The sequence below is a fragment of the Streptomyces odontomachicola genome, from assembly GCF_039605595.1.
Classification (GTDB): Bacteria; Actinomycetota; Actinomycetes; order Streptomycetales; family Streptomycetaceae; genus Streptomyces.
On record NZ_JBCFOK010000002.1, the window covers coordinates 335406 to 448266 of the forward strand.

Genomic DNA, 112861 nt, shown 5'->3' on the forward strand with positions numbered 1-112861 from the left:
CCACCGCCTCGTCGGCGCGGGCCCGCTCGGCGGCCAGTCCGGCGAAGGTGGAGCGCGGGAAGGAGCGCGGCTCCTCGCCCTCGCGGATCCAGGCGTCCGGGCCGCCGCTGGCGGCGGCCGCGGGGCGGTCGATGCCGACGCGGACGAGTTCGCGCTGGGCGGCGGCGATCGCCTCGGGGGTCTCCGCGAGCAGGGTCACGGGCTTGCCCCAGGGGATGAGCCAGGCCAGGTAGGTGGCGAGCTTGCCCTCGCCCTCGAAGTTGAAGGAACCGGCGACGTGGCCCTCGGCGAAGGCGACGCGATTGCGCAGGTCGACGACCCACTCACCGGCGGCAAGCCGCTTGGCGATCTCCTCGGCGTCCGCGGTGCGCGGCGGGGTGAGGTCCACCGGCGCGGGTCCCGAGGCGTTGGCCGGGGCCATGTGCGTGTAGTACGCGGGCACGTCCTCCAGCCCGGCGAGCACCTCGGCCACGAAGGTGTCCACGTCCTTGGTCAGCGCGTCGTTGTTCTTGCGCTCAGCGCCGATCGTGGTGGTGTCGCCCTCCGCCTGGGCCGAGGAGCAGAAGCTGCCGAAGCCGTGGGTGGGGAGCACCGGTACGTCATCGTCCAGTTCCTCGGTGAGGCGGTGCGCCGAGTCGTACTGCGCCCTGGCCAGCTGCTCGGTCAGCCGCGGTTCCACCAGGTCGGGCCGCCCGACCGTGCCGATCAGCAGGGAGCCGCCGGTGAAGGCCGCGGCGCCCCGGCCGTTCTCCTCCAGCACGTAGGAGGTGTGGTGCGGGGTGTGCCCGGGGGTGGCGATCGCGCGCAGCGCCAGGCCCTCGTCCACGGCGAAGGTGTCGCCGTCCTCGACCGGGGTGTGCGGGAAGGAGACCGAGGCGCCGGCCGGTACGAGGTAGCGGGCGCCGCTGACGCGCGCGAGCTCCAGGCCGCCGCTCACGTAGTCGTTGTGCACATGCGTCTCCACCACGAGGGCGATCCGCACTCCGCGCCTCGTGGCGGCGGCGATGACCTGGTCGATGTCGCGCGGCGGGTCCACGACGACGGCGGCCTCGGAGCCGCCGGCCAGGTAGCTGCGGTTGCCCAGCCCTTCGAATTCCAGAGTTTCGGTGAAGAACACGGATATGACTCCTTCCGCGAGGTGGTACCCAGGGGGGTATTCGATGGTCACCCTAACAGGTATACCCAGGGGGGTATTCCATAAGCGGAACCGCCCCCGGCCCGGTGCGGTCTCGGCCACGGAGGGAGCGGGCTCTGCTCCGTCGGCCCGGCTCCGTTCGGATGCCCGCGGGGGAGGGAGGGAATCGGGGCTTTCGCGCCAGTCGGGGGCTTTGCCGCCGCGTGACGGCAAAGCCCGTACCGGCGTCTGTGCCGGTCGCCGTACCGGTGTCCACGCCGGGCCGCTGTCGGGGCGGTACGCCGGGCCGGGACGGGGAGCCGGTTTGCGCGTTTACGCGCCGGTGAGGAGTACGAGCCGTCCGGTCGCCCGCGTCATGGCCACATAGCGGTCGACGGCGCCTTGGATGTCGGTGCCGAAGCCGGTGTCGCCGCCGGTCCCGGCGCCGCTTGCCGCGCCGGTGCCGAATTCCTCGGGGCCGACCAGGACGACGAGGTCGAATTCGAGTCCCTTCGACAGCTCGGGCGGCAGGGACCGCACGCGCGGCCTCGCCCGGAACACGGCGTCCCCGATCACGCACGCCGTACCCTCCGCGTGCTCGGCGAGCCAGGAGTCGAGCACCGCTTCCAGGTCACGCGCGGAACCCCGTACGACGGGAACGCCGGTGCTGCGGATGGAGACCGGCACGTTGGCGTCCGGGAGCGCGGCCCGGATGACGGGCTCGGCCTCCGCCATGACCTCTTGCGGAGTGCGGTAGTTGATGCCCAGCGAGGTCAGGGTGATGCGGTCGAAGCCGACCCGCTCCAGGCGCTCGCGCCACGACTCGGTGAAGCCGTGCCGTGCCTGCGCACGGTCCCCGACGATGGTGAAGCTGCGCGAGGGGCAGCGCGCGAGCAGCATCCGCCATTCCGCGTCGGTGAGTTCCTGCGCCTCGTCCACCACGATGTGCGCGAAGGGGCCGGCCAGCCGGTCCGGGTCGGCCGACGGCAGGGCCGCCTCGTCGACCAGGGTGTCCTGGAGGTCCCGGCCCCTGAGCATGGTCACCGCGCCCTCGCCGTCGTCGTCGGCCTGGAGGATGTCCTCGATGACGTCGGCCATGCGCGCGCGTTCGGCCGCGGCGGCCGCCTCCTGCCGCCGTCGGCGCCGCTCGGTCCGCGCGTCGCCGAGCCGCCGCCGCGCCGCGTCCAGCAGCGGCAGGTCGGAGACCGTCCAGGCATGGACGTCCCCGCGCTGGAGCGCGCGCACCTCCCCGGCGTCGAGCCACGGCACGCACAGCCGCAGATACGCGGGCACCGACCACAGGTCGCCGACCAGGTCCTCCGCCTCCAGCAGGGGCCAGGCGCGGTGCAGGGCGCGGAGCAGTTCCCGGTCGTCGCGGAGTGCTCGGCGCAGTGCCTCGGGCGGAGCGTCGCTGTCTCCGGTTCCCCCGTCCTCGTACCGGTCCAGTACGAGGTCGAGCAGTTCCTCGCGGATCTGCTCGTGTGCCTCGTTGTGCGGGGTGCCGGGCTCGACCGCGTCGAACGCCTGCGCCCAGTCCTCGGCGCTCAGCCGGATGTCGGCCCACTCGGTGGAGATCACCGTGCCCTTGTCCGGCGGCTCCTCATAGACCCGCACCGCGCGCTCGATCGCGTCGGTCCAGCGCGCCGAGGACTTGAGCCGCGCCACCTCGGGGTCGGATTCGGGCCCTGCTGCCGCGCCCTCGTCCACCAGGTCGCGCAGGGTGCATGTCCGCACGCCCTCCTCGCCGAGGCTGGGCAGCACGTCGGCGACGTACGCGAGGTACGGCCGGTGCGGGCCGACGAACAGGACGCCGCCGCGGCGGTGGCCCAACCGCGGGTCGGAGTACAGGAGATGCGCGGAACGGTGCAGCGCCACGACCGTCTTGCCGGTGCCCGGCCCGCCGTCGACCACCAGCGCCCCGCTCGAACCGGCGCGGATGATGGCGTCCTGGTCGGCCTGGAGTGTGCCGAGCACATCGCGCATCCGCGCCGAACGGCTGCCGCCCAGGCTCGCGATGAACGCCGACTGGTCGTCGAGCGCGGCGTGTCCCTCCAGCCCCTCGGCGCTGAACACCTCGTCCCAGCAATCGCCGATCCGGCCATCCGACCAGCGGTAACGGCGGCGGCTCGCGAGGCCCATCGGGTGCGCGTGCGTGGCCGCGAAGAAGGGTTCGGCCGCGGGGGAGCGCCAGTCGACCAGCAGCCGCCGCCCGGCGCCGTCGGTGAGGCCGAGCCGTCCGACGTACACGGGCTCCGCCCGCCCCTCGTGGACGATGCGTCCCAGGCAGAGGTCGAGGCCGAAGCGGCGCAGGGTGCGCAGGCGCGCGGTCAGCCGGTGGATCTCGGCGTCCCGCTCCATCGCCTGCCGGCCGATCCCGCCGGGGGATTTCCGCAATTCCGCGAGCTGTTCGGTGAGTTCGTCCTTCGAGTGCTCCAGGCATTCCGCGAGTGCGGCGAAATGCTTTTCGTCGGCGGCGATGAGTTCCGGATCGTCCTTGGCCGCGAGGCGCTCGGGGAGATCGAAGACACCAGTGGTCACAGGGGTGTCGGGGCCCGGATGCATGACATCAACTCCGGTGGGGTGAGTAGCGCATTCTGAGCAGCGCATTCTGAACGGCGCCTTTTGCGCGCGACGTGTACGCGGCTTTGCGTGGGCCGTTGATTGTGCGGCATTGAGGGGGCCTTGCGGCAAGGCCCCCCGTGCGCTATATGTTGAGAGTGGCAAGGAGAGCAGCACTCCTTGCCTTTTCTCTTTCTCGCCCTCGCCGCGTACGTATCGCGCAGGCATCGCGCAGGCACGGGAACCCCGCGGCTCACTGCTCCAACAGGCGCTCCTGGCCCAGCGGAACCTCGTGCAGCATGAGGCGGCTGCGGAGTTCGCGTACCGCGAGGTGCTGCTTGAGGTGGTCGATGACCGTCTCGAATTCGCGCGCGTCGGCGCACACGATGCGGAGCTGGTAGTCGTACTCGCCGGTGAGCCGCATCCCGCCGATCACCTGTGGGACGGTCGCGAGCCGGCTCTCGAACGCGGCCCTGTCGGTGCCCTCGCGCAGCCGGATGTCGCTGAGCATCTCCATGCCGTGGCCCAGCACGGCCAGGTCGAGGTCGGCGTGGTAGCCGCGGATGATGCCGTCCTTCTGGAGCCGGCGCACGCGGTCGGCCACGGTGTTGGCGGAGAGCCGCACCTCGCGGCCCAGCTCTTGGTAGGTGGCGCGGCCGTTGGCCAGCAGGAGGGTCACGAGTTCCCGGTCGATGCGGTCCATGGAGGCCATCGTAGAGAATCTCGGTCGACCACGGCATCGGCCGAGAAAAGCGTGGCGTACGGGTGGGTAGCCGCGATATTTCCGAGCCACCTTCGGCGGCTTTCCTGGCAGTGTCCCGGGCATGGAGATCTTGCTGTTCCGGGCGGCCCTCGCGCCGTCGATGGTGCTGCTCGCCTCGGTCGTGGCCCGGAGGCTGGGGCCACGCCGGGGCGGCCGGCTTCTGGGCGCCCCCACCACGACGGGGCCCTTTCTGGCGCTGGTCTGCTGGGACGCCGGGCGGTCGGCCGGGGCGGAGGCGGCGCAGGGCAGCGTGGCCGGACAACTGGTGGTGGCCTGCTTCTGCCTGGCCTACGGGCGGCTCGCGCCGCGACTGCTCCCCTGGCGGACCCTGGCCCGCGCGCTGCTCGCCGCCGCTGCGGCGGGCGCGGTCGGCGTGGCTCTTGGCGACGTGTGGCTGACCGCCGCCGTCACGGTCGCCGTCGTCCTCGCGGGGCTGTGGACATGGCGGGTGACCAGCGATTCGGTCCCCGTACGGCAGGCGGCGCGCGCCTGGGAGACGCCGCTGCGGATGGCGCTGGCGACCGGCACGGTGCTGGCGGCGATGGCGGGCGCGCGGCTGCTCGGCTCGTACGTGGGAGGGGTGCTGTCCACGCTGCCCGTGCTGCTGGCCGTGATGGCGCCCACGGTGCACCGCTCCGGCGGAGCGCGGGCCGCGGCCGAGCTGACCCGCGGCGCGCTGCTCTCCGCCGCGGCCACCTGCTGCTTCCTGCTGACCCTGGCCACGGCGCTCCCGGCGCACGGGCCCCTGCTCGCGTTCCCGCTCGCGCTCGTCGCGCTGGTGGCGAGCGGGTGGGTGCTGAACGTGGTGGTGGCGCGGCGTACGCGGGGGAGTTCGCTCGTGGTGCGGCGCGGTGGCGTGATGGGTGCGGCGCGGGGGAGCGGGGGTGTGCCGAGCGCGCGGTGAGGGGCCACAGTCGGATGATCACGAGGAGAGGGAGAACGGGATGACGGGCGGGGAGAAGAGCGCGAGCGGTACGGCGTACGCGGAGGAACTCGTCGGGCTGAGCGAGGAGTTCCGGCGCTGGCGCACCGCCAGCCAAGCCGATTCGCACGACGACGTCCCGCGTGTCGCGCGGCCCGAGGGATGGGTCGCCGACTGGTCGGCCGAGGCCGTGGAGGAGCGGCGCCGCCGCCTGGCGGAGTTCGCCGCGCGCCACCGGGCCCTCGAACTGGGCGGGGAACCGGTCGCCGTCCAGGTCGACGGGCGGCTCCTGGGCGCCGCGCTGGACAAGGTCCACTGGGAGCTGGACATGGTGCGCGGCTGGCAGCGCAACCCCTGCTTCTACCTCGACCAGGCCCTGGTGGCGGTGTACGAACTGCTGCTGGAGCCCCCGCCGTTCGGGCCCGAGCGCGCCGCGGCCGTGCTGCGGCACCTGCGGCAGGTCCCCGAGGTCCTGCGCCAGGCGCGCGCCAACCTCGCAGAGCACGCGGCCGCGCCCTTCGCGGCGTACGCGCGGCGCCTGCTGGACCGGGGGCCCGAGGACGTACGGCGTGCCATGGCCGCGCTCGCTCCGCTGCTGCCTGCGCCGTACGCGGCGGAGTTGCCGGCGCTCGCCGAGGAGACCGCGGGACATCTCGCCGCGTTCCGTGCATGGCTGGAGGGCCGCGAATTCGGCGGCACGACGGCGATCGGGACCGAGGCGCTGGCCTTCTATCTGCACCGGGTCGCGCTGCTGCCGTACGGGCCCGAGCAGTTGCGCGCGCACGCCAGGGGCGAATACGCGCGGGCCGTGGCGTTGGAGGAGTCCTGGCGCAGCCGCGCGCCGGGTCGGGAGAGCGCCGGTGCCGGGACCCTCGTCGAGCGGCAGGCGGTGCAGGAGGCCGAGGTGCGCGGCTTCTGCGCTGAGCGCGGGCTGCTGCGGCTGCCCGCGGATCTGCGGCGTTACCGCTTCGCGCCGATGCCGCCCTATCTCGCGCCGCTGACCTGGCTCGGGGTGCCGCACTACCTGGCCTCGCCGGAGCACGCACGGGAGGACGCGGTGCGGTATGTGCCGGAACCGGGGCCCGGGCTTTCCTATTTCGAGCAGGCGAAGGTGCTGGACCCGCGCACCGGAATTGTCCACGAGGGCGTGCACGCGCACCAATTGGCACTCTCGTGGCAGCATTCCGACCCGGTGCGGCGGCATTTCCACGATTCCGTGCCCAACGAGGGTCTCGCCTTTCACCACGAGGAACTGACGCTCACCGCCGGGCTCTTCGACGATGCTCCGGCCAGCGGGGCCTTTCTGGCCAATTCCATGCGGCTGCGCGCGCTGCGGGTGGACGTGGACCTCGGATTGGCGCTCGGCGACCTCGCATTGGAGGAAGCCGCCGCGCAGTTGGCCGAGCGGGTGCCGGTCGATCACGCCACGGCCTGGCAGGAGGCGGTGCTCTTCTCCGCAGCGCCGGGCCAGGGGCTCAGCTACCAGGCCGGCAAGACGCAGATCCTCGACCTCCTGGCGGCGGCGCGTGAGGAGCAGGGCGACGCCTTCGACCTCGCCGGCTTCCACGACCGCCTGTGGCGCGAGGGCAATGTCCCGCTGGCCCTCCAACGGTGGGAACTCCTGGGGCGGAGCGACCACGTGGAGGAGGCGGGCCGGCTCGCGGGACGGGCGGCCGTCTGACCGCCTGGGGGCGGGCGGCTGACTGATCGCCGCGCGGGGCGGGTTGCTGGCTGAGGGTGCGCGGCGCTTCCGTGTGGTGGGAGCGCGCTACGCCACCGCGCCCCTCGGCGACTACGCAGATGCGGTGGACCCTCTTCGCGCCGCGCGGTACGCCGTACTCCGCCGGGCACGATGCCGGTGAGGAGGCCGAGCCCGGCGAGGAAGCCGGGGAAGCCCGCATCCGCCCACGGAGCCCCCACCGAGGAGCGCACATGACCGAAGCCGCGCCGCACGCCCCGGACCCCGACCCCGGTGCGGAACCCGACAGCGCCCCTGCCCCTGACCCCGCCGCCGTCGAACGGGCCTCCGCCCTCGGCGCCGAGCTGGCCGAACGCGGCGTGCACGGCGTCGTGCTCGCGTACGTCGACACCGCGGGCATCACGCGCGTGAAGACCGTTCCCGTGGCGCGGCTCGGGGCGGCCGTGGCGCGCGGCGTGGGCATGTCGCCGGTGTTCGACACGTTCCTGGCCGACGACTCCTTCGTGCAGACCGACGTCCTCGGCTCGCCGGACGGCGACCTGCGGCTGTACCCGGACCTCGACCGGCTCGTCGTGCTCGCGGCGCAGCCGGGCTGGGCCTGGGCCCCGGTCGAGCGGCGCACCCAGGACGGCGCGCCGCACCCGGCGTGCACCCGCACCCTGCTGCGCCGCCTCACCGCCGGGGCGGGGGAGCGGCACGGCCTGAGCTTCAGCGCCGCTATCGAGATCGAGTGGGCGACCGGCAGGGGAGACGCCCCGGACGGGGAGTTCGTACCGGCCTGCACGGGGCCCGCCTACGGCGCGGCGCGGCAGGCCGAGTTGAGCGACTTCGCCGCTGAGGTGCTGGTCGCGCTGGCGGCGCAGGGCGTGGAGGTCGAGCAGCTCCATCCCGAGTACGCACCGGGGCAGTTCGAGATCTCCGCCGCCGCGCTCGACCCGGTGGCAGCGGCCGACCAGAGCGTGCTCATGCGGCACACCCTCCGCGCGGTGGCGCTGCGGCACGGCCTGAAGGTGTCCTTCTCCCCGTCCGTCTTCGCCCAAGGGGTGGGCAACGGCGGCCACATCCACCTCTCGGCCTGGCGCGACGGGGTCAACCTGCACTCCGGCGGCGCGCTCCGGCACGGCATGACCCCGGAGGCCGAATCCTTCCTCGGGGGCCTGCTCGCCCACCTCCCCGCGCTGCTCGCGGTGACCGCGCCGAGCCCGGCCAGCTATCTGCGCCTCAGGCCCTCGCAGTGGGCGGGGGCCTTCGCCGCGTGGGGGCACGAGACGCGCGAGGCGGCGCTGCGGGTGATCACCGGGACCCGGGGGCACCGCGACCGGGCGGCGAACGTGGAGTTCAAGCCCGCCGACCTCGCGGCGAACCCGTACCTCGCGCTCGCCGCCCTGCTCGCCGCCGGCCTGGACGGGCTGGAGAACTCCGCCCGGCTGCCCGAGGAGATCACCGGCGACCCGGCCAGGTTGACGCCCTCCGAGGCGTCGGCCCGCGGCGTGGCCCGTCTCCCGGAAACGCTCCACAAGGCGGCGGCCGCCTTCCGCGACGACGCGCCGCTGCGCGCCGCCCTGGGCCCGGTCCTCGCCGACGCCGTCCTCGCGGTACGCCGCGGCGAGGCCGAGGCCATGGCCGGCCACGACGCCGAGTTGGTGGCGGCCGCGTACCGCTGGAGGTACTGAGCCCTCGTACGGGAGCAGCGCGCAGCCCCCGTGTACGGAGCCGCGCGGGCGACGTCACAGCGTGGACAGCCCCTTCGCCGCGCCCACCAGCGCGTCCAGCACCGGATGGATCAGCGGATGCGCCTCCGCGCCCTTGCGTACGGCGGCGAAGACGCGGCGGGTCGCGGCGGGCCCGGTCACCGGGAGGGCGACGGCGTTGCGCGGCTCGACCCCGCGCAGCGCGGAGCGCGGCACCAGCGCCACCCCCGCTCCTGCGCCGACCAGCGCGACCACCGCGCGGAAGTCGTCGGATGAGTGCGCCAAAGCGGGCTCGAAACCGGCGAGTTCGCAGGCCAGCAGCATCACGTCGTGGCAAGGGTTGCCCGGGTAGGGGCCGACCCACTCGTCGCAGGACAGCGAGGCGAGCTCCACGTGCGGTTCCCCGGCGAGCGGGTGCGCCGCGGGGAGCACGGCGTCGAAGGGCTCGGCGTAGAGCCCGACGCGGGCCAGGCGCTGGTCGTCCTCGCGGGGCGCGCCGCGGTACTCGACCGCGAGCGCGAGATCCGCCTCGCCGTCCAGCAGCATCGGCAGCGCCTCGTCGCCCTCGGCGTCCCGCACCCGCAGCCGGATGCCGGGGCGCTCGGCGCGCAGATGGGCGAGCGCCGGGGCCAGCACCTCTGCGATGCCGGTCGCGAAGGCGGCGACCGTGACCTCGCCCGCGCTGCCGTCCGCGTACGCGGCCAGGTCCGCCTCGGCGCGCTCCAGTTGGGCGAGCACCGCGTTGGTGTGGATCAGCAGCAGCTCGCCGGCCGCCGTGAGCTGCACGCCCCGTCCGCTGCGGGTGAGCAGGACGTGGCCCGTCTCCTGCTCCAGGGCCGCCAGTTGCTGGGAGACGGCGGAGGGGGTCAGATGCAGGGCCGCGGCCGCGGCGGTCACCGTACGGTGGTCCGCCGCGGCACGCAGGATCCTCAGTCGGCGCGGGTCGATCACGACGTCATTGTCGCCCTGGCGTCGGAGAACGCCGCGACCGCCTGCTCGACGTTGGCCGTGGAGTGCGCGGCGGAGAGCTGTACGCGGATGCGCGCCTGGTCCATCGGCACCACGGGGTAGGAGAAGCCGATCACGTACACGCCGCGCTCCAGCAGGAGTTCGGCCATGCGCGCCGCCTCCGCCGCGTCGCCGATCATGACGGGCGCGATGGGGTGGTCGCCGGGCAGGATCTCGAAGCCCGCCTCGGTCATCCTGCCGCGGAAAAGGCGGGTGTTCGCGTCCAGTTTCTCGCGCAGGTCGCCGGCCGACTCCAGCAGGTCGAGGACCTTCAGGGAAGCCGCGGCGATCACGGGGGCGAGCGCATTGGAGAACAGGTACGGGCGCGAGCGCTGGCGCAGCAGCTCCACGATCTCGGCCCGCGCCGCGACGTAGCCGCCCGAGGCGCCGCCTAGCGCCTTGCCCAATGTGCCGGTGATCACGTCCACGCGGTCCATCACGCCGTGCAGTTCGGGGGTGCCGCGGCCGCCGGGGCCCACGAAGCCCACGGCGTGCGAGTCGTCGACCATGACCATCGCGTCGTAGCGGTCGGCGAGGTCGCAGATCTCCGCGAGCGGGGCCACGTACCCGTCCATGGAGAACACGCCGTCGGTGACGATCAGGCGGCGGCGCGCGTCCTGGGTCTCCTTCAGCCGCTGCTCCAGCTCGGCCAGGTCGCGGTTCGCGTAGCGGTGGCGCTGGGCCTTGGAGAGCCGGATGCCGTCGATGATCGAGGCGTGGTTGAGCGCGTCGGAGATCACCGCGTCCTCGGGGCCGAGCAGCGTCTCGAACACGCCGCCGTTGGCGTCGAAGCAGGAGGAGTACAGGATCGTGTCCTCCTGCCCCAGGAACGCCGAGAGCCGCCGCTCCAGCTCCTTGTGTATCTCCTGGGTGCCGCAGATGAAGCGGACCGAGGCCATGCCGTAGCCCCACCGGTCCAGCGCCTCCTGCGCGGCGGCCACCACCTCGGGGTGATCGGCGAGCCCGAGGTAGTTGTTGGCGCAGAAGTTGAGCACCTCGCCGGGCGCGCCGCCCGAGGTGACGCCGACGGCGGCGCTCTGCGGGGTGCCGAGGACGCGCTCGGGCTTGTGCAGCCCTGCGGTGCGGATCTCCTGGAGGGTGGCGCGGAGGTCGTCGCGGACGGACGCGTACATCTGGGATCTCCTAAGGGCGGAGGCGGTACGGGGACGGAGTACGAGGTACGGGACGGAGCACGGGGCGCGGAGGCCGGGGCGGCTTCCGGCTTGGGCGGATCAGACGGCTTGGGCGGCTCGGGTGGCTCAGTCGGCTCGGGTGACCCGCCCGGCTAGGCGGTCCAGTCGAGGATGATCTTTCCGCTGCGCGCGGTGGCGGCCTCGTCGAAGGCGGCGTCGAAGTCCCGGTAGCCGTAGCTGCCGGTGATCACGGGGGTCAGGTCGAGCCCGCCCTCCAGCAGCACGGTCATCGCGTACCAGGTCTCGAACATCTCCCGGCCGTAGATGCCCTTCACCGTGATCATCGAGGTGACGATCCGCGCCCAGTCGACGGGGAACTGCTCGGCCGGCAGCCCGAGCATGGCGATGCGGCCGCCGTGCGTCATGTTGTCGACCATGTCGCGCATGGCCTCGGGGCGCCCGGACATCTCCAGGCCGATGTCGAAGCCCTCCTTGAGCCCCAACCGGCGCTGTGCCGCGGCGATATCGCTGTGCGCGACGTTCACCGTGTGAGTCGCGCCGACCTTGTGCGCGAGCTCCAGCCGCGCGTCGCTCACGTCGGTGATCACGACGTTGCGGGCTCCCGCGTGCCGGGCCACCGCGGCGGCCATGATGCCGATCGGCCCCGCGCCGGTGATCAGCACGTCCTCGCCGACCAGCGGGAAGGACAGCGCGGTGTGCACGGCGTTGCCGAAGGGGTCGAATATCGCGGCGACATCGAGGTCCAGCTTGGTGCGGTGGACCCACACATTGGACTCCGGCAGCGCCACGTACTCGGCGAACGCGCCGTCGCGGCCCACCCCGAGGCCGATCGTGGAGCGGCACAGATGGCGGCGGCCCGCGCGGCAGTTGCGGCAGCTTCCGCAGACCAGATGGCCTTCGCCGCTGACCAGATCGCCGACCGCGACGTCGGACACATCGGCGCCGACCGCGGCCACTTCGCCGACGAATTCGTGGCCGAGCACCAGCGGCGCCGCGACGGCCTGCCGGGCCCAGCCGTCCCAGGATCTGATGTGCAGGTCGGTTCCGCATATACCGGTGCGCAGGACCTTGATCAGTACGTCGCCGGGGCCGGCCTCGGGCTCGGGCACGTCGGTCAGCCACAGACCGGGTTCGGCACGCTGTTTCACCAGTGCCTTCATGGCACGACTCCCTGCGGAGAGAACGGACGGGAAAGCGGACACGCGGCCGGCCGGCGGCGGCAACCAATGTGCCGCGAGGGGCGCCGGGAGTCCATCGAGGATTTCTGAACCCGGCCGACAGAAACCCTTCAAGCGCGCGCCGAGCGGGGGCGATTGCGGCCCGCTGAGCAGGGGCGATGCGGGAATGAGCGGCACGCACGCCGCTGCCCCGGGTTAGGCTCGTGGCCGACCGGAAGATCGAAGAGGGGGATTCCGCAGCATGAGCGCACGCGTGAGAGCGGTCAGCAGCAACGGGGAGTATGCGTTCACCAAGCCCAACAGGGAGAGCATCACGCTTCTCGCCGGTCTGGGCGTGGAGGGCGACGTGCACGCGGGCGAGACGGTCAAGCACCGGTCGCGCGTCGCGCAGGACCCCACCCAGCCGAATCTGCGCCAGGTGCACCTCATCCACGAGGAGCTCTTCGCCGAGGTGGGCGAGGAGGGATTCGCGGTGGCGCCCGGCGAATTGGGCGAGAACATCACCACCACCGGCATCGACCTGCTCGGCCTCCCGGCAGGCACCCTCCTGCGCATCGGAGATTCCGCGGTGCTGGAGGTCACGGGGCTCCGCAATCCCTGCCTGCAGATCGACATGTTCCAGGAGGGCCTGCTCAAGCAGGTCGTCGGCCGCGACGAGGCGGGCAACGTCGTGCGCAAGACCGGTGTGATGAGCGTGGTGCGCGAGGGCGGCGTGGTACGCCCCGGCGACGCGATCGGCGCCGAACTCCCCAGCGGCCCGCACCGCGCACTGGAACGCGTCTGAGCAACCGGAACGCGTCTGAGCAACCGGAACGCGCCGGAACGATGCGCCGGTACGGGGCGGGCGCGAAACAGCAACGCCCGCCCCGTACTCGACGGTGAATCAGCGGCTGGTCAACGCTTCACGCTCACGCGCCCGCGTGCTGCCGCTCGAAGGACGCGAAGGCCGCCTCCTGGCGCCACTGCACGGCCGCCTTCGGGCTGGCCGACAGCAGCGAGCGGCACGAGGAGCCGGGGGACGAGCTTCCCGGACGCTCGTTCGCGCAGGCCGACACAGGACGGTAGCCGTCCCGCGTGGGCTTGCCCCGCCACAGGCTCTTGCCCGGCAGGAACGCGTACTCCAGCGAGGCGCGCGCCATCTGCTTGATCTCGGGGTAGCGCAGCCGGTAGGTGCTCGCCGCGTACTGGTACTCGTGGCTGATGTCGATGCGCGAGATCCCCGGGTCGTCGGTCGACAGCACCACCGGCACCCCGAAGGCGCGGTAGGTGTTGAAGGGGTGCTCGTCGCCCTTCACGCCGAGGATCTGCGCGTTGCTGGTCAGCGGCGCCTCCAGGGCGACCTCCTTGCGCGCCATGCGGCGCGCCAGCGACGGCCAGTTGTCCTCGTGTACGAGGTCGACTCCGTGCCCGATGCGCTCGGCCTGCCCGGTCCGCACCGCATCGTCGATGTGGAACTTCAGGTCCTCGGGCTTGACCAGACCCGGCGTCAACTCGCCCGCGTGCAGCGTGATGTGGGCCTTCGGGTACTTGCGGTGCAGCATCTCCAGCATGCGCATCTGGAGCCGGTAGTTGCGCAGCGCCGGCTCGCCGTCCTCGGGCTGTACGAGGTTGACCGCGACGAATCTGTTGTCGCGCTCGGCCAGCCGCATGCCGAGCGCCATCTGCGTGAAGACACGTTCCGGCTTGCTGTTGCGGGAGACCTGCGAGATCCAGCGCATGGGCAGCTTGCAGGCGCGGGTGGCCTTGTCGGTGCCGCAGTGCGCCGCCGCCCGGAAGTCCGCGTTGGCGGAGTCCGCCTCCGACTTCGCCTTCTTCACCAGCGCGTCCAGGCGGCCGCCGGCGAGCAGCTTGTCGTGCAGCGACTCCAGGTCGGGGTCCCAGCCCACTTCCTCGGACAGCTTCTTGCCGTCCTCGGATGCGGGAGTGGACATGGTCTCCAGGTACTGCTGGTTCTGCGCGGCGGCCGAGTTGGCCACGTGCGCGAGGATCTTCCCGGTGTTGAACCAGGTGACCCTGCCGAACTTCCCGAACGTGTCGAAGAAGTGGTCGTGCCCCGACTCGCCCTTGGGGAAGTCCTCCATCGACCAGGCCCGCAGCAGCGCCTTGCGGAAGTCCTGATCCGTACGGGCGTCGGCGGCCGGACGCTTGCCGGGGCCGCACGGACCGTCCACGGCCGTCATGGTCTTCTCCTCGATGCACAGCCCGTCTTCGCCGGCGAGCTGGATGAGGTACTCGGTCGAGACGGCTCCCGAGAGGTGATTGTGCAGGTCACCGCCCTTGGGCAGGCTCTTGAAGAACTCCTTCAGACGGCCGGGGTCCTGGCGCGCTGACTCGAGGTACGAGGACGTGCGGGCCTCGGCCGCGTTGGTGGGCCAGGGCCCGGACGAGGGCCGCTCGGCGGCGTTGGCCGCGGCGGGCTGCCCGGCGGAGGGCTGGGCTGCGGCGGGCAGCGCGGACAGGAGGGAGAGCATGCTGAGCGTGCCGGCCGCTGCGGGCAGCAGGGCCCGGCGGCGCACGCGACGACTGAATGGATTGATCACGCTCAGCATGATCGTTAAGAGAGCGCGGGGGAGGGGGCGAAACCGGCCGTCGCGCGATCAAGGCCACTCCAAAGAGTCACGCTTCCGGCCAGAATCAGCCGGACAGCGCGGAAGTTCGGCCATCGCCGCCTCCCCCAGGGGGTCCTCAGGGCCGTCCCCAGGGCGGCCGCTACCCGAGGTCGGTGCCATGCAGCAGGGTGCCGAAGCACCAGAACCCGTTCTCCGGGTCCCGTACCCCGTACTCCCGCTGCCCGTACGGCATGTCCTGCGGCGGGTACCAGATCGTCGCGCCCGCCGACTCCGCGTGCGCGAAGTGGGTGTCCACGTCCTCGACGTACACCATCACGCCCGCGTGCAGTGCGGGCAGGCCTCCGGGCGGCGCCATTCCGAAGGAGGGCTGGGCGGTGCTGAGCATCACGTATTTGTCCGCCATGCGGAGCGCGATATTGCCGACCCTTCCGTCCGGGCCCTTGTGGGTGGCCACTTCGGTGAATCCGAGCGCGTCGACCAGGAAGTCGCGGATGCGCTCGGGGTCTTCGTAGAGGAGGTACGGGATGACGCTGGGGGTGGGAATTCCCTCGGGCATGGAAGGCTCCTTGTGCGGGGCGGATGAATTCCGGTACCCACAACCGTAGGAAGACGGCGGCCCCGCGTATTGAATGTTTGTCCGGTGCGGGGATGTGTTGCGCGGCGCGGGGGCTGCGCGTTTCGGCGGATTCGTGAGTCAGCCCGCGGTGACCGCGTCCGCCGTCGGCTCCGTACGCCGCAGCCGCAGATGCTCGCGGGGCGAGCTGCCCGCGAAGCGGCGGAACTCCCGTGTGAAGTGCGCCTGGTCGCTGTAGCCGGTGCGCGCGGCCACCTCCGCCAGCGGCAGCGCGCCCTCCTCGACCAGCCGTGCCGCGAGCTCGAAGCGCCGCAGCCGCGCGAGCGCCTTCGGGGGTACGCCGAAGGTGTGCCGGAAACGGGTGGTCAGATGCTGGCGGCCGCAGTCCAGATCGTCGGCGAGCGTGCCGATGTCGAGCGCGCCGCCGGTCTCGTGGATGCGCCGCCAGGCCCAGGTCAGCGCGGGTCCCGGGGAGCGGGCCTCGGCGAGCCGCGCGAGCAGGAGGTCGTCGAGCAGCGCGAACCTCGCCGACCAGCCCGGCAGCTCGTACAGCCGCTCGGCCAGCCGTTCCGCGAGCGGTCCGAACACGTCCTCCAGCGCGACGAGCCGCCCGGTCAGCTCGGAGAGCGGCACGCCGAGCAGCACTCCGGCGCCGAGCACCGACAGGTCGATCTGCACGCCCTGCACCCGTGCCGGCCAGCCCGTGAGCACGCTGGTCTCCTGGAGCCCGCCGGTGAAGGAGCGCATGGGCGCGCCGTCCAACGTGAACCCCTCGCCGAAGGCGATCACCAGGGGCAGCGTGGTACCGGGCAGTTCCCGCCGCTCCGTGGGCCGCGCGGAGGAGAGCGCGTACCCCTCGTACCGCAGCACGAGCCCGGCGAGCCGCGCGTCGGGCGGGCGCTCAGCGAATTCCCAGCCGGCGGCATCCATGACGGCAGCGTAACCGCGCGGCGCTGCCGGCACCCGGCGGGCGGCGAGCGGCGGGTGTCCGGTGGGTCAACTCCCGCTGTGCGTACGGGTGCGGGCGTCCCCGGCTCTGTCCCGCCCCCGCCCGCCGCGCTGTTCGCCCACCGTGTGGGCCTCGGTCGGCGCCGTCCTCATGGTCGCCGGTACGTACTGGGGCCAGGCCGTCGAACGCACCCACCGCACCACCACTATGGAGGAGGACGGAAGCTGTCGTTCCCGAAAGCGGCTGTCGGCTCGCGGGACGTGGCGGAGGTCGTCACGGACGCGGTGTCCCCGCTCTCTTCACCGTCCGGGTCACCGGTGCGCTCTCCACCTGGTTCAGGCCGGGGAGGTCGGTCAGGGGGCCCGTCAGGTAGGCGTGGAGGGCCCGGGCGTGGGGGCAGGTGATGACCGCGTAGAGGTTGGTGGGGCCCGTGGTGGCCGTCGCGAAGGAGACCTCCTTGTGTGCGGCCAGCGCGCGGCCCGCCCGCTCCAGGGACGCGGGCGTCACCGACAGCCAGAGCATCGTGGCCTTCCGGCGGTCCACCAGGCCCGGGTCGTAGTCCAGGTCGAAGTAGAGGACACCCTGGCGGCGCAGTTCGCTCACGCGGCGGTGCGCCGTGGAGGGCGAGCAGCCCGCGGCGCGGGCGAGCTCCTGGTTCTCGGCGCGGCCGTCCTCGTGCAGGACCTTGAGCAGGGCGCGGTCCGTACGGGTCAGCCGCGTGGGCTCGGGCGGGACGGGCGCGGCGGGAAAGGCGAGCCGCGCTGTCTGGTCGGCGGTCAGGGGGCTGGTCTTGTCGACCATCGGGTTCTGCGGGCCGCCGTAGTAGATGTGCAGGAGGCGCTGCGCGCCGAGCGAGGTGACGCGCGGCGTGCGCGGGAGGTTGCGCAGCAGCGCGGGCTCGGCATCCTCCGAATTGCGGGTCGTGCAGACGAGTTCGGTGCCGCCGGAGGTGAGGTGCACCCAGTCCGTCTCCTCGTGCCGGGCCACGGCGGAGATCACCGCGTCGGTCGACCCCGGCGCGCACTTCAGGCGCAGGAACCACAGCTCGTCCCCCACCGCCTCCGGATACGTACGGCCCAGCACCCGCAGGGCCGAACCGCTCCGCAGCTGCGCGTAGCGGCGCTGCACGGTCTGCGGTGACACGCCCAGGACCCCGGCCAGAGAACGGAACGAGGCCCTGCCGTCGAGCGACAGCGCGTTGATTATCTTGAGGTCGAGGGCGTCGTTCATCACTCGTTCTCCCAGAGAAGTCCGCAGGAGCGCTCATTTTTTCATGAGAATGCTTTTCGCTGGGTCGCCGTGTCCTCGTGCCCGAAGGTGGTGGCGGGCCGGAGGGACCGGCCACCCGGAGACACGGGGTACGGGGAAACGGGGAGACCGTTATGCGTAAGTGGTGGCCGTTGGTGGCCATCTGCCTGGGCACGTTCATGCTGCTCGTCGATGTGACGATCGTGAACGTGGCGCTGCCGGAGATCTCCCGCGCACTGCGCCCCTCGATGGCCGCGCTGCAGTGGGTCGTCGACGCCTATGCGCTGGCGCTGGCCGCGCTGCTGCTCACCGCCGGCGCCTGTGCGGACTTCTTCGGCCGCCGCAGGATGTACCTGGTGGGGCTGGCCGTCTTCGCGGGGGCCTCGCTGCTGTGCGGGCTCGCGCCCGGTCCGGCCGTGCTGATCGCGGGGCGCGCGGTGCAGGGCGTGGGCGGTGCGGTCATGTTCGCCACCACCACCGCGCTGCTGGCCTCGGTGTACGCCGGGCGTGACCGCGCGGTGGCGTTCAGCGTGTGGGGAGCGGTCAGCGGTTCCGCCACCGCCGCCGGGCCCGTACTGGGCGGGCTGCTCTCCCAGCACTGGGGCTGGCCCGCGGTCTTCCTGGTCAACCTGCCGGTCGCGGCGGCCACCGTCCTCCTCGTACGGAAGGTGCTGCCGGAGCACGACGGCGGACAGGGGCCGGAGCGGCGGAGGTTCGACGTAGCCGGGGCCGTGACCTTCACCGTGGCCGCCGGGGCGGTCGTGGCCGGGCTCATCGCCGGCTCCGCCGCCCTCATCGGCACCGGTCTCCTCGCGCTGGCCGCGTTCGTCGGCGTGGAGGTGCGCAGCCCTCAACCGATGCTGAACCTGCGGCTGTTCCGGCGCCCGGCCTTCACCGGGCTGATGCTGGCGGCGCTGGTGCTGCAGGGCGCGGCCTTCGCGCATCTCGGCTACACGTCCCTGTGGCTGCAGACCGTGCTGGGCCTGCCGCCGCTCGCGGCGGGCCTGGTGCTCACGCCGCTGAGCCTGGCGGGGCTGCTGACATCCAGCCTCGCGGGGCGCCGCCTCCAGGGCGTACCGGCGCGCTTCCCGGTCAGCGCCGGGCTGCTGCTGATCGGCACCGGGGTCCTCAGCCAGGCGCTCATCCGCCCGGATTCGGGCTGGACGGTGCTGCTCGGCGGGCTGATCGTCACCGGGCTCGGCGCCGGGGCCATGACGCCGCCGCTGACCTCGGCTGCGCTCGCCTCGGTTCCCGCGGCGGAGGCGGGGACCGCGAGCGGGGCGGTCAACACGTTCCGGCAACTGGGGCAGGCCATCGGCGTGGCCGTCCTGGGAACGGCCTTCGTGCGGGCCGCGACGACACATCTGCACGGGGCCGCCGCCCAACCGCACGGCGTCGCGGAGAAGTTGGGAGGCGGGCAGGGCGACCGCGTACTCGCCGAAGCCGCTCCGCACGACCGCCCGGCGCTCGCCGACGCCGTCCACGCCGCCTTCGCGCACGGCCTGCAGGCCGTCTTCCTGGCCGCCGGGCTCTCGGCCCTCGTGGCGGGCGTCGCGACGTGGTTCCTGCTCAAGCCCCGGGAGCCCCGGGAGGGGGTACGGGGTGTCGCGGCCGGAGCAGCCCGTACCGAGCCGTCGGCAGCCGACCATGTCCCGGCCTGAACACACCACACCACACTGCACTGCACCACTAGGAGGACCAGAACCATGCCCGTCCGCCTCTTCCGCAACGCCCGCCTGCTCACCATGGATCCGACCCTCGGCGACTTCGCGCGCGGCGACCTGCTCGTGGAGGGCGAGCGCATCACCGCCGTGGGCGAGCGGCTCGACGTGCCGCGGGACGCGGAGGTCGTGGACGCCGAGGGCCGCATCATCGTGCCCGGCTTCGTCGACACCCACCGCCACCTGTGGCAGGGGCTGCTCCGCGGGATCGGTCCCGCGCACACGCTGCAGGACTACTTCGACGTCGTGTGCCGTACGTACGGCCCCGCGCTGACCCCCGAGGAGCTGTACACCGGCCAACTGCTCAGCGCACGCGCCGCGTTGGGATCCGGCGTCACCACCGTGCAGGACATCTCCAACATCCAGGACACCCCCGAACGCAGTGACGCCCTGGTCGCGGCCCTGCGGGACGCGGGTCTGCGCGCGGTCTTCGCGTACGGCAACAGCTTCCCGTACGGCATGGCGCACGGGAACGCGCTGCCGGACGACGTGCGCCGCGTACGCTCCGGACTCCTCGGTGACGACCGTGCGCTGGTCACCATGGCGCTGATCACCGAGGGCGGGAGCGACGACGGAGAGCTGGCCAACGCGGCGCTCGCGAAGGAGCTGGACCTGCGGGCGGCGCGGCACTTCTTCGGCTCGTTCTCCGCCGCGCGCCTGCGGGACATCGGCGCGCTCGTGCCCGGTACCACCTTCATCCACGGCAACGGGATGAGCGCGGAGGAACTGGCGCTCGTCGCGGACACCGGCGGCAACGTGTCCGTCTCGGCGCCGATCGAGATGATCATGGGGCACGGCTACCCGATGACCGGCCCCGCCAGGGCGGTCGAGGGCCTCACCGTCACGCTGAGCGCCGACGTGGAGACGACGGTCTCGGGCGACATGTTCACGCAGATGCGGGCCGCGTACCAGGCCGCCCGCAGCGCCGAACACGGGCAGGTGTCCCAGCAGTCCCAGCAGGGCCGGCGGGCCGGACAGGGCGCCTCCGACGCGGGACCTGTCGGCGTCCGCGACATCCTGCGGATGGCCACCATCGAGGGGGCGCGCGGCCTCGGGCTGGACGACCGCACCGGTTCGCTCACCCCCGGAAAGGACGCCGACCTGCTCGTCCTGCGCGCCGACCGTCCCGATGTGGCGCCGGTGCACGATGCGTACAGCACCGTCGTGCTCCAGATGGACCGCTCGCACGTGGACACCGTGCTCGTCGCGGGGTGGGCCCATGTGCGCGACGGCCGTTCCACGGCGGACGACGGCGCGCTGCTGCGCGACGCGGACGCGGCCGTGCGCCGACTGGGGCAGCGGGGATGAACGCGCCGCCAGACCCGTGGCGGGAATTGTCACGGGCGGAGGACGGTGCCCCTGCGTCTTCGTGGCGCAGGGGCGTTCATCCCGTCTCACCTCTCGTAGTCACCCAGGGCGAGCAGCACTGTGCGCAGGTCGTCGTTGAGCCGGCGCTGGTCCTCCTCGGACAGCGGGGCGAGCAGGTGGAGCTCGGTCTCCGTCTTGGTGGCGAAGACTTCCAGGGCGCGGGCGGCTCCCTCCTCGGTCAGGGTGACCGTGACGGAGCGCCGGTCGTGCGGGGCGAAGTCGCGTACGACCCAGCCCTTGGCCTCCAGCTTCGTCACCCGGTTGGTGACGGCTCCCGAGGTCAGCTGCATCGCTGTGGCCAACTCGCTCGCCGTCAGCCGGTGTTCGGGCTCCCGGAGCAGGCAGGCCAGCAGTTCCAGTGTCCACAACTCGATGCCGTGCGGGGCGAGTTCACGTTTGAGGTCGGTCTCCAGACGGTGGGTGATGCGGCGCAGGCGATAGGTGAGCGCCTTGGCCTCCACCGCCTCTGGGGAGTGGTCCTGCGCGAGGACGTCAACCATGCCGTCCACGTAGTCGGTTGAGGGCTTCTCGGGCACTGGCGGCCTTCCGTAGGTCGTTCGGAGGAGATAGCTTAGCGTTCGTTATATTAACGTTCGCCTAATTGGAGGGGTCATGAGAACAGCGCGTGAGAATATCGGCGCCCTGGTCACAGCAGCAGGGATAGCCGCCTCCGCTCCGTCCGTCTGGCAGACCGTCACACACATCACGGACGAGACCTACCGCGCTCCCGAGGCGCGCCACGGAGAGGGGCACGTCCAGTACCACATGGCGCGGGAAGCGCTGATCACCGCAGGTGCCGTCGGCGCCGTCGCGGTCGGCGTGCTGGCCGGGCCGCGGCGCGGGCGTGCGATGTGGCGGGGGATGGCCGCGGCGGCGGCCGGGTTCACCGCCGCCATGTGGTCCGGCGGGCCGACCACCGGTGTGTGGGCACCGAACCGCAAGGCGTTCGCCGTCCACGTCGCCTCCACCGCCGGACTGACCGCCGGAGTACTGCTGTTGCGTCCGGCGGGAGCAGGGGACGGGGGAGAAGGTCCGAAGGGAGAGGCTCAGTGAGCACCGACGTCATCGTCGCCGGGGGCGGCCCCGTCGGGCTGCTGACGGCCGCGCTGCTGGACGAGGCGGGGGTGGGTGTACGGGTCTTCGAGCGCGAGGCCGGGCCCAGCGAGCACCCGAAGGCCGTCGCGATGCACCCGCGCACGCTGGAGGTGCTCACCGCCCTGGAGACCGGCGGGCGGCGGCTGTCCGACCTGCTCGTCGAACGGGGGCGGCCGGCTCCCCGTGCGCACTTCGCCGCGCTGCCCGAGATGCTGGACTACACGGGGCTGGAGACGCCCTACCCGTTCCTGCTGATGGTCCCGCAGACGCGCACCGAGCGGATGCTCGCCGGCCACCTCCGCGAACGCGGCGTCCCCGTGCACTACGGCCACCCCGTCACCGGAGCCGAGCAGGACGAGACGGCGGTGCGGGTGCGCGCAGGGGACGGAACGTACGAGGCCCGTTATCTGGTCGGCGCCGACGGTGCGCACAGCGTGGTCCGGCGCCTCGCGGGCATCGGATTCCCCGGTACGTCCCCCTCGCTGACCGGTTTCGTCGCCGATGTGGAGCTGGACGGCCCCGTCGACGAGCCCGCGCACAACTGGCACCGGGATACCGGCAGCCTGAGCATCCTGCCGTTGCCGGACGGTCAGCACCGCCTCTTCGGGACGCTGCCTCCCGACACCGGCTTGACGCCCCATCAAGTGCAGGCGCGCCGCGAGGAGTTGGGGTCGCTGTCGGTCGAGGGACTGCGTGCCATGCTGCGGGGGATCATCGGTACCGACCTGGGAGTGCGCCGCACGTCCTGGCTCTCGAACGCGACGGACAGCACCCGCAACGCCGAACGCTACCGGGCCGGACGGATACTGATCGCCGGTGACGCCGCGCACATCCACCTCCCGGCGGGCGGCCAGGGTCTCAACGTCGGCCTCCAGGACGCCGCCAACCTGGCCTGGAAGCTGGCGGCCGAACACCAGGGCTGGGCGCCGTCATGGCTGGTCGAAGGACCCTACGACTACGACAGTGAACGCCGCCCGGTCTCGGCACGTCTCACCGCCAACACCCTCGCCCAGGGCGTCCTGATGCACACCTTCACCCCCGGGGGCGAGGCCCTGAGAGGGCTCTTCAGCGACTTGATCGGGCGGGACGGCGATACGGCACAGGAGCTGAAGGGCTGGCTGTCCGGACTCGACCTCGCCTACCCGGCGCCGGACGGGGCCCACCCCCTGACCGGCACGAGGGCGCCCGACCTCGTGCTGACGGGGGCGCCGTCGGCCGGGGCCTCGGTTGCCGGGGCGCCCGTTTCCGGCCCCTCGGGCTCGTCGCTGATGCGGGCCTTGCGCCAGGACGCGTTCGTGCTGGCCGACTTCACGTCAGAGGGGCGTTACGCGCATCTCGCTGGACGCCGTGTGGGGGTGCGATCCGCGGTCCGGCCGGGCGTCGGTGCGTGGGCTTCGCCGGATGCGGTGCTGATACGGCCGGACGGCTATGTCGCGGCTGCGGCGGAGCCGTCCGTCGCCCCTGACGCGTTCGCTGACGAGGTCGCCCACTGGACGACCCCGACCACGGTGACTCCTCCGACCTCTCCGGCCACGCAGGCCTCCCCGACCTCTCCGGAGCCCGTACCGGAACCGGAACGCGGGTAGGGGTGTTGCGAGTACCAAGTGACCGCTGAGGCAGCGGGAGTTCAGCCGGCCGTCCCCGGGGACCGGCGCGTGGACCTGGGTGCCGTGCGCCGTCCGTTCCACGCGCGCTACGCGGGCTTCAGCGACGCGGCGACCGCCCGGCCCGCGCCGTACGGGTGCTTCCGCGCGCAGCGAGTGCGCGACGCACCCGGGCCTATCGCGGGCCGCCGGTCACCCGTGCCGTCTTGCCGGACTGTTCGGGGCGCGGTTGCGGCGGGCGGGAGGTGAGCCTCGGCCGGGCCAGCATGGTCGCTGCCATGGCCGCCGACGCCCCCGCCATCGCGAGCCACAGCGTGGCCACGCCCGCGCGCTCCAGGAGTTGGGTGCCCAGCAGGGGTGCGGCGACGGTCGCGATGCCCCAGCTGATGCCGTACGCCGCGAGGTAGCGGCCCGTCGAGCCGGCGGGGGCGAGGTCGGCGACCATGGCGAACGCCCGGCCCATGATCAGTACGTCGCCGAGCCCGCACACCACCGTCGCGGCCACGTACCCCGGCAGTCCCGTGGCCGCCGCATAGCCGCTCAGGCCCACCGCCAGCAGCGCGCAGCCCGCGCCCAGCGAGGCGGGAGCGGGCAGCGCGGCCACCCGGGGCACCCGGAGCAGCGGCTGCGCGCCGACGGTGGTGAGGGCCAGGGCGGTGAACAGCAGCCCCGCATCGGATGCCTGGAGCCCGCGCCGTTCCATCGAGAGGGGCAGCGACATGGTGATCTGCATGTGCACCACGGCGTACGCGGTGCCGAAGGCGAGCATCGCCAGCAGCGCGCGGTCCCGCCAGGGGCTCGCGCCGGGCGCGGTGTCCTGGGCCGCACGCGCCGGGTGGTCGGCCGGCAGGGCCGCGAGCACCATCGCCGCGCACACCGCGCAGGTCACCGCGTCCGCGACGAACAGCCACCGCAGACCCCACCGCCCCAGCACCGCGGCCAGCAGCCCCGCGCCCATTCCGCCCAGCGCGAGCGCGGCGTTGAGCAGGCTGTACGCGCGCACCCGCAGCTCCGAGGTGACCGAGTCCGCGATGAGGGCCTGGCTCGGCGGCTCGTACAGTTCGAAGGCGAGGCCCAGCAGGACCGCGCACACGGCCACCACCGCGAGGCTCCCCGCCGCGGCGATCCCCGCCTGCGACAGCGCGCAGCCGGTCAGCCCGAGCACCATGGTGCGCCGCCGCCCGACGCGGTCGGCGAGCCGTCCGCCGATGAGCCGCGAGGGGATCGTGGCCAGTCCGAACGCGGCCGAGACCAGCCCCGCCGCGCCCGCGCCCGTGCCGAACTCGTCGCTGGTCAGCACCGTGAGGAACGGCAGCGAGAAGGCCCCGAGCCGGTTGAACGCGCGCGCCGTGACCAGCACCCAGACGGCACGGGGCAGGCGTTGAACGGACCTGTGCATGGACTCCCCCTCCACTGTGTCACTGGCGTCATGGATAATGACAGTGACATCGAGGTCGTACGCTAGGCGCGGAGGGGTAACCGGTCAAGTGCCATTCGACAGTTACGTGATGGAGCGGCTGGATCAGGCCGTCTCCCTGGTGAACGCGCTCACCGGCAGCGCGGCCCGCGGCAGGGTCCATGTGCCGCCCGCCGCGGAGGAGTTGCCCGAGGCGATCCCGGCGGCGATGTCCGTGGTGCCGGCGGGGGGCCTCGACGCCGAGCAGGCCGCGTACCTTCTGCGCACGGCCGAGCAACTGCGCCTCGCCTTCGAGGAGTTGTCGGCCGGCCGCCCTGACGAAGCGGCCGAGGTGGTCAACGCGCTGCTCCACACCACCGGCGCCCGCCCCCACCTGCACCGGCGCCGGGACGGCCCGCTGCGGCTGCACTTCCACGCCGCGGACGACTCCCCGGCCGTGAGCACGAGCGCGAGCTGCGCGACCGGTGTGGCCCTGGCGCTGGGCGGCGACATGGCCGACCGGCTCGGCGTGTGCCAGGCGGCACGCTGCGACCGGGTCTACGTGGACACGTCCCGCAACGCGGCCCGCCAGTTCTGCTCGACGACCTGTCAGAACCGGATGAAGACAGCGGCCTTTCGCGCGCGACAGCAGGGGAACTAGCGCGGCCCGTGCGACTCGCGGCGGCGCGCCTCAGGCGAGGTTGCTGAGCCGCAGCACCGCGTCCAGCCCACGGCGCGCACCGGGCGCTGGCTGCGGTCCGCTTGGGTGCTCCCTCCCCTCCCCACGAGGTTGTGGGCAGTCGTTCCGCTGGGGCGAGGGGGGTACCTCCCTGCTCGGAGCGGAGCCGGAGAGCTTGGGGGAGGGTGGGCACAACCGGACCGCAGCCCTCGCGCCCTCGCAACCTCGTTGCCAACAGGGGTCCGGGGCGCAGCCCCGTGGGCGCCCGCGGCGAGCGCGGGACGTGGGTGCGGGGGTGGGAGTCGGCCGCGCGGCTGGCGGTTCCGGTCAGGCCATGTCGGCGAGCCGCAGCACCGCGTCCAGCCCGCGGTGCGCGCCGGGTCCCGCGCCCGCCGGGAGCACGTACGCGCGCAGCCCGGCGCCGGCCGCACCGCCGTCCTTCGCCGGGTGGTCACCGACCATCAGCGTCTCGTGCGGTTCGACGCCCAGCTTGAGGCAGGCGTGCCGGAAGAGCGCCGGATCGGGCTTCTCGGTGCCGTGCTCGTACGAGTGCACCCAGGCGGAGAAGAAGTGGTCGAGGCGGTGGTGCGCGAAGGTGTCCCGCAGGTCCCAGCCCACATCGCTGACCACTCCCAGCGGGATCCCGCGGTCCCGGAGTGCGGACAGCACGGCGTCGGCGTCGGCGTACGGCAACCAGTGCTCCGGAGCGCGCAGTTGGGCATACAGCGCCTCGGCCACCGACGCCAGCTCGGGGACGGAGGCGTACCAGGTGGTGAACGCCCGGCGGTGCGCCGCCGCCGAGACGTCCCGCCCCCGCTGCGCCTCCACCACCTCGGGCAGTGACAGCCCGACGGTCAGCCCGTCCAGCAGCGCGTCCATGGCCGTTTCGCTCACGGGCCTGCCCAATGCCGCCCGTATCCGGTCCGCGTACGACCGGATCTGGAAGAGCGTGCCGGAGAAGTCGAAGAGCACGGCGCGCACGGGTACGGGACCGCGCGCGGCGGGCACGGCGCGGAGCGGGCCCTCGGGGCCGCAGAGGGGGAGATCGGTCACCGGCCCTTCCTATACCGGCGTTTGCCGGAAGACCAGTGGCCCCGGGAGGGGTCAGCGCGCGCAGTGCTTCTTGACCAGCTCGTACGAGCGGAGGCGGGCGGTGAGGTCGAAGACGGGGGTGGTCAGCATGAGTTCGTCGGCGCGGGTCTGGTCGGCCAGCGCGTCGAGCCGGTCGGCGACGGCCTGCGGCGTACCGCACGCCTGCTGCGCGCGGAACGCGGCGAGCGCCTTCCGCTCCTCCGCGGTGAAGGAGTGCGCCGCAGCCTCCTCCGGGGTGGGGAAGGGGATCTCGCTGGACGACTTGAGGAGCCCGGCCTTGACCACGTTCATCGGCCCGGCCAGCCAGTCGGCCTCCTCCTCGGTCTCGGCGCACACGGTCTCCACGCACACCAGCACCCGCGGTTGTGCGCACCAGCGCGAGGGGGTGAAGTGCGCGCGGTAGGTGTCCAGCGCGGCCGAGGTGTTCTGCGGGCGGATGTGGTGGGCGAGGGCGACGGGGAGGCCGAGCGCGGCGGCCAGTTCGGCGCCGGCGGTGCTGGAGGCGAGCAGCCAGGGCTCGGGCAGTGGGCCCTCGGGGATCTCGTGCACGAGGAAGTGGAGCACGGCTTCGATGTCGGCGCGGTACTCCGCGTCGGTGACCGGCCCGGCGCCGCGGCGCAGCGCACGCGCGGTGGCCTCGTCGAAGGTGCCGGGGCCGCGGCCGATGCCGAGGTCGACGCGTTCGGGATGCAGCGCGGCCAGCGTGCCGAACTGTTCCGCCAGCATCACCGGCGCGTGGTTGGGCGCCAGCACGCCGCCCGAGCCCAGGCGGAGCGTCGAGGTCGTGGCGGCGGCGTGGGCGATCAGCACGACGGGAGGGAAGGCGCCGATGGCGGGGGAGTGATGGTGCTCGGCATACCACAGCCGCCGATACCCCAATGCCTCCAACTCCCGCGCGACGGCCCCGGTGTCCCGCACGACCTCGACAGCCCGAGCACCACTCTGCAACGTCGCGAGCTCCAGCACGGAGAGGGGGATTTCGACCATGGGGTCAGGATAAGGAGCGTTCGCGCCGCGTGGGGTGCGGAGGTGACGGAACGGGTGGGGGATCGGGCCGTGCCCAGGTCGTGCCGGTACGCGACCGGCGGGCCTCTGGCCCGAGCCCCTGTCGGCCTGCCACCGTCGCGTACAGGCACACCCCCATATCCACGATCCTGCGAGGCGCCCCATGAGCACTGCCCCAGCCCCCACCACCGCCGACTACCTCCACTGCCATGTCGAGGCGTCGATCGCGCAGCTCACGCTCGACCGGCCCGGGGAACGGAACGCGCTCTCCCGCGAGATGATGCTCGCCGTCACGGCGGAGCTGGAGCGGCTCGGGGAGCGTGAGGACGTTCGCGTCGTCGTTCTGCGCGGCGAGGGGAGCGTGTTCTCCGCCGGGCATCATCTGCGGCAGCTCGTGGACATCCCGCTGGACGAGCAGCGGGAGATCTTCGACGTGTGCACGCGGATGATGGACACCGTCCAGCGCATCCCGCAGCCCGTCATCGCCGCCGTACACGGCCCGGCCCTCGCCGCCGGATGCCAGCTCGTGGCCACCTGCGACCTGGCGGTCGCCGCCGAGCGCGCCGTCTTCGGCACGCCGGGCGTGAAGATCGGCCTGTTCTGCTCGACCCCCATGGTCGCCCTCAGCCGCAATATCGGCCGCAAGCGCGCGATGCAGATGCTGCTCACCGGCGAGACCATCGACGCCGCGACGGCCGCCGACTGGGGCCTGGCCAACTCCGCCGTACCGGACGCCGAGTTGGACGACCACGTGCAGGCGCTCGCCGAGAAGGTGGCAGGGGCCAGCCCGCTCACCGTACGCACCGGCAAGCAGGCCTTCTACCGGCAGATCGACCTGCCCCAGGACGCCGCGTACGAAGAGATGGGCGAGACCATGGCGCGGAACGCGGTCACCCACGACGCGCAGGAGGGGATGACCGCGTTCCTCGACAAGCGGGCCCCGGTGTGGCGCGGCGAGTAGACCGCCACCGCCACCCGGGGCCCGAAGCGGACCGGCGCCTCAACCCCGCGCAGCAAGCACCGACTTCAGCGAGGTCTCCAGCAGGTCCACGCCCGCGTGCAGCTCCTCCTCCGTGGCGGTGAGCGGCGGCGCGATGCGGAAGATCCCGCCCATCCCGGGGAGCTGCACGATGTTGAGGTGCAGGCCCCGCTCCAGGCAGGCGGCCGTGACCTGCTGCCCGAGCGCGTCGGCGGGGGCCTTGGACTTCTTGTCCTCCACCAGTTCCAGACCCTGCAGGAGGCCGCGCCCCCGTACGTCCCCGACCACCTCGTACGCCTCGCGCAGCCCCAGCAGCCGCTCGGTGAGCTGCTCGCCCAGCTTGGCGGCGCGGGCGACCAGGCCGTCGCGCTCGATCACATCGAGCACGGTCAGCGCGACGGTCGCGGCGAGCGGGTCGGAGACGTGGGTGGTGAAGAAGAGGTAGCCGCGCTCGTGGCAGACCTGCTCGATCTCGGCGCTGGTCACCACGGCCGCGACGGGCAGCCCGGCGCCCAGCGTCTTGGAGAGAGTGAGGATGTCCGGCGCCACGCCGTCGCGCTCGAAGGCGTACATCTCCCCGGTGCGCCCCAGCCCGGTCTGCGCCTCGTCGTAGATGAGCAGCATGCCGCGCTCGGCGCACAGCTCCTTGAGGCGCGCGAGGTAGCCGAGGGGCACGTCGATGATCCCGCCGGAGGAGAGGACCGGCTCGATCAGGCAGGCGGCGAGGGAGCCGGAGGACTGCTGGTCGATGAGGCCGAAGCCGTACTCCAGCTCGGCCTTCCAGTCGTAGGAGCCGTCGGCGTGCCGGAAGGGCGAGCGGTACGCGTTCGGGGTCGGCAGCGTGAAGTTGCCCGGCATGGGCGGGCCGTAGCCGCGCCGCCCCGCGGAGAAGGTCGCCGCCGCTGCCCCCGAGGTCATGCCGTGCCAGGAGCGGTCGAAGGAGACGACCTCGTACTTGCCGGTGTAGAGCTTGGCCATCTTGAGCGCCGCCTCGTTGGACTCGGCGCCCGTCGTGAGCAGCAGCGTCTTCTCCAGCGGCGCCGGCAGCGTGCCCGCGAGGCGCTTGGCCACGTCCACGACCGGGCGGCTGAGCATGCCGCTGTAGAGATGGTCGAGGGAGCCGACGGACTCGGAGACCGCGCGCACGATGTCCGGGTGCGCGTGCCCGAGCACGGCGCTCATCTGGCCCGAGGTGAAGTCGAGTACGGCCTCGCCGTCGCTGTCGTAGACGTACGAACCGGCCGCGCTCTCGATCGTGCGCGGGCTGAAGGCCGGGCCGTAGCGGACCACATGACGCTCGACGTCCTCCCAGAACGCGTCCGTACCCATGGGACCTCCTCGATCGTGGCGGTCGCAGGGCCGCCGGGAAACTATTGGCATAGCTGGCTATGCCAATAAGAGTGCGGGGCCACTTTCTCCCCGCGGGCGCCACCGGCGCAACGGGTGACGGGGAAGCGGTTTCGCCGGGTTGCCCGTCCGGCTCTTTATGGCCTAGTCGGCTAGGCTTGCGCCTAGGTCAAAACTGCGAAGCGGGGGAGCATGGTCGCCGACATCAGCGTCAGCCAGCACTCGGGCATCCCGATCTACCGGCAGATCGTCACGCAGCTCACCTTCCTGATCGAGACCGGTCAGCTGCGGGACGGCGAGCGCCTGCCGGGCTCCCGGCTGCTCGCCGACAACCTGGGCATCAACCGGAACACGGTGGCCCACGCGTACGGCGCCCTGCGCGAACAGGGGCTCGTCGAGGCGCGCGGCCGCAAGGGCATGGTCGTGGTCGGCGGCGAACAGGCGCGCTCGACCTCGCAGGCCCGCGACCGCGCCCGCGAGGTGCTGGAGAATGCGGCACGCGAATGCCTCCAGCTCGGGCTCTCACCCTCCGAGCTCCAGGAACTGGTGCTGAACGTCGCGGTGCAGGCATCGGACCGCAGGCTCCGGGTGTCCTTCGTGGAGTGCAACGCCGACCGCGCCACATACTTCGCCGACGAGCTCGAAGAGCACCTGGGGCACCTGGATCTCAGCGTGAAGCCCCTGGTCCTGGGCGACTTCGACCCCGCGGCCGAGCACCCCGACCTCGTACTGACCACGTTCTTCCACCTCGCCGAGGTGCGCGCGCTGCTGCGCCGGCCCGCGACCGAGGTCATCGCGATCGTCGTCGCGCCGCACATCCGGACGCTGCTCCAGATCGCCCAGGTGCCCAAGAACCGGACGGTGGGCCTCTGGTACCGCACCGAGGACCAGGCCGCGAGCATCCGCGACTCCCTCACCCAGGCCGGGGTCACCAACATCGAGGTCCTCGCGGGCACGGACGAGGAGGACCTGAAGGACGTGGACCTCGTCGTGATCCCCAGCGAGATGCCGGGGCTCAAGCAGCGCCTGGAGGGGCGGGTGCGCGTGCTGGAGTTCGGCAACGTACTGGACGCCGCCTCGCTGCGGATGGTCAGCGAGGTCGTACGCGATCTCCAGGTCGCCAAGTCCCGCGAGACGCACGCGCGGCACGCTTCCTCCTGACGCGAGGTCTCCTGATGCGAGGTCTCCTGAGGCGCGGCGCGCTTCCTCCTGGGGGCCGGGCCGAAACGGCGTGTGCCCAAGAGCGCCCGCGCAGAGCAATGGCGGCCCCCGTGTGGCCCTGATGCACAGTCACATCACTGGACATTCCGGTATTGGTAGGACACATCGATCTCCTACGGGCCGGAAGGAAGCGCCTGGATGGAAGGCAGAAGACGACGCGGGGTCACGCTGGCGGGCCTCGCGGTCCTGGTGGCCGCGGGGACGACCACCGCACTCGCGCCCCCCGCGCGGCCGTACCAGCAGCAGTCCGGGCACGAGGCGGGGCGGCCCGGGTACGAGGCGGCGGAGGCCGGTGCCGGAGCGGTGCGGACCGGGACCGAAGCGGCGGGAGCCGGGACCGAGACGGCGCGGGCCGGTGCGGGGGCGGTCCGCGCCGGGACCGAGGCGGCCGAGCCGCGTCCGCGCCCGCTCCCCGCGGCGAAGCAGCTCAAGGTGATGACCTTCAACTCCTGGGTGGGCGGCGGCTGGCTGAAGGACCCGCTGCGCAAGCAGGTCGCGGTGATGGAGAAGTTCAAGCCCGACGTCGTCGCGATGCAGGAGACGCGCGGGCACGCGGCCAGGGACCTCGCGAAGAAGCTGGGGTGGCACGCCTGGCAGTCCTCCGACGACCTCGGCGTGGTCAGCCGCTACCCCATCGAGCGCGTGACGGGCCGCACCTCGGCCGGCGCCGGGGTGCGCATCGCCCTGCCGGGCAAGCAGCGCGTGGAGCTGTGGACGGCGCACCTGTACTACCGGCCCTTCGGCGCGTACGACGCCTGCTTCAGCCACATGTCGGGGAAGCAGATCGTCCGGCGCGAGGCGCAGTCGGGGCGGGTCCCGCAGATGCGGGAGATCATGCGCAAGCTGCGGGTGCGGGCGATGATCGCCGACGCGGTCCACACGCCGCTGCTGCTGGCGGGCGACCTCAACTCGCCCTCGTACCTGGACTGGACGGCCGCCACGCGCAACAGCCACTGCGGCTACGGGCCCTTCACGTGGCCGGTCAGCAAGATGATCGCGGACACCGGCTTCAAGGACTCCTACCGGGTCAAGCACCCCGACCCCAAGGCGCAGCCCGGCAACACCTGGTCCCCGGTCTACCCGCGCCACCACGGCAGCACCGGCCGCCCCGAGCCGCAGAACCGCATCGACTACATCCACTACGCGGGCCCGCTGAGGGTGGAGGACTCGCGGACGGTGATGGCGGGCACCGCGAAGCCGATCCCCTACCACAAGAACAACACCTGGCCCTCCGACCACAGGGCGGTGCTGAGCACCTTCAGCTTCGAGTGAGGGTGTTCCCGCCGGGTGATCCCGTACGACCCGGGGCTGGACGCGTACGGGGTCGCCCACGGCGGCAGATGCTCTCACCGGCCGGAACGGCATCGCGCATTCCGGGGCACCGTGGGGTGTACGGGCGCGGGAAGCCCATGCCTTCCGCGACCGCTCCGCACGCGCAGCCCTCCCGAAGGGAGCCCCTCTGTGACCTCTCCGCCTCGCACGTACGACGACCTGCGCGCGCTCTTCATCAACTGCACGCTCAAGCCCTCGCCCCAACTCAGCCACACCCAGGGCCTGATCGACCTGAGCCGCGGGATCCTGCGTACCCGGGGCGTGCGGGTGGACGAGATCCGGGCCGTCGACCACGATCTCGCCCCCGGCGTCTACCCCGACATGACCGAGCACGGCCTGCCCTCCGACGCGTGGCCCGAGCTGTACCCGCGGGTCATGGACGCCGACATCCTCGTACTCGCCGGGCCGATCTGGCTGGGCGACAACAGCTCGGTGATGAAGCGCGTCATCGAGCGGCTCTACGCCTGCTCGGGAATCCTCAACGAAGCGGGCCAGTACGCCTATTACGGCCGCGCCGGCGGCTGCCTGATCACCGGGAACGAGGACGGCGCCAAGCACTGCGCCATGAACGTCCTCTACTCGCTCCAGCACCTGGGCTACACCGTTCCGCCGCAGGCCGACGCGGGCTGGGTGGGCCCTGCGGGTCCAGGACCCTCCTACCTCGACCCGGATTCGGGCGGGCCGCAGAACGACTTCACCAACCGCAACACCACGTTCATGACGTGGAACCTGCTGCACACGGCCCGCCTCCTCAAGGACGCCGGCGGCATTCCCGCGTACGGCAACCAGCGCTCCGAATGGGAGGCCGGCTGCCGCTTCGACTTCCCGAATCCCGACTACCGGTGAGGCGCCGATGAGCCACCGCTGAGGCGCCGATGGGTCATGTGCGCGACAAGTGCGTAGGGTGCGCTCATGTTTGTGAATCCAGCGGGGGTCGAGCGGCTCGGCCGTAAGTCGCGTATCGCCGTCTATCTGATAGGCGCTGTCCCCTTCGTCCTCCTGACAGTGGTGCTCGCGGTGCAGGCGGTGTCGAACCTCGGCGGCGACCCGTGGGTCGCCTGCGCCTTCCTCACGGGCGCCGTCGGCGCGGGCTCGGGCGCCTGGGGGTTCCTCCAGCTGTCGTACTCCGCCTTCCTGGAGGGACGGCGCGACATGATGCCGTCCTTCTGGCCCTGGCTGACCGTGTGGGGCGCCCTGGTGCTGCTGATGGGCGGTACGTCGCTCCGCGCGCTGCTCGGCGGCGAGTCGCGGAACGCCATGGTCGGCGCGGGAGTCACCGGGTTCCTACTGCTGCCGGCGCTCGTCGTGGGCATCGTGTCGCTCAAGGCCGGGCGTGATGCGCGCCGACGCCGTCGCCGCCAACCGCTGCGCGGGTCCGTCCCGCCCGGTGGCCGCCCCGCACCGAGGACGCAGCAGACCGAGACGCCTCAGCCCCAGCGCGCGTGGGGCCCGCTGGGGCGATGACGCCCAGGGCCTCGGGGCCCGCCATGCGTGAGGGCGGGCGGCCGCGTACGTACCGCGGCCACCCGCCCTCCTCCCAGGCTCTGTTACGCGCCTGCGTTCCGCATCAGGACTTCTTGTCGCCCTTGCCGCCGTCCGGCTCGCCGCGGTGGTTGGAGAGCTTCACGGTGACGCCCTGGTCGGCGTTGTCCTCGGTGAGCTCGTAGGGGCCTGTCACCGTCTTCTTGGGCAGCTTGTAGCCCTCGGGCACGGCCGTCTCCTTGAGGTAGTACGTGCCCGGCTTCTGCTTCTCGAAGTCGCACGTGCCCTGCGCGTCGGTCGAGCAGCCCCGGTTGACCAGCGTGTCGGCCGAGGAGCCGCTCGCCTGGAGCCCGTCCTCGCCGTTTGTCTCGCGCCAGAGCTGGAAGACCGCGCCCGGCAGGCGCTTGCCGGTGGTCGCGTCCGTCTTGACGATGTGGATGCTGCCCGGCCTCTTGGGGATGTGACCCTGCTTTCTGTTGGTCGCGTTGGTGGTGACGGTTTCCGGACGGGCATCGTCACCGTCGGTCTTGATCGGGCCGATGACCGTACGGTCGGCGTCGTAACCGTCGGGGGCCTGGGTCTCCTGCCAGTAGTAGGTGCCGTCCCGCACGATGCGGTCGCAGTCCCCCTCGCCGTCGGTGGTGCAGGGCTCGCGCACCGGGGTGTCGGGGTCGTCGCCCTCGGTCTGGAGCCCGTCCTGGCCGTTGGTCTCCCGCCAGAGCTGGAATTCGGCGCCGGGCAGCGGCTTGCGGCTCTCCTGCGCCTCCTTGTGGAGACGGAGCCTCGTCAGGTCGTTCGGCTCGATGTCCCCGCCGCAGCTCGGCAGGTCCCCGTTGAAGGGGTAGCTGTGGAACTCCTGCCCGCCGCCGCGGCCGCCGCTGTTGTGGGTGACCGAACCGGTCGTGAAGAAGCGTCCGTTGAGGCCGGGCAGCGACACCGAGGTCTCCGAGGACTGGTTGCCCGCCAGGATGCTGCCCTGGAACTGGCCCGTGCCCTTCAGGTCGATCTTCGAGGCGTCGGGGAAGTTCCACAGCAGCCGCTCGCGGTACTTGTTGAGCGGGTCGTGGCTGTCCGCGATGCCGCCGCTGTAGGTGTTGATGGTGCGCTCGCCGCCGAGCATGTTCACCAGGATCGTGGCGTCGTCCGGGATGTTCTCGAAGCGGATGCCCTGCTGCCCGCCGCTCGGGGACTGCAGGTCGGAGTTCACGTTGAAGACCTGGAGCTTGGAGCTGCCGTCGCCGGTGAAGACGGTCTCGCCGCCGGTGTTGACGGCGGTGCCGGTGGGCGTCCTGGTGCCGGTGTCCCCGTGGCCGTAACAGGTGCTCGCGTCGGTCAACTGGTCCCGCAGCTTCGTGTACGGGGCGACCGCGTCGGGGTCCTTGGTGGACGTGCCCACGATCGTCCCGGTGGCGGTGCCCGCGTGCCGCACCACGCCGCCCTCGGCCAGCAGCCGCTGCCCGGACGCGATGCTGACGTCGCCGCCCGTGGTCAGGAAGTCCGAACCGTCCGGCGGTGGCACCCGCGAGCCCACGCCCACGACGCCGATGTTGTAGACCTGGCTGACGCCGCTCGCCTTGTGCATGTCGAAGTCGCCGAGCACCACGGTCTTGCCCTCGGCCTCAGCCGCGCCCTCGCGCACCCGGAAGTCGCCCCCGGCGAAGATGTTGATCCCCGCGTCGCGGCCCGCGAAGGGACCGTTGTTGATCTCCGGGTAGGGGTCGGGGCAGTCCCCGGGCACGCAGGGGCCGAGCCCGCCGGGCAGCGGATCGGCCTGCGCGGGCAGCGAGGTGGCGGCCACCCACAGCGGCGCGCAGGCGACGGCCACGGCGGTACGCAGCAACCGCGAGGAGCGTCTGGAGGCAGGGGCGACGGCGGCAGCGGCCATGGGGCATCCTCACAACGGGGTGCGGTGGATCAGCGGTTGATCCCACCTGTACACCGCGACCCGCCCGCCGCCCGGGCCAAATCTCCGGGTACGGCGCCGGTACCACCCGTTGGGCCGCCCTTGACCGCCCGCGGGTCCTCCGTACAGCGGCACTCGTGGGGGGTCGGAGTGGGCTGGGGTGCGTGCCGGGCTTGAGGGCTCGGGTTTGGGGGGTTCCGGTTTGGGGCCCCGGGCTAGCCCTGGGTGCCGGGCTTGTGGCCCCACACGTACAGCCGGTCGCCGACGCGCAGCACGCCCCACAGGCGCTTGGCGTCGGGCACGGTCAGATTGATGCAGCCCGCCGAGCCGCCGCCGTTGTAGAGCCCCTTCGGCGAACCGTGCAGCGCCTGGCCCTTGTTGAAGAACTGCGCGTACGGCATCGGCGCGTTGTTGTAGAGCGAGGACACGTGCTTCCGGTGCTTCCAGTAGATCTTGTGCCAGCCGCTGCGGGTCTCCTGGCCCTCGCGCCCGGTGCGCGTCATCACCGGACCGTAGATCACCTTCTTGCCCTGCTGGACCCAGAGGAGCTGGCGGTCCATGTCCATGCACGCGACCTTGAAGCGGCGCACGGGGCACTTGCCGGCGCGGTTCGGGTTCTTCCCCGCCTTGACCAGCTCGACGGTCCGGTACGTCTCCAGGTCGGCGTACCCGTCGGCCGGGCTGATGCGGTGCTTGCGCTGGAAGCCGCGGATCGCCGCGCAGTCGGCCGCGGTCTGCTGACCGTCCACCGTCCGGTGCAGGAACGCCTCCAACTGCCGCTGGTACGGGCCGGTGCCGGCCTTGCAGCGGGAGGTGGAGGCGTGTGGGCTCGCCTGCGCTGCGGAGGGCGGGAGGGTGGTGAGGGCCAGGGCCGCCAGTACGCCGCTGGTTCCGTAACGCCATGCGCGTGAACGTGTGCGTGCGCCTGCGCCTGCGCTTCGGTTCACGGGGCCTCCCGGGGTGCTTGTGCCTTTGTGCGGTCGCCTGCGCCGGTGTTTCTGCGGTCATTGTTCGCGTGGCGGCGCCGCGCGTCCTGCTGACTGCTGCCGGGGAGTGAATGCTGTGGGGGTACGGGGTGGTGTGGGGCGGTGAAGAGGGCGTGTGCGTTTGCGCGGGTGGGGCCGCCGTTGCGGGGGCGTCCTCGGAGCCGCGGGTGACACCTGTACGTCACCCGCGAACCCCGCCAACTCCCATACGCGGGAGCCCCCTTGCGCGCAGGGCGCGGCAGCGGACGCCGCCTGCGCGGAGGCCGACGCCCCCAGGCACAGGAGCAGTTCCGCGCACGCGGCGGCACGCGGTGCGGCTGCGCCAAGGACGCGTCAGCACGCCGCCAATTCCGCGAAAACGGCGCGGAGTTGGCGGCTCGCGCGCCCTAGTGTCGGAACAGGCCCAGGGAAGGGCGCGGCGAGAGGCATGCCGGTGATGCGCCCGCGGCATGCCCCTCCACCCCAATGTGCCGCGCGCCTTCGCCCGTGCCCGCGGCCCGGCGGGGAGCACCCTGACGCCCCCGCCCGGCCGCGCCATATCACGTACAGCCTCATCGGAATCCGGCCGGGCATCCGGCCGAAGGGGACCTCCGGCAGACACCGGAATCGGCCACCCGTATGAAGTTCTCCCCAATTGCCGTCACCACGGCCCCACCTGACGCCGAATCCGCTTGCCGGGACCGAGAATCCCGCGGAAGAAAGACCGGCTCACCGGATAACGGTCGTCACGATGGGACGTTCGCAGCGGATGCACAGCGCCACCCTCTTCGGGGCAACAGCAGTTTCTCGTCCCGTACCGCCCACCGGGGAACGTCCCACGAGGCGCCATCGCCGCGCGCGGCTGGCGACGGTCGGCCTGCTGCCCCTTTTCCTCGTACCGCTGAGCGCGGGAAGCGCCGCCGCGGAGGGCTCCTCGTACGGGGAATGGGAATTCGGCGGCGGCGATACGGGATCGGTGTCCGTGCCGGTGGCCGGATTCCCCAGCGCGCAGGTCACCACCGACAGCGTGCTGTCGCGCGTGTCGGGCGGCACCACGACTTTCCTGAACGACCAGACCCCGTTCGGCGCCGCGTACGGAAGCTCCCGCGGGCACTCGTACGCCAATCTCGCGGCGGCCAGAGGGGGCGCTCCCTCCCGTACCACGCTGAATTTCACCACGCCGACCGAGCCCGGCAGTTGGGCCCTGGCTCTCGGGGATATCGACGCCGACCAGGTGCGCATTACCGCCATCGGCGCCGACGGCAATCCGCTGTCCGGCGCCGAACTGGGTTTCCAGGACACCTTCAACTACTGCGAGGGTTCGCCCCGCCCCTCCGCCTGCCGGGACTCAGTGGACCGGCCGGTGTGGGACGAGGCCACGCAGACGCTGATCGGCAATTCCGTGGACACCAATGGCGCCTCGGGGTGGCTGCGCCCGCGCGTACCGGTCACAAGCCTGACGCTCGAATTCAGCGTGCATACCGGAATCCCCAGTTATCAGGTGTGGCTGGCTGCGCATACGTACAGCGTGTCCGGCACGGTGGACGAAGGGAATTGCGACCGCGCGGCCGGCACTCGGCTGGCGCTGCTCGACTCGGACGGCGCGCCGGTGCGGGACGCCGCGGGGGAGCCGGTGACCACCGAGGCGCGGGACGACGGTTCGTACGCCTTTCCCGAGGTCGGCCCGGGCCGGTACCGCGTCGCCGCCGAACCGCCGCAACCGGCCGTCGCGCGCCCGGCGCAGCGCGAGGCCGATGCGCGCACGCGGGACGTCGCCGCCGACTTCCGCCTGAGCTGCCCCGCGCACCACCCGAGCGCTCCGCCGGTCGGCCAGGCCCCACCGCCGCCGGCCTCGCCCGAGCCGCCTGCCGGCAGTCCAACGCCCACTTCCGCCCCTTCTGCTTCCTCGGCCCCTGCCACCTCGGCCTCTGCCACCTCGACCCCTGCGACCTCGGCCCCTACGACTTCGCGCCCGCCTGCCAACCCGTCGCCCTCGTCGCACTCCGACCAGCACCTCGCCGACACGGGCCCGACGGAGGGTCCGGTCATGCTGGGCGGAGCGGCTTTTCTGGCGGCCGCCGGGGGCCTCGCCGTCCTCCTGGCGCGGACGCGGCGGAGGCGGGAGGAGCGGTGAGGGCGGGCGCGGCCCCTGCATGTGAGGGGCCGAAGGGGCGCTGAGCGCGTGATGCCGATGCCGCTTGCACGGTCCGAAATTCGCAGCGGTCTGGGAGGTGCTGCGGATAGGCTGCCCGAATGTTCACAGTGCGTCGCGCGGGCGAGGACGACGGGGACATACTCGGCGAGATCCACGCCGCGGCATGGGAGGCGGCTTATGCGCCGTTCTTTGCGCGGGAGTTCGCTGCGAGTGCGGTACGGAGCAGGCTCGGGCGGTGGCACGAGAGGATCGCGCAGGGAGCGCTGACGATCCTGCTGGCCGAACACGACGGCCGACCGGTGGCGATGTCCGCCTACGAACCGTCCTCCACTCGCCCGGATTTCGCCGAAATCCTCACCTTCTACAGCCACCCGGTGAGCTGGGGGAGTGGCGTCGCCGCCGTACTGATGACGGAGACGCTGGCCCACCTGCGGAACGACGGATTCCCGCAGGTGCATTTGTGGACCCTGCGCGACACCCCGCAATCCCGTCGCTTCTACGTGAAATGCGGCTTCACGGAATGCGGCAATTCCCGCACCTTCGACTTCGGCGACGGAAATCCCCTGGCGCAGGTGGAGTACGAGCGGCTCTGCTGACGGTCAGCGCGTGAAGTCGCGGACCCACCGCGCGTGCAAGGTGGTGATCCCTCCGGGGGAGACTGGAGGGATGGGGGACGACACTCTGTGGATCGCGGCGCTGACCGGTGGCACCGCGATCCTCGCGAGCTGGGTGACCAGCATCGGAACCACCCGCGCTGCGCGCATCCAGGCGCACGGCGCGGCCGAGGCGCAGCGCGCCGAGCGGCTGCGGGCCGGCCGCCGTGAGGCGTACCTCGAACTGATCGAACAGACCCACCAGCTCGGCGAGTTGCTGTGGGAGATCTCCGCCGTCTCGCGCAACGAGACCGGCCATCGCCGCACCGCCGCCCTCGAGGCGCTGGTCCCCCGCGAACGCGAGACCTACGCGAGGCTGCGCCGCAGCGCGCGCGTGGTCGATCTCGAAGGGCCCGCCGAGGCCGCGGCAGCGGCGCAGGCCGTACGCAATGCCACCCGCCCCTTCCACCGGGCCCTGCTGGCGATGATCGAGGGGGAGGAGGGCGCGGAGGGGCGCTTCGACGCCGCGTACCGCCCCTACTGGCAGGCCCTCACCGCATTCGTCGAGGCCGCGCAGAACGCCCTGCGCGAGACCTGAGCCGGGCGCGGGCGGTCAGCGCCGCGCGTGGCGCACCGTCAGCCGCCCGAACTGCATCGCGCCCGATACGCGGACCGTCGGCCCGCCGGTGCGTTCGTCTCGCCGCCGGGCCCGGTAGCGCGGCGCCTTCCACGTCGTCCGCAGATCCTCGAGGTCCACGACCGCGTCCCGCGGCACCGTGATCGTCGCGTTGCCCGTGCCGAGCTGCAATTCGATGTCGATGACGGGGTGTTCGACGACGGCGCGGGACAGGTCCAGGCGTACGCGGCCGAAGGCGGACACGACCTTGAGCGTACGGGGCACCGGCCAGGCCCCGCGGCGCCTGATGCGCCCGCTGTGCGCGGTGATCGAGGACGTGCGGCCCTCCTCGTCCTGCGGCAGCGCGTCCAGGACCGGCGCGAGATCGCCGTGGGTGTGGGCGGTGAGCACCTGGTGGAGGCGCTCGTCCATGTCCTCGTGGGAGATGTGCCCCTCCGCGTACGCCTCTTGCAGACGTCGTACGGCCGCGTCGCGATCCCGTTCGGTGAGCGGCGGCAGCGGGTCGTCCGGGCGGCGGGGCACGGGGGAACTCTAGACGGCGGCAGGCAAAGGAACGGTGAACTCCCCGTTGCGTACGCGTAGTTGGCCCCGCCGCCGCTCGTCGGACGCACCCCGTACAGGTCCCCGGCTCCCGCTGTGCGAGGGTGATCTTGAAGCTGGTCGGCGTGGAAGTGGGGTGGTCCTGGTGACGGTGGCTGAGGGAGAGGCCGAGGGCACGGGCGACAGGGTCGGTGCGCGTGGCGCGGAAGTCGCCCGTGGCGGCGGGGAGTTGGCCGGGCTGGACGCCGTCGGGCAGGCCGAGCTGGTGCGTCGGGGCGAGGTCCCGGCGGCTGAGCTGGTCGAGGCGGCGATCGAGCGCATCGAGCGCACCGACGGCGAGCTGAACGCGGTGATCACGCCGCTGTACGAGAAGGCGCTGGAGCAGGCCCGCTCGCCCGAGCTGCCGCGCGGTCCCTTCCACGGCGTACCGATGCTGCTCAAGGACATGGTGGCGCACTCGGCGGGCGACCCGGTCTACGGGGCGATGCGGGTGCTGAAGGACGCGGACTGGACCGAGCCTCAGGACTCCTATCTGGCCGGACGGCTGCGCGAGGCGGGGTTCGTCTTCTGCGGCAAGACCAACCTGCCCGAGCTGGCCACCAGCGTGACCACCGAACCGCTCGCGCACGGCCCGACCCGCAACCCCTGGGACACCACGCGTTCCGCAGGCGGCTCCAGCGGTGGCTCGGCGGCGGCGGTCGCCGCCGGGATGACCCCGGTCGCGCACGGCAACGACATGGCCGGTTCGATCAGGATGCCCGCGAGCGCCTGCGGGGTGGTGGGCCTCAAGCCGACCCGCGCCCGCACCTCGCTGGGGCCCGAGCACGGCGAGTACTGGGGCGGCATCTGCACCGAACATGTGCTGACGCGTACGGTGCGGGACACCGCTGCGGTCCTCGACGTGCTGCACGGCTCCGCACCCGGCGACCCCTACTCCGCGCCGCCGGCCTCCCGTCCGTACCGGGACGAAGTGGGCGCCGCGCCGGGGGAGTTGCGCATCGGCTTCCGTACGGCCGTGCCCGGCGGACTCGGCGAGACCCACGCCGAGTGCGTGGCCGCGGTCGAAAAGACCACGGGGCTGCTCGATTCGCTCGGGCACCGGGTCGAGCCCACCGAGGCCGCGGCGCTGGACGATCCGGCGATGCTGGAGACCCTGCCGACGCTCTTCGCCGGGGTGGTGGCGTGGGAGCTCGAACGCTGGTCGGAGCGGCTGGGACGGCGGATCGGTCCCTCCGAACTGGAGCCCATGAACGGCATGATGGCCGAGGCTGGCCGCTCCGTGACCGCCGCCCAGTGGATCTCCGGCATCCAGGCGTGGCACCGGTGGGCGCGTGGGGTGGCCGCACTGTGGGAGGGCGAGCTGGACATCCTGCTGCTGCCCACCCTGCCCGCGCCTCCGCACACGCTCGGCGAACTCGCCCCCGACGCGCGCCCTCCGGCCGAACTGGTCGCCGGGGTCACCCGGGGCATCGCCTTCACCCAGCCCTTCAACATCACGGGACAGCCCGCCGTCTCCCTTCCGCTGCACCGCGCCGAGGACGGCCTGCCGATAGGGATACAGCTGGTCGCCGCCTACGGGAGGGAAGACCTCCTGCTGCGCGTCGCGGCTCAGCTGGAGGAGGCCGCTCCGTGGGCGGGGGAGCGGCCGAAGGTGTGGGCGGCCTGAGCTCTCCTCCCGTTGTAAGCGGAGGGGCGTGAGCGGAAGTCGCTGCCGGCGGCCCGAACACCGCTGGCAGGAGATCGCGTTCGGCCCGGTGATGCCGGCCCGCCCGTGCCTGGCCAGCCCGGTCAGTCTGGTCAGCTCGTTGATCCCGGTCGTCCCGGTCGTCCCGGCCGGCCCGGTCATCCCGACCCTGCCGGTCCGGCCTTCTCCGGCTGCGCATCCCTCGTACGCGTCGCGTGCAGCGTGCCCAGCAGGTGCAGGGCCTCGGTGCTGCTGCTGCCGGGGTCGGCGTGGTAGATGATCAACTGCTGGCCCGGGGTCTCGCGTATGTCCAGGGCCTGGTAGTTGAGCTCAAGGTGGCCGACCTCGGGGTGGAGCAGGCGCTTGGACTCGTGGGTCTTTCCGCGTACGTCGTGGCCGGCCCACAGGCGGGCGAATTCGGGGCTCTGCCGTGTGAGGCTCTCCACCAGCGCGCGCAGGCGCGGGTTGTCCGGCTCGAAGCCGGACGCCTGGCGGAGGTGGGCGACGGTGGCCTGGGTCGCCCTCGTCCAGTCCTGGTAGAAGGTGCGGCCCGCGGGGTCGGCGAAGGCCATGCGGGCGAGATTGTCGGCCGGTGAAAAGGGGGCGTACAGAGCCTCGGCCAGCGCGTTGGCGGCCAGGATGTCCAGGGTGCGGTTGAGGACGAAGGCCGGTGTGTGTGCGTAACCGTCCATCAACTGCCGCAGCGTGGCGCTGACCTGGTCGGGCACACCGGGCGCCGGGTCGTCGGGCACCGTGCCGGCGAGTCTGTAGAGATGGTCGCGGGCGTCGCCCTCCAGGCGCAGGGCGCGGCCGAGCGCGTCGAGGACCTGGGCCGAGGGGCGGCGCTCGCGGCCCTGCTCCAGGCGGGTGTAGTAGTCGGAGTTGATGCCCGCGAGGACTGCGACCTCCTCGCGGCGCAGCCCCGGCACGCGGCGCGTGCCGTAACTCGCCATGCCGATCTCCTCGGGGCGCAGCCCTGACCTGCGGCCGCGCAGGAAATCTCCCAGATCGTTGTCCACCATGCCCCCAAGGCTAGGCGGCCCCACTGACAACAGCCTGGGTGTGCTGGACCCAGGAGGAAGCCGCCCTGGTCCGCCGTCCGCCGGATTCCGAGACTCGGTGTCGTACGGAGGAAAATCCGGCGACTCCAGCAAGGAAGGAGACGGCAGCATGACGGCACTCGTACCCCCTGAGGTGGCTCCGCCAGGAGAGTTCGCGGGCAAGACCGCGCTGGTCACCGGGGCCGCGCGGGGAGTGGGCAGGGAGGTCGTGCGGCTGCTGCACCAGCGCGGTGCGCGCCTTCTCGCGCTCGACCGGCGCCCGCAGGTGCAGGACCTGGCCGCGGAGTTCCCGGGCGTCGAGACCCTGGTGGCCGACATCGCGGAGGAGGCCACCTCGGACACCGCCGTACGCCGTGCTCTCGAGCTCTTCGGCGGCCTGGACATCCTGGTCAACAACGCCGGGCGCGCCCTGAACAAACCGGTCACCGAGACGACCGCCGAGGACTGGGACGCGGTGATGGCCGTCAACGCGCGCGGCTCCTTCCTCCTCGCCCGCGAAGCCTTCCGCGCGATGCGGGAGCGCGGCGGCGGGGCGATCGTGAGCACCGGCTCCTACTCCGGCACCGTGGCACTGCCGGAGGGCGCCGCGTACAGCGCGTCGAAGGGCGCGTTGGCCCAGCTCACCAAGGTGCTCGCCGTGGAGGGCGGGCCGCTGGGCATACGCGCGAACCTGGTGGCGGCCGGAGTGACCGAGACGGATTTCCTCGACACCTTCCGGACCGACAGCCGCGCGTACCTGGCCTCCTTCGCCGACGCCCAGCCGCTGGGACGGGTGGCCCAGCCCGCGGAGATCGCCGAGGTGCTGTGCTTCCTCGCCTCGCCGCGCGCCGGCTTCGTGACGGGTGCGGTGGTCGCGGCGGACGGAGGCTTCACGGCGATCTGAACGCCGGAGGGCCGCACACCGGTGATCGTCGGTGATCGCCGGGGAGAGATGGGGCCGGCCCGGCCCGCGGGTGTGGAGCGTGGGCTAGCGCGCTGTCGAGCCCGCCGTCTTCGCGCCACCACCTGCACCGGCCGCGCCGGCGAGCCGCCGTCGCGAGGATGCCATCGACGTGCCCACGCGCAGGGCCAGGCCCGGGAGTTGGGAGGTGGTGATCCACGGCTTGGTGGTGAACACGTCGTATCCGCGCTGCTCGATCTTCTCCAGAGTGCTGCGGAAGATCTTCGTACCCAGGTGGAGGAAGTCGCGACCGCCGGGGTGGATCAGCCCGGAGACCGCCATGCCCTCCCCGTACAGACGGCGCACGCGCTCGATCTGGAAGCGCATCAACTCCCGCACGCGCGGGGTGAGATGGCCGCGCTCCAGCTCGGCGCGGGTCACGCCGAAGGCGTCCAGCTCCTCGAGGGGCAGGTAGAGGCGGCCCCAGCGCAGGTCTTCGGCGAGGTCCTTGAGGATGTCCGTCAGGTACATGGCGGTGCTCAGCGCGTCCATGCGCGCGTACGCCTCCTCGTCGGAGGGCTCCAGCACGGCCAGCACCTGGCGGCCCACGCTGGTGATCGCCGCGTCGGTGTAGTGCCGCAGCTCGTCGTACGTGCGGTACTCGGTGCCGGTCATGCTCATGCGCATGCTGTCCAGGTAGGCACGGACCGTGTGCGGGTCGATGTCCCAGGTGCGCATGGTGTCCAGCAGCGCCATGCAGAACGGCTCGCGCGAGTGCCCCGCCTCCAGGTCCTCCAGGACGCGCGAGGTGTAGGTCGCCAGCTCCTCGGCCCGGATGGCGGGGTCGCCGCTGTCGACGATCTCGTCGGCCCACCGCGCGAACCCGTACAGCGCCCAGATCGCCGGGCGCTTCGCGGGCGGCAGGGCCAGCAACCCGGCGCTCCACTTGGCGCCGTCGGCGGCGATCAGTACGCGGCGGCACAGCCCGTAGGCCTCCCGCAGCAGCGGGTCGGTGATCCCCGCGGACGTCAGCGCCTTCCCGACCCAGTACATGCTCTCCGATCCCCTGTTCGACGATCAGTGAACGTATCAAAAAGGAAGGGGAGGACACGCATCCGCCTCGTGGGCGCGGTGCACCAATATGATGCGGTTCTTCCTTTATGCCTGGTCCGGAAGGCGCACATGCACCTCTCTTCCCTCGGCTCTGCCCCCGGCCGCTTCCTCGCCCGCCAGCACGCCCGCAGGCAGCGGCTCGAGCGGCTGGAGCAGAACGAGGCCACGCTGCTGGACCGGCTCTACGGGACCGAGTTCGAGCACCTCGCACCGCCGCCGCCCCGCGAGATCCCGCCCGCCGAGGCGCGCGAGATCCTGCACTTCGGGCTGCGGCTGGGGCGGCAGCTCTTCCGCGCGGGGGCCGAGACCCGCGCGATCGAATCGGCGCTCATCGCGGTCACCGCCTCCTGGGGGCTCGATCACCTGGAAGTCGACATCACCGCGCGCTCGATCCAGGTCCAGTACGCCCCGCCGGACACGGAACCCCTGGTCATGCTGCTGGTCACCGGCTCGGAGGACAGCCGTGACCTGCGGCAGCTCAGCGAGCTGAACGAGCTGACCCGGCGCATCGCCGTCGAGGGCACCGGGCTGGCGGCGGCCGAGGCGGAGCTGACGCGCATCATCCGCGCCCAGGCCGCGTGGCCCTGGTGGACCTCGGTGGCCGGCGGCGCGGTGCTCGCCGCGATGCTGTGCCTGCTGGCCTCGGGAACGGTGAAGGCCGCGCTGCTCGCGCCGCTCGTGCTCGTGCTGCAGAACCGCGTGGGCTGGTTCCTCTCCCGCACCGGCCTGCCCGCCTTCTACGTCACCGCCGTGCAGACCGCGGTGGTCGTGGGGATCACGGTGCTCATGATCCACGCCGGCCTGGTCACCGGAGCCGAGGGGGCGAGCGTTGCGGCCGGGAACATGGTGCTCCTGCTCCCGATCCTCTCGCTGGTCTCCCTCGCCGAGGACGCGATCTCCGGGTTCAGGACGATGGCCGCGGCGCGGGTGATCTCGGTGGGCATGTTCCTGGCCGCGATGGTCAGCGGGGTGGTGATCGTCGGCTTCCTGTTCCTGGGCTCGGACATCGACGCGCGGAACACGGCCTTCCGCGCGTTGCCCTGGGGGTTCACCCTGGTCACGGCCGCGGTCGGGGCGCTGGGGAACGCGGTGTTCATGGGCGGCGCCGCGCGTCTCCTGCCGTACGCGACGGCCGCCGGCGTCCTCGGCGGACTGGCCAACCAGGGCGCGCACCGGCTGCTCGCGCTCCCCACGCCGATGGCGATCCTGGTGGCCGCGACGGTGCTGGGTCTCTTTGCTGGAGCGATCGGGCCGTACGTACGGCTTCCGGCGCGGGCGATCATCGTGCCGGGCATCGCGGGGGCGCTGCTGCCAGGGCCCGACGTCTACCGCAGCCTGCTGCAGTACGCCCTCGGCGTGCCGGGCGCGGGCGGGTACGCAGTGTCCGCGCTGATCGGGACGGCGGCCATCGGCGCGGGCACGGTATTGGGCCGGAGTCTCGGCGCGGGGGCCCAGCGGCAGTGGGAGCGGGCGAACGCGCGGCCGGGGGCGCGGGGTTGAGGTGCGGCGCGTGGGGGCGTGCCGGGGCGCGTGGGCGGGCGGGAAAATGCGTCGCTTCGGGGCGCGGCGACCCCGTACCGTCGCCGGTGTGAAGCTGCTCTCCGTCAATATCGGCAGACCGCGCCCGAATCCGTGGAAGAAGCTGGAAGCAACCGGCATCGACAAGCGGCCCGTTGACGGCCCGGTCGCCGTCACCGCTCCGGGCCCCAAGGGAACGGGAGCGGTGGGGCTCGCGGGCGACCGCGTCTACGACGTGAAGCACCACGGCGGCTCCGACCAGGCGGTCTACGCGTACGCACGCGAGGACCTGGACGGCTGGCAGGACGAACTGGGCATCCCGCTCGCCAACGGCGTCTTCGGCGAAAACCTCACCACCCTGGGCGTGGACGTCAACGAGGCGCTGATCGGCGAGCATTGGCGCGTCGGCGGAGGGGTGGACGGAGGCGGCGGGACCGTGCTGGAGGTGTCGTGCCCGCGCATCCCGTGCGCGACGTTCCAGGGGTGGCTGGAGCGGGAGGGGTGGATCAAGCGGTTCACCGCGGCCGCGCTGCCGGGGGCGTATCTGCGGGTGATCGAGCCCGGTTCGGTGCGGGCCGGCGACACGGTCGAGGTCGTGCACCGCCCCGCCCACCGGGTGACCGTCGCCCTCACCTTCCGCGCGATCCTGCAGGACGCGACGCTGCTGCCCGAGCTGCTGGCGGCGGATGCGTTGCCGGCGGACATACGGGATGCGGTGCGGAGACGCGTCGAGCGCGGGTCGCGTTCAGGGCGTTGAGGACGGCGCGTATGCCGGCGCGCCGCTGTCTCGGCGGCCGGGGCTTGGACGGAACTTGGTCGTGGGCGGGGCCCTGTGTTCGCATATGGCCGTGACCTCGAACGGACATTCAGCAGACTCCACGGAACGCATCCCGGCGGCCCGCTCCTCGCAGCAGGAGCAGGAGGCCCCCGCGGCGGCGGCCGAACCGGCTCCGCGCAAGCCGCGCCGCTTCGTGCGCCGGACCGTGAAGACCGTCGGCGTGCTGGCCGTCGTCCTCGCTTTCCTCGCGCTCGGCGACCGCTGGGCCGTGCTGTACGCGGAGGACATGGCGGAGCAGAAGGTGCAGGAGGCGCTGAAGCTCGAGGCCCAGCCCGAGGTGCACATCGACAGCTTCCCGTTCCTGGGGCGGCTCGCGCTGGGCGGAGTGGACAAGGCCGAGGTCAGCGTCCCCCACGTGCCCGCGGGCCGCGTCTCCGTCGCGAAGGTGAAGGGCACCGTCGACGACCTCGAGATCCTCGGAGACCTCCCGACCTCGGTGAAGGGCGCGAACCTCAGCCGCGTACACGGCGAGGTCTTCCTCTCCTTCGACGACCTCGACCGCGAAGTGGGCGCGTCCCAGGTCCACTTCACGCCCGGCCCCAAGAAGAACACCGTGCTGGCCAAGGGCGAACTCCCGGTGGCGGGCAAGAAGGCCACCGTCCGCGCCCGCGCCCAGCTCCAGCGCACCGGGGACCACCAACTGGCGATGTCCGTGGCCGACACCCGGCTGGTGGTGCCGGGGCTGCTCACGTACACCCCCGGCAAGGGCGGCGGGCTGCAACTGGCCGCCCCCGCCGCGGAGAAGATGGACGCGGAGCAGGTGGAACAGACGACGGGCAAGCGCCCGCGTCCCGACGAACTGCTGAAGGGCCGCGCGGTGGACGCGCTCGCCGACCACCCCGAGCTGCTCAGGCCGGCCGGCATCGACCCCGCGCTGATCAAGGGGCTGCAGAAGGTGCGGGAGCCGAAGGTGGCGAAGCCGATGGAGTTCTCGGCCCAGCTTCCCCAGGACATGCCGGGCGACCTGCGGCTGAGCGGGATCGCGGTCACCCAGGACGGCGTACGCGCCCAACTGACCGGCAAGAACGTGCCGGTGGGCAAGGACATGTGAGCCCGGCGGGCAACGAGCACGTGAGCCCGGCCATGTGAGCCCAGCCCGCGCCGAGAACGGTCGTTCTCCGCCTCAGTCCTCGCGCCGCGCGGCCCAGACCTGGCGTTCCGTGCGTACCGCGAGATCGTTCCGGCGCAGGATGCTGTCCGGGCCCTCGATGTCCAGCAGCCGGTCCAGGGCTGCGAGGTCGGCGGGTGAGAGGGCGTCCGCGACGGTGCCGCGGATGAGGCGGAGGCTGCTGAGCGCGTAGCGGCCGACCGCCTCGGCATGGGGCCCGTCGGACCCCTCGACGGCCACGGAGAACGACCGTTCTCCCGCGAGCGCGAATCCGGCGGCGGCCAGCTTGGGGCCCCAGTCGGCGCCCCGGTGGGGGACTCGTGCGGCGTGGAAGCGGTCGCTCGCCGAGTGGCAGCGCTCCTCCAGGCCCGGCCGCTCCTCCGGGGCGTTCTCGGGGAGAAAGCGGGGGAAGCCGGACAGCTCGACGACCGCGAACAGGCCGCCGGGGGCGAGGAGTTCGCGCACCTTGCGCAGCGCGCGGTCGGGGTCGGCCATGTGGTGCATCGAGGCCGAGGCCCACACGAGATCGGGTGCGCCGGACCCCGGCCCCTCCGACAGCTCCGGCCATTCGGCGTCGAGGTCGGCCTGGACCGTACGTACGCGATCCCCCACCCCCTCCGCCTCGGCCCTCTCCCGCAGGCGCTGGAGGTGTGCGGGCGAGGAGTCGACGGCGGTGATCTCCGCCTCGGGGAAGCGGCCGAGCAGGGCGAAGGTCCCGGTGCCCGTGCCGGAGCCCAGGTCCACGATCTGGCGCGGTGTCGTATCGACCGGGAGCCACGCGACGAGCGAGGCGATGTGCTCGGCCAGGACCTCGGCGTCGAGGTCGAGGAGTTCCGCCTGGTCGTCGGCGGCGTGGTTCCCATGCTGGTGAGGGCCGTGCTCGTGGGCCCCGTGCTGGTGAGGGGCGTGATCGTGAGCCCCGTGCGGGTGGCCGGCGTGCTGGTGAGGGTGGGGCTGTGCTTGGGTCATGGCTTCACGCTAAGTCCATCATGCGCGTACGGCAGTACCTCTTTCCAAACGCGCAAGACGATGGTGCCGCGAGGTGCCGGAGACGCAAACACGCAAGGGAGCGGGGCGGCTCACCCACGCCCCGTCGTGCCCTCCTCCTTGTCCTCGCCGCGCTGATGCCCCCGCTGGGCGTCCCGGTCGAAGATGCCGAGCAGCTCGCAGGGGCCGCCCTCGGCGCCGATGGCGTGCGGCAGCATCGTCGGGAACTCGGCGGCCTGGTTGGCCTCCAGTCGGTAGCGGCGCTGGCCCAGCATCAGGACCGCGGTGCCGGACAGCACGACCAGCCACTCCCGCCCGGGGTGGGCGCGCATCCGCGCAGGGTTGTCCGGCGGCGGCTCGGTCATGCGCTGGCGCACCACCGTCAGCCCGGGGTCGGCCTTCACCGGCCAGCGCATCTGCCCGTGCGCCGCATCCACCGTCGGGTTGGACACCACATCCTCGGTACCGGTCTCCACGAGCTGGTCGAGAGAGGTGTCCAGGGCCCGCGCGAGCGTGACGAGGCTGTCCAGCGCGAGGCGGCGCTGCCCGTTCTCGATGCGGCTGAGCGTGGACTGGCTGAGCCGGGCGCGGGTGGCCAATTCCTCCAGCGAGAGCCCCTGCGCTATCCGCAACGCACGGATCCGCTTGCGTACGAGGCTGTCCAGCTCGCCATCATTTTGCGTCATTGGCAACATCATATGCGTTTGCTGCAACCCTTGCCTATGGTCGCGGACAGATGGCCCGGGACGGACCGGCCGGGCCACGCACGGATGACGAGGAAGGCGAGGGCGACATGATCGAGAACGTGGCCGAGGGGACCCCGACCCCGTACGAGAGCGACGCGCTGCCCGCCGGGCCCGTCGACGCCGTGGTGATCGGCGGTGGCGTCGCGGGGCTCAACGGGGCGCTGATGCTGGCCCGTTCGCGCCGCTCGGTCGTGGTGATCGACGGCGGCGCGCTCCGCAACGCGCCCGCCGAGGGCGTGCACGGACTGCTCGGCCTGGAGGGCACCCCGCCCGCCGAGCTCCTCGCGAAGGGACGGGAGGAGGTGCGCGGTTACGGCGGCCTGATCGTCTCCGGCCAGGTGACCGAGGCCGTTCCCGCTCCCGCGGGGGCGCTCGGGGACGAGCCGAGCTTCGATATCACCCTGGCGGACGGCCGCAGCCTCACCGCGCGCCGCGTACTGGTGGCCACCGGCCTGCGCGATGTGCTGCCCGAGGTACCGGGGCTGGCGGAGCACTGGGGTCACAGCGTCCTGCACTGCCCGTACTGCCACGGCTGGGAGGTGCGCGACGAGCCCGTCGGCATCCTCGCGGTGGGCCCGGCCTCCGTCCACCATGCGCTGCTGTTCCGGCAGTTGACCGATGACCTGGTGTATTTCGCCCGCGGTACGGAGCTGGACGAGGATACCCGCGCGCGGTTCGCGGCCCGCGGCATCCGCGTCGTCGACGCCCCGGTCGAGGGGGTCGTACGGGCCGAAGGCGGCGGCATCGCGGGCGTCCGGCTCGCCGACGGTGAGTTTGTGGAGCGCGGAGTGCTCGCGGTGGCGACCAGCATGCAGGTGCGCGCCGAGGGCCTGGAGGGGCTGGGGCTGCCGATGGAGGAACTGCCCGGCGGAATGGGCCGCCGCTTCGCCTCCGGCACAGCCGGCGCCACCTCGGTACCGGGGGTCTGGGTGGCAGGTAACGCCGCCGAGCCGGTGGCCCAGGTCGGCGCGTCCGCCGCGGCCGGCGCCCTGGCCGGGGCCCGGATCAACGCGGACCTCGCCGAGGCCGACACCGAAGCGGCCTTCGCCGTAGGGAGGCTTGACCTTGCCGTCGGGGGCAAGGTTTAGCGTTCTTCCAGGTGACGGCAGGCGATAGCGGATGACAGGCGGGCAGGGTCGGTGAGGCGGGGGTGGGACCGGTGACACATGCGGATCGGTGAAGTGGCCCGCCGGGCAGGCGTGACCGCCAAGGCGGTGCGCTACTACGAGGAACTGGGGCTGCTCACGCCCGAGCGGCTGGCCAACGGCTACCGGGACTACGGCGAGCACGAGCTGCGCCTCGTACGGGAGATCCGGTCGCTCAGCGGCCTCGGCATCCCCGTGGAGCGCACCCGCCCCTTCCTCGACTGCCTCAGCGTCGGCCATGAACACGCCGACGACTGCCCGGCCTCGCTGGCCGGTTACCGGCAGGCGATCGACGAACTCACCCGGCGCATCGAGGGATTGAGCGCGCGCCGTACGGCGCTGATCGCACACCTGCAGGAGGCCGCACACCGCAACGGCCGCGCCGTGCCCCGCCAGCCAGGTGCGCCGGCTCACAGGAGAGAGGACCCCATGAGCGATTACACGACGCTGCCCGCCGACCTGCCCGTACCGGAGGACGACGGCGCGGCCGACCACCTGCCGGGGACGCCGATGCCGCCGCTGGAGCTGGGCAGCAGCGGAGCGGGGAGGGTACGCCTGGACGCGCTCGGTCCGGGCCGCACCGTGCTCTACCTCTATCCGCTGACCGGCAGTCCCAGTACCGATCTGCCCGAGGGCTGGAACGCGATCCCCGGAGCGCGCGGCTGCACCCCCGAGGCGTGCGGCTTCCGCGACCACTACCGTGAGCTGCTGGACGCCGGGGCGCTCCGGGTGTTCGGGCTGTCCAGCCAGGACACCGGCTACCAGCGCGAGGTCGTCGAACGGCTGCGCCTGCCCTTCGAGATGCTCTCCGACCCGGACCGCGAGCTGGCACGTGCGCTGGACCTGCCCACCTTCGAGGCCGGCGGCATGACGCTCTACAAGCGGCTCACGCTGATCGTCCGCGAGGGCGTGATCGAGCACGCCTTCTACCCCGTCTTCCCGCCCGACGAGCATGCGGAGCAGGTGCTGGACTGGCTGAGGCAGGCCCCTCGGTAGCAGCTCGCGCGGAGCGACGGGTCACACTGGGCAGGCAGCGGCCCCCAGTTGGCCGGCCAGCCCGCATCCTCCGACCCCGCACCCCGACCCCGCCTCCTGTGAGAACCCATGGCCACCGGACACACCGACCACCAGCGCCGCGCGCGCATCCTGGACGCCGCTCTCGACGTGATCGCCGAGGACGGCGTGGCCGGGGTGTCGCACCGGAAGATCGCGGCCCGCGCCGGGGTGCCGCTGGGCTCGATGACGTACCACTTCAGCGGGATCGACGGGGTGCTGCACGAGGCGTTCACGCGGTTCTCCGACCGCATGGTCGCCGTCTTCGAGGGCGCGCTGTGCGGGGCCACCACCCCCGCGCAGGTACGCCGCGCCGTGGCCGACCTGATCCACACGCTGGCCGAGGGACCGCAGCGGGACCTGGTCCTCACCCAGGAGCTGTACACGCTCGCGGCACGGCGCCCCGAGTACCGCAGCCTGACCAGCGCGTGGATGCGCCGCAGCCGCGTACTGCTGGAGCAGCACTTCGACCCGGCGACCGCGCGCCAACTGGATGCACTCATCGAGGGGCTGACGCTGCATCACGCGCTGGACCACGATCCGCACGACCGCGCGCTGACGGAGGCGGCGGTCGCGCGGCTCACGGGGGAGCGGTAGGGGCCCGAGTGGTAGGGGCCCGAGGGTTAGGGGTCCGAGAGGTAAGGGGCCGAACCCCTCAGCGTTCCGGCAGCGCGCGGGCGAGTCTGTCCAGCTCAGCCGGGCCGTCGTCGCCGATGGCCGGGGTGAGGACGACGCTGGTGGCGCCGGCTCGCCACCGTTCCGCGATGCCCGCGCGTACGTCGTGAGGGGTACCGGCGAGGGCCAGCTCGGTCACCCACTCCGGGGGCAGCGTGGCGGCGAACTCCTCCGGCCCGGCGCACCGTCGGCGATGACCGGCCAGCGCCTCGGCGAAGGGGAGCGGGGCCAGGTGCGGGGCCCAGTCGGGTTCGCCGACCGACGCCAGGCCGGGGCGTACGCGTCGTACGGCGGCCTCCGCATCGTCCTCCACCGAGGCGAGGTCGTACGCGATCACCTCGGGCCCGCCTGCGCTCTCAGCGCCCGGATCACCGAGTCCGGCCTGCTTGACGGCCGTGGAGATGTACGCGGGGGAGGCCGGCTCGGCCAGGAGTACGCCGTCGGCCGAAGCGCACGCCACGGCCAGCGACTTGGGGCCGCGTACGCCGAGCACCACCGGTGGTACGAGGTCCGGCACCTCGCCGATGACGACGTCCTCGCCCGTCACGTAGCGTCCGCCGCTGGGCATGGGTTCGCCGCGCAGGAGCGCCCGTACCGCCGTGGCGTACTCGCGCAGCAGCGTGACCGGGCTGGCGGGCCACACGCCCAACTGCCGCATCCAGGCGGGCATTCCGTGTCCGATGCCCGCGATCAGCCGGCCGGGGAAGAGCTGGGCGAGCGTGGCCAGTTCCATCGCGGCGAAGGCGGCGTTGCGGGCGCCAGCCGGCATGATCCCGATGCCGACGGTCAGGCGCCGGGTGGCCGCCAGGATCGCGCCGGCCTGCGCGATGCCGCCGCGGAAGCCGAGGTCCTCGACCACCCACAGCTCGTCGAAGCCCAGTTCCTCGGCGCGGCGCGCGAAGGGCAGGAACTGTGCGGGCGGCAGATCGCGCGGCAGCATGACGCCGACGCGCTCGCGCGGGAAGACGGTTGTCGGGGTGGGAGAGGCAGTCGGGGTGGTCGAGTCGGCCACGAGGTCACCTTCCTTGGAGCGGCGGCGTGCGTACGTACGTCTGTCAGCAGGTCGGCCGTCGGCCGTCAGCCGCGAGCCGTCCGTCAGTCGGGTGTCAGCCGTCCCTCGTGGCGCGATCCCAGCACTCCGGCCAACAGCATCACCAGTACCCCGGCGACCGGAACCACCAGCAGTCCCACGCGCAGGCTGCTCGCGTCCGCCACCAGGCCGACGGCCGGGGGTGAGAGCAGAAAGCCCAGGCGCATCAGCCAGGAGACGATGGTCAGCCCCGAACCAGGCTTCAGGCCGGGCAACTTGTCCGCCGCGTGCATCGCGGCGGGGATCAGCGTCGCCACGCCGAGCCCCGCGGCGGCGAAGCCGCCGACCGTCCCCGGCACCGTGGGGACGGCCAGCGCGAGCCCCATGCCGAGCGCGGTGACCAGCCCGCCCGCGCGGGCCACGGCGCGCTCGCCGAACCGGTCCACGAGCCGGTCCCCGCTGACCCGCCCGACGAACATCGCGCCGACCAGCGCGATGTACCCCGAGGCCGCGAGGGTGCCCGAGGCGTGGAGGGAGCCGGCGAGGTAGACGGCGGCCCATGAGTTCCCGGCGTCCTCCACGAGAGTGCCGGAGGTGGCGATGAGGACCAGGGCGGTGAGGACGTAGACGTAGCGGGTACGGGGCGGTGCTCCGCGTCCCTTCGAGACCGCCCCCGTGCCCGCGTCTGCCCCCGTACCTGCGTCCGGCTCCGTACCTGCGTCGGAGCTGACGCCCGCCTCCTCGGTGTCGCGTCCCGGCAGGCAGAAGCGGAAGGCCACGCATGCCGCAGCCGCGAACACCAGGGCCGAGACGGTCAGATGGGGGCCGCGCGCGAGACCCAGCGCGATCGCGCCCGCGGCCATGGAACCGCCTGTCACGGCGCCCACCGACCACACCGCGTGGAAGGAGTTGATGATCGAGCGCCCGTAGCGGCGCTGGACCCGCAGGCCGTGGGCGTTCTGCGCCACATCGGTGATCGCGTCCATCGCCCCCGCCACGAACAGCGCCCCCGCGAACACCGCGACGGAACCCGCCATTCCGGCCACCAGGATGCCCGCGCCGGTCAGCAGCGTGCTGAGCACCGCGACCCGCGCCGAGCCGTACCGGCGGATCAGCGCCCCCGCCCCGAGACCGGCGACGATCGCGCCGGTGGGGAAGGCGGCGACGGCCAGTCCGTACGCGGCGTTGCCGAGCCCCAGGTCGGCCTTGATCTGCGGATACCTCGGCAACAGATTCGCGAACAGCGCCCCGTTGGTGAAGAACAGCACCGCCACGGCCGCCCGCGCCCGCCGCCCCACGACCCCCGCCTGCGGCCGCGCCCGCACACCAAGACTCATGCGGCGGAGCCTAATCGGAGAGCGTACGAACGTACACTCATGATCGGGCTCCGCGCGTACGAGGAGCCGCTGGGTGGCGCGGGGATGGTGGCCGCGGGGTGCTGTCGCGTTACTGCGCCGCGCTCATGTCCATGTACACGACCTCCCACAGGTGCCCGTCGGGGTCCTGGAAGCTGCGCGCGTACATGGCGCCCTCCTCCATCGGGTCGTTGGACGCCGCGCCGCCGGAGGCCAGGGCCGCGTCGGCTATGCGGTCGACGTCCTCGCGGCTGTCCACACCCAGCGCGACGATCGCCTCGGTCGTGGTGCCGGAGTCGGCGATGCCCTTCTTGGTGAACTGCTGGAAGAACGGTTCGACCAGCAGCATCGCGTAGATGTCCTCGGTGATGACGAGACACAGCGCGTTCTCGTCCGAGAACTCCTCGTTGGCGCTGTAGCCCAGGGCGCCGAAGAACTTCTTCGACCGGTCGAGATCCTTCACCGGGAGATTCACGAAGATCTTGGTGGACACGTGCCTCAGCTCCTCTGCGTACGGCGTGGGGTGCGGTCTTGCAGGGGTGGACCTGGGGCGGGGTGGCGATTCATCGGTGTTGGGCGGGTGGTTTTGCGGGGCGTTTCCCGGCGCGAGTGTGCGCGCTCGGTGTTGCCCCGGGGCGCCCTCTGCGTCGCGCTCAGCCGGTGTGCAGAACCCGGAAGCGGTCGGGCCGCGCCGGATCGCGGTCGGCTATCTGGACCGGGGGCCAAGTCCATTGCCACGCGCTGCTGGTCGGGGTGCGGGAGAAGGTGATGGTGCCGCGCGTGCCTTGCACCTCGACGTGCGGCCAGGAGGCGGCGGTGCGGGCGCGGTCCACGCCGCCTTCGCCGCGGCTGCCTTGCGAACGCAATACGTCGGCGAGCACCGCGATCGTGTCGTACCCCTCGAAGGCCACGAAGGACGGTTCCTCGTTCAGCCGCTCGCGGAGGGCCGATTCGACGCGTACGCCGAGAGGGCCGAGGCGCTCGGGCAGATAGCGCAGGAACGGGATCCCGCCGCCCTCCTCACCCAGCAGCGTCGCCCACTCCGCGAATTCCGGCTGTCCGGCGGGAGCTCCCAGCATGATTCCGGCGAGGCGCGGGTCCCGGCGGATGGCCTGGACGATCGGCACCGCGGGTTCCTGGTGTCCGACCAGGAGGAGCAGGGCCGTCGCGGCGTGGCGGGCGAGTTCGTCGCGGAGGGCGTCAGGGGTGAGCGTGCTCATGTCGAACTCGGCGACGGTGCCGCCGTGCGCGGCGAGGCGGTCGCGCAGGATGCGGGTGCCGGCCGCCCAGTAGACGCTCGGCTGAGTCGCCACGGCGATGCGGCTGTGACCTGCGGCGATGAGGAAGTCCGCGTACATCTGCCAGCCGTGCGACTGCGCGGGAGCGAGCCGCGCGACCCAGTCCGACGGCTCCTCGGTGAGCGCGTCCAGAACGGCCGACGAGCACAGGAACGGCAGTCCGACCGCGTCGGCCGTCGTCGCGGCGGCACGGGCGACGACGCTGTGATACTCGCCGGCCACGGCGGCGATGCCGAGCCGGCTCATCTCCTCTACGGCGTCGACCGCCTTCTGCGGGTTGGCAGCGGTGTCCCGCACCACCAACTCCAACGCCCTCCCGTCGACCCCACCAGCACCATTGACCTCGGCCACCCCCAGCTCAAGCCCCGCCAGCAGATGCCGCCCGGCCCCGACCCACCCCGGCCGCGTGAGCGGAACGAGAGCGCCGACCTGGAGGGGCGCGGGGTCGGTTCCGGCATGTTCCTCGGTGATCATGCCGGGCATTGCAGCCGTCAACTGTGGGGGTTGGCAAGTGATTTGGTGTACGGGCGGGGTGAAGATGCGTCGGAGGGCGACGAACGTGTGCGTCGCCCTCCTGCAGCGGGGCAGGGGAGCGGTAGGTCAGCTCTGTTGGGAGTCGGGGTTTTGGGTGGGGCGGGCGCCGGGCTTGTCGGCCACGCCGTTCTCCAGCATGGCGTCGCTGGACAGGAGCGTTCCCTTCTTTCCGTACGGGAGGTCCTTGGTCAGGTAGCTGCGCGAGCCCAGGAAGGAGAGGTCCTTGCGGTTGAAGACCCACTCGGTCCGCACACCGTGCGGCTTGTCCTCGCGCGCGATGCCGAGGCCGTGGCGGCCGATGGCGTCATGGGCCCGCGGGGCCCGCACCACGCCGGGGATCTTCCCCGCCGCCTGGTAGAGCGCGGCGGCCGTGCGCGGCGGCATCACGCTGCCCAGCAGCGACCCGATCTGCTCGAACACGGCCTGATCGCGCCCGCGCTCCTCGGCGTGCGGGGTCTTCTTCCGCAGGTACTCCAGCAGCTCGTCCGGGTCCGTGGGCAGCGAGGCGAACCAGCGGTACGTGGGCCTGTTGATGCCCGCTGGTGTGCCGCCGGTGTCCCCGAGCTCGCCGTTCGAGTGGCTCATCTTGCCGTCCTCGCGGACGTAGGCGGGCCGCTTCACGCGGCCCTGCTTCTGCGTGGTCCAGGACTCGATCTCCTTGAGCGGCTCCATTTCCGCCTTGCCGCTGGCGAGCTCGGCGCCCTGCGACTTCTCCCGTGTGTAGAGGTATTGGTCATCGCGTACGGGCAGGTCATCGCGCTTCCGTGCCGCGTCCGAGATCCGGTGCAGGAGCGCGGCGGCGGGCTGCATGTCCGCGGCCGTGTCGTGCTGGCCGAGCCCCGAGCCCTGGCCACCAGACCCCGAACCCTGGCCGGAGCCGCCGCTCAGCGCGACACCCGCGGTGAGGGCGCCGGCGAGGGTCAGCGCGGTGGCGGGCAGGAGGAGCGCGGGGCGCGGCAGCCGGCGGGCGGGACGGGCGGCGGGCTGCGGCGCACCGGCCGTCTGCCGGTCGGTGGCCCCGGCGGCCTCGGTGGCCTGGGCGGCCAGGTCGTCGTCGATGTGGCGCATCAGTACGTCCTGGTGATGGAGGTGCCGCTCGCGCGGAAGGTCCCACTCGGCCGGGGCGGGCAGCAGACGGGCCAACTGCTCGCGGTCCCCCCGCCCTTCGGTGTGCTCGTCGGTCATGTGGGCTCCTCCCGCACGGGCCGGGCCACGTGTGCGGCCCTGTTCTGCTTCTCTCCGCGGACGGTGCGCGGTTCCGTATCCGATGGGTTCTGGGCGCGGCCTTGGTGGCCGGCCTGATCCGCCTCTTCTGTCTGGTCTGCCTGGTGCGTGTGTACGTGCTGCTCCGCCTGCTCCGTGAGGCGCGCCAGCTTCTTGCGGGCGCGCGAGAGGCGGGAGCGCACGGTGCCCACGGCGATGCCCAGCGCCTCGGCCGTCTCCCGGTAGTCCAGGCCCGACCACACGCACAGGGAGATCACCTCGCGTTCCTGTCGCCGGAGTTGGCCCAGCGCCTGCTGGACGGCGCGCAGCCGCCGGGCGTCGTCGATGCGCCCGGCGACCTCGGGGGCGAAGTCCTCCACTTCCTCGGGCGGGGGCTGACGCGACAGGAAAAGCCTGCGTCTGCGCTGCCCGCGCCGCGCGTTGTCCGCCTTGTGCGTGGCGATGCCCAGCAGCCAGGGCAGCAGAGAACCACCGTTCTCGTGCACGCGCTCACGGGTACGCCAGGCGCTCAGAAAGGTCTCGGACATGATCTCTTCGGCCGTCGACCAGTCGCCGGTCAGCCGCAGCGCGTGGTTGTACACGGCGCGCGCGAACTCCTCGTACAGTCCGGCGAACGCCGCGCGGTCCCCCTCGCGCACGCGACGGCGCAGGTCGTCCTCCGGACTCCTCACAACATCCCTCACAACCACTTCCCTCTCCGCGGGAGGGGAGGAGTTCCTGTGCCCTGCGTCATACGTGTTGTCTGTGTCGACGGTGTCGTCCAAGTCGACTGTGCCGCCCGTAGCGACTGTGTCGTCGTCTGACCGCCAGCGTGAGGAGGGAGGCCCGGGAGCCGAGCAGCGGGGCGTTCCAGCCGGCCGGGGGTTCCAGCGGGAGCCGTGTGGCAGGAACCGCGCGGCGGACAACATGCACCGCCCGCCGCCCGCCGCCCGCCGCCCGCCGCCCGCCGCCCGCCGCCCGCCGCCCGCCGCATCGCCCCAGCTCACCGAGCCCGGAGCCCGATTGTCAGTGGCGCCCGGCAAGATGGCTTACGTGACTACAGAGCAGGGCGCCGCCACCGCTGTCGACGCCGACACCCCCGAAGTCTTCGCGGCCCTGGCCCGCAAGCACCTCCCCGCCGACATCGCCGAGCAGTGGCTCCGGCTGCTGCGCCCCGCCGCCCACCTGCGCAAGGCGGGGGAGGGCGACGCGCTCGTCGGCCAACTCGGCGGGCTCCCGCGGCTCCCCGAGGACGTGGCGTGGCCGGAGTGGGAGGGATGCGGCCCGCTGTCCTTCGTCGCGGCCGTCGACTGCGCCGCGCTGCTGGCGGTGGGCGAGCTGGACATACCGCTGCGCACGGACGGCTGGCTCGCCTTCTTCTCTTACGACGACGAGGAGGCCGATCACCTCGTCGACGCGGGCGACCCGGACACCTGGGCCGGCGCACGCGTGCTGCATCTGCCGCGCCACTACGCCGAGTTGCCCGAACGGGAGGCACCCGACGACGCGTATGTCTACCGCGCGGTGCCCCTGACCGTACGCAGCGGACCCACCGCCCCCGACCTCGACTCGGCCGCCGTGGACACAGCCTTCGGTTTCGAGGGCCTGCCTCCGGCCGCGCGGTACGACCACCCCGTGGGCTCCGAGGAGTTCACCGACGCGCTGTGGGATCTGCGCAGCGGGCCGGCGCACCGAATAGGCGGGCACGCCGAGTACGTACAGGACGCGGTCGAGGAGGAGGTGGCCCGCGGCGCGCTGGGTCGCGACGTGCCCTGGAGTGATCCGCGCATAGCCGAGGAGGCCCGACGCTGGGTGCTGCTGGCCCAGTTCGACACCGACGACGACGCGGACATGATGTGGGGCGACTGCGGCGTCCTGTATTGGCTCATCCGCCCCGAGGACCTGGCCGCCAACCGATTCGAGGAGGCGCGCTTGACGTGGCAGTGCGGATGAGACCGCTCGGCGACGCGGGCATATGGATGCGGGAGTGGAGGCGGTCGCGGGGGAGCGGGCCTCGCGTGGTCCCGGTGTCCCGTGATCGACTGCCGGGATGGAAGCCATCGCCGCCAGCGTCATAGCCGTACTCGGAACGCTCCTCGGCGCGGCCCTCACCCACTACTCCCAGCAGCGCACGGCCGGCCGCGCCGCGCACCTGGCCCGGCGTGAGCAGCTGCGGCAGGAACGCCTCGACGCCTACAGCACCTTCGCCGGAGCACTGATCAACTACCGCCGCAGCCTGGTGCACCGGTGGTTCTGCGAGAACGAGCAGCCGCCGCCGGACGACCCGGACGCAGCACGGAAGAGTTCGTACGAGATTCGGAGCCAGGCTCAAGAGGCGCTGTTCCGCGTGCACATGCTCACGGACGACGACACCCTGACGCGGCTCGCGGACACGGCGTTCTACGGCATCGACGGGCTCAACAAGGCCGAGGACCGGACCCGCCTCGATCATCGGCGTGACGAAACCCGGGCCGCCATCAACGAGTTCGTGACCACCGCGCGGACCCGCATACAGGCCGGGCTCGACTGACGGCAGGCCGACCTCGGCTGACAGGAGGACGACAGCGCCGAACACGAAACAGATCACGGAGCACGGCGGCGCGTGACCAACTGCCCTGCGGGGCAACGCCGTTCGCAGCCCTCTCCTCGACTCCGCGCGTCTCCCCGGCATCTTTCCTGTGACGTTCTGGTGTTTCGGTGAACGTGTGAGCGGTGCGGGTGTCAGGCTCTTGTGTGGCCGGAGTTCCACCGGTCGGCACCGCCCGCACCCCCACACCGATCGGCGGTGCGGTGTCACATCCCCGGGGGAGAGGAGATCGCGATGGCTCCGATACCCGCGGCCCTGCGCCGCAGAATATGGCCCACCGCCCTGACCGGGGTGGCCCTGCTCGCCCTCACCGCACCGCTGTCGGCCGCCGTCACGAGCGCGCCCGACGACGCGCGGGGCACCGACGAGGCGGGGCAGAGCGCCGGTTCACAGGGCGTGGGCAGCGCCGCGTACGACGACTACTACAAGGATGCCGAGGGCAAGACCGGCGCCGAGCTCAAGAAGGCGCTGCACGGCATCATCAGCGAGAACGTCAAGACCCTCAACTACGACCAGGTCTGGGACGCGCTCAAGGAAACCGACCAGGACCCGAAGAAGAGCTCCAACGTCATTCTGCTCTATTCGGGGCGCTCCGAGTCCAAGGACGCCAACGGCGGCGGTGCCGACGACTGGAACCGCGAGCACGTGTGGGCCAAGAGCCACGGCGACTTCGGCACCTCACCCGGCCCCGGCACCGACGTGCACCACCTGCGCCCCGCCGACGTGTCGGTCAACTCTACGCGCGGCAACAAGGACTTCGACAACGGCGGCGAGGAGGTCGAAGGGGCGCCGGGCAACCGCACCGACGACGACTCCTTCGAGCCGCGCGACGCGGTCAAGGGCGATGTCGCGCGCATGATCCTGTACATGGCGGTGCGCTGGGACGGGCAGGAGGGCGCGCCCGATCTGGAGCCCAACGACAAGGTGGACAACGGTTCGGCCCCCGCCATCGGGAAGCTGTCCGTGCTGAAGAAGTGGAGCGAGGAGGACCCGCCGGACGACTTCGAGAAGAACCGCAACAGCGTGATCTACGAGAAGTACCAGCACAACCGGAACCCCTTCGTGGACCACCCGGAGTGGGTCGGCAAGATCTGGTGAGGGTCCCGCATCATGCCGTCTGACCAGCGGTGACGGCGTACATACGTGGGAGTGCCGGGCCGGCCTGTTGTGTGCGCGGTCCGGCGCTCCCGCGTCACTCACGCACCCGCGCGCCTCACTTGCGGGCGGCGGGCGCGCGGCGGTGTACGGCGCGGTCCATCTCGCGCTGGAGCTGCTCCGGCAGAGGCGGGCCTTCCGGCGTGTCCACCAGGGCCTCGGCCACGGTGTGGAGCTTCGTGTTCGAGTGCTGCGACACCTCGACGAGGACCCGCCAGGCGTCCTCGGCCGAGCAGTGCGCCACCGCCATGATGATTCCGCGCGCCTGGTCGATGACGGGGCGGGTCCGCATGGCCCGGCGAAGCTGGTGGTTCTCGGTGCGCAACTGCGTGGCCTCCGGGGGGATGTCCTCCGGGGCGGCGTCGTTCCGCGTGGGCGCTTGCCCGATGTCGGCGGGTGCATGGCCCGTGGTGCGTTGCCTCACTCCGCGCCCCTTTCTCAGGGTGCTGTGGCGCCCCTCCTTCTCAGGAAGAACCTGTCGTTTTCGTCCCCGTTGATGTCCCGTCCCCGTTCCCCGTCGTCGCTCCCCTCTCGCCACCGTCGCAGAGGCCGGGCAAGGCTGTCCACGCTTCCGGAAAGGAGCCGGGAGCACGGGGTCGCAAGCGCGAGGGGGCCGCCGCGCCAACCGTCGCACCGGCCCTCCCGGGCCTGACCGCGCCTGCCCGTGCCTATTGAAAAACGATAGGTGTCTATCGATAATCGATATATGCACCGACACATCACAGGGGCCCTCAGGGCCGGTACCGTCGCGGCGTTCCTGCTGTGCCTCTTCGGTCAGATCGTGGTCATTCCGGGGACGGTGGCGGGCGAGGTCGACAGCTTCCCGCCGTACGCGCCCTACGCCGTGCCCTATGCGGCGCTCGCGATTCTGGGCGTCGCGTGCGTCCAAGTCGGCCTGGTGGCCGTATGGATGCTGCTGGCCATGGTCCGGCGCGACGCGCTCTTCACGCCCTCGGCGTTCCGCTGGGTCGACGTACTGATCGCCGCCTCCGTGGTCGCCACGCTCCTGGCGCTCGGCGCCGGCGGGCACCTCGCCACGGCCTCCCTCCCCTCGCCCGGCGGCGGCATGGACGTCGAGAGCGCCTTGGGCGCGGCGCTGGCCTGCGCCGCGGTGGGGGCGGCGTTCGCGATGCTCCTCGTGGTCATGCGCGGTCTGCTCCGCAAGGCGACCGCGCTGGAGACCGAGATGGCCGCGGTCGTCTGATGGCGATCGTCGTCGACCTCGACGCGCAGCTTGCCCGACGGGGGCTGTCGGTGGGGGAGTTCGCCGCGGCGGTGGGCATCACGCCCGCCAATGTCGCGGTGCTCAAGAACGGGCGCGCGAAGGCCGTGCGGTTCAGCACCCTCGACGCGATCTGCCGCACCCTCGGCTGCCAGCCGGGCGACGTACTGCGCTGGGTGCCCGATGAAGAGGCGGAGGAGGGCGGGACCGCGCGCTGAGGTCATCGTTCCGGCACCCGCAAGCCCAGCCCCAGCCGCTCGCACCTGTCGCCGAGCACCCCCGCGGACCTGGCATGATCGAGGGATGCCAGAACGTATGGTCGCGGCCTGCGACGGTGCCGCCAAGAGCAATCCCGGACCCGCGGGCTGGGCCTGGGTACTCGCCGATCCGGCGGGCACCCCGCAGCGCTGGGAGGCGGGGCCCCTGGGCCGCAACACGAACAACGTCGCCGAACTCACCGCGCTCGCCGAGCTGTTGGAGTCCACCGATCCCGCCGTGCCGCTGGAGGTCCGGATGGACTCGCAGTACGCGATGAACGCGGTCACCAAGTGGATCGCGGGGTGGAAGCGCAACGGCTGGCTGACCTCGTCGAAGAAGCCGGTGGCCAACAAGGAGCTCGTGGTGCGCATCGACACCCTGCTCCAGGGGCGTGACGTGGTGTTCGAGCACGTTCTCGCGCACCAGGTGGACGGCGACCCGCTCAACGCCATCGCCGACTCGGCCGCCAGCACCGCCGCCTCCGAACAGGTGCCGGCGGGCACCTCGCACGGCGCCACCGAGGTGCCGGAGCCGAGTCCCGAGACCGAGGACAAGCCCCGCGCGGCCGCCCCGCGCAAGTCGCGTCCGCGCAAGTCGTCGGGCGGTTCGGCGCCCGTAATCAAGGCCAAGTTCCCCGGCCGCTGCGGCCAGTGCCGTTCCCCTTACGAGGTGGGCGAGAAGATCACCAAGGTGACCGCCGGGTGGGGGCACGAGGGCTGCCGCGCCTCGGCCACGTAACGGCGTCCGCATCGCAGCGGGAGCCGGTACGCGGTGGCGCCGTGGGGTGACCGCGCGCGGGGCGTCGCCGGTACGCGGGGGCGCCGCCGATTCAGTTGAATGATGCAGTGATCCGGCTCCGGCTGCGGGGTAGTTTTCCCGCATGGAACCGGGCGGGAGCGAGCAGGCCGCGGACATCTGTGACTTCTGCGGACAACTGCTGGGCGGCGACGCCTGCCTGGACCTCGTCCCCGACTCCTCGGCCGTGCACGCGCACGATCCGGCGAAGGACGGGCTGCGGCTGGTGGTGGCCTGCTCAGCCGGGCATCTGGAGGAGCTGCGCGAGGAGTACCGGCGACGGCCCTTCCTCGACGAGGAACTGTTCGCCGGAAAGATCACCCGGGCCCTGCGGGCACATCCGCAGGGCCTCTCCCGTCGGCGCCTGGCACGTCTGACCGGACTGCGCCCCGCGGAGATCGAGCGCGCGATGGCCTGGAAGAACGCGCGGATCAGACGCTGGCGCGAGCAGTACGGCGAGGGCTGGGGCGAGGACAGCCCCGGCGAGGACGCCAGCCCGCGCTGAATTCGGGCCATCGAACGGGGGCTATCGCTCGCCCCGCATCGGTACCTAGGCCGCGGCTCCCCCGACCGTGAGCAGGACGCCGCTGCGCGGGCCCGTGGGTACCCGGTGGAGGGGGATCGACAGGTTCTGTTCGGGTACGTGGCAGTCGAGTAGGGCCAGGCGTGTCGCGAGGGTTTCCAGCAGGCCGACGGCGATGTTCTCGCCGGGGCAGCGGTGCCCGGTCTCCGGGAGGCCGCCGCCCTGCGGGATCAGCTCGTCCCGTTCGGGCGTCCGGCCGAGGAAGCGCTCGGGGCGGAAGGCGTACGGGTCGTCCCACAGGCGCGTGTCGTGGTGCTGCCCGTACACGTCGAGCAGGATCAGGCCTCCCGCCGGGATGTCCTCGCCGTGCCAGGACATGTCCTTGGCCGCGAGGCCGCCGAGGAACGGTACGAACGGGTAGAAGCGGCGCACCTCGTGCGCGAACGCGGTCGCGAAGTCCGCGCCTCCGGCCTCGTCGGCCGGCCCGCCCGCGAACCCGCCCCCGGCCCGCAGCCGCTCCCGGTGCTCGGGCCAGCGGTGCTGCGCGTGCGCCGCGAAGGCGAGGAACCAGCTCAGTGCGATGGTGGGCCGCAGGACGTTGAGCAGTTCCACGGCGGCGGTGTGCAGGTCCAGCAACTCGCCGGTGGCACCGCGGTGTTGGGCCACGCGCTCCAGCACGGAGCCGGGCGGCGCCGTACGGGTGCCCGCGCGTACCTCCCGTACCAGCGACGACAGGCGCCGCTCCTGGCGCGCGCGGGCCCGGCGGGCGCGCCAGTGCCGGGGACCCGGGGTCGCGAAGCCGTCCACCATCGCGATCATGTCGCGGGCCGTCGCGTCGGCCTCGGCGTCGTCCAGGGGTACGCCGGCCCAGCGGTGCACTCCGCGGGTGAGCACTCGGCTCGCCTCGTCGAAGAGGGTGATCCGCGGCCGCTTCGTCCACTCCGGCACGGCCTCGTCCCATGCCTCGCCGACCCGTTCGCTCAGCGCGGCGACGGTCCGGGGCTCCAGCAGGGGGAGGAACAGTTCCTTGCGGGCAAGGTGTTCCGCGCCGTCCAGGGTGTGCACGGCGCCGTGCCCGAACAGCGTGCTCAGCACGGGCCCGGGCACCGCGCGATGGCGGTGCACGTGCTCCTCGTCGTAGAAGAACCGCACCGCCTCGGGGCCGCGCAGCGCCACGGCGGTACGGCCCAGCAGCCGCGTGCGCAGCACGGGGCCCGGAGCCCGGCGCATCCGGTTGGGCAGCCAGGCGTAGCCCTCGGTGAGCAGGGCCGGGGTCTGATCGCTCAGGGGGTGGCTCGCATCCATGGCGCCCGGGTGCCCGCCCCGCGCGCGGGGACACGCGGCGTTTCGGCCGGGCAGCGGGGGCGCGGAGCCTGCGCGAATGTGTGCCGGGTGTGCGTCGGCCGCGTACGGCATGCGCATCTGCGGGGCGAACGGGCGGCGGAAGATGGCGAGTTGGGCTTCGGTACGAGGCCGAAGCGGCCCGTCGGTACGCGGCCGATATCGCCCGGAGTGTCCGTGGCATGAGGGGGTAGTCAGAGGGCAGCGTCACCGGTTCGAGCGACAGCCGATGGCGCAGCCTCCACGGCGTGCGCCCGGGGCACCCGAGGGAGGCGGGCATGCCCGGTCCGGTCGCATGTGGGGCCGGACCGGGCAGCGCTCGGCGCGGACGACGACTCCGGTGGGCCGTGGGCGTGGATCGTCGTGAGTGCGGTCATGTCGTGAGTGCGGCCATGGGGAAGCGCGGTCATCGGGAGGTGCGGCCTTCGGGAGGCGCGGCCCTCGGGGAGTGCTCCCTTCAGGAGGGGCCGGTGCAGGCGCGGTAGCGGGCGATCGCCTTCGACAGTTCGCCGCGTTCGGGCTCGGGCATGGGCGTGCCCTGGGCGAAGAGCAGGATGTGCTCGGCGACGGTGCGCAGCTTGACGTTGGTGCGCTGGGACACGTCCCGCAGGACGCGCCAGGCCTCCTCGGGAGCTATCTGCCCCAGGGCGACGACGACTCCCATGGCCTGGTCGACGGTGGCGTGCGAGGAGACGGCGCGGTGCAGGTGCTGGACCTCGGTGTGGAGCTCGTCGTGCTCCACGGCGAGGTCGGTCGCGGACAACAGCCTCAGAGGGTGATGGACTGAGAGCGCGAAGAAGGCCATGGGACTCCTCGGCGGGTCGAAGTGTCATCAAAGTCTGCCCAGAGCGCGACAGTTGACGCGACACAATCGGCCGAACGAATTCCACGTCACAGCGTTACTGGCGCTATTCCCTTCCGTTTGTGACCGATACGGCAACCTTGCGCAAGAGGGCCGCAGCACTTGATGCCGGGGCCGGAGCGCACGTTGCCCATGGCGCGCCTCACCGCGCTGGAGCGGCGGGGTGCGCGTATGGCCCGCGGGCGTACCCGCAACGGGGCTCAGAGCGGCGGAGAACGAGCGTTCTCCGGTCCGGCAGCGCCCTCAGGGCAGGGGAGAACCAGCGTTCTCCGCCCCGACCCGCCGGGCCAGCACCATCCCCGGCCAGTCGCCCGAGCGGAAGGGGCATGCGGGGGCGAAGCCGTTGCGCTCGTAGAACGCGACCAACTCGCCCCCGCCGCCCGCCCAGCAGTCCACCCGCAGCAGATCCACCCCGGCCGCGCGGGTCTCCTCGGCGGCGTGGGCGAGCAGCGCGGCGCCGATGCCCCGGCCCGCGTACCGGCGGTCGGTGACCAGCAGCCGGACGTACCGTTCGGGCTCCCCGGCCGGTTCGACCGGCAGCTACGGGCTGGGGCCGCTGTCGAGGACCAGGACGCCGACGGGGTGGCCGTCCGACTCGGCGAGGTACGGGGCGTTCTCTGTCATGTAGCGCTCGACCCGTTCCACTCCGCCGGGCCTTCGCGAGTACGGGACCGTGCCCCACTGCTCGGTGTTGCCGCGCGCGTTCATCCAGGCCACGGCGGCGTCCAGCATGTGCAGCACGGGCTGTACGTCGTCAGGGCCGCCCGGTCTGATCCGCAGAACGTGCGTTCTCTCGTCCATGCCGGAAGCGTAGGCGGCGCGGAAGCCGGGGGATGAGGCAGGCCCAACTACCGGCTTCTCACAGGAAGCTGACGTTTTGGGCCAGGGAGAGTTCGCTGGAGTAGTTGACCGTGTTGGTGGCTCGGCGCATGTAGGACTTCCAGGCGTCGGAGCCGGACTCGCGTCCGCCGCCCGTGTCCTTCTCGCCGCCGAACGCGCCGCCGATCTCCGCGCCCGAGGTGCCGATGTTGACGTTGGCGATGCCGCAGTCGGAGCCCGCCGAGGACAGGAACAGCTCGGCCTCCCGCTGGTCACGGGTGAAGATGCTGGAAGAGAGGCCCTGCGCCACGCCGTTGTGCAGCGCGACGGCCTCCTCGAAGGTGTCGTAGGTGAGCACGTAGAGGATCGGCGCGAAGGTCTCCTCGCGCACGGTGTCGCTCTGTTCGGGGACGCGGACGAGCGCGGGTTCCACATAGGCCGCCCCGGGAGCCTGTTCCGCCAGGCGGCGGTTGCCGCCCGCCAGGACCTCGCCGCCCTCGGCCCGTACCCGGTCGAGCGCCGCGTTCATCCGCTCCAGCGCCGCGGGCGAGATCAGCGGGCCGACCAGCGTGCCTTCCCGGGACGGATCGCCGACGGGCAGCTTGCGGTACGCGGCGGTGAGGCGCTCCACGACGGTCTCGGCGATGTCGCGGTGCACGATGAGCCGGCGCAGCGTCGTACACCGCTGCCCTGCCGTGCCGGCCGCGGCGAAGACGATGCCCTGCACCGCGAGGTCGAGGTCGGCCGAAGGGGCGACGACCGCCGCGTTGTTGCCGCCCAGTTCGAGCAGGCTGCGGCCCAGGCGCGCCGCCACGCGCGGCCCCACCTCACGGCCCATGCGGGTCGAGCCCGTGGCGCTGACCAGCGCGACCCGGGGGTCGTCCACGAGCCGTTCGCCCACCGCGCGGTCGCCGAGCAGCAGCCGGTGCACCGCGTGCGGAGCGCCCACGTCCTCGGCGGCGCGCTCCAGCAGCCGGGCGCAGGCCAGCGAGATGAGCGGGGTCAGCTCGGAGGGCTTCCAGACCACGGTGTCGCCGCAGACCAGGGCGACGGCCGTGTTCCAGGACCACACCGCGCAGGGGAAGTTGAAGGCGGAGACGACGCCTACCACGCCGAGCGGGTGCCAGGTCTCGGCGAGGCGGTGGCCGGGACGTTCGGAGGCGATGGTGCGGCCGTAGAGCTGCCGGGAGAGGCCGACCGCGAAATCGCAGATGTCGATCATCTCCCGTACCTCGCCGAGCGCCTCCGAGCGGATCTTGCCCGCCTCGACGGTGACGAGTTCGGCCAGGTCCTCCTGGTGGGTGCGCAGCAGGTCGCCCAGGCTGCGTACGAGTTCGCCGCGCTGCGGCGCCGGCGTATCGCGCCAGCCGGGGAACGCGGCGTGCGCCTCGGCCACGGCGGCCCCGGCCTCCTCCGGCGTACCGGCCCTGAGCCCGAAGAGGTCGTCCCCGGTGATGGGGGTGCGCGCGGCGAGGTCACCGCCCTCGGGCAGGGCGACGCCGATCGCGTCGAGGGCGGTCCTGGCACGGGTGCGCAGGTCGTCGGTGCCGGGGAGGGCGTCCGTTGTCATGCTGCTCCTCACGTAGCGGGTGTGGCGGGTGTCCTCAAGTGCGGGGCGGGCGCCGGGCCTTCGGCCGCCGCGGCCCACATGATCCGCCGCGCGTCACATCATCGCGACCAGCGGAACATTCCGGTACGCCGCCGGGCCGGAGCTCTCCGGCGACACGCGCGCGGAAGCCGGACCACACGGACACCCCGTGGCACGCGGGGGCACACGCCGCCCGGATCACACGCCCCGCGCGCCTCACACGACGTGCGCCTCGGGCCGTTTCGCCGACCCCGTACGGAAGCGGTCGGCGCTCAGTGGCGTGAGGTCGGCGAAGGGCTCGCGCTCCAGATACAGGTCGCGCAGCACCTCGCCCACCGCGGGCGCCTGGAGGAAGCCGTGGCCGGAGAACCCGGTGGCGTACAGGAGGTTGACCAGCTCTCCCGAGCGGCCGATCAGCGCGTTGTGGTCCGGCGTGACCTCGTACAGGCCCGCCCAGCCGCCCGCCGTCTCCATCCCGGCCAGCTCGGGCGCGCGGTGCCGCACGGCCTCGCGGAAGAGAGGCAGCCAGCCGGGCGTCCAGGTGGTGTCGAAGCCCTCCGGTTCCGCCGGGTCGGCCAGGCCGAACAGCAGCCCGTCGTCGCTGTTGTGGAAGTAGGCGCTGGACGCGAAGTCGATGGTGAACGGGATGCGGGGCGCGGGCGGCGACAGCGGGGCGGTGAAGGCGAGTTGGCGGCGCACGGGCCGTACGGGCAGGTCGAGGCCGAGCATGTCGCCGATCAGCCCCGACCACGCTCCCGCCGTGCAGATGACGGTTTCGCAGGTCAGGTGGCCGCGGCTGGTGTGCACCCCGGTCACGCGCGCGCCGCTCGTGTCGAAACCGGTCACGTCCGTCCCGGTGGCCAGGGTGACGCCCGCTTCGGCCGCGGCCCGCGCGTAGCCGCGCACGACGAGGGCGGGGCGGGCGTGGCCGTCGGCGGGGGAGTACGCGGCCGCCGTCAGGCCCTCGGTGCGTACGTAGGGGCACAGGCTCCCGGCCTCGGCCGGAGTGATCATCCGGCTCGGGACGCCGAGGCCGTTCTGCACGGCGACGGCGTGCTCGAACTCCGCCCGCTGCTCCTCGTCGGTGAGGAGGAAGAGGTAGCCGACCGTGTCGAGCCCGATGTCCGCGCCGGGGCGGGTGGGGAAGGCGTGGAAGGCGCGCAGACTGCGGTGGCCCAGCTCGATGTTGAGCGGGTCGGAGAACTGGGCGCGCACCCCGCCGATGGGCTTGGCCGAGCTGCCGTGGCCGAGCTCGCCGCGTTCGACGAGGACGATGTCGCGCACTCCGGCCTCGGCCAGGTGAAAGGCGGTGCTGACGCCCATCACGCCGCCGCCGACGATCACGACACGGGCGGAGGAGGACATGCGGCCATGTCTTCCCCGCACGGACCGGGACCACCCGTGGAGGCACCCGCTCCGGAATCACCGGCCCCGGCCCCGCGTTGACGATCAACGTCAGCGAAAGCAACGCTTCGGGACCCCGTCCCTGAAGGAGAGCATTCATGCCCGAGATCCGCCGCGTGGCGATTCTGGACGACTACCAGCAGGTCGCGCACCGGTACGCCGACTGGAGCGCCCTGCCGGACGGCGTACGGCCGACGGTGTTCACCGAGCCGTTCGGCGGGCCCGAGGCGGTGATCGCGGCGCTGGAGCCGTTCGACGTCGTCGTGGCCATGCGGGAGCGCACCGCGTTCCCCGCCGAGGTGCTCGGCAAGCTCCCCAACCTGCGCCTGCTGGTCACCACGGGCCCGGGCAACGCCGCCATCGACGTGGCGGCGGCCGAGCGCCGGGGCGTGCTCGTCTGCGGCACCCGGGGCGCGGGTCTGACCCCGACCGCCGAGCTGACCTGGGCCCTCATCCACGCCGTCGCGCGCTCGCTGCCCGCCGAGGACGCCGCGGTGCGCGACGGCGGCTGGCAGCACACGATCGGGCGTGACCTGTACGGGGCCCGGCTCGGCCTCGTGGGCCTGGGCGGCATCGGCAGCAGCGTGGCGAAGATCGGGCTCGCCTTCGGCATGGACGTGGTGGCCTGGAGCGCCAACCTCGACCCCGAGCACGCGCGCAGTCAGGGCGTCACGCCCGTGAGCCAGCGCGAGCTGCTGACCAGCTCCGATGTGGTCTCCATTCACCTCAAGCTCTCGGAGCGCAGCACCGGCCTGATCGGCCGCGAGGAACTCGCGCTCATGCGCCCCGACGCGCTGCTGGTCAACACCTCGCGCGGGCCGATCGTCGACGAGCAGGCGCTGCTGGAGGCGCTGCACGCCGGGCGGCTCGGCGGGGCCGGGCTCGACGTGTTCGGCACCGAGCCGCTGCCGGCCGACTCGCCCTGGCGCAGCGCGCCGCGCACGGTCCTCACCCCGCACCTGGGCTATGTCACCGGGCGCAGCTACGAGGTCTTCTACGGCGACGCGCTGGAGGACGTCCTCGCGTACGCGGCGGGGGAGCCGGTGCGGGTGATCACGCCGTGACGGCGCGGGGGCCGCGTGCGGGCCGCGCGGCGTGAGCCGTCTTCCGTACGTACGCAAAGAGGCAGCAGCACGTCGGAGTGCAGAGCGGCGCAGAGCGGTGCAGAGAAGTGCAGCACAGCGCAGACCAGAGCAGAGAGGAAGTACCTCGCAGTGACGAGTGAACAGGGCTTCGCCCAAGGGCAGTCGGGAGCGGCCGGCCGGCTGGGCGACACCCCGGAGACGCGGCTGCCGGGTGCGTGGACGCGCACCCTCGGCGAGCTGACGCTGAGTTACCTTCCGGACTCCGGCATCGCGATGCTCCCGGAGCGGGTCTACCCGGGCACCGGGCCGGAGGACTGGGAGCCGCACCGCCGCCATCTGACGGAAGCGGGCCATCTGGCCATGGGCTGCGGCGCGCTGCTCGTCGAACGCGGTTCCACGCGGCTGCTCATCGACGCAGGTCACGGCAGTGTTTCGGGCGAGGAGCCCGCGCCTTTCCAGCACTCCTACGCGCATGTGCGGCATCTGCCGGCGGCCCTGGAGAAGCTGGGCGTCGACCCGGCCGAGGTGGACGCGGTGGCCTTCACCCACCTCCACCCCGACCACAGCGGGTGGGCGCGCCCCGACGCGACCGAGGGCGAGGACAGCCTGTTCCCGAACGCGCGCTGGCTGCTCGGCGAGGGGGAGCCGCCCGAGCCGCTGGCCGGAGGGAAGGAGCGGGTCACCTGCGTACCCGACGGCGCAGAGATCGCCGACGGCGTCCGGGCCTGGGCCCTCAGCGGCCACACACCCGGCCACACGGCCTGGATCCTCGACACCGGCGACGGCCGCTCGGTGGTGGCCTTCGGCGACGCGATGCATTCGCCGGTGCAGGTCCGGCACCCCGACTGGGAGGTCCTGCTCGACGGCGACCGCGAGGCGGCCGAGCGTTCCCGGCGGCGGCTGGTGGAGCACCTGTCGGGCGAGGGAGTGCTGGGTTTCGGAGTCCACTTCGCCGACCAGCAGGTGGGGACGGTGGAGAACGGGCGTTGGCGGGGGATCGACGCGTGAGGGTCCGTCGGACGGGAGCCCGCTGAGGGCCGGCCTCTCGTGACCGGCCTTTCGTGACGCTTGTTGCACGGCGTTCCCGTCGGGCGGGGTGTTCTCGCGGGGTGCCTCCTGTCAGCATCCGGTGCTGTGCGACAGCGTGCGGGCGAGCGACAGGAGGCACCCGTGACGGACGTGCGGCCCCGCATCACCGAGGAGCACCGGCGACTGGCCGCCCTGCTCTGGGACTTCCAGCGGATGCGGCACCGGCCGCGCGCGGCGGACGCGGCGATCGCGCTGGGGAGCCACGACCTGGGCGTGGCCTCCTGTGCTGCCGGGCTCTACCACGCCGGGCTGTTCCCCACCCTGGTGTTCACCGGCGGCAACAGCCCCGGCACCGTCGACCGCTTCCCGCGCGGCGAGGCCGTCCACTACCGCGAGGAGGCCCTGCGGCTCGGCGTTCCCGACGCGGCGATCCTGACCGAGCCGCGGGCCGCCAACACCGGCGAGAACATCGCCTTCTCCCGCGCGCTCCTCGAAGGCCGCGGCCGCGCGCCCCGCACCGTCCTGCTGGTCACCAAGCCGTACATGGAGCGCCGCGCCTTCGCCACGGCCCGCAAGCTGTGGCCCGGGGTCGAGCCCGTCTGCGCTTCGCAGCGCGTGGAGTTCGCCGAGTACGTCAAGGGCATCGGCGACGAGAGGCTGGTTCTCGACACGCTCGTGGGTGATCTCCAGCGGGTGCTGGAGTACCCGAAGCGCGGCTTCGCCGTGGCGCAGTACGTGCCGGGGGAGGTGCGCGCCGCGTACCGGTCGCTCGTCGCGGCGGGGTACGACGGGCACCTGATCGGGGCGGGCGTCTGACCGGAGCGGGCGTCTGACCGGGGCAGGCATCTGATCGCGGGGTGAGAACGCGCGTTCTCCGTGGCGGCGCGTTCTCCGCGGCCGCGGAATGCGCGTGCCACCCCGCCCGCCGCTCCCCGACACTGGGCCGATGGATCAACTTCGCGAGACCGTCTCCCTCCTCCGCAGCGTGCTCGGACAGGAACTCGTCGGCGCCTATCTGCACGGCTCTGCCGTGCGCGGCGGGCTCCAACCGGCCAGTGACCTGGACGTTCTGGCCGTCGTACGGAGCAGCCTGGACGAACCGAGGCGGCGGGAACTCCTCGCGGGGCTGCTGGAGATCTCCGGCCTCACGGCCGAGGTGCGGCCCGTCGAACTCGCCGTCGTCGTCCAGTCCGAGGTCCGCCCCTGGCGCTGCCCGCCCGCCTGCGACTTCCTCTACGGGGAGTGGATGCGCGAGGAGCTGAGCACGGACGCGTCGCCGCGCCCAGCGCCGATGCCCGACCTGGCCCTGCTGATCACCATGGCGCTGGCCGGCGACCACGCGCTGGTTGGACCGCCTCCCGCCGACGTACTCGATCCGGTGCCGCACGCCGACCTCGTACGCGCAAGCGTGGCCGGCGTGCCGGAACTCCTCGAGGACCTGCACGGCGACACCCGCAACGTGCTGCTCACCCTCGCCCGCGTCTGGACCACGCTGGCCACCGGCGAGATCCGCGCCAAGGACGCGGCCGCGGAATGGGCGCTCGCCCAGCTCCCCGCCGAGCACCGCCCCGTACTGGAGCACGCGCGGGACCTCTACCTCAACTGCCATTACGCGGACGAGGAATGGAGCGACGAGCTGCGGTCACAGGTGCGCCCGCACGTGGACCATGTACTCGCCCGCATCGACGGGTGGACAGACGGATCGCTGCCCCCGGGCACGGGATGAGGGTGCGGGCAGTCCCCGTATGAAGCGGCGGGGGCTCCAGCCGTGCCGGGTGGTGTCCGTTATGCGACGCTTGCTGGGTTCGTTCTGCTGGGTTCCAGAGGGAAGGGCAGGGGCGCCCCCGCCCCGGTTAGGCATGGATCTGGACTACGTACGGCCGCTTTACGAGGGCGAAGGCGAGGGCGACGGGTTCGTCGTCTCGGTGTGTCTGGACACCACGCGGGCCGTGGCCGACGCCGAGCGGCAGATCGAGACCCGCTGGAAGACGCTGCGGCGCTCGCTCGCCGAGCAGGGCGCCGACGAGGCCACGCTCGACGCGGTGGGCGAGGCGGTCGGCGGCGTGGGCGACCTCCCGGGACCGCAGGGCGAGGCGCTGTTCGCCGCGAACGGGCGGCTGCTCGGCGCGTACACGATGGCCGAGCCCCCGCCCTCCGACCTGGCCCGGCGGCTGCCCGTGCCCGATCCGCTGCCGCTGGCCTTCGACCGCGACCACCAGGTGCCGCACGTCGTCGTCGCGGTGGACCGCGAGGGCGCCGACGTGGACGCCTATCCCGCTGCCGCCCACGAACCGGCCTTCCGGCGCACCTTCAACGGCAGCACCCTGCACATCACCCGGGTCAAGGGCGGAGCCGAGGCGCAGGCGTCCTACCACCGGCGCACCGAGAACCTGTGGGACGAGAACACGGGGCAGGCAGCCGAAGAGGTACGCGCCGCAGCCGACGCGGTGGACGCCGCGGTGATCCTCGTGGCCGGCGACCCCAAGGCCATGGGCCTGCTGCGGGAGCACCTGGCAGGTCCCGCCGTCCCGCCGCTGGAGCACATCGGCGGCGGGCGCACCGACGTGCAGGCACGCGCGGCCCTGCGGGAGAGCGCCGACGCCGCGCTGCGCGAGGTGATGGCGGACCGGCACGCGCGGGTGCTGCGCGGGCTGGAGGAGCACCTGGCCGGTGAGCAGGCACTCCAGGGGCTCCCGGCCGTGAAGGAGGCGCTGTCCGAGGGGCGGGTGGAGACCCTGTTCCTGGACGGCGAGGACGAGGCGGGCGAGGTCACGCTGTACGCGTCGCGGCGCGAGCCCCTGGTGCTGGGCAGCGATCCGGCCGCGTTCGGCGAGGACCCCACCGTGTTCGAGGCGCCGGCGCGCACGCTGCTGTTCCGCTCGGCGGTGCTGGGCGGCTCCTCGTTCACCGAGATCCTGCCGCCGACGCGGTGCACGGACGGGATCGCGGCGACGCTGCGGTACTGAGGCGATGCTGCGGTACTGGGGCGATGCTGCGGTACTGGGGCGATGCTGTGCTGCTGAGGCGATGTTGCGGGATTGAGGCGACACTGCGGTACCGAGGGGGCGCGTTGAACCACGCGTGCATGTTTCCCTGCCCTCATGTCCGCTGATGCCCTGGCCCTGCTCTCGGCGCTGTGCTTCGGGCTGGCCCACTTCTTCAACGGGCTGCTCTCGCGCCGCGCCTCCAGCACCGCCGTGGCCCTCGCCGGGCAGCTCGGCGGCACCGCCCTGATCCTCGCCCTCACGCCGCTCGACCCCGGCCGCGACGTAGGCCCGGAGGCGCTGGCCTGGGGCGCGCTCTCCGGCGTCGGCACCGGAATCGGCGTGGGCTTCCTCTACCGCGCCATGTCGCGCGGGCGCTTCAGCGTGGTCGTGCCGCTGAGCGACGTCGCGGCGGTGACCCTTCCGGTGCTCGTCGGCGTGGCCCTGCTGGGCGACCGGCCCGGATGGCTCGCCTGGTGCGGCATCGCCTGCGCGCCGTTCGCGCTGTGGCTGGTCTCCCGCTCCCGCGAGGCCGACGCGGACGCGAACTCCCAGGTGGGAGCCGAACCCCTGCCGGGGGCCGACTCCCCGGCAGGGACCAACTCCCCGGCGGGTGGCGGGCGTACGGCGTCCGGCGCCGGCGACGCGCTGATCGCGGGCCTCGGCTTCGCGCTGCAGTTCATCGCGCTGGGCCGTACGGGACCCGAGGCGGGCCTGTGGCCGCTGGTGCTCAGCAGGGTGGTTTCGGTACTGGCACTGCTGCCCCTCCTCGCCCTCAGCACGGGACGCGTACGGCTGTCGCCCACCCTGGCCTGGCTGTCGGCGGGCGCCGGTGCGCTGGGCACCCTGGCCATCACGCTCTACACCCTCGCCACGCGGGAGCAGTTGCTCTCCCTGGCCGTGGTGCTCACCTCGCTGTATCCGGCCCTCCCCGTGCTGCTCGGCGTGATCTTCCTGCGCGAGCGCCTGACCAGGGCACAGACGGCGGGACTGCTGTGCGCCGCGGCGTCCATCGCGCTGATCTCGCGGTGAGGGGCGAGCGCACGGGTCGCGCACATGGCGAGGACCGAGCACGCGACGAGGGCCGCGACGCCGACGAAGCGCCGCGGCCCTGCCTGCGGGCGTGCCCGTCAACTACGGTGCACGCCACGCCCGTTCACCCCCGCCGCTTCACGTACAGCCGGTTGCCCTGCGGGCCCGTCCACTCCAGTTGGACGACGCCGGCCACGGCTGCGTCCTTCTTGCGGGAGGGGTCGGCCCAGTAGCCCTGGGCCGGGTTGCGGAAGAAGGTGGCCCACAGGCCGCCCTTGTGGTCCTTGAAGAAGTTGTTGTGCCCGGCGCCCACGCCCGCCGTCCACCGCTTGGAGTACGGGCCCTCGAAGCGGTCGGAGACGGCGACGATCGCGTCGTACTGGTACTGCTTGTGCTCCTTGTCCGCCGGGTCGTAGGCATAGCGGGTGCCGCCGTCGGGATTCTTGGAGGTGCAGTCCCAGGCGGCCTGCACCAGGAAGTACTTGCCGCCGTGCTTGAAGACGTACGCGCCCTCCAGATACGGCTCGGGCTTGTATGGGGTCTGCCGGAAGGCGGGCAGGCCGGTCGTGGGCTCGATGTCCTCCATGTCCTTGCGGAACTTCGCGTACAGGTCGTTGTGCAGCACCAGCCACGCGTCGTCGTTCTCGGTGTAGATGCTGCCGTCGATGTGGAAGTACGCGCCCGGCTTCACGACGTCGGGGCCGCCGGGCAGGGGCTCGCCGAAGGGCTTCTCCAGATTGCCCTTGATCACCCGGTACGGGCCCTCCACGCCGCGCTCGCTGACCAGTACGAACGAGCCGACCTTCCGGGAGTGGTCGCCCATGCACGCCACGATGTACCAGCGCCCGCGGAAGTAGTGCACCTCGGGGGCCCACGCCTCGCCGCGCTTGCCGAACTCCTCGTCGTGCCAGTACTCCTGCCACGGCGCGACGACCGTGCGGCCCGGCTTGTTCTCGTTCACGAACTCCGGCGACCACACCTTGCCGCGCTCCCCGTCGGGGCGGATGCGGGAGGTGTCGGCCAGCTTCCACGGGCCGCGCAGGGAGCGCGCCGTCCACAGGAAGATGCCGTCGTTCCAGGGCGCCGCCCCGTCGAGCTTGGGCACACGGGTGGTGCCGGTCGCCACGTACAGCGGCTTGCCGTCCACCATGAAGCAGTTGACGTAGGTGTCGCGCATCCACACGCGGCCCAGTTCCCTGTCGCGCGGGCGCAGTTCGAGGGGCAGGACGAAGGAGTTGTCCTCGCGCGGCCACAGGTCCTTGTCGGTGTCCGCCAGGCCGTACGGCTCGAGCTCGGGCCGGTTGTCGGGGAACCCGCCGGGCGGCGCGTCCTGCTCGGCCGCGGTGTTCTGCGTGGCGGTGTTCTCCGTGGAGGCGGAGCTCGTCCCGGTACCACAGGCGGAGAGGCCCGCCACGGCTCCCAGGGAACCGGCGACGCCGGCCAGCAGGGATCGGCGGCCGAGACGGGTCCGGTTCTCGGAGTCGGTCATCACTCACGTCCTTCGTCATCGCTACGTCGTGGAGCACCACGCCCCCGTCCTGGTAGGGACGGCGTGAGCGTGCGCGGAGTTGCGGAAGGGAAGCCACCGGCTGACCGGGACGGTACGGGACCGCCGTGGCCGAGGTGACCCGTGACGCGGCCACCGCCACGGACGGACCGGCGTCCTTGCCGAACCGCCGCCCAGAACCGCCGCCCGGAGCCGCCCCCGGCAGGCCACGCGGCGCGGCGAACCGCCCCTGGAACCGCTGCCCGAGGCCGCGGGCCTGCGCCGCGGAGCCGCCCCGCGCCGGGGCATGGCGTACAGCATGCGAAGGCGCGCCGATTTCCGTCAAGGCTCCGGAAAAAATGCCGGGGCGCGCGTGCGGGGTGCAGGCGCGCGGAGGATTCCGGCCAGGAGAGCGGCAGTTGGGTGTACCGAGGTATACCGGTCAGGGGGCGGATACCGATGTCTGACCGGTGCTCCGTGACGCACGCTGGAGCCTTCCGCACACGTGGTCGGCACGTGCGCGGAGAACGGCTGGAGGCGGGAGCATGCACGGCGCGGGGAACCCTCGGCCGGTCGCGCTGGTCGGCAGGGAGCAGGCGCTGTCCGAGGTCGGCGACCTGCTGCTGGCCGAACGCCTGGTCACGGTCACGGGCCCGGGAGGAGTGGGCAAGACCGCGCTCGGCACGGAACTGGTGCGCCGCACGGTCCCGGGGCGCTGGCCTGCCGCGACCCGGATCGACCTGGCCCACCTGACGGACGCGGACGCGCTGCCCCGGCACCTGCACCGCGCCCTGCGCCGCCTCGGCTCCTCGGGCGGAGGCCGGGCGGCCGGAGACAGCGTGGCCGGAGACCGAGCCGACGATGACCGGGCCCCCGGAGCCCGACCCGCCGAAGCCCGAGCCGATGCGTCACGGGCCGACGGGACCCCAGCCGCCGGAGCCCAACCCGAGGGCGCGGGCGAGGTGTTGCCGGACGGCGCGGGCGCGCGCGGAGCCCCCGGCGGGCTGGGCAGCGGCCCCGCGCTGCTGGTCGTGGACACCTGCGAGTATCTGGCCGAGCCCTGCGCCAAGGCCCTGCCCCGGCTCCTGGACGCACACCCGGGACTGCGCATCCTGGCCACCAGCCGCAGAGCGGTGACCGGTTCGGCCCACTACCGGCTGGGTCCGCTGTCCGCCGAGGACGCCATCCGGCTGTTCCAGACCGGCGCCCGGCGGTGGGGCGCCCCGCGGCCCGCCACCCTCAGGACGGCACGCCAGATCTGCGTGTTCCTCGACGGACTGCCGCTCGCCGTGCACATCGCCGCGGGCCAGCTCGTACGCCATTCGCCGGCCGAAGTCCTCGACCGGGTCTCGCGGATGGAGAGCGCGCGCTGCGCGGCGGCCGGGGGAGGGGAGGGGCACGGCGAGGTGCCGTCGCTGCTCGATCTCACCGTTCCCGGCCTGCCCGAACGCCAACGCACCTTGCGGGACTGCCTGCTGGCGACCTTCCGGCTGTGCTCCGGCGGCGAGCGTCTGCTGTGGGCGCGCTGCACGGTCTTCCCCGGCTCCTTCGACTTCAAGGACGCGGTGCAGGTCTGCGCCGACGAGCGGCTGCCGGCCGACGTACTGGCAGTGGCCTTCGGCGGACTGGAACAGCAGGCCCTCATCGTGCCGGGCGACCCTGGCGGCGTCCTGTACGCCATGCCCTGGATCCCCCGCGCGTACGGGCGCAGGCACCTGCGCGAGCTGGGCGAGGAACGGGAGTTCCTGAGGCGCTGCCTGACCTGGTCGCTGCCCGAGAGGTGAGCCGGAAGCCGTAGCCCCGTGAGCGCCGCACGCCCGCGGATACGCCGTCCCCTTGGCTTCGCAGGTCCCGCCTTCCGCGTACGGAGAAGGCGCAGGGACCGGCTCGAAGCCGCAGCCGCCGTCCGCCATCCCGCGTAGCGTAGGGATGCCCACTCGGGCGCACGGTACGCGGAGGGGGCTGGCACATCATGATGTCGGGGTATGGCACGGTGCGAGCGGGTGAACTGCCGCTGGAGGTCACCGGGTTCGTCGGCAGGGAGCGCGAACTGCAGGAGGTCGGCGCCCTGTTGGGCAAGGCCCGGCTGGTCTCGCTCACCGGCCCCGCGGGTGTCGGCAAGACCCGCCTCGCCCTGCGCGCCGCGCGTACGGCGCTGCCCCGCTACCCCGACGGCATCTGCTTCATCGAGCTCTCCTCGCTGCGCGACCCGGTGCTGCTCCCGCACACCGTGGCCGCCGCTCTCGGCCTGTCCGAGCACGGCGAGCGCGATCCGGTCACCCTCCTCGTCACCTATCTGACCGACAAGCGGCTGCTGCTGGTGCTCGACACCTGCGAGCACCTGCTCGACGCCTGCGCGATGCTCGCCGACCTGGTGCTGCGCAAGGCGCCGGGCGTCACGGTGCTGGCCACGAGCCGCCAACCGCTGGACACGCCGGGCGAGTTCGTCTGGCCGATCGCGCCGCTGCCCACCGACGACGAGGCGGTGCGGCTCTTCGCCGAGCGTGCCGCCGCCGTGGTGCCGGGCTTCACGCTCACCGAGGACAACCGGGACGACGTGATCGCCGTCTGCCGCTGGGTCGAGGGCATGCCCCTGGCGGTCGAGCTCGCCGTCGTACGCCTGCGGGCCCTGTCCCTCGGCGAGCTCGCCGCCCGGCTGCGCGGCAGGCTCCAGGCGCTGACCGGCGGGCGGCGCGCCGCGGTGCCCGAGCACCACCGCACCCTGCGCGCGACCCTCGACTGGAGCCACGAGCTGTGCACGCCCCAGGAGCAGGTGCTGTGGCGGCGGCTGTCGGTGTTCGCCGGGGACTTCGACGCGCGGGCCGCCGAGGAGGTGTGCGGCGGCGGCGAACTCCCCGGCGAGGACGTGCTCGACCCCCTCATCGGACTGATCGACAAGTCCGTGGTGCTGCGCATCGACGATGCCCCTGCCCGCTACCGGCTGCTGGACACGCTGCGCGAGTACGGGGCCGAGCGCCTGGCGGCGAGCGGCGAGGAGGACACCTTCAGGCGCCAGCACCTGGCCCATCTGGAGGCGCTGGCGGAGCGCGCCGACAGCCCGTTCCACAGCGACGAGCAGGCGGACAGGCTGCGGCACCTCGGGCGGCGGGTGCAGGACTTCCGCGTCGCGCTGCAGTACGCGCTCGCGCAGCCCACCCCCGTGCCGGCCCCGGCCGACCCCGCACCCGCTCCGGGCGACCGCGGTCTGGCACTGCGCGGCCTCGCCCTCGCCACACGGCTGTGGACCCACTGGGTCACCGCCGGGCACTTCCGCGAGGGGGCGCGCTGGCTGCGCGAGGGCCTGGACGCCGTGCCGCAGGAGTGCCCGGAACGGGTCGAGGCGCTGCACCGGCTCGGCTGGATGCTGATGATCCTCGGACGGTACGAGGAGGCCGCGCCGCCGTTGCGCGAGGCGCTGGAGACGGCGGAGCGGCTGGGCGACGAACGCGGTGCGGCCTACGCGGTGCAGTACCGGGGCTGCCTGGCGATGGTCCGCCTCGAACTGGCCGCGGCACACCGTGACCTGGACGAGGCGCGCCGCCGCTTCCGCGCGCTCGGCGACACCGACGGGCTCGCGGTCGCCGCCTTCGAGCAGACCTTCGGCGCCGCGCTGTCCGGTGACGCGGCCCACGCGTGGCGGGTGTCGGGCGAGGCGCTGGAGGCGCTGGCCTCCGTACCGGGGGAGTGCTGGACCCGCGGATACTGCCTGCTCTACCGGCAGTTGGCGCTCTGGCAGTCCCGCAACGACCCCGAAGCCATCGCCGCGCTCGCCGCCGCGTACCCACGGGTCGCGGCGGTCGCGGCGGACCTGGCGGGGGAACGCGACCGGCTCGGGCGCGAGGCGCTGGTCCTCAAGCAGCGCGTGGACGACCGGCTCGGCAGCGGCATCGCGCTGGAGCTGCTGGCCTGGTCGGCGGCCGAGTCGGGGCGTTGCGAGCGGGCCGCGTGGCTGCTGGGCGCGGCCCACACACTCTGGGAGAAGGTCGGCTGCACGCTCTTCGACATGGAGATCCTGGTGGCGCAGCAGCGCGCGGCGGCCGAAGCGGTGCGCGCCGCGCTGGGCAGTACGGAGTACGAGGCGCTGCACGCGCGGGGCGCGGCCCTGGACACCGCGCGGGCGGTGGCGTACGCGGCCGAGGACAGGGACGTGCTGCCCGAGCCGCACCGGGGCGCGGCGGTCCGGGGCGAGAAGGGCCCCGCTGCGCGGCAGTCGCGCGACCGCGCCCCCGTGCGGCCCGGCGGCCTCACCCGGCGCGAGCGCGAAGTGGCCGCGCTGGTGGCCCAGGGACTGACCAACCGCGAGATCGCCGAACGGCTCGTGGTCTCCAAGCGCACCGTGGACGCGCACGTGGAGCACATCCTCAACAAGCTGGGCTTCACGTCCCGCACACAGATCACCGCCGCGCACTGAGGCCCAGACGCGCTGAGGCCCAGACGCGCTGACGCACTGAGGCACCGACGCACTGAGGCACCGACGCACCGACGCCGGGTCACGGTCGGAGAGGCCGCGAAACCGGGCCCTGCGACCGGCGACCGGACAGGCGTGCCCAACTTGCCCCGAGTGAACGCGGGTTGAACTCTCCCCTCTGCCGCAACCTTTCTGCACCGGCCGCGTTGAACAGCCCGGCGCGCTCCCCGGCGCCCGGGTCGTGTGGGTGCGGGTCCGGCGACCTCGCCTGGCGTACGGACTCGCGGTGACGGAACCGGTGACTGGCAGACGCCGGGGAGCGCTCCTTGACGGTGGGTTCGCGGTATCGGGACGGGTACTGCCTGAGGTTTCGAGGCTTCTTGGACCGGTATGACGCGGAGGGCGATCCGCTGCCGCGGTGGGTGGGCTGGGCGCGCACGGCGCTGCTGGCCCTGGCCGTGCTGACGATCGTCGCGGCGGTGGCGATGCAGGTGGTGGGGGCGTGAGCGGCGGCCGTCCTCAGTCCGAAGGCGTGCCGATCCGGAGCCTGTTGCCGTCGGGATCGCGCAGCTCCAGCTCGCGCGCCCACGGCGCGTCCTCGGGCTGCACGCCGAACTCCTCGGCTATGGAGTCCACATCGCGCACCCGGAGATAGACGAGCGTGTCGGGCCGCGCGTCGCCCGTGTGCTCGGACAGGAACAACCGCACCCCGCCCCGCGCGACTTCGACGAACGCGGGGAGGCCCGGGGCGAAGCGGTGCTCCCACTCCGGGGAGAAGCCGAGCCGTGCATACCAGTCGACGGACGCCGCGGCGTCCTCGACACGAAGGATGGGGATGACCTCTTCGTCCATGCGGCCACTCTCGCAGCGGGCACTGACAATCCACCGGGGCGAGCAGCCCGCCGAGCCGGCGCCGGGGCCGGACCCGAGAGTCCGGCCCCGGCATACGGGAGTCGACCGCGCAGAGCCCAGCGCCTCAGCGCCGCAGCAGGGCCCGCGCGACCTGCGCGTACTGACCCTTGGGGTGCGCGCGGAACAGCGGCTCGGTGCCGAACAGGGACACCGGGGCTCCCGCCCCGGACGTGCCCGAGACCACCGAGGCGTGCCCCGCCGCCTCGCGCGGGCCGCCTCCTCCGCGTTCGGCGGCGGCGCGCCAGTGGCCGGAGACCAGCGGATTCCCGGTCGCGTACGCCTGCTCGGCGCGCACGCCCTTGCCCAGGCCGGTGAACCAGCCCGGCGCGTAGACGAACCCGTGCGAGGGCGCTCCGTCGGTGATGCCGCCGCGCGCGTTGTCCACCCGCACCACGCCGTTCGACGTGCCGTTGCCGCCGACCGCGGTCACCGGCAGGAGCCCGGCCGCCTTGTTGAAGGCGGCGCCCTGCGCGCCCCCGCCCACCACGCCGGCGCCGCTCTTCTCGAAGGCCGCGCGGGCTGCCGGGGTCAGCTTCTCGTGGTCGAGGCCCGAGGAGACGTACAGGGCGTCGGCCTTCGACCAGTCAAAGCCCTTGTTGAGCACGGACGTTGAGACGGGCCGGACCTCGAAGCCCATCTCCCGCAGCGCGAACAGTTCGCCGGGCGAGGCCGCGGCCGCGATGCGTGTGCGGCGCAGGACGCCGGTGCCGCGCTCCCGCGTGGCCCCGAACTCCACCCCGTGGCGCTCCGCCACCACGCGGGCGAGCCCCCGCGCCGAGTTCGGCACGATCGCGGACCCGTCAGCGGCGCGGCGTACCCGGATCCCGTGGTCCAGCAGCGCGTTGAGCGCCGCGACCTCCGCGGGGTCCTGGAGCCTCAGCCGGAGGTCACCGGCCGGCGCGACGCTCCCGCCCGGCGCGGCACTCCGCACGGCGCGCACCGGCACGCGCGGCGCCTGGCTCTTCGCCGAGTCCACCGTGGCGCCCCACAGCAGCCCCAGGCTCCAGCCCGAGATGTCGTACATCTGCTGCACGTCCCCGCTGATGTCCCGCCCCTTGGCGAGCATCACATTCGCGAGACCGCGCTTGGGCTGGTGCATGTCGACCACGTACGAGCCCGCCGGGTACGCGCGGCCCTGGAGCCGGAAGGGCGCGCGGGCCCTGGTCACGCGCACGTCGTTGGCCACCAGGTGGTCGACGAGACGGGCAGCGGCCACGGCCGAGCGCTGGCGGTGGCCGGCCGGGATCACGTAGGCGCGCGGGAAGTCGGTCGTGTAGACGTCCTCGGGCCCGATGCCCGGCACTCCCGGAACGGTCTTCTCCGACACCGGCCGCTGCGCCTCGCCCGCGTCCGCACGCCGGAAGGTCTCGATCTGGTCGGCGAGCACCGCGGCGCGGTGCCGCTGCGCGTAGTCGAGGGTGGCGCGCATGGCCGCGCCCGCGATGTCGGTGTTGATCGCCGAGCGCCGCCGCAGCTCCTTGACCGGCAGCTTCTCGTACTCCGCGTTGTTGACCGCCATCGGGAACTCGACGGTGTGCGAGGCGACGGCGCCCTGGAACGGCATGTACTGCGGGGTGAATATGGGCGGCCAGTCGTCCCACCCCTCCTTCTGGTCGCGGAAGGGGATGACGGCGGGCTTCACCCCGTCCTTGCGCTCGGTGTAGCCGAGTCCGTTGACCGCCTTCTCCATGCCCAGCGCGTTGCGGTAGGCGTTCTTGAGGAACAGGTCGTACTCGTAGTTCTCCCCGTGCGGCGGAGTGGTCGGCTCGATCAGGGTGCCGTTGACGTATCCGTGCAGGTCGAGCATGACCGCGGGCTGCTTGTCGACGGCGATGCGCCGGATCGCGCGGCTCTCCGGCTGCGAGGCGGTGATGAAGTCGCGGTTGAGGTCGAAGCCGTTCGCATTGGTGCGGGTGCCCGCGATGCGGCCGTCGGGGTTGGCCGTGACGTTCAGATAGACGCGGTGCTTCGCGAGCAGCCCGGCCGTGCCCCGGTCCTTCGCCTTCGCCATCCGCTCGATGAGCTTGAGCGCGGCGTCGGTGCCCTCCCACTCGTTGCCGTGGATGTTGTTGTTGATGAACACCGGGGTCTTGTAGCCGGCCTTGATGCGCGGGTTCCCCGCGGCCTTCGCGGGCGCGTTCTCGATCTGGTCGCGCATCCGCTCCTGCCGCCGCGCCTCGGCGGGGCTCTCCGGCGCCGTGAGGGTGACCAGATACAGCTCGTGCCCGCCCGCGCTGCGCCCTGCGACCTCCACGCTGACGCGCTCGCCCAGCTTCTGCAGGGCGTTCAGCCGGGGCGCGAGTGAGTGGTACGGGGCGAGGCCCAGCTTGGATGACTTGTCCGAGGGGTCGGCGGGCGGCGGGGTGAGGACGGTCTTGCGCGGATAGCCGCCGGAGTGGGTGATCCGGGGGGAGGTGGCGGGGTGTGCACTCGCCTTGCCCAGCAGGGGAGTTGGGGCCTCGCCGCTGTCCCGTACGGGGTGGGGCGGGGGACCGTTCGGCGCGGGTGTCGCGGTGGCGCCCGGCGCGGCGGCGAGCGCGCCCGCGAGTGCCGCGGCCAGCGGCACGCTGAGCAGGCCGGGTCTGAGACGGAACGAGCCCATGCGGCACAACCCTTCGGACGACGGCAGAAGCGGTGCGGTACGAAAGCGGTGCGGTGCGAAAGCGGTGCAGAGCGAAACGGCGCGGGATGAAAAAGAGCGGAGCGAAAGCGATGCTCAGCCGACATCTACCGGCTGGGCCGGAGGGCGACAAGAGCGCGATCAGCGCCACGCGCACACGGGGGAACGGCGGATTCCGGCCGGCGGACCGGCGGGGGTGGACTTACTTGGACGTCCAACTATATGGTCGCTGCACGTCCGCGGTGTCAGGGAAGCCGGTGTGAATCCGGCACGGTCCCGCCACTGTGACCGGGGAGTGTGTTCTCCGCCAACGGGCCACCGGCGCACGGCAGTTGCCGTGTCCGGGAAGGCCGGGGAGCGCGTACTGATCCGGGAGTCAGGATACCGGCCGCGGCTTCGTGTTCCGTGTTGTCCACGAGGATGGAGAAACACGCATGGCCCCCACACGCATGCCCACTTACGCCGATTCGGCCGGACGTGAAGTCCGGGAACTGGCCCATTTCGTCGCCGGCAAGCACAGCCCGGGCACCTCGGGCTCCTACGGCGACGTGTACGACCCCAACACCGGCGAGGTCCAGGCCCGCGTGCCGCTCGCCGACGACGGGGAGACCCGCGCGGTGATCGCCGACGCCGCCGCTGCCCAGCCCGGCTGGGCCGCCTGGAACCCGCAGCGCCGCGCGCGGGTGCTGCTGCGTTTCCTCCAGCTCGTGGAGGAGGAGCGCGACGCACTGGCCAGGATGCTCTCCTCCGAGCACGGCAAGACGGTCGCCGACGCGCACGGGGACCTCCAACGCGGCCTGGAGGTGGTGGAGTTCGCCGCGGGCATCCCGCACCTGTCGAAGGGCGAGTTCACCGACAACGCCGGGGCCGGGATCGACGTGCACTCGCTGCGCGCGCCGCTGGGCGTGATCGCCGGGATCACTCCGTTCAACTTCCCCGCGATGATTCCGCTGTGGCAGGCCGCCCCCGCTCTGGCCTGCGGGAACGCGTTCATCCTCAAGCCCTCGGAGCGCGCTCCCTCGGTCCCGCTGCGGCTCGCCGAGCTCTTCCTGGAGGCCGGTCTGCCGCCGGGCGTGTTCAACGTGGTCAACGGCGGCAGGGAGTCGGTCGACGCGCTCCTGGAGGACCCGCGCGTGGAGGCGCTGGGCTTCGTCGGCTCCACGGCCGTCGCCGAGCGGATCTACGCGACGGCCGCCGCGCACGGCAAGCGCGCGCAGTGCTTCGGCGGCGCCAAGAACCACCTGGTCGTCATGCCCGACGCGGACCTCGACCAGGCGGTGGACGCGCTGATCGGCGCCGGCTACGGCTCGGCGGGGGAGCGCTGCATGGCGGTGTCCGTCGCCGTGCCGGTGGGCGAGCGTACGGCCGACGCGCTGGTCGAGCGGCTCGCGGAGCGGATCGGGCGGCTGCGCGTCGGCCGCGGCGACGATCCCGAGGCGGACTTCGGGCCGCTGGTGGGGCCCGATGCCGTGGAGCGGGTGCGCGGCTATGTCGACCTGGGCGTGCGGGAGGGCGCCGAACTGGTCGTGGACGGGAGGGACTTCCGCCTCGCCGGGCACGAGGGCGGCTTCTTCGCCGGCGCCTCGCTCTTCGACCGGGTCACGCCCGGCATGCGGATCTACCAGGAGGAGATCTTCGGCCCCGTACTGAGCGTCGTACGGGCCGCCGACTACGAGGAGGCGCTGCGCCTGCCCACCGAGCACCCCTACGGGAACGGCGTGTCCGTCTTCACCCGCGACGGCGACACCGCGCGTGACTTCGCCCGGCGTGTGCACACCGGCATGGTCGGCGTGAACGTGCCGATTCCGGTGCCGGTCGCCTACCACACCTTCGGCGGCTGGAAGCGCTCCGGATTCGGGGATCTCAACCAGCACGGCACCGACGCCGTTCGCTTCTGCACCCGCACCAAGACCGTCACCTCGCGCTGGCCCTCGGGTGCCAAGGAGGATGCGCGCTTCACGATTCCGGTGATGGGGTGAGCGCCATGACCGGCACCCTGCTCACCGAGGACCAGACGGCCCTGGTGGAGACCACCCTCGACTTCGCCCAGGACCACCTGGCGCCGCACGCCGTGCGCTGGGACCGCGAGAAGCACTTCCCGGTGGACGTGCTGCGGAAGGCGGCGGGGCTGGGCCTCGGCGGCGTGTACGTACGCGAAGAGTGCGGCGGCAGCGGGCTGAGCCGGGCCGACGGGGCGCTGATCTTCGAGGCGCTGGCCTCGGGCTGCCCCTCCGTTGCCGGGTATCTGTCGATCCACAACATGGTCGCCTGGATGATCGACCGGTACGGGGACGCGGAGCAGCGCGAGCGGTGGCTGCCGCGGCTGTGCGCCATGGAGGACCTGGGCAGCTACTGCCTGACCGAACCGGGTGCAGGATCGGACGCCGCGGCGCTGCGCACCCGCGCGGTGCGGGACGGTGACGGGCATGTGCTGACCGGGGTGAAGCAGTTCATCTCCGGCGCGGGTGCTTCGCAGGTGTACGTGGTGATGGCGCGCACCGGAGGGGACGGGCCGCGGGGGATCTCCGCGTTCCTCGTCGACCGCGACGATCCCGGGCTCTCCTTCGGTGAGAACGAGACCAAGATGGGCTGGAACGCGCAGCCCACGCGGCAGGTGATCCTCGATCAGGTACGGGTACCGGCCGGGCGGATGCTCGGCGGCGAGGGCCAGGGTTTCGGGATCGCCATGAACGGCCTCAACGGCGGGCGGCTCGGCATCGCCGCCTGCTCGCTGGGCGGAGCGCGCAGCGCGGTGCACTCCGCGATGGCCTACCTCGCCGACCGGGAGGCCTTCGGCTCACGGCTGCTGGACGCGCAGGGTCTGCGCTTCGAGCTCGCCGACATGGAGACCGAGCTCACTGCGGCGCGCGCTCTGGTGCACCAGGCTGCGCGTGCGCTGGACCGGGGTGATGCGCGGGCGGCGCAGCAGTGCGCGATGGCCAAGCGGTTCGCGACCGACACCGGCTACTCCGTGGCCGACCGGGCGCTGCAATTGCACGGCGGCTATGGATATCTGACCGAGTACGGCATCGAGAAGATCGTCCGCGATCTGCGGGTGCACAGGATTCTGGAAGGAAGCAACGAGATCATGCGACACATCGTGGCCCGCGGCATGACGGAGGCGTTCCGGTGACCGACTCCGAGAACCAGGCCCCGGCGGAGGCCGAGCAGCACGTCCTCGCGGAGGTCGAGGGCCACGCCGGGCGCCTCACCCTCAATCGGCCGCGCGCCCTCAACTCCCTCACCCACGGCATGGTCATGGGCATGCACGCCGCGCTCGACGCGTGGGAGCGTGACCCGTCCGTACGGACCGTGGTGCTGACCGGCGCCGGCGAGCGGGGGCTGTGCGCGGGCGGCGACATCCGCGCGATCCACGAGGACGTGCGCGCGGGCACGGGCGGCGCGGCCTCGGCCGCCTTCTGGCGCGACGAGTACCGGCTGAACGCCCGCATCGCGCGCTGCCCCAAGCCGTATGTGGCCGTAATGGACGGCATCGTCATGGGCGGCGGCGTCGGCGTCTCCGCGCACGCCGGCATCCGCCTGGTCACCGAGCGCTCCCGGGTCGCCATGCCGGAGACCGGCATCGGCTTCGTACCGGATGTCGGCGGTACGCATCTGCTGGCGCGCGCCCCCGGCGAACTGGGCACCCACCTGGCCCTCACCGGCGACCAGGCGGGCGCGGCCGACGCGCTGCTGTGCGGGCTCGCGGACCACTTCGTACCGTCGGACGCGCTGCCTGACCTGCTGCGGGACCTCGCGGACACGCCCGCGCGCGAGGCGGTCGAGCGGTACGCGCGGGAGGCGCCGTCCGGCGGCGAACTGGCCGAGGCGCGCGAGTGGATCGACTCCTGCTACGCGGCCGACACCGTCGAGGAGATCGTCGAGCGGCTGCGCGCCGACGGCTCGCGCGGCGCGAAGGAGGCCGCCGGGACGCTGGAGAGCCGCTCGCCCCTCGCGCTCAAGGCGACCCTCGCCGCGCTGCGCCGGGCCCGCCGCCTGGACGGCCTGGAGCGGGTGCTGGAGCAGGAGTACCGGGTGTCCTGCGCGTTCCTGGCGCAGCCCGACTTCGCGGAGGGTGTCCGCGCTCAGCTCATCGACAAGGACCGCGACCCGAAGTGGAACCCGGCCACGCTGGGCGCGGTGTCCGACGCGGAGGTGGAGGGCTTCTTCGCCCCGCTCGGGGACGGTGAACTGCGGCTGGACGCACCGCCCGAGGGGGCCGCGTGATGGGTGGGGGCATACGTACGGTCGGCTTCGTCGGGCTCGGCCGCATGGGCGCCCCGATGGCCGCCAACCTCGCCGCCGCCGGCCACCGCGTGCGGGGCTTCGACCTCGTACCGGAGCTGCGTGCGGCGGCGGGGGAGCGGGGCGTGGAGATCGCCGGCTCCGCGGCCGAGGTGGCGCGGGACGCCGACGTGGCGATCACGATGCTGCCGGAGGGGCGGCATGTGCGGGCGCTGTACGGGGAGGAGGGGCTGCTCGCCGCCGCGCGGCCCGGCACCCTCTTCCTCGACTGCTCGACCGTCGATGTGGCCGACGCGCGTGCTGCGCATGAGGCGGCGCAGGCGGCGGGCATGCGGTCGCTGGACGCGCCCGTCTCGGGCGGAGTGGTCGGCGCCGAGGACGGCACGCTCACCTTCATGGCGGGCGGCGAGGCCGACGCGTTCGCCTGGGCCGAACCGCTGCTCGCGGTCATGGGCAAGCGGGCCGTGCACTGCGGAGGACCGGGCGCGGGGCAGGCGGCGAAGATCTGCAACAACATGATCCTCGGCGTCTCGATGATCGCCGTGAGCGAGGCGTTCGTCCTGGGCGAGAGCCTCGGCCTGTCGCCCCAGGCCCTGTATGACGTGGCGTCCACGGCGTCGGGGCAGTGCTGGGCGCTGAGCGTGAACTGCCCCGTGGCGGGGCCCGTTCCCGCCAGTCCCGCCAACCGCGACTACCGGCCCGGATTCGCCGGCGCCCTGATGGCCAAGGACCTCGGCCTGGCCGCCGGGTCGGCCCGCGCACAGGGCGTGCACGCCGAACTGGGAGTGCGCGCCGCCGAGTTGTACGCCGCCTTCGCGGAGGAGGGCGGAGCGGACGAGGACTTCTCGGGGATCGTACGGAGCATCAGACGGCAGTCCGGGGACGGACTGCGGAAGGGCGAGGGCGGCGCATGAGCGGGTACGAGACGATCCGTGTCGAACGTGACGGCCGCGTCGGCCACCTCACGCTGGACCGCCCCAAGGCGCTGAACGCGCTCAACCTCCAGGTGATGGAGGAGGTCGTGGCCGCGGCCGAGGAGCTGGACCGCGACCCGGAGGTCGGCTGCCTGGTGCTGGCGGGATCCGAGCGGGCTTTCGCGGCGGGCGCTGACATCAAGGAGATGCAGCCGCGCGGATACATGGACATGTATATGTCCGACTGGTTCACGGCGTGGGACCGGCTGGCGCGTGTGCGCACTCCCACCGTGGCCGCGGTGTCCGGTTACGCGCTGGGTGGCGGCTGCGAACTGGCCATGCTCTGCGACGTGCTGCTCGCCTCAGACACCGCCGTGTTCGGCCAGCCCGAGATCAAGCTCGGCGTCATCCCCGGCATCGGCGGCTCACAGCGGCTGACCCGCGCGGTGGGCAAGGCCAAGGCCATGGAGATGTGCTTGACCGGGCGGACCATGGACGCGGAGGAGGCGGAGCGCGCGGGGCTGGTCTCGCGCGTCGTCCCCGCCGACACGCTGCTGGACGAGGCGCGGTCCGTGGCCACGACGATCGCCGGCATGTCCCTCCCGATCGCCATGATGGCGAAGGAGGCGGTCGACCGCGCCTTCGAGACCACACTCGCGGAGGGCGTCCACTTCGAACGCCGCCTGTTCCACGCGACGTTCGCCACCGCGGACCAGAAGGAGGGAATGTCGGCGTTCGTGGACAAGCGGGCGCCGGAGTTCCGCCACGGGTGAGGCGCGCGCCCGGGGGCCGGACGGCGCGCGTCGTCCGGCCCCCGCGCGATCCCCGCACCGATGCGGATCGGTGCGGGGAAAAGGTGCTGAATTCAGCAGGTCTTGGCGGGCGGCGTGGTGAACGTCGTTCCGCCGGCGTACAGAATTCCGGTCACCGACTTACAGGTCTTCTTGGAAATCTTGAAGTCCTTCTCCGCGATCACCGAGCTGCTGAGCCACTGGGTCTTGCCCCAGTGGTTCTTGCCGCCCCGCGCGTAGCCGATCTTCCCCTTCACCTTCTTCCCGGAGGTCTTCCGGTACATGACCGTGACGCCGCCGTCCCTCTTGCCGGCGTGTATCTCCACGACGCCGTGCGACGTCTTGGCGCAGCGGTCGTATGCAGTGATCTTCCCGTTGTGGGGGCAGCTGGCCTTGACCTTGGCGGAAAGGTCCGGATGTCCCGTGTCCGCGTGGGCTGCCGAAGCACCGAGAACCGGAACGAGTGTGGCTGCGGCCACGGCCGCAGCGCCACGTGCAAGAAGGCGCATGCCTATCCCCTCATAAAGAAAACTCTGGGCATCGGTGAATCCGGTGCGCCGCGGGCAAAAGTGCGTCACGCACTCAGGCGGAGGCCCCGACGTCCATCATTTTTAATGGTCGCTACACACCATACGGATCATGGAAAGCGATGAACCACTCCATTGACGGAAATGCCCGATTTAGGTTCGGATGTCGCCGTCCGGCCCCTCCACCGGGTACGGGATCGTCGTGCGGCGGTCCGGATCGATGGACAGGGGGCCGCCTGCTGGTGGCCTCGCGCGTTGGGCGCAGTCGCGGCGTTCGCAGATCGTGCAGCCCAGGCCGATGGGGGTGGCTGCCCGGTGGGCGTCGAGGGCCAGTCCCTCCGCGTACACCAGGCGGTGTGCGTGGCGCAGTTCGCAGCCGAGGGTGACGGCGAACTCCGCGCGCGGCGCGTGGTGGCCGAAGCCGCCGCGTACCACGGTGCGCGCGATCCAGAAGTAGCGCTTGCCGTCCGGCATCTCGGCGACCTGGGTGAGGATCCGGCCGGGCGCGGAGAACGCCTCATACACCGTCCACAGCGGGCACGTGCCGCCCAGCCGCGAGAAGTGGAAGTCGGTGGCCGACTGCCGCTTGGAGATGTTGCCCGCGCGGTCCACCCGCAGGAACGAGAACGGCACCCCGCGCCGCCCGCTCCGCTGCAGCGTGCTCAGCCGGTGGCACACCGTCTCGAAGCCGACGCCGAAGCGGGCCTGGAGGAGTTCGATGTCGTAGCGCAGCTCCTCGGCCGCCGCGTGGAAGGCCGTGTACGGCATGAGCAGCGCGCCGGCGAAGTAGTTCGCGAGGCCGATCCGCGCCAGGCCCTCCGCCTGCGGAGAGGTGAAGTCGGTGCTCGCGGCGAGCGCGTCCAGGAGCCCGCCGTGTTCCAGCAGCGCGAGCTGGGTGGCCAGTTGGAACGCGCGCTGACCCTCCGTCAGGTACGGGGAGAGGAACAGGAGCCCTCGGCGCGCGTCGAAGCGGCGGGTGTCCACCGCGCGTTCCGTCCCCGCCTGCACGACCTTGATGCCGTGGCGCTCGGTGAACAGCTCCAGCAGCGCGGTCGCCGCCGACCGCGCGGAGTCGAGCCCCATGCGCTCCGCGGTGTTCTCCGCCGCCTCATCCAGCGCCGCGAAGTGGTTGTGGTGCGCGTAGAAGAAGTCCCGCACCTCATCGTGCGCCTCCAGGGGGAGCAGGCCCGCCGGTTCGCCCTTGCTGCCCGAGGCGAGCGCGGCCACCTGCGCCGAGGACTCGCGGTAGCGCCGGTGCAGCGCGACCAGGGCACGGGCCGTCGCCGGGTGGTCGCGCGCCACCTCGACGGCCTCCTCCGCGCTGACCGCCGCGCCACCGGACCCGCCGGTGCCGCTCGCGCCGCCCGCCCCGCTCGCCTCGTCGGCGAGGGCCGCGCGCAGGTCCGTGGCCAGCCGCTCCTCCTCGGCCTCGGAGAAGAACTCCGGGTCCACGCCCAGCACTTCGGACAGCCGCAGCAGCACGGCGGCGGTGAGCGGGCGCTGGCTGTGCTCGATCTGGTTGAGGTAGCTGGTGGAGATGCCCAGGGCGCGGGCCAGCTCGACCTGGTTCATGCCGTGCTGCGCGCGCAGACGGCGCAGCTTGGCGTGTGCGTAGACCTTCCGTACCGGTGGACGTGCCACGGCGACCCCCTCTGCGTACTCCCCGTTGCGAAGTTAGCATCCGCGCCTTTCGCAACTTTCGCAGTTTCGCAGGTGGGAGAGGGAGAGATTCCGCAGCTTGGAGGGGGAGCGCGGGACCGCGCGACGGGGGATGCTCGGGGTGACCGGCACCCGGAGAGCGAGGAGTCCCGTGATCGAGCATCAGGTACGCGTCCGCCCCAGCGCCGAGCCGCTGCCCCGCGAGGAGCAGCTCGCCTGGAAGCTGGCGGCGGTGGCCACCGGCACCCAAGAGCCCGCCGAACTGGACCCGGCCGCCGCCGCGATGGCCGCCAACCGCGTCATCGACAACGCCGCCGTCGCCTGCGCCTCCCTGCGCCGCCACCCCGTCGCCGTGGCCCGTACGCAGGCGCTGCCGCACACCGCCGCGCCCGGCGCCTCGGTCTTCGGCGCCGGCCCCGGCAAGCGGGTCTCCCCGGAGTGGGCGGCCTGGGCCAACGGCACGGCGGTCCGCGAACTGGACTTCCACGACACCTTCCTGGCCGCCGACTACTCGCACCCCGGCGACAACATCCCACCGCTGCTCGCGGTCGCCCAGCACACCGGGCGCACCGGCGCCGACCTCCTGCGCGGCATCGTCGCCTCGTACGAGATCCACGTCGCGCTCGTGAAGGGCATCTGCCTGCACAAGCACCGCATCGACCATGTGGCGCACCTGAGCGCGGCCACCGCGTGCGGCCTCGGCGCGCTGCTGCGGCTGGACACGGCGACGGTCTACCAGGCCGTTCAGCAGGCGGTGCACACCACGACCGCCACCCGGCAGTCCAGGAAGGGGGAGATCTCCTCGTGGAAGGCGTTCGCGCCGGCCTTCGCGGGCAAGGCGGCGATCGAGGCGGTGGACCGCGCGATGCGGGGCGAGGGAGCGCCCTCGCCGATCTACGAGGGCGAGGACGGCTTTCTGGCCTGGATGCTGGACGGTCCCGACGCCTCGTACACCGTCGAGCTGCCGGAGCCGGGCGAGGCCCGCCGCGCGATCCTCGACACCTACACGAAGGAGCACTCGGCCGAGTACCAGGCGCAGGCCGTCATCGACCTCGCCCGGCGCCTGCGCGAACGCACCGGGCCGCTCGACCGCGTACGGGACATCGTGCTGCACACCAGCCACCACACCCATCACGTGATCGGCTCGGGCGCCAACGACCCGCAGAAGTACGACCCGCAGGCCAGCCGCGAGACGCTGGACCACTCCGTGCCGTACATCCTCGCCGTCGCGCTGGAGGACGGCGGCTGGCACCACGAGCGCTCGTACGCGCCCGAGCGGGCCCGGCGTCCGGAGACCGTGGCCCTGTGGCGGAAGATCACCACGCTCGAGGACGCGGAGTGGACCCGCCGCTACCACGACCCGGACCCGCTCAAGCGGGCCTTCGGCGGGCGGGCCGTCGTCACGCTGGAGGACGGCACGGTGATCGAGGAGGAGCTGGCGGTGGCCGACGCGCACCCGGCGGGGGCGAGGCCGTTCGGCCGGGCGCAGTACGAGGCGAAGTTCCGCACCCTCGCCGAGGGAACCGTGGAGGCGGGCGCGCGGGACTCCTTCCTGAGCGCCGCCGGGCGGCTCGGCGAACTGGACGCCCCGCAGCTCGCGGGGCTCTTCCCCACCGTGGACACCGCCGCGCTCGCCGCGTACGACGCCGCACTCCCGAAGGGGCTCTTCTGATGCTGCACACCACGACCACTCCCGCGCAGCGGCGCCGCCGCCTGCGCGAACTCCTCGGCTCCGGGCGGCTGGTGACCATGCCGGGCGCGGTCAACCCGTACTCCACGAAGCTGATCGAGGAGCACGGCTTCCAGGCCGCGTACCTCTCAGGGGCTGTTCTCTCCGCCGAGCTGTGCCTGCCCGACATCGGGCTCACCGCCTCCACCGAGATCGCCGCGCGCGCCCAGCAGATCACCCGCGTCACCGACCTGCCGGTGCTGATCGACGCCGATACCGGCTTCGGGGCGCCGGTCAACGCGGCGCGCACCGTGCAGCTCTTCGAGGACGCGGGCCTTGCCGGGCTGCATCTGGAGGACCAGACCGCGGTGAAGCGGTGCGGACACCTGGACGGAAAGACGCTGGTCAGCCGCGAGGAGATGGCGCAGCGGGTGCGCGCGGCCGCTGAGGCGCGGCGTGACCCGGACTTCCTGCTGATGGCCCGCACCGACGCGCGCGCCGTCGAGGGCCTGGACGCGGCGATCGACCGCGCGAAGGCGTACGTGGAGGCGGGCGCGGACGCGGTCTTTCCCGAAGCGCTCGCGGACGAGGCCGAGTTCGCGGCCTTCCGCAAGACCCTGGACGTGCCGCTGCTGGCCAACATGACCGAGTTCGGCAAGAGCCCGCTGCTGCCGGCCAGCACGCTGGAGCGCCTCGGCTACAACATCGCGCTCTACCCCGTCACCCTCTTCCGCCTCGCCAACGGCGCCATCGAGGACGGGCTGCGCACGCTCGCCGCCGAGGGCGGCCAGGAGTCGCTGCTGCCGCGCATGCAGACCCGTTCGCGGCTGTACGAGGTGCTGGGCTACGCCGACTACACCGCGTTCGACTCCGCCGTGCACGACTTCACCCTGCCGCCGGGCGCCTGAGCGCGCCGCGCCCACCCTTGAGAGGACCGCTCACCATGGCCAGTTACGCGCCCGAGATCCGCAGGGGCCTCGCCGGTGTCGTCGTCGACACCACCGAGATCTCCACCGTCATCGAGGAGTCCAACTCCCTGACCTACCGCGGCTATCCCGTACAGGACCTCGCGGCCCGCTGCTCCTTCGAGGAGGTCGCGTACCTGCTCTGGTACGGGGAGCTGCCCGACCCCGCGCAGCTCGCGGGGTTCACGGCGCGGGAGCGCGCGCTGCGGCCGCTGGACCGCACCGTCAGCGAACTGCTCGCGCGCGTGCCCGAGACCTGCCACCCCATGGACGTGCTGCGCACCGCGGTCAGCCTGCTCGGCGCCGAGGACCCCTTGGAGGGCGACGACAGCCCGCGGGCCAACCGCGCCAAGTCCCTCGCGCTGCTGGCCAGGCTGCCGGTCGTGGTCGCCGCCGACCAGCGCAGGCGGCGGGGGCTCGCGCCGGTGCAGCCCGACTCCTCGCTCGGCTACGCGGAGAACTTCTTCCACATGTGCTTCGGCGCGGTGCCCGAGCCCGAGGTGGTGCGCTGCTTCGAGAACTCGCTGATCCTCTACGCCGAACACAGCTTCAACGCCTCGACGTTCACCGCGCGGGTGGTGACCTCGACCCTGTCCGACCTGTACAGCGCGGTGACCGCGGCCGTCGGTGCCCTCAAGGGCCCCCTGCACGGCGGCGCGAACGAGGCCGTGATGCACATGCTCCAGGAGATCGGCGACCCGGCGCTGGCCGGCGCGTGGCTGGACGAGGCACTGGCCTCGGGCCGGAAGATCATGGGCTTCGGGCACCGCGTCTACAAGCACGGCGACTCGCGCGTGCCGATCATGCAGCAGGCCACCGAGCGCCTCGTGGCCCGCTCCGGGGACCCGGAGACCACCCGCCTCGCGACCCTGCACTCCGCGCTGCGCACCGCGATGGCCGAGCGCAAGGGCATCCACCCCAACCTGGACTATCCGGCCGGGCTCGCCTACCACCTCATGGGCTTCGACATCCCCGCGTTCACACCGATCTTCGTGATGAGCCGCATCACCGGCTGGACAGCACACATCACCGAACAGCTCGCCCACAACGCCCTGATACGACCGCTGGCGGCGTACGCGGGGGCGGGGGAGCGGGAGGTGCCGGCGGGGCACTGAGACCGCTCCGCTCCGGCGGTCCGTAGGGGAACCGGTACCGCCGTCCCGCCCCCTCTGCTGCAAGCTGCGCAACCTCAAACCGCCTCTGCGGTACGGCCGTTGACCCCGGTGCGGATGTCGTCTGGGGTCGACGGAAGCCGACCGGAGGGGGACAGGGTGCACCGTTCACCGCGCAGGGCCTTCGTGACCGGGCTCGTCGCTGCCGCCGCTCTCGCCCCGTGCCTTCCCGCGGTGGCAGCGGGCGGGGGAGACGCGGCACGTGGCCGTACGAAGCTGGTCAGCGCCACGCCGGCGGGCGCTCCCGGCAACGGCGCCTCCACCAACCTCCGTACCAGCGCCGACGGCCGCCACATCGCGTTCCTCTCGGACGCCGGCGATCTGGTGCCGGGGGACACGAACGGTGTGGCCGACGTGTTCGTGCGGGATCTGCGCACGGGCAGGACCGAGCGGGTCAGCGTGGCGAGCGACGGGGCGCAGAGCGATGCGGGGTCGGGCTCGCTCGGCGTCAGCCGGGACGGGCGCGTCGTCGCCTTCGTGTCCTCGGCGGGGAACCTCGCACCCGGCGGCGCCGGCGGCATCTTCGTGCACGACCGCCGTACGGGGGAGACCCGCAGGGTGAGCCCGCCTGACCGGCCCTCGGACGGCGGCCCCGCTTCCTTCTCGTACGCGCCGCAGCTCAGCGCCGACGGCCGCTACGTGGCCTTCACCTCGAACGCGGCCGCGCTCTCACCCGGCGAGCCCGCGCCAGGGCCGGACAACAGGTACCAGGCGTACGTGCACGACCTCCGCACGGGCCGCACGGAGCGCGCCAGCACGGCGGCCGACGGTTCCCGTGCCGACCGGGACGCGCGGCCCACGGCGCTGAGCGCCGACGGACGGCTGGTCTCCCTCACCACGCGCGCGACGAACCTGGTGCCGGGCGACACCAACGACGAGGAGGACGTGTTCGTACGGGACCGCCGCACGGGCCGCACCGAGCGGATCAGCGTGGCCGACGACGGCGCCGAAGTGCCCAGCCACCGCGGCGACCTGGGCGGCGGCGCGCTGAGCGCGGACGGCCGGTACGCGGTCTTCGAGTCGGGCGGCGACGCACTGGTGGCAGGCGACACCAACGACACCACGGATGTGTTCGTACGCGACCGGAGGCGCGGAACCACCGAGCGCGTCAACCTGTCGGCGGCCGGCGGGCAGTTGGCGTACCGCTCCATCTGGTCCGACATCAGCGGCAGCGGACGCTACGTCAGCTTCGCCACGTACGACCCGGGTGTGGTGCCCGGCGACACCAACGGCCGCTTCGACGTGTTCCTGCGCGACGTGGCGCGGGGCAGCACGCAGCGGATCAGCCTGGGTGAGGGCGGTGCCCAACCCGACGGCGACTCGATCGTCTCTTCGCTCGACCACCGGGGCCGCACGGTCGCCTTCGGCTCGCTCGCCGGGAACCTCGCGCGGGGCGACACGAACGACGCGCCGGACGTGTTCGCCCGGCTCCGTTGAAGCCTCAGCCCGACCCCGCAGCCATGGAGGACGCATGCGCCACCGCCCCCGTACCGCGCTCGTCTCCTGCGCGGCGGCCCTCGTCGCCGTGCTGCCGGCGCTCCCCGCAGAAGGCGCCACGCCAGGGGCCGGGTCCGGGCCGTCCCCCGGAGCGCCGGGCGCGGGCGACGCGTACTACCCCGACTACGGGAACGGCGGCTACGACGTCGGGCACTACGGCCTGCGGCTGAAGTACCGGCCGGACAACGACCGGCTGGAGGGCACGGCCACCCTGTCGGTCACCGCCACCCAGGCACTCTCGCGCTTCAACCTGGACTTCGCGCTGGACGTCGCGGAGGTACGGGTCGACGGCCGGCCGGCACGCTTCGCGCGGTCGGGCGCGCACGAGCTGGAGGTGAGCCCCGCGCGACCGCTCGCGCGCGGGCAGCGGGCCACCATCGTGGTGCGCTACGCGGGCACGCCCTCCGAGGTGCGGGTCGACGGCAGGACCAACTGGCAGCGCACGGCGGACGGCGGGATCGCGGCGAACGCGCCGGAATCGGCGTGGTGGTGGTTCCCCAGCAACGACCACCCGGGCGACAAGGCCACCTTCGACGTGGACGTCACCGTGCCGGACGGCACCCAGGCGATCAGCAACGGCACGCTGGAGTCCCGCAGTTCACGAGGGGGCTGGACCCGCTACGCCTGGCGCTCCGACAAGCCGCAGGCCACCTACCTGGCCACTCTCGCGATGGGCGGATACGACATCGCCCAGGACACCACGTCGAGCGGACTGCCCGTGCTCACCGCGTACGGCACCGGCCTCGGCGCGGACGAGGGCGCGGCCCGCGCGAGCGTGGAGCGCACCGCCGAGGTGACCGAGTGGCTGGAGCGGCGCTTCGGCCCGTACCCCTTCAACGCGGTCGGCGGCTACGTGCCGAACGTGGACGCCGCCTACGCGCTGGAGACCCAGACCCGCCCCGTCTACGCCAAGGGCGCCTTCGCGCGCGGCGCCAACGTCTCCGTGGTCGTCCACGAGCTGGCGCACCAGTGGTACGGGGACAGCGTGACCGTACGGAAGTGGAAGGACGTCTGGCTCAGCGAGGGCTTCGCGCGCTACGCGGAGTGGCTCTGGTCGGAGGAGCAGGGCGAGGGCACGGCACGGGAGCTCGCCGACTACGCGTACTCCCTCTACCCCGCTGACGACCCCTTCTGGAGCGTGCGCCCGGGAGACCCGGGGCCGGAGAACCAGTTCCATCCCGCCGTCTACGCCCGCGGCGCCATGGCGCTCCAGGCGCTGCGCGACGCCATCGGCGACCGCGCCTTCTTCGCCGTGCTGAAGGGGTGGCCCGCGCGCCACGCGTACGGCAACGCGAGCGTCGAGGACTTCACCGCGTACGCCGAGAAGATCTCCGGGAGGGAGCTGGGGTCCCTCTTCGATACGTGGCTGTACCGGCAGGGGAAGCCGCCGTCGGCGAGGGCCGGTGCGGCGCCTGAGCGACCCGCCTCCTGGAAGGAGATCCAGGCCACGGACCGCCTGCACCGCGGCCGGTGATCCGTCTGACATGCTTACGCAGATGCGAATGGTTTGCATCTAGCGTCCGCGGAGGGATGGCATGACGGAAACGCGCGCCGGCACCGACTGGGCCGCGTGGCAGCGGAGTTGGGACAGGCAGCAGGAGTGGTACATGCCCGACCGCGAGGAGCGGTTCCGGGCCATGCTGGACGCCGTGGAGGCGGTCGCGGGCCCGCAGCCCGTGGTCCTGGACCTGGCCTGCGGCACCGGAACGATCACCGACCGGCTGCTGCGGCGGATGCCGGGTGCCGCGAGCACCGGAGTGGATCTGGACCCGGCGCTCCTGGCCATCGCCGAGGGCCACTTCGCCGGCGACGACCGCGCACGCTTCGTCAGCGCGGACCTGACCGACCCGCACTGGACCGACGCGCTGCCCCACCGCTCCTACGACGCCGTCGTCACCGCCACCGCGCTGCACTGGCTCGACACGGAGCAACTGCGGGCGCTGTACGGGCAGGTGCCGGGGGTCCTGCGTGAGGGCGGAGTGTTCCTCAACGCCGATCACATGCTGGACGAGACCGCGCCCCGCCTCAACGCGGCGCTGGACGCGCACCACCAGGCCCGCCAGGAGCGCGAGAAGGCCGAGGGCGCACAGGACTGGGCCGCGTGGTGGGCGGCCGTCGCCGAGGACCCGGCCCTGGCCGGCGCGGCCGAGGAGCGCTTCGCGCTCTTCGACGACCCGCGCGACCCGTCCACCCGGCGGCCCCGCGGCGAGCGCCCCACCACGACGGACTGGCACCTCACCACCCTGCGCGAGTCCGGCTTCGCCGAGGCGCGGGCGCTGTGGTGCTCCCCGCGCGACGCGCTGGTGGCCGCGCTGCGGTGAGCCCGGCTGGACGCGCGCACGGCGCTGAACGCGCGGAACAGAGCTGAACGCTCGTACAAGCGCAGGGAGAAGAAGAGGGTGCGGGGCGGGCGGGCCGACAACCGCCCGCCCCGCTGTGGGACCCCTGCCCCCTAGGGAAGGGCGGGGGTCAGCCGGTGTGGCCCGGCAGCTCGCCGCGTACCGTGCGGGCCGCAGCGACCAGGTTCTCCAGGCTCTCCCGGGTCTCGGGCCAGCCGCGGGTCTTCAGGCCGCAGTCCGGGTTGACCCACAGCCGCTCGGGCGGCAGCGCCTCAAGCCCCTTGCGGAGCAGGGCCGTCGCCTCCTCGGCGCTCGGCACGCGCGGCGAGTGGATGTCGTAGACGCCCGGGCCCGCCTCGCGAGGGTAGCCGTGGTCGGCCAGCTCATGCGCGACCTGCATGTGCGAGCGCGCGGCCTCCAGGCTGATCACATCGGCGTCGATGTCGTCGATGGCCTGGATGATGTCGCCGAACTCGGCGTAGCACATGTGCGTGTGGATCTGCGTCGCGGGACGCACACCCGCCGTCGACAGCCGGAAGGACTCGGTGGCCCACTCCAGGTAGGCCGGGCGCCCGTCGGCCCGCAGCGGCAGCGTCTCGCGCAGCGCCGGCTCGTCCACCTGGATCACCGAGGTGCCCGCCGCTTCGAGGTCGTTGACCTCGTCGCGCAGCGCGAGCGCCACCTGCCTGGCCGTCTCCGCCAGGGGCTGGTCGTCGCGCACGAAGGACCAGGCGAGCATGGTGACCGGGCCCGTGAGCATGCCCTTGACCGGGCGCTTCGTCTGGGACTGCGCGTACGTAGTCCAGGCCACGGTCATCGGCTCGGGACGCGAGATGTCGCCGGCCAGGATCGGCGGGCGGACGTAGCGGGTGCCGTACGACTGGACCCAGCCGTGCTGCGTGGCCAGGTAGCCGGAGAGCTGCTCGGCGAAGTACTGCACCATGTCGTTGCGCTCGGGCTCGCCGTGCACCAGCACGTCGATGCCCGCCTTCTCCTGGAAGGACAGCACCTCGCGGATCTCGGTCTTGATCCGCTCCTCGTACGCCGCCGCGTCGATCCTCCCCTTGCGCAGGTCGGCGCGGGCCGTGCGCAGTTCGGCTGTCTGCGGGAAGGAACCGATCGTGGTGGTCGGCAGGAGCGGCAGGCCCAGGTGCTCGCGCTGCGCCTTGGTGCGCTCGGCGTAGGGCTGCGAGCGGCGCGTGTCGGCCGCGGTCACCGCGTTCGCGCGCTCGCGCACGGCGGGGTTGTGGGTGATCGAGGAGGCCCGGCGGGACTCCAGGTCGCGGCGGTTGGCCGACAGCGCCTCGGCGGCCTTGTCGGCTCCCTCGTTCAGCGCCTGCGTCAGGGTGACGATCTCGGTCGTCTTCTGCCGCGCGAAGGCCAGCCAGCGCAGCACCTCGGGGTCGATGTCGCCCTCGGCCTGCGCGTCGAGCGGGACGTGCAGCAGCGAGCAGGAGGCCGCCACGTCCACCCGGTCGGCCAGCCCGGTCAGGGAGTTGAGGGTGGTGAGCGACTTCTCCAGATCGTTGATCCAGATGTTGCGCCCGTTGACCACCCCCGCCACCAGGCGCTTGCCGGAGAGCCCGCCCAGCTTGCGCAGGTCCTCGGCGTTGGCGGCAGCGGCCTCGGTGAAGTCCACCGCGAGGCCGTCCACGGGGCTCTTGGCGAGCACGGGCAGCGCCTCGCCGAGCCGGTCGAAGTACGAGGCGACCAGCAGCTTGGGCCGGTCGGCCAGCTTGCCCAGCAGGTCGTAGGCGCGGGAGGCGGCCTCCAGCTCGGCCTTGCTGCGGTCCTGCACCAGCGCGGGCTCGTCGATCTGCACCCACTCGGCGCCGGCCGCGCGCAGCTCACCCAGGATCTGCGAGTACACCGGCAGCAGCTTGTCCAGCAGGGACAGCGGCTCGAAGCCGGGGTTCACGCCCGGGGCGGGCTTGGCCAGCAGCAGGTAGGTGACCGGGCCCACGAGCACCGGCCGCGGGGTGAGCCCCAGCGCCAGCGCCTCCTTGAGCTCGGCGAGCTGCTTGACCGGGTTGGCGGAGAAGGCCGTGTCGGGGCCCAGCTCCGGGACCAGGTAGTGGTAGTTGGTGTCGAACCACTTGGTCATCTCCAGCGGCGCCACGTCCTGGGTGCCGCGGGCCATGGCGAAGAAGCCGTCCAGCGCGTCGGCCTCGACGGCCGCGCGGTGGCGTTCCGGAATGGCACCGACCATCACACTGGTGTCCAGCACGTGGTCGTAGTACGAGAAGTCGCCGGTCGGCACCTCGTGGATGCCGGCGCCTGCGAGCTGCTGCCAGTTGGCCTTGCGCAGGTCCTGCGCGGTCTGCCGGAGGGCGTCTGCGGTGACGCGGCCCTTCCAGTAGCCCTCGATCGCCTTCTTGAGCTCCCTGTTGGGGCCCTGGCGGGGGTAGCCGTACACGGTGGCCCGTGCTGCCGCGGCTGCGGACTTGGCTGTCACGGAACTCTCCTTCGCGAGATCTCTCCTCGGACATCCCGGATCGGGACGAGGACGCGAAGGCGACGGCAGGAGGACGGGAACCGGGCGCGCGGCCTGCGCCCACCGTCCTTGCCTGCTTCCGGGAAACGGTGTCGACACCGTCCGGAAGCGCCCTCCGACCTGCCCTCGAGGTCACCGGGATCCGCACACGACAGGGCGCGTGCGGGCAACGGGCAGGTCTTCGGACTCGTGGGCGCGCCTGCCGGAAACTCATGCTCCGGCGGGCTCCTACTGGCCGTCGCTTCCCGGCCCTTGCGGGCCAGTGCTCATGACGGCGGTCGTTCCCACTCACCGCTGCGGGGCAGTCCCGGAGTCACACCGGGTTCCCTCTTACGACGCCTCCCACCTGGCGGGTGGGGCGAACCAGCTGCACTGCCAGCCTAAACGGATCACCCCGCCCCTGAACAGGGCACCGTGATCATCGGCGGGCGCCGCAGGGCGCCGCGGTTCGCTCAAGACCGCCGCCGCTGAGCGGTAAGTCCCGGGCCGGGCACGCCCGTTGTCGCGCCCGGCCCGCGCCGCCCGCGCTCACCCCTCAGAGGCGCGGGCGACAGCACCAGGGACCCTCACCCCTGGTCGTACACGTGGAACCCCCGGCCGCTCTTGCGGCCCAGCAGCCCCGCCTCGACCATGCGGCTGAGCAGCGGCGGAGCGGCGTACAGGGGCTCCTTGAACTCCTCGTACAGCGAGGCGGCGATGGAGGCCACGGTGTCCAGGCCGATCAGGTCGGCCAGCTCCAGCGGCCCCATCGGATGCGCGCATCCCAGGCGCATGCCCGCGTCCACGTCGGCTGCCGTGGCGAAGCCGGATTCCGCCATGCGCACGGCGGAGAGCAGGTACGGAACGAGCAGTGCGTTGACCACGAAGCCCGCCCGGTCCTTCGAGCGCACCACGGTCTTGCCCAGCGTCTCCGTGGCGAACTCCGCGGCGGCGCGCGCCGTTTCGGGTGACGTGTGCAGCGAGGTCACGACCTCGACCAGGGGCAGCACCGGCACCGGGTTGAAGAAGTGCAGGCCCAGCACGCGGTCGGCGCGCCGCGTCGCCATGCCCAGGCGCATCACGGGGATCGAGGAGGTGTTGGTGGCCAGCACCGCCTCGGGGTCCTCCACGATCTTGTCGAGGAGGGTGAAGACCTCGGCCTTGGCCTCCGCGTTCTCCACCACGGCCTCGACGACGAGCTGCCGGTCGGCCAGGTCCTCCAGGTCTCCGGTGAACACCAGCCGGGCCTGCGCGTCCTCGGCCGAGATGCGGTCGAGCTTGCCGCGCTGGACGGCCCGTTCCAGCGACTCCGCGACCCGCTCTGCGGCTCCCCTCGCGGCGGTCGCGTCGGCCTCGCACACCACGGTGTCCAGGCCCGCGCGTGCGCACACCTCGGCGATGCCGGCGCCCATCCGCCCGCCGCCCACGACGCCGATCCGCCGGAAACGGGGGTTCGGCACGGGGCCCGGACCGGGGCTCATGCGGCTCCCTCCGTGGCGCGCACCAGGTGCTCCGCGTACGCCTCGGTCGTGAAGTAGGCGGGCAACTCGCGGGAGAGCGCGGCGCGTTCGAGCACGGAGCGCGCCTCCAGGGTCAGTGCGCCGGGGTCCTCCTTCGCCAGCGCGGCGCACTCGCGGTCCAGCAGCGCGTGGACGGTCGCGGGGTCGGTGGCGCCGTGCCGCAGCCACTGCCACAGATGGCAGCGGGCGATCTCGGCGGTGGAGGCGTCGGCGGCCTCGCCCTCCAAGGGGACCTCTCCGCTGCCACGCAGCCAGGCGTCGATGTAGCGCAGCGCCACGGCGATGTCCGCGCGGATGCCCTCCTCGGTGGGCGGCCCGGCCGTACGGCGTACGGCGAGCAGGTCCCGTGCGGTGATGTGCACGTCATCGCGGGTGCGCTCGATCTGGTGCGGGCGCCCGGCGAGCGCGCCGTCGAACACCGCGCGGCATGTGGGCACCAGCGCGGGGTCCACGACCGCCGATCCGTCGAAGCCGTCCTCGGCCTCGCGCTCCTTGTCCAGCCGCACCGCGGCGAGGGCCGCCTCCCGCGCGTGAGGTTCGGCGCCGGGGCCGGATGCGGGGAGCTGGGCGGCGAGCCCGCCGAGGGCGTGGGCGCCGCGCTTGTGGCAGGTGCGCACCAGCAGGTCGGTGTAGGCGCGCATGAACGGCGCCGTCATGGTGAGCCGACTGCGGTCGGGCAGGAGGTAGTCGGGGCGGTGCGCGAAGTTCTTCACGAGGCTGAAGAGGTAGTCCCAGCGCCCGGCGTTCAACCCCGCGCTGTGCTCGCGGAGTTCGTGCAGGATCTCCTCCATCTCGAAGGCCGCCGTGATCGTCTCGATCAGCACCGTGGCCCGCACCGTGCCGCGCGGGATGCCCAGCAGGTCCTGGGCCAGCACGAACACGTCGTTCCAGAGCCGGGCCTCGTAGTGGTTCTCCAGCTTGGGGAGGTAGAAGTACGGGCCTGAACCGGCGTCGATCCGGTGCTGGGCGCAGTGGAAGAAGTACAGGCCGAAGTCCACCAGCGCGGCCGACAGCGCGCGGCCGTCGATGCGCAGATGCTCCTCGGTGAGATGCCAGCCACGCGGACGGACGACCGTTGTGGGCGGCACCTGCGCGGCGGCGTCCCCGCGATCGCCGGACCCGGCCCCGTACGCCGGAAGCCCGGCTTGGTTCGGCGGCAGCTCGGCCCCGTACACCGCGAGATCGCGCAGCACCACCTGCCCGCCGATGACGTTCTCCCAGGTCGGGGAGGTGGCGTCCTCGAAGTCGGCCATCCAGACCTGGGCGCCGGAGGCGAGGGCGCGGGCCGCCGCCTCGCGGGTCGGCTGTCCGAAGATCTCCACGCGGCGGTCGGTGAGCCCGGGGGCCGGCGGGGCCACGCGCCAGTGCGGGTCCTCGCGGATGCCGGCGGTGGCCACCGAGAAGTCCAGCGGTTCGCCGGATGCCAGCCGCAGCGCGCGGCGGCGCCGCTCGGTGAGCAGCGCACGGCGCCGGTCCTCGAACGCGGCGTGCAGGCGCCCGAGGAAGGCCAGCGCCTCCGGGGTGAGGATCTCGTCGTGCCGGTCCCCGTGCGGGGCGAGCACCTCGACGGGACGGGTGAGCGTGGTGGACGGCATGCGGGGCTCCCTCGCTTCAAGAGGCCGTGGAACGCGGAGAGGTGGGGGAGAGGGGGCGGGCGGCGGCCGCCGGTGCCGGGCGCGGGGAGGCGGCCCGGGTCACCGGCGGCGCGCGCCGCGCGGCCGCCTCAGCGGAACTGCTGCTCCTCGGTCGACCCGCTCATCGCGGTCGTGGCCGAGTCCGGGTTGAGGGCGTTGGAGACGGCGTCGAAGTAACCGGTGCCGACCTCGCGCTGGTGCTTCACGGCGGTGAAGCCCTCCTTCTGCGCGGCGAACTCCTTCTCCTGGAGGTCCACATAGGCCGTCATGCCGGACTCCGCGTAGCCCTTGGCCAGATCGAACATGCCGTGGTTGAGGGAGTGGAAGCCGGCCAGGGTGATGAACTGGAAGCGGTATCCCATCGCCGCCAGCTCCCGCTGGAACTTGGCGATCTGGTCGTCGTCCAGCGCCGCGCGCCAGTTGAAGGAGGGCGAGCAGTTGTAGGCCAGCATCTGGTCCGGGTACTGCGCGTGGATCGCCTCCGCGAACTCCCGCGCCTGGTCCAGGTCCGGCGTGCCGGTCTCCATCCACAGCAGGTCGGCGTACGGGGCGTAGGCGAGGCCGCGCGCGATCACCGGCGCCATGCCGGGCTGTACGCGGTAGAAGCCCTCCGCCGTGCGCTCGCCGGTGCAGAAGCGGGCGTCGCGCTCGTCGACGTCGCTGGTCAGCAGGTTGGCGGCGAGCGCGTCGGTGCGGGCCACGATGACCGTGGACACGTCCGAGATGTCGGCGGCCAGCCGCGCGGCGTTGAGCGTGCGCACGTGCTGCGAGGTGGGCACGAGCACCTTGCCGCCCAGGTGCCCGCACTTCTTCTCGGAGGCGAGCTGGTCCTCGTAGTGGATGCCCGCGGCGCCCGCCGCGATCATCGCCTTGGTCAGCTCGAAGGCGTTGAGCGGCCCGCCGAAGCCGGCCTCCGCGTCGGCGACGATCGGAGCGAGGTAGTCGATGCCGTTCGCGGTCCCGGGCCCCTCGCCCTCCGCCGTGGCGATCTGGTCCGCGCGCAGCAGCGCGTTGTTGATGCGGCGCACCACCTGCGGCACCGAGTTGGCCGGGTAGAGGGACTGGTCGGGGTAGGTCTCGCCGGCGAGGTTGGCGTCGGCCGCGACCTGCCATCCCGACAGGTAGATCGCCTGGAGCCCGGCCTTGACCTGCTGCACCGCCTGACCGCCGGTGAGTGCGCCGAGCGCGTGGATGTAGTCGCGCTCGTGCAATTGCCGCCACAGCCGCTCGGCGCCGCGGCGCGCGAGGGTGTGCTCCTCGCGGACGCTGCCGGAGAGCCGCACGACCTCCTCCGCGCTGTAGGAGCGCTCGACCCCCTTCCAGCGCGGCTCGGTCGCCCAGCGCCGGGCCAGCTCCTGCGCGGTCTCGGTCGTCGTGCCCGCTTGCGCTGTCGTGTCTGCCTGCGTCATGACCCTCTCCGGTGAACGGTGCGAGTGGTTGCTTCGGGTGGATGCTGCGAGTGAACGGTGCGAAGGTGTGGCATCCAGTGCCATCAACTGCCCTTCGCTGACTGCTCTGCCGTCGTGCGGCCCGCCGGAGCGCCGGAGGAGACGATGCGCGTACCGATGCGAAGGTGCCGGGATCTCCGACGTCAGGGCGTGAATCGTGCCCCGGTTTCCGCCGCGGTCGCCGGTGTCCGGCGGGCCGTACAAAGAAATCTCTCAGCGGCACCTAGTGCCAACAAGGGGCGAACGCTGCTAAGTTCTGCGCATCTTCGGACGCGTTTTTGCCAAGCTTGCGAAGGGTGTGCCGCCGGGGGACGGCAGGAAAGGGGGACCGCGGTGAGCAAGACGTACGCAGGGGCCCGGCTGCGCAGGCTGCGCGAGGAACGGCGGATCAGCCAGGCCGAGCTGGCCCGCATGCTGGCGATCTCGCCCAGCTATCTGAACCAGATGGAGCACGACTCGCGGCCGCTCACGGTGCCCGTGCTGCTGCGGCTCACCGAGGTGTTCGGCATCGACCCCGGCTTCTTCTCCGAGAGGGACACCAGCAGGCTCGTCGCCGACCTGCGCGACGCGCTCGCCGAGGAGGTCGCGGCTTCCCGCGTCTCACCCTCCGACCTGTCCGAACTCGCCGCGCGCATGCCGGAGGTCGCCTCGGTCCTGGTCGATCTGGGGCGGCGCAACCAGACCCTGGCCGAGCGGCTGTCGGAGAGCGCCGAGGGACGCGGACCGCGTGCCGAGCCCGCCACCCCGCGCTCCGCGCACGAGGAGATCCGCGAGTTCTTCTACCGCCGCCAGAACTACCTGCACGAGACCGACCTCGCGGCCGAGGACCTCGCCTCCCGCATCGGCATACGGCCGGGCGAAGTGCAGCAGGCCCTCGCGGCGCGCCTCGGACACCACGGCGTACGGCTGGCCACCGACGCGACCCGGCAGCACCACTACGACCCCGACACCCGCGTACTGCACCTCTCCGGCAGGCTGCGCCCCGGCCAGCGCGCCTTCCGCATGGCCACCCAACTCGCCTTCCTGGAGTACGGGGAGCAGCTCTCGGCGCTGGCCTCCGAGGACTTCCCCGAGGGCTCGCAGGCGTGGACGCTCGCGCGCATCGGCATCGCCAACTACTACGCGGCCGCGCTGATCCTCCCGTACCGCGCCTTCCACGCGGCAGCCGAGGAGGTCAGATACGACATCGAGCGGCTCACCGACCGCTTCGGGCTCGGCTACGAGACGGTGTGCCACCGCCTCAGCACGCTGCAGCGGCCCAAACTGCGCGGCGTGCCCTTCTCGTTCGTACGGGTCGACCGCGCGGGCAACCTCTCCAAGCGGCAGTCCGCCACCGACTTCCACTTCTCACGCGCGGGCGGGACGTGTCCGCTGTGGGGCGTGTACGACGCGTTCGCCGCGCCGGGACGCATCCAGGTGCAGATCGCAGCCATGCCCGACGGGCAGCGCTATCTGTGGACCGCGCGCACCGTGACCCGCTTCCGGGGCGGCTGGGGCGAACCGGGCAAGACCTTCGCCATCGGCCTCGGCTGCGAGATCCGGCACGCCTCGCGACTCGTCTACTCCGACGGCCTCGACCTCTCCGACACCTCGGCCGACACCCCGATCGGCATGGGCTGCCGTGTGTGCGAGCGCACCGACTGCCCGCAGCGCGCGGTGCCGCCGCTGGACCGCCCGCTGTCCGTGGACGAGAACAGCAGCACCTTCGTGCCGTACCCGGTGATGCCCGAGCGGCGGGGCGCGCCCGAAGAGGAGGCGTGACCGAGGTCGTCAGACCGCCTCGGCCTCGACGATCGAGGGCATCACGCCGGTCGGCAGCACGCGCAGGAAGCGGAATCCGGAGCGTGACAGCAGCTCCTCGAACTCGGCCGCCGTACGCTCCTTCCCCCGCACCATCATCAGCATGATGATGTCGATGCTCACCGCCGGATGCGGAGTGCCGTCGCCCGGCAGTACGGCGTCGATGACCAGCAGCCGGGTGCCCGGGGTGACCGCCGCGCGGAGGGTGCCCAGGATGCGCAGGCAGTCCTCGTCGGGCCAGTCGTGGAGGATGTTCTTGAGCAGGTACACGTCCCCGCCGGAGGGCACCCCGGTGAAGAAGTCCCCGCTCTCCGCGCGCCAGCGCCCCTTCAACTCCTCGGTGTCCAGCAGGTGTTCGGCCACCGTCTCGGGGCGGTCGTAGAGCACGCCGTGCAGGCCGGGCGAGCGGGTCAGCAGCTCGCTGAGAAGGGCGCCGCGGCCGCCGCCGACGTCCACGGCCGTGCCGCCGGCGGGGAGCGGACAGGCGGCCGCGATGCGCTCGTCGGCGTTGCTGATGCGGGTGGTCATCGCCGCGTCGAAGAGGCTGCCCTTCTCGGGCTTGGCGGCCAGATGCTCGAAGAAGGGGAGCCCGTACGCGGCCTCGAAGCCGGGCTCTCCCGTACGCAGCGTCTCGGCCAGGCCTTCGGCGGCGCGGCGGAACATCTCGTCCGTATACATCAGCGCGGGCGCGTGCTGCGAGCCCGGCACGTCCGAGCGCAGCAGCGTCCCCTCCTCGGTGAGCGCGAAGGTGCCGTCCGCGTCCTCGGCGAAGAGCCCGCGGGTGGCGAGCAGCCGCAGCAGCCGGCGCAGCGGCCCGGCCTGCGCGCCGGAGGCCGCCGCCAGGTCCTCGGCGGTGCGCGGCCCCTCGGCGAGCAGATCCGGAATCCCGTACTGCACGACGGTCCGCAGCACCGAGGCGCCGATGTGCCCGTACATGAGGTCGAAGAGCGGCGGCACGGCGCCCGTGCGGGGCCCGTCCGGCTGCGCGTCTGAACTGGTCACGGAGCGCTCCTGCCGTCGTGGGTGCGATGCGGTGAACAGTATTGACCAGTGTCGATCGGTTGTACGGGAGACGGGTCAGGTGGCCCGCGCCCCGCCCCCCGTTCACAGCACCGGCGGGCGGCCCAGGCGGGTCATGCGCCATACCGTGCCCCAGCTCATCGGCCTGCGCGGGCCGCACGGCGTGCGGACGCCCTCGGTGAAGCCGCCCCACCAGGCGCGCAGGGCGCCCCAGGAGCGCACCCTCGTCATCATGAGCAGGGTCCACACGCCCAGGTGCACGGGGATCAGGGCGGCGGGGAGGCGGCGCCGGGCCAGCCAGACGCGG

General features: G+C 72.6%; 97 protein-coding genes, 1 pseudogene and 2 riboswitches (2 of these 100 only partly in view). Of the genes and pseudogenes, 53 read left to right on the forward strand and 45 right to left on the reverse strand.

Annotated features, from left to right (window positions below; translation table 11 throughout):
* The 3 genes from ABEE00_RS04310 to ABEE00_RS04320 form a co-directional block, all read right to left on the reverse strand.
* On the reverse strand, positions 1-1117 hold the 5' portion of the coding sequence (locus tag ABEE00_RS04310; RefSeq protein ID WP_345743861.1) for an MBL fold metallo-hydrolase. It extends 254 nt beyond the left edge of the window; 1117 of the gene's 1371 nt are visible here — the first part of the coding sequence; the start codon lies at positions 1115-1117; its stop codon lies off the left edge, out of view.
* A gap of 330 nt (positions 1118-1447) precedes the next feature.
* Positions 1448-3676 (reverse strand): RNA polymerase recycling motor ATPase HelR, encoded by a 2229-nt coding sequence (gene helR, locus ABEE00_RS04315; protein WP_345743862.1) that lies wholly within the window; start codon positions 3674-3676, stop codon positions 1448-1450.
* A 250-nt stretch (positions 3677-3926) separates the two neighbouring features.
* Complete coding sequence (locus ABEE00_RS04320) at positions 3927-4376, reverse strand: Lrp/AsnC family transcriptional regulator (RefSeq protein WP_345743863.1); 450 nt, start codon at positions 4374-4376, stop codon at positions 3927-3929.
* A 121-nt stretch (positions 4377-4497) separates the two neighbouring features.
* Between ABEE00_RS04320 and ABEE00_RS04325 the strand changes: the two genes are divergently transcribed.
* The 3 genes from ABEE00_RS04325 to ABEE00_RS04335 all read left to right on the forward strand — a co-directional run bounded on the left by ABEE00_RS04325 (position 4498) and on the right by ABEE00_RS04335 (position 8730).
* On the forward strand, positions 4498-5340 hold the full coding sequence (locus ABEE00_RS04325) for a hypothetical protein (RefSeq protein ID WP_345743864.1): 843 nt from the start codon (positions 4498-4500) through the stop codon (positions 5338-5340).
* 40 nt (positions 5341-5380) lie between these two features.
* Positions 5381-7039, forward strand: coding sequence for a DUF885 family protein (locus ABEE00_RS04330; RefSeq protein WP_345743865.1), 1659 nt, complete (start codon positions 5381-5383; stop codon positions 7037-7039).
* 251 nt (positions 7040-7290) lie between these two features.
* On the forward strand, positions 7291-8730 hold the full coding sequence (locus ABEE00_RS04335; protein WP_345743866.1) for a type I glutamate--ammonia ligase: 1440 nt from the start codon (positions 7291-7293) through the stop codon (positions 8728-8730).
* A 54-nt stretch (positions 8731-8784) separates the two neighbouring features.
* On the opposite strand, the gene ABEE00_RS04340 is transcribed toward ABEE00_RS04335, so the two are convergent.
* From ABEE00_RS04340 to tdh, 3 genes are all read right to left on the reverse strand, one after another.
* On the reverse strand, positions 8785-9699 hold the full coding sequence (locus ABEE00_RS04340) for a LysR family transcriptional regulator (protein WP_345743867.1): 915 nt from the start codon (positions 9697-9699) through the stop codon (positions 8785-8787).
* Positions 9696-10889: a glycine C-acetyltransferase gene (locus ABEE00_RS04345; RefSeq protein ID WP_345743868.1), complete on the reverse strand. Its 1194-nt coding sequence runs from the start codon at positions 10887-10889 to the stop codon at positions 9696-9698. The genes ABEE00_RS04340 and ABEE00_RS04345 overlap by 4 nt, the downstream gene beginning before the upstream one ends.
* 152 nt (positions 10890-11041) lie before the next feature.
* Positions 11042-12070 (reverse strand): L-threonine 3-dehydrogenase, encoded by a 1029-nt coding sequence (tdh, locus tag ABEE00_RS04350; RefSeq protein WP_345743869.1) that lies wholly within the window; start codon positions 12068-12070, stop codon positions 11042-11044.
* A 259-nt stretch (positions 12071-12329) separates the two neighbouring features.
* Here tdh and ABEE00_RS04355 point away from each other — a divergent pair, with 259 nt between their 5' ends.
* Positions 12330-12872 carry an MOSC domain-containing protein gene (locus ABEE00_RS04355; RefSeq protein ID WP_345743870.1) on the forward strand — a complete coding sequence of 181 codons (543 nt, stop codon included), beginning with the start codon at positions 12330-12332 and terminating at the stop codon, positions 12870-12872.
* 124 nt (positions 12873-12996) lie between these two features.
* On the opposite strand, the gene ABEE00_RS04360 is transcribed toward ABEE00_RS04355, so the two are convergent.
* The 4 genes from ABEE00_RS04360 to ABEE00_RS04375 form a co-directional block, all read right to left on the reverse strand.
* The gene (locus ABEE00_RS04360; RefSeq protein WP_451918490.1) at positions 12997-14637 is read right to left on the reverse strand and encodes an adenosine deaminase family protein; all 1641 of its coding nucleotides are present in this window, start codon (positions 14635-14637) and stop codon (positions 12997-12999) included.
* Positions 14638-14797: 160 nt separating this feature from the next.
* Positions 14798-15214 carry a VOC family protein gene (locus ABEE00_RS04365; RefSeq protein WP_345743871.1) on the reverse strand — a complete coding sequence of 139 codons (417 nt, stop codon included), beginning with the start codon at positions 15212-15214 and terminating at the stop codon, positions 14798-14800.
* 138 nt (positions 15215-15352) lie between these two features.
* A complete protein-coding gene (locus ABEE00_RS04370; RefSeq protein ID WP_345743872.1) occupies positions 15353-16162 on the reverse strand; it encodes a helix-turn-helix domain-containing protein in 810 nt (269 codons plus the stop codon).
* A 292-nt stretch (positions 16163-16454) separates the two neighbouring features.
* A complete protein-coding gene (locus ABEE00_RS04375; RefSeq protein WP_345743873.1) occupies positions 16455-17411 on the reverse strand; it encodes an Lrp/AsnC family transcriptional regulator in 957 nt (318 codons plus the stop codon).
* A 152-nt stretch (positions 17412-17563) separates the two neighbouring features.
* Here ABEE00_RS04375 and ABEE00_RS04380 point away from each other — a divergent pair, with 152 nt between their 5' ends.
* A complete protein-coding gene (locus ABEE00_RS04380) occupies positions 17564-19090 on the forward strand; it encodes an MFS transporter (RefSeq protein WP_345743874.1) in 1527 nt (508 codons plus the stop codon).
* A 45-nt stretch (positions 19091-19135) separates the two neighbouring features.
* Positions 19136-20458, forward strand: a complete 1323-nt coding sequence (locus tag ABEE00_RS04385) for an amidohydrolase family protein (RefSeq protein WP_345743875.1) — start codon at positions 19136-19138, stop codon at positions 20456-20458.
* 86 nt (positions 20459-20544) lie between these two features.
* On the opposite strand, the gene ABEE00_RS04390 is transcribed toward ABEE00_RS04385, so the two are convergent.
* On the reverse strand, positions 20545-21054 hold the full coding sequence (locus ABEE00_RS04390) for a MarR family winged helix-turn-helix transcriptional regulator (RefSeq protein WP_345743876.1): 510 nt from the start codon (positions 21052-21054) through the stop codon (positions 20545-20547).
* Positions 21055-21130: 76 nt separating this feature from the next.
* Between ABEE00_RS04390 and ABEE00_RS04395 the strand changes: the two genes are divergently transcribed.
* Both ABEE00_RS04395 and ABEE00_RS04400 read left to right on the forward strand, forming a co-directional pair.
* Entirely contained in the window at positions 21131-21571 is a 441-nt protein-coding gene (locus tag ABEE00_RS04395) for a hypothetical protein (protein ID WP_345743877.1), read from the forward strand.
* Positions 21568-23199 carry an FAD-dependent monooxygenase gene (locus tag ABEE00_RS04400; RefSeq protein WP_345743878.1) on the forward strand — a complete coding sequence of 544 codons (1632 nt, stop codon included), beginning with the start codon at positions 21568-21570 and terminating at the stop codon, positions 23197-23199. The genes ABEE00_RS04395 and ABEE00_RS04400 overlap by 4 nt, the downstream gene beginning before the upstream one ends.
* 193 nt (positions 23200-23392) lie before the next feature.
* Here ABEE00_RS04400 and ABEE00_RS04405 read toward each other — a convergent pair whose 3' ends face one another.
* Positions 23393-24616, reverse strand: coding sequence for an MFS transporter (locus tag ABEE00_RS04405; protein ID WP_345743879.1), 1224 nt, complete (start codon positions 24614-24616; stop codon positions 23393-23395).
* Positions 24617-24704: 88 nt separating this feature from the next.
* Here ABEE00_RS04405 and ABEE00_RS04410 point away from each other — a divergent pair, with 88 nt between their 5' ends.
* Positions 24705-25274, forward strand: a complete 570-nt coding sequence (locus ABEE00_RS04410) for a CGNR zinc finger domain-containing protein (protein ID WP_345743880.1) — start codon at positions 24705-24707, stop codon at positions 25272-25274.
* Positions 25275-25619: 345 nt separating this feature from the next.
* Here ABEE00_RS04410 and ABEE00_RS04415 read toward each other — a convergent pair whose 3' ends face one another.
* Positions 25620-26345 carry an HAD family hydrolase gene (locus ABEE00_RS04415; protein ID WP_345743881.1) on the reverse strand — a complete coding sequence of 242 codons (726 nt, stop codon included), beginning with the start codon at positions 26343-26345 and terminating at the stop codon, positions 25620-25622.
* 51 nt (positions 26346-26396) lie between these two features.
* Positions 26397-27371, reverse strand: a complete 975-nt coding sequence (locus ABEE00_RS04420; RefSeq protein ID WP_345743882.1) for an LLM class flavin-dependent oxidoreductase — start codon at positions 27369-27371, stop codon at positions 26397-26399.
* Positions 27372-27552: 181 nt separating this feature from the next.
* On the opposite strand from ABEE00_RS04420, the gene ABEE00_RS04425 reads away from it, so the two are divergent.
* On the forward strand, positions 27553-28350 hold the full coding sequence (locus ABEE00_RS04425) for an enoyl-CoA hydratase (RefSeq protein ID WP_345743883.1): 798 nt from the start codon (positions 27553-27555) through the stop codon (positions 28348-28350).
* 39 nt (positions 28351-28389) lie between these two features.
* On the opposite strand, the gene ABEE00_RS04430 is transcribed toward ABEE00_RS04425, so the two are convergent.
* Entirely contained in the window at positions 28390-29697 is a 1308-nt protein-coding gene (locus tag ABEE00_RS04430) for an aspartate aminotransferase family protein (RefSeq protein WP_345743884.1), read from the reverse strand.
* 210 nt (positions 29698-29907) lie between these two features.
* Between ABEE00_RS04430 and ABEE00_RS04435 the strand changes: the two genes are divergently transcribed.
* The 4 genes from ABEE00_RS04435 (at position 29908) to ABEE00_RS04450 (ending at position 33732) form a co-directional block, all read left to right on the forward strand.
* Complete coding sequence (locus tag ABEE00_RS04435; RefSeq protein ID WP_345743885.1) at positions 29908-30876, forward strand: GntR family transcriptional regulator; 969 nt, start codon at positions 29908-29910, stop codon at positions 30874-30876.
* A gap of 198 nt (positions 30877-31074) precedes the next feature.
* Positions 31075-32208, forward strand: coding sequence for an endonuclease/exonuclease/phosphatase family protein (locus ABEE00_RS04440; protein WP_345743886.1), 1134 nt, complete (start codon positions 31075-31077; stop codon positions 32206-32208).
* A gap of 189 nt (positions 32209-32397) precedes the next feature.
* Positions 32398-33114, forward strand: a complete 717-nt coding sequence (locus ABEE00_RS04445; RefSeq protein ID WP_345743887.1) for a flavodoxin family protein — start codon at positions 32398-32400, stop codon at positions 33112-33114.
* Positions 33115-33180: 66 nt separating this feature from the next.
* Positions 33181-33732, forward strand: a complete 552-nt coding sequence (locus ABEE00_RS04450) for a hypothetical protein (RefSeq protein ID WP_345743888.1) — start codon at positions 33181-33183, stop codon at positions 33730-33732.
* A 103-nt stretch (positions 33733-33835) separates the two neighbouring features.
* Here ABEE00_RS04450 and ABEE00_RS04455 read toward each other — a convergent pair whose 3' ends face one another.
* Both ABEE00_RS04455 and ABEE00_RS04460 read right to left on the reverse strand, forming a co-directional pair.
* Complete coding sequence (locus ABEE00_RS04455) at positions 33836-35635, reverse strand: choice-of-anchor A family protein (RefSeq protein WP_345743889.1); 1800 nt, start codon at positions 35633-35635, stop codon at positions 33836-33838.
* Between the two features lie 233 nt (positions 35636-35868).
* The gene (locus ABEE00_RS04460) at positions 35869-36600 is read right to left on the reverse strand and encodes a L,D-transpeptidase family protein (RefSeq protein ID WP_345743890.1); all 732 of its coding nucleotides are present in this window, start codon (positions 36598-36600) and stop codon (positions 35869-35871) included.
* Between the two features lie 769 nt (positions 36601-37369).
* On the opposite strand from ABEE00_RS04460, the gene ABEE00_RS04465 reads away from it, so the two are divergent.
* The 3 genes from ABEE00_RS04465 to ABEE00_RS04475 all read left to right on the forward strand — a co-directional run bounded on the left by ABEE00_RS04465 (position 37370) and on the right by ABEE00_RS04475 (position 39964).
* Positions 37370-38752, forward strand: coding sequence for a hypothetical protein (locus ABEE00_RS04465; protein ID WP_345743891.1), 1383 nt, complete (start codon positions 37370-37372; stop codon positions 38750-38752).
* A 119-nt stretch (positions 38753-38871) separates the two neighbouring features.
* Positions 38872-39369 (forward strand): GNAT family N-acetyltransferase, encoded by a 498-nt coding sequence (locus ABEE00_RS04470; protein ID WP_345743892.1) that lies wholly within the window; start codon positions 38872-38874, stop codon positions 39367-39369.
* A 70-nt stretch (positions 39370-39439) separates the two neighbouring features.
* Entirely contained in the window at positions 39440-39964 is a 525-nt protein-coding gene (locus ABEE00_RS04475; protein WP_345743893.1) for a hypothetical protein, read from the forward strand.
* A gap of 15 nt (positions 39965-39979) precedes the next feature.
* Here the strand turns inward: ABEE00_RS04475 and ABEE00_RS04480 are convergent, their stop codons facing one another.
* On the reverse strand, positions 39980-40525 hold the full coding sequence (locus ABEE00_RS04480) for a DUF1707 SHOCT-like domain-containing protein (protein ID WP_345743894.1): 546 nt from the start codon (positions 40523-40525) through the stop codon (positions 39980-39982).
* Positions 40526-40688: 163 nt separating this feature from the next.
* On the opposite strand from ABEE00_RS04480, the gene ABEE00_RS04485 reads away from it, so the two are divergent.
* Positions 40689-42209 (forward strand): amidase, encoded by a 1521-nt coding sequence (locus ABEE00_RS04485; protein ID WP_345743895.1) that lies wholly within the window; start codon positions 40689-40691, stop codon positions 42207-42209.
* Positions 42210-42385: 176 nt separating this feature from the next.
* Here ABEE00_RS04485 and ABEE00_RS04490 read toward each other — a convergent pair whose 3' ends face one another.
* Positions 42386-43249 (reverse strand): helix-turn-helix transcriptional regulator, encoded by an 864-nt coding sequence (locus ABEE00_RS04490; protein ID WP_345743896.1) that lies wholly within the window; start codon positions 43247-43249, stop codon positions 42386-42388.
* A 148-nt stretch (positions 43250-43397) separates the two neighbouring features.
* Between ABEE00_RS04490 and ABEE00_RS04495 the strand changes: the two genes are divergently transcribed.
* Entirely contained in the window at positions 43398-44171 is a 774-nt protein-coding gene (locus tag ABEE00_RS04495) for an SDR family NAD(P)-dependent oxidoreductase (RefSeq protein WP_345743897.1), read from the forward strand.
* An 84-nt stretch (positions 44172-44255) separates the two neighbouring features.
* On the opposite strand, the gene ABEE00_RS04500 is transcribed toward ABEE00_RS04495, so the two are convergent.
* Complete coding sequence (locus ABEE00_RS04500) at positions 44256-45221, reverse strand: phytoene/squalene synthase family protein (RefSeq protein ID WP_345743898.1); 966 nt, start codon at positions 45219-45221, stop codon at positions 44256-44258.
* 129 nt (positions 45222-45350) lie between these two features.
* Between ABEE00_RS04500 and ABEE00_RS04505 the strand changes: the two genes are divergently transcribed.
* The 3 genes from ABEE00_RS04505 to ABEE00_RS04515 all read left to right on the forward strand — a co-directional run bounded on the left by ABEE00_RS04505 (position 45351) and on the right by ABEE00_RS04515 (position 48688).
* Complete coding sequence (locus ABEE00_RS04505) at positions 45351-46781, forward strand: threonine/serine exporter family protein (protein WP_345743899.1); 1431 nt, start codon at positions 45351-45353, stop codon at positions 46779-46781.
* An 88-nt stretch (positions 46782-46869) separates the two neighbouring features.
* Positions 46870-47556 carry an MOSC domain-containing protein gene (locus ABEE00_RS04510; protein ID WP_345743900.1) on the forward strand — a complete coding sequence of 229 codons (687 nt, stop codon included), beginning with the start codon at positions 46870-46872 and terminating at the stop codon, positions 47554-47556.
* A gap of 91 nt (positions 47557-47647) precedes the next feature.
* Positions 47648-48688, forward strand: a complete 1041-nt coding sequence (locus tag ABEE00_RS04515; RefSeq protein WP_345743901.1) for an LmeA family phospholipid-binding protein — start codon at positions 47648-47650, stop codon at positions 48686-48688.
* Positions 48689-48760: 72 nt separating this feature from the next.
* Here ABEE00_RS04515 and ABEE00_RS04520 read toward each other — a convergent pair whose 3' ends face one another.
* Both ABEE00_RS04520 and ABEE00_RS04525 read right to left on the reverse strand, forming a co-directional pair.
* The gene (locus ABEE00_RS04520; RefSeq protein WP_345743902.1) at positions 48761-49714 is read right to left on the reverse strand and encodes a class I SAM-dependent methyltransferase; all 954 of its coding nucleotides are present in this window, start codon (positions 49712-49714) and stop codon (positions 48761-48763) included.
* Between the two features lie 110 nt (positions 49715-49824).
* Complete coding sequence (locus ABEE00_RS04525; RefSeq protein WP_345743903.1) at positions 49825-50418, reverse strand: helix-turn-helix domain-containing protein; 594 nt, start codon at positions 50416-50418, stop codon at positions 49825-49827.
* A 107-nt stretch (positions 50419-50525) separates the two neighbouring features.
* Here ABEE00_RS04525 and ABEE00_RS04530 point away from each other — a divergent pair, with 107 nt between their 5' ends.
* From ABEE00_RS04530 to ABEE00_RS04540, 3 genes are all read left to right on the forward strand, one after another.
* Entirely contained in the window at positions 50526-51566 is a 1041-nt protein-coding gene (locus ABEE00_RS04530; RefSeq protein WP_345743904.1) for an NAD(P)/FAD-dependent oxidoreductase, read from the forward strand.
* 78 nt (positions 51567-51644) lie between these two features.
* A complete protein-coding gene (locus tag ABEE00_RS04535) occupies positions 51645-52619 on the forward strand; it encodes a MerR family DNA-binding transcriptional regulator (RefSeq protein WP_345743905.1) in 975 nt (324 codons plus the stop codon).
* Between the two features lie 108 nt (positions 52620-52727).
* The gene (locus ABEE00_RS04540) at positions 52728-53273 is read left to right on the forward strand and encodes a TetR/AcrR family transcriptional regulator (protein ID WP_345743906.1); all 546 of its coding nucleotides are present in this window, start codon (positions 52728-52730) and stop codon (positions 53271-53273) included.
* Between the two features lie 58 nt (positions 53274-53331).
* Here the strand turns inward: ABEE00_RS04540 and ABEE00_RS04545 are convergent, their stop codons facing one another.
* The 6 genes from ABEE00_RS04545 to ABEE00_RS04570 all read right to left on the reverse strand — a co-directional run bounded on the left by ABEE00_RS04545 (position 53332) and on the right by ABEE00_RS04570 (position 59442).
* Complete coding sequence (locus ABEE00_RS04545; RefSeq protein ID WP_345744064.1) at positions 53332-54291, reverse strand: LLM class flavin-dependent oxidoreductase; 960 nt, start codon at positions 54289-54291, stop codon at positions 53332-53334.
* Between the two features lie 155 nt (positions 54292-54446).
* Positions 54447-55718 carry an MFS transporter gene (locus ABEE00_RS04550; RefSeq protein WP_345743907.1) on the reverse strand — a complete coding sequence of 424 codons (1272 nt, stop codon included), beginning with the start codon at positions 55716-55718 and terminating at the stop codon, positions 54447-54449.
* 109 nt (positions 55719-55827) lie between these two features.
* Positions 55828-56229: a VOC family protein gene (locus ABEE00_RS04555; RefSeq protein WP_345743908.1), complete on the reverse strand. Its 402-nt coding sequence runs from the start codon at positions 56227-56229 to the stop codon at positions 55828-55830.
* A gap of 160 nt (positions 56230-56389) precedes the next feature.
* Positions 56390-57508 (reverse strand): ABC transporter substrate-binding protein, encoded by a 1119-nt coding sequence (locus tag ABEE00_RS04560; RefSeq protein ID WP_345743909.1) that lies wholly within the window; start codon positions 57506-57508, stop codon positions 56390-56392.
* Positions 57509-57634: 126 nt separating this feature from the next.
* Positions 57635-58753, reverse strand: a complete 1119-nt coding sequence (locus tag ABEE00_RS04565) for a CU044_5270 family protein (RefSeq protein ID WP_345743910.1) — start codon at positions 58751-58753, stop codon at positions 57635-57637.
* Positions 58750-59442: an RNA polymerase sigma factor gene (locus ABEE00_RS04570; RefSeq protein ID WP_345744065.1), complete on the reverse strand. Its 693-nt coding sequence runs from the start codon at positions 59440-59442 to the stop codon at positions 58750-58752. Before ABEE00_RS04570 ends, ABEE00_RS04565 begins: the two co-directional genes overlap by 4 nt.
* 373 nt (positions 59443-59815) lie before the next feature.
* On the opposite strand from ABEE00_RS04570, the gene ABEE00_RS04575 reads away from it, so the two are divergent.
* The 3 genes from ABEE00_RS04575 (at position 59816) to ABEE00_RS04585 (ending at position 62456) form a co-directional block, all read left to right on the forward strand.
* A complete protein-coding gene (locus tag ABEE00_RS04575) occupies positions 59816-60724 on the forward strand; it encodes a YwqG family protein (protein WP_451918491.1) in 909 nt (302 codons plus the stop codon).
* Positions 60725-60821: 97 nt separating this feature from the next.
* Positions 60822-61301 carry a hypothetical protein gene (locus ABEE00_RS04580; RefSeq protein ID WP_345743912.1) on the forward strand — a complete coding sequence of 160 codons (480 nt, stop codon included), beginning with the start codon at positions 60822-60824 and terminating at the stop codon, positions 61299-61301.
* Positions 61302-61592: 291 nt separating this feature from the next.
* Positions 61593-62456 (forward strand): endonuclease I family protein, encoded by an 864-nt coding sequence (locus ABEE00_RS04585; RefSeq protein ID WP_345743913.1) that lies wholly within the window; start codon positions 61593-61595, stop codon positions 62454-62456.
* 115 nt (positions 62457-62571) lie between these two features.
* Here the strand turns inward: ABEE00_RS04585 and ABEE00_RS04590 are convergent, their stop codons facing one another.
* On the reverse strand, positions 62572-62937 hold the full coding sequence (locus tag ABEE00_RS04590; RefSeq protein WP_345743914.1) for an ANTAR domain-containing protein: 366 nt from the start codon (positions 62935-62937) through the stop codon (positions 62572-62574).
* 282 nt (positions 62938-63219) lie between these two features.
* Here ABEE00_RS04590 and ABEE00_RS04595 point away from each other — a divergent pair, with 282 nt between their 5' ends.
* The 4 genes from ABEE00_RS04595 (at position 63220) to ABEE00_RS04610 (ending at position 65293) form a co-directional block, all read left to right on the forward strand.
* Positions 63220-63717, forward strand: coding sequence for a DUF2975 domain-containing protein (locus ABEE00_RS04595; protein ID WP_345743915.1), 498 nt, complete (start codon positions 63220-63222; stop codon positions 63715-63717).
* Positions 63717-63953, forward strand: coding sequence for a helix-turn-helix domain-containing protein (locus tag ABEE00_RS04600; RefSeq protein WP_345743916.1), 237 nt, complete (start codon positions 63717-63719; stop codon positions 63951-63953). Before ABEE00_RS04595 ends, ABEE00_RS04600 begins: the two co-directional genes overlap by 1 nt.
* Before the next feature lie 85 nt (positions 63954-64038).
* Positions 64039-64731: a ribonuclease H family protein gene (locus ABEE00_RS04605; RefSeq protein WP_345743917.1), complete on the forward strand. Its 693-nt coding sequence runs from the start codon at positions 64039-64041 to the stop codon at positions 64729-64731.
* A gap of 142 nt (positions 64732-64873) precedes the next feature.
* The gene (locus tag ABEE00_RS04610; RefSeq protein WP_345743918.1) at positions 64874-65293 is read left to right on the forward strand and encodes a hypothetical protein; all 420 of its coding nucleotides are present in this window, start codon (positions 64874-64876) and stop codon (positions 65291-65293) included.
* 45 nt (positions 65294-65338) lie between these two features.
* Here the strand turns inward: ABEE00_RS04610 and ABEE00_RS04615 are convergent, their stop codons facing one another.
* The 5 genes and pseudogenes from ABEE00_RS04615 to ABEE00_RS04635 all read right to left on the reverse strand — a co-directional run bounded on the left by ABEE00_RS04615 (position 65339) and on the right by ABEE00_RS04635 (position 71286).
* On the reverse strand, positions 65339-66616 hold the full coding sequence (locus tag ABEE00_RS04615; protein WP_345743919.1) for a cytochrome P450: 1278 nt from the start codon (positions 66614-66616) through the stop codon (positions 65339-65341).
* Positions 66617-67109: 493 nt separating this feature from the next.
* The gene (locus tag ABEE00_RS04620) at positions 67110-67415 is read right to left on the reverse strand and encodes an ANTAR domain-containing protein (protein WP_345743920.1); all 306 of its coding nucleotides are present in this window, start codon (positions 67413-67415) and stop codon (positions 67110-67112) included.
* 342 nt (positions 67416-67757) lie between these two features.
* A pseudogene (locus ABEE00_RS04625) lies at positions 67758-68315 on the reverse strand (GNAT family N-acetyltransferase).
* A 58-nt stretch (positions 68316-68373) separates the two neighbouring features.
* Positions 68374-69903: an L-piperidine-6-carboxylate dehydrogenase gene (gene amaB / locus ABEE00_RS04630; RefSeq protein ID WP_345743921.1), complete on the reverse strand. Its 1530-nt coding sequence runs from the start codon at positions 69901-69903 to the stop codon at positions 68374-68376.
* 234 nt (positions 69904-70137) lie between these two features.
* On the reverse strand, positions 70138-71286 hold the full coding sequence (locus tag ABEE00_RS04635) for an NAD(P)/FAD-dependent oxidoreductase (protein WP_345743922.1): 1149 nt from the start codon (positions 71284-71286) through the stop codon (positions 70138-70140).
* Positions 71287-71423: 137 nt separating this feature from the next.
* Between ABEE00_RS04635 and ABEE00_RS04640 the strand changes: the two genes are divergently transcribed.
* The 6 genes from ABEE00_RS04640 (at position 71424) to ABEE00_RS04665 (ending at position 77455) form a co-directional block, all read left to right on the forward strand.
* A complete protein-coding gene (locus ABEE00_RS04640; RefSeq protein ID WP_345743923.1) occupies positions 71424-72389 on the forward strand; it encodes a D-2-hydroxyacid dehydrogenase family protein in 966 nt (321 codons plus the stop codon).
* 150 nt (positions 72390-72539) lie between these two features.
* A complete protein-coding gene (locus tag ABEE00_RS04645; RefSeq protein WP_345743924.1) occupies positions 72540-73418 on the forward strand; it encodes an MBL fold metallo-hydrolase in 879 nt (292 codons plus the stop codon).
* 162 nt (positions 73419-73580) lie between these two features.
* The gene (locus ABEE00_RS04650) at positions 73581-74255 is read left to right on the forward strand and encodes a YdcF family protein (RefSeq protein WP_345743925.1); all 675 of its coding nucleotides are present in this window, start codon (positions 73581-73583) and stop codon (positions 74253-74255) included.
* 130 nt (positions 74256-74385) lie between these two features.
* The gene (locus tag ABEE00_RS04655; RefSeq protein WP_345743926.1) at positions 74386-75165 is read left to right on the forward strand and encodes an aminoglycoside adenylyltransferase family protein; all 780 of its coding nucleotides are present in this window, start codon (positions 74386-74388) and stop codon (positions 75163-75165) included.
* A gap of 133 nt (positions 75166-75298) precedes the next feature.
* Positions 75299-76405, forward strand: coding sequence for a baeRF2 domain-containing protein (locus ABEE00_RS04660; protein ID WP_345743927.1), 1107 nt, complete (start codon positions 75299-75301; stop codon positions 76403-76405).
* Positions 76406-76540: 135 nt separating this feature from the next.
* Entirely contained in the window at positions 76541-77455 is a 915-nt protein-coding gene (locus ABEE00_RS04665) for an EamA family transporter (protein WP_345743928.1), read from the forward strand.
* Positions 77456-77579: 124 nt separating this feature from the next.
* On the opposite strand, the gene ABEE00_RS04670 is transcribed toward ABEE00_RS04665, so the two are convergent.
* Positions 77580-78944, reverse strand: a complete 1365-nt coding sequence (locus tag ABEE00_RS04670) for a family 43 glycosylhydrolase (RefSeq protein WP_345743929.1) — start codon at positions 78942-78944, stop codon at positions 77580-77582.
* 542 nt (positions 78945-79486) lie between these two features.
* Between ABEE00_RS04670 and ABEE00_RS04675 the strand changes: the two genes are divergently transcribed.
* The 3 genes from ABEE00_RS04675 (at position 79487) to ABEE00_RS04685 (ending at position 83855) form a co-directional block, all read left to right on the forward strand.
* A complete protein-coding gene (locus tag ABEE00_RS04675) occupies positions 79487-80725 on the forward strand; it encodes an AAA family ATPase (protein WP_345743930.1) in 1239 nt (412 codons plus the stop codon).
* A 188-nt stretch (positions 80726-80913) separates the two neighbouring features.
* A complete protein-coding gene (locus tag ABEE00_RS04680) occupies positions 80914-83352 on the forward strand; it encodes a helix-turn-helix transcriptional regulator (protein ID WP_345743931.1) in 2439 nt (812 codons plus the stop codon).
* A 377-nt stretch (positions 83353-83729) separates the two neighbouring features.
* Positions 83730-83855, forward strand: a complete 126-nt coding sequence (locus ABEE00_RS04685) for a hypothetical protein (protein ID WP_345743932.1) — start codon at positions 83730-83732, stop codon at positions 83853-83855.
* A 13-nt stretch (positions 83856-83868) separates the two neighbouring features.
* Here the strand turns inward: ABEE00_RS04685 and ABEE00_RS04690 are convergent, their stop codons facing one another.
* Together ABEE00_RS04690 and ABEE00_RS04695 are read right to left on the reverse strand one after the other, a co-directional pair.
* A complete protein-coding gene (locus tag ABEE00_RS04690) occupies positions 83869-84201 on the reverse strand; it encodes a glyoxalase superfamily protein (protein ID WP_345743933.1) in 333 nt (110 codons plus the stop codon).
* 124 nt (positions 84202-84325) lie between these two features.
* Complete coding sequence (locus tag ABEE00_RS04695; RefSeq protein WP_345743934.1) at positions 84326-86863, reverse strand: M14 family zinc carboxypeptidase; 2538 nt, start codon at positions 86861-86863, stop codon at positions 84326-84328.
* A 224-nt stretch (positions 86864-87087) separates the two neighbouring features.
* A riboswitch (cobalamin riboswitch) is annotated at positions 87088-87288 on the forward strand.
* A 27-nt stretch (positions 87289-87315) separates the two neighbouring features.
* Between ABEE00_RS04695 and ABEE00_RS04700 the strand changes: the two genes are divergently transcribed.
* From ABEE00_RS04700 to ABEE00_RS04720, 5 genes are read left to right on the forward strand one after another with little or no spacing between them, the layout of a single operon-like run.
* Entirely contained in the window at positions 87316-88860 is a 1545-nt protein-coding gene (locus tag ABEE00_RS04700; protein WP_345743935.1) for a CoA-acylating methylmalonate-semialdehyde dehydrogenase, read from the forward strand.
* 5 nt (positions 88861-88865) lie between these two features.
* Positions 88866-90014 (forward strand): acyl-CoA dehydrogenase family protein, encoded by a 1149-nt coding sequence (locus tag ABEE00_RS04705; RefSeq protein ID WP_345743936.1) that lies wholly within the window; start codon positions 88866-88868, stop codon positions 90012-90014.
* Positions 90011-91108: an enoyl-CoA hydratase/isomerase family protein gene (locus ABEE00_RS04710; RefSeq protein WP_345743937.1), complete on the forward strand. Its 1098-nt coding sequence runs from the start codon at positions 90011-90013 to the stop codon at positions 91106-91108. The genes ABEE00_RS04705 and ABEE00_RS04710 overlap by 4 nt, the downstream gene beginning before the upstream one ends.
* Positions 91108-92040, forward strand: coding sequence for a 3-hydroxyisobutyrate dehydrogenase (mmsB, locus tag ABEE00_RS04715; RefSeq protein ID WP_345743938.1), 933 nt, complete (start codon positions 91108-91110; stop codon positions 92038-92040). Before ABEE00_RS04710 ends, mmsB begins: the two co-directional genes overlap by 1 nt.
* Positions 92037-92813 (forward strand): enoyl-CoA hydratase, encoded by a 777-nt coding sequence (locus ABEE00_RS04720; protein WP_345743939.1) that lies wholly within the window; start codon positions 92037-92039, stop codon positions 92811-92813. The genes mmsB and ABEE00_RS04720 overlap by 4 nt, the downstream gene beginning before the upstream one ends.
* Positions 92814-92905: 92 nt before the next feature.
* Here ABEE00_RS04720 and ABEE00_RS04725 read toward each other — a convergent pair whose 3' ends face one another.
* Together ABEE00_RS04725 and ABEE00_RS04730 are read right to left on the reverse strand one after the other, a co-directional pair.
* Positions 92906-93340, reverse strand: a complete 435-nt coding sequence (locus ABEE00_RS04725; protein ID WP_345743940.1) for a hypothetical protein — start codon at positions 93338-93340, stop codon at positions 92906-92908.
* A 171-nt stretch (positions 93341-93511) separates the two neighbouring features.
* Positions 93512-94999: a short-chain fatty acyl-CoA regulator family protein gene (locus ABEE00_RS04730; protein WP_345743941.1), complete on the reverse strand. Its 1488-nt coding sequence runs from the start codon at positions 94997-94999 to the stop codon at positions 93512-93514.
* Between the two features lie 169 nt (positions 95000-95168).
* Here ABEE00_RS04730 and ABEE00_RS04735 point away from each other — a divergent pair, with 169 nt between their 5' ends.
* The 6 genes from ABEE00_RS04735 to ABEE00_RS04760 all read left to right on the forward strand — a co-directional run bounded on the left by ABEE00_RS04735 (position 95169) and on the right by ABEE00_RS04760 (position 102641).
* Entirely contained in the window at positions 95169-96689 is a 1521-nt protein-coding gene (locus tag ABEE00_RS04735) for an MmgE/PrpD family protein (protein WP_345743942.1), read from the forward strand.
* Positions 96689-97594, forward strand: coding sequence for a methylisocitrate lyase (gene prpB / locus ABEE00_RS04740; RefSeq protein WP_345743943.1), 906 nt, complete (start codon positions 96689-96691; stop codon positions 97592-97594). Before ABEE00_RS04735 ends, prpB begins: the two co-directional genes overlap by 1 nt.
* A gap of 35 nt (positions 97595-97629) precedes the next feature.
* Positions 97630-98766, forward strand: coding sequence for a bifunctional 2-methylcitrate synthase/citrate synthase (locus ABEE00_RS04745; RefSeq protein ID WP_345743944.1), 1137 nt, complete (start codon positions 97630-97632; stop codon positions 98764-98766).
* Between the two features lie 156 nt (positions 98767-98922).
* Entirely contained in the window at positions 98923-100260 is a 1338-nt protein-coding gene (locus tag ABEE00_RS04750) for a hypothetical protein (RefSeq protein WP_345743945.1), read from the forward strand.
* Between the two features lie 34 nt (positions 100261-100294).
* The gene (locus ABEE00_RS04755; RefSeq protein ID WP_345743946.1) at positions 100295-101794 is read left to right on the forward strand and encodes a M1 family metallopeptidase; all 1500 of its coding nucleotides are present in this window, start codon (positions 100295-100297) and stop codon (positions 101792-101794) included.
* 61 nt (positions 101795-101855) lie between these two features.
* Positions 101856-102641, forward strand: coding sequence for a class I SAM-dependent methyltransferase (locus ABEE00_RS04760; protein ID WP_345743947.1), 786 nt, complete (start codon positions 101856-101858; stop codon positions 102639-102641).
* Between the two features lie 148 nt (positions 102642-102789).
* Here the strand turns inward: ABEE00_RS04760 and metE are convergent, their stop codons facing one another.
* From metE to aceA, 4 genes are all read right to left on the reverse strand, one after another.
* The gene (gene metE, locus ABEE00_RS04765) at positions 102790-105114 is read right to left on the reverse strand and encodes a 5-methyltetrahydropteroyltriglutamate--homocysteine S-methyltransferase (RefSeq protein ID WP_345743948.1); all 2325 of its coding nucleotides are present in this window, start codon (positions 105112-105114) and stop codon (positions 102790-102792) included.
* Positions 105115-105308: 194 nt separating this feature from the next.
* Positions 105309-105536: riboswitch (cobalamin riboswitch) on the reverse strand.
* A gap of 183 nt (positions 105537-105719) precedes the next feature.
* Positions 105720-106613 (reverse strand): 3-hydroxybutyryl-CoA dehydrogenase, encoded by an 894-nt coding sequence (locus ABEE00_RS04770; RefSeq protein ID WP_345743949.1) that lies wholly within the window; start codon positions 106611-106613, stop codon positions 105720-105722.
* Positions 106610-108247: a malate synthase A gene (gene aceB / locus ABEE00_RS04775; protein WP_345743950.1), complete on the reverse strand. Its 1638-nt coding sequence runs from the start codon at positions 108245-108247 to the stop codon at positions 106610-106612. The genes ABEE00_RS04770 and aceB overlap by 4 nt, the downstream gene beginning before the upstream one ends.
* A 128-nt stretch (positions 108248-108375) precedes the next feature.
* Positions 108376-109695 carry an isocitrate lyase gene (gene aceA, locus ABEE00_RS04780; RefSeq protein ID WP_345743951.1) on the reverse strand — a complete coding sequence of 440 codons (1320 nt, stop codon included), beginning with the start codon at positions 109693-109695 and terminating at the stop codon, positions 108376-108378.
* Between the two features lie 372 nt (positions 109696-110067).
* Between aceA and ABEE00_RS04785 the strand changes: the two genes are divergently transcribed.
* Complete coding sequence (locus ABEE00_RS04785) at positions 110068-111495, forward strand: short-chain fatty acyl-CoA regulator family protein (protein WP_345743952.1); 1428 nt, start codon at positions 110068-110070, stop codon at positions 111493-111495.
* 9 nt (positions 111496-111504) lie between these two features.
* On the opposite strand, the gene ABEE00_RS04790 is transcribed toward ABEE00_RS04785, so the two are convergent.
* Positions 111505-112536, reverse strand: coding sequence for a methyltransferase (locus ABEE00_RS04790; RefSeq protein WP_345743953.1), 1032 nt, complete (start codon positions 112534-112536; stop codon positions 111505-111507).
* Positions 112537-112638: 102 nt separating this feature from the next.
* Positions 112639-112861, reverse strand: partial view of a glycosyltransferase family 2 protein gene (locus ABEE00_RS04795; protein WP_345743954.1) — the end only. Its footprint extends 659 nt past the window's final position; only the last 223 of its 882 coding nucleotides appear in the window; its start codon lies off the right edge, out of view; its stop codon occupies positions 112639-112641.

Excerpts from the sequence above, each read along its gene's own strand:
- ABEE00_RS04725 (WP_345743940.1), bottom strand. The coding sequence starts at position 93,340 with ATGCGCCTTCTTGCACGTGGCGCTGCGGCCGTGGCCGCAGCCACACTC.
- ABEE00_RS04365 (WP_345743871.1), bottom strand. The coding sequence starts at position 15,214 with ATGCCCGAGGGAATTCCCACCCCCAGCGTCATCCCGTACCTCCTCTAC.
- ABEE00_RS04405 (WP_345743879.1), bottom strand. The coding sequence starts at position 24,616 with ATGCACAGGTCCGTTCAACGCCTGCCCCGTGCCGTCTGGGTGCTGGTC.
- ABEE00_RS04355 (WP_345743870.1), top strand. The coding sequence starts at position 12,330 with ATGAGCGCACGCGTGAGAGCGGTCAGCAGCAACGGGGAGTATGCGTTC.
- ABEE00_RS04655 (WP_345743926.1), top strand. The coding sequence starts at position 74,386 with ATGGATCAACTTCGCGAGACCGTCTCCCTCCTCCGCAGCGTGCTCGGA.
- ABEE00_RS04320 (WP_345743863.1), bottom strand. The coding sequence starts at position 4,376 with ATGGACCGCATCGACCGGGAACTCGTGACCCTCCTGCTGGCCAACGGC.
- ABEE00_RS04420 (WP_345743882.1), bottom strand. The coding sequence starts at position 27,371 with ATGGTCGAAATCCCCCTCTCCGTGCTGGAGCTCGCGACGTTGCAGAGT.
- ABEE00_RS04490 (WP_345743896.1), bottom strand. The coding sequence starts at position 43,249 with ATGGTGGACAACGATCTGGGAGATTTCCTGCGCGGCCGCAGGTCAGGG.
- ABEE00_RS04375 (WP_345743873.1), bottom strand. The coding sequence starts at position 17,411 with ATGAACGACGCCCTCGACCTCAAGATAATCAACGCGCTGTCGCTCGAC.
- ABEE00_RS04395 (WP_345743877.1), top strand. The coding sequence starts at position 21,131 with ATGAGAACAGCGCGTGAGAATATCGGCGCCCTGGTCACAGCAGCAGGG.
- ABEE00_RS04700 (WP_345743935.1), top strand. The coding sequence starts at position 87,316 with ATGGCCCCCACACGCATGCCCACTTACGCCGATTCGGCCGGACGTGAA.
- ABEE00_RS04600 (WP_345743916.1), top strand. The coding sequence starts at position 63,717 with ATGGCGATCGTCGTCGACCTCGACGCGCAGCTTGCCCGACGGGGGCTG.
- ABEE00_RS04745 (WP_345743944.1), top strand. The coding sequence starts at position 97,630 with ATGGCCAGTTACGCGCCCGAGATCCGCAGGGGCCTCGCCGGTGTCGTC.
- ABEE00_RS04720 (WP_345743939.1), top strand. The coding sequence starts at position 92,037 with ATGAGCGGGTACGAGACGATCCGTGTCGAACGTGACGGCCGCGTCGGC.
- ABEE00_RS04585 (WP_345743913.1), top strand. The coding sequence starts at position 61,593 with ATGGCTCCGATACCCGCGGCCCTGCGCCGCAGAATATGGCCCACCGCC.
- amaB (WP_345743921.1), bottom strand. The coding sequence starts at position 69,903 with ATGACAACGGACGCCCTCCCCGGCACCGACGACCTGCGCACCCGTGCC.
- ABEE00_RS04640 (WP_345743923.1), top strand. The coding sequence starts at position 71,424 with ATGCCCGAGATCCGCCGCGTGGCGATTCTGGACGACTACCAGCAGGTC.
- ABEE00_RS04610 (WP_345743918.1), top strand. The coding sequence starts at position 64,874 with ATGGAACCGGGCGGGAGCGAGCAGGCCGCGGACATCTGTGACTTCTGC.
- ABEE00_RS04475 (WP_345743893.1), top strand. The coding sequence starts at position 39,440 with ATGGGGGACGACACTCTGTGGATCGCGGCGCTGACCGGTGGCACCGCG.
- ABEE00_RS04435 (WP_345743885.1), top strand. The coding sequence starts at position 29,908 with ATGGTCGCCGACATCAGCGTCAGCCAGCACTCGGGCATCCCGATCTAC.
- tdh (WP_345743869.1), bottom strand. The coding sequence starts at position 12,070 with ATGAAGGCACTGGTGAAACAGCGTGCCGAACCCGGTCTGTGGCTGACC.
- ABEE00_RS04470 (WP_345743892.1), top strand. The coding sequence starts at position 38,872 with ATGTTCACAGTGCGTCGCGCGGGCGAGGACGACGGGGACATACTCGGC.
- ABEE00_RS04770 (WP_345743949.1), bottom strand. The coding sequence starts at position 106,613 with ATGAGCCCCGGTCCGGGCCCCGTGCCGAACCCCCGTTTCCGGCGGATC.
- ABEE00_RS04370 (WP_345743872.1), bottom strand. The coding sequence starts at position 16,162 with ATGGATGCCGCCGGCTGGGAATTCGCTGAGCGCCCGCCCGACGCGCGG.
- ABEE00_RS04550 (WP_345743907.1), bottom strand. The coding sequence starts at position 55,718 with ATGAGTCTTGGTGTGCGGGCGCGGCCGCAGGCGGGGGTCGTGGGGCGG.
- ABEE00_RS04665 (WP_345743928.1), top strand. The coding sequence starts at position 76,541 with ATGTCCGCTGATGCCCTGGCCCTGCTCTCGGCGCTGTGCTTCGGGCTG.
- ABEE00_RS04660 (WP_345743927.1), top strand. The coding sequence starts at position 75,299 with ATGGATCTGGACTACGTACGGCCGCTTTACGAGGGCGAAGGCGAGGGC.
- ABEE00_RS04615 (WP_345743919.1), bottom strand. The coding sequence starts at position 66,616 with ATGGATGCGAGCCACCCCCTGAGCGATCAGACCCCGGCCCTGCTCACC.
- mmsB (WP_345743938.1), top strand. The coding sequence starts at position 91,108 with ATGGGTGGGGGCATACGTACGGTCGGCTTCGTCGGGCTCGGCCGCATG.
- ABEE00_RS04455 (WP_345743889.1), bottom strand. The coding sequence starts at position 35,635 with ATGGCCGCTGCCGCCGTCGCCCCTGCCTCCAGACGCTCCTCGCGGTTG.
- ABEE00_RS04525 (WP_345743903.1), bottom strand. The coding sequence starts at position 50,418 with ATGACGCAAAATGATGGCGAGCTGGACAGCCTCGTACGCAAGCGGATC.
- ABEE00_RS04440 (WP_345743886.1), top strand. The coding sequence starts at position 31,075 with ATGGAAGGCAGAAGACGACGCGGGGTCACGCTGGCGGGCCTCGCGGTC.
- ABEE00_RS04330 (WP_345743865.1), top strand. The coding sequence starts at position 5,381 with ATGACGGGCGGGGAGAAGAGCGCGAGCGGTACGGCGTACGCGGAGGAA.
- ABEE00_RS04565 (WP_345743910.1), bottom strand. The coding sequence starts at position 58,753 with ATGACCGACGAGCACACCGAAGGGCGGGGGGACCGCGAGCAGTTGGCC.
- helR (WP_345743862.1), bottom strand. The coding sequence starts at position 3,676 with ATGCATCCGGGCCCCGACACCCCTGTGACCACTGGTGTCTTCGATCTC.
- ABEE00_RS04580 (WP_345743912.1), top strand. The coding sequence starts at position 60,822 with ATGGAAGCCATCGCCGCCAGCGTCATAGCCGTACTCGGAACGCTCCTC.
- ABEE00_RS04670 (WP_345743929.1), bottom strand. The coding sequence starts at position 78,944 with ATGACCGACTCCGAGAACCGGACCCGTCTCGGCCGCCGATCCCTGCTG.
- ABEE00_RS04325 (WP_345743864.1), top strand. The coding sequence starts at position 4,498 with ATGGAGATCTTGCTGTTCCGGGCGGCCCTCGCGCCGTCGATGGTGCTG.
- ABEE00_RS04535 (WP_345743905.1), top strand. The coding sequence starts at position 51,645 with ATGCGGATCGGTGAAGTGGCCCGCCGGGCAGGCGTGACCGCCAAGGCG.
- ABEE00_RS04380 (WP_345743874.1), top strand. The coding sequence starts at position 17,564 with ATGCGTAAGTGGTGGCCGTTGGTGGCCATCTGCCTGGGCACGTTCATG.
- prpB (WP_345743943.1), top strand. The coding sequence starts at position 96,689 with ATGCTGCACACCACGACCACTCCCGCGCAGCGGCGCCGCCGCCTGCGC.
- ABEE00_RS04505 (WP_345743899.1), top strand. The coding sequence starts at position 45,351 with ATGCACCTCTCTTCCCTCGGCTCTGCCCCCGGCCGCTTCCTCGCCCGC.
- ABEE00_RS04335 (WP_345743866.1), top strand. The coding sequence starts at position 7,291 with ATGACCGAAGCCGCGCCGCACGCCCCGGACCCCGACCCCGGTGCGGAA.
- ABEE00_RS04545 (WP_345744064.1), bottom strand. The coding sequence starts at position 54,291 with ATGCTGCCGCGCGATCTGCCGCCCGCACAGTTCCTGCCCTTCGCGCGC.
- ABEE00_RS04605 (WP_345743917.1), top strand. The coding sequence starts at position 64,039 with ATGCCAGAACGTATGGTCGCGGCCTGCGACGGTGCCGCCAAGAGCAAT.
- ABEE00_RS04595 (WP_345743915.1), top strand. The coding sequence starts at position 63,220 with ATGCACCGACACATCACAGGGGCCCTCAGGGCCGGTACCGTCGCGGCG.
- ABEE00_RS04755 (WP_345743946.1), top strand. The coding sequence starts at position 100,295 with ATGCGCCACCGCCCCCGTACCGCGCTCGTCTCCTGCGCGGCGGCCCTC.
- ABEE00_RS04520 (WP_345743902.1), bottom strand. The coding sequence starts at position 49,714 with ATGACCCAAGCACAGCCCCACCCTCACCAGCACGCCGGCCACCCGCAC.
- ABEE00_RS04495 (WP_345743897.1), top strand. The coding sequence starts at position 43,398 with ATGACGGCACTCGTACCCCCTGAGGTGGCTCCGCCAGGAGAGTTCGCG.
- ABEE00_RS04560 (WP_345743909.1), bottom strand. The coding sequence starts at position 57,508 with ATGATCACCGAGGAACATGCCGGAACCGACCCCGCGCCCCTCCAGGTC.
- aceB (WP_345743950.1), bottom strand. The coding sequence starts at position 108,247 with ATGCCGTCCACCACGCTCACCCGTCCCGTCGAGGTGCTCGCCCCGCAC.
- ABEE00_RS04695 (WP_345743934.1), bottom strand. The coding sequence starts at position 86,863 with ATGGGCTCGTTCCGTCTCAGACCCGGCCTGCTCAGCGTGCCGCTGGCC.
- ABEE00_RS04705 (WP_345743936.1), top strand. The coding sequence starts at position 88,866 with ATGACCGGCACCCTGCTCACCGAGGACCAGACGGCCCTGGTGGAGACC.
- ABEE00_RS04540 (WP_345743906.1), top strand. The coding sequence starts at position 52,728 with ATGGCCACCGGACACACCGACCACCAGCGCCGCGCGCGCATCCTGGAC.
- ABEE00_RS04360 (WP_451918490.1), bottom strand. The coding sequence starts at position 14,637 with ATGCTGAGCGTGATCAATCCATTCAGTCGTCGCGTGCGCCGCCGGGCC.
- ABEE00_RS04760 (WP_345743947.1), top strand. The coding sequence starts at position 101,856 with ATGACGGAAACGCGCGCCGGCACCGACTGGGCCGCGTGGCAGCGGAGT.
- ABEE00_RS04500 (WP_345743898.1), bottom strand. The coding sequence starts at position 45,221 with ATGTACTGGGTCGGGAAGGCGCTGACGTCCGCGGGGATCACCGACCCG.
- ABEE00_RS04575 (WP_451918491.1), top strand. The coding sequence starts at position 59,816 with ATGGCTTACGTGACTACAGAGCAGGGCGCCGCCACCGCTGTCGACGCC.
- ABEE00_RS04635 (WP_345743922.1), bottom strand. The coding sequence starts at position 71,286 with ATGTCCTCCTCCGCCCGTGTCGTGATCGTCGGCGGCGGCGTGATGGGC.
- ABEE00_RS04680 (WP_345743931.1), top strand. The coding sequence starts at position 80,914 with ATGATGTCGGGGTATGGCACGGTGCGAGCGGGTGAACTGCCGCTGGAG.
- aceA (WP_345743951.1), bottom strand. The coding sequence starts at position 109,695 with ATGACGCAGGCAGACACGACAGCGCAAGCGGGCACGACGACCGAGACC.
- ABEE00_RS04425 (WP_345743883.1), top strand. The coding sequence starts at position 27,553 with ATGAGCACTGCCCCAGCCCCCACCACCGCCGACTACCTCCACTGCCAT.
- ABEE00_RS04450 (WP_345743888.1), top strand. The coding sequence starts at position 33,181 with ATGTTTGTGAATCCAGCGGGGGTCGAGCGGCTCGGCCGTAAGTCGCGT.
- ABEE00_RS04345 (WP_345743868.1), bottom strand. The coding sequence starts at position 10,889 with ATGTACGCGTCCGTCCGCGACGACCTCCGCGCCACCCTCCAGGAGATC.
- ABEE00_RS04530 (WP_345743904.1), top strand. The coding sequence starts at position 50,526 with ATGATCGAGAACGTGGCCGAGGGGACCCCGACCCCGTACGAGAGCGAC.
- ABEE00_RS04430 (WP_345743884.1), bottom strand. The coding sequence starts at position 29,697 with ATGGGTACGGACGCGTTCTGGGAGGACGTCGAGCGTCATGTGGTCCGC.
- ABEE00_RS04465 (WP_345743891.1), top strand. The coding sequence starts at position 37,370 with ATGGGACGTTCGCAGCGGATGCACAGCGCCACCCTCTTCGGGGCAACA.
- ABEE00_RS04675 (WP_345743930.1), top strand. The coding sequence starts at position 79,487 with ATGCACGGCGCGGGGAACCCTCGGCCGGTCGCGCTGGTCGGCAGGGAG.
- ABEE00_RS04690 (WP_345743933.1), bottom strand. The coding sequence starts at position 84,201 with ATGGACGAAGAGGTCATCCCCATCCTTCGTGTCGAGGACGCCGCGGCG.
- ABEE00_RS04385 (WP_345743875.1), top strand. The coding sequence starts at position 19,136 with ATGCCCGTCCGCCTCTTCCGCAACGCCCGCCTGCTCACCATGGATCCG.